This is a genomic window from Rhodococcoides corynebacterioides NBRC 14404, assembly GCF_001894765.1.
Taxonomy (GTDB): domain Bacteria; phylum Actinomycetota; class Actinomycetes; order Mycobacteriales; family Mycobacteriaceae; genus Rhodococcoides; species Rhodococcoides corynebacterioides.
Genome location: NZ_BCWV01000004.1, coordinates 1 through 115343, shown reverse-complemented (window position 1 = coordinate 115343; position 115343 = coordinate 1). Strand labels below are relative to the sequence as shown.

General features: G+C 70.6%; 108 protein-coding genes (1 of these 108 running past the window's edge). 76 read left to right on the top strand and 32 right to left on the bottom strand.

The genetic code is table 11. The features are described from left to right. Positions 1-1304 carry the 3' portion of an ATP-binding cassette domain-containing protein gene (locus RC2_RS09860; protein WP_068151314.1) on the top strand. 1075 nt of this gene lie to the left of the window's left edge, so 1304 of the gene's 2379 nt are visible here — the last part of the coding sequence; its start codon lies off the left edge, out of view; the stop codon is at positions 1302-1304. A gap of 3 nt (positions 1305-1307) precedes the next feature. On the opposite strand, the gene RC2_RS09855 is transcribed toward RC2_RS09860, so the two are convergent. Together RC2_RS09855 and RC2_RS09850 are read right to left on the bottom strand one after the other, a co-directional pair. Then, the gene (locus RC2_RS09855) at positions 1308-2165 is read right to left on the bottom strand and encodes an HpcH/HpaI aldolase/citrate lyase family protein (protein ID WP_068151350.1); all 858 of its coding nucleotides are present in this window, start codon (positions 2163-2165) and stop codon (positions 1308-1310) included. 75 nt (positions 2166-2240) lie between these two features. Then, positions 2241-2636 carry a LapA family protein gene (locus tag RC2_RS09850; RefSeq protein WP_068151311.1) on the bottom strand — a complete coding sequence of 132 codons (396 nt, stop codon included), beginning with the start codon at positions 2634-2636 and terminating at the stop codon, positions 2241-2243. Between the two features lie 136 nt (positions 2637-2772). Here RC2_RS09850 and rlmN point away from each other — a divergent pair, with 136 nt between their 5' ends. Further along, positions 2773-3885: a dual-specificity RNA methyltransferase RlmN gene (rlmN, locus tag RC2_RS09845; protein ID WP_068151308.1), complete on the top strand. Its 1113-nt coding sequence runs from the start codon at positions 2773-2775 to the stop codon at positions 3883-3885. Between the two features lie 12 nt (positions 3886-3897). On the opposite strand, the gene RC2_RS09840 is transcribed toward rlmN, so the two are convergent. Next, positions 3898-4173 (bottom strand): DUF2631 domain-containing protein, encoded by a 276-nt coding sequence (locus RC2_RS09840; RefSeq protein ID WP_068151305.1) that lies wholly within the window; start codon positions 4171-4173, stop codon positions 3898-3900. Positions 4174-4284: 111 nt separating this feature from the next. After that, entirely contained in the window at positions 4285-4839 is a 555-nt protein-coding gene (locus RC2_RS09835; protein ID WP_068151302.1) for a DUF1990 domain-containing protein, read from the bottom strand. A 49-nt stretch (positions 4840-4888) separates the two neighbouring features. Between RC2_RS09835 and dxr the strand changes: the two genes are divergently transcribed. The 7 genes from dxr to RC2_RS09800 all read left to right on the top strand — a co-directional run bounded on the left by dxr (position 4889) and on the right by RC2_RS09800 (position 13644). Next, positions 4889-6097 (top strand): 1-deoxy-D-xylulose-5-phosphate reductoisomerase, encoded by a 1209-nt coding sequence (gene dxr / locus RC2_RS09830; RefSeq protein ID WP_371828703.1) that lies wholly within the window; start codon positions 4889-4891, stop codon positions 6095-6097. Positions 6098-6099: 2 nt separating this feature from the next. Next, positions 6100-7317: a M50 family metallopeptidase gene (locus tag RC2_RS09825; RefSeq protein ID WP_068151295.1), complete on the top strand. Its 1218-nt coding sequence runs from the start codon at positions 6100-6102 to the stop codon at positions 7315-7317. Between the two features lie 72 nt (positions 7318-7389). Further along, positions 7390-8544, top strand: a complete 1155-nt coding sequence (gene ispG / locus RC2_RS09820) for a flavodoxin-dependent (E)-4-hydroxy-3-methylbut-2-enyl-diphosphate synthase (protein WP_068151292.1) — start codon at positions 7390-7392, stop codon at positions 8542-8544. Between the two features lie 17 nt (positions 8545-8561). After that, positions 8562-9395 carry a GNAT family N-acetyltransferase gene (locus tag RC2_RS09815; protein ID WP_068151289.1) on the top strand — a complete coding sequence of 278 codons (834 nt, stop codon included), beginning with the start codon at positions 8562-8564 and terminating at the stop codon, positions 9393-9395. Between the two features lie 59 nt (positions 9396-9454). Beyond that, positions 9455-11248 carry a penicillin-binding transpeptidase domain-containing protein gene (locus tag RC2_RS09810; RefSeq protein WP_068151286.1) on the top strand — a complete coding sequence of 598 codons (1794 nt, stop codon included), beginning with the start codon at positions 9455-9457 and terminating at the stop codon, positions 11246-11248. 21 nt (positions 11249-11269) lie between these two features. Then, complete coding sequence (map, locus tag RC2_RS09805; protein ID WP_068151284.1) at positions 11270-12127, top strand: type I methionyl aminopeptidase; 858 nt, start codon at positions 11270-11272, stop codon at positions 12125-12127. Further along, positions 12124-13644, top strand: coding sequence for a cobyric acid synthase (locus RC2_RS09800; RefSeq protein ID WP_068151281.1), 1521 nt, complete (start codon positions 12124-12126; stop codon positions 13642-13644). Before map ends, RC2_RS09800 begins: the two co-directional genes overlap by 4 nt. Here RC2_RS09800 and RC2_RS09795 read toward each other — a convergent pair whose 3' ends face one another. From RC2_RS09795 to RC2_RS09785, 3 genes are read right to left on the bottom strand one after another with little or no spacing between them, the layout of a single operon-like run. Further along, the gene (locus RC2_RS09795) at positions 13645-14361 is read right to left on the bottom strand and encodes a hypothetical protein (protein WP_068151279.1); all 717 of its coding nucleotides are present in this window, start codon (positions 14359-14361) and stop codon (positions 13645-13647) included. Further along, positions 14358-15242 (bottom strand): ABC transporter ATP-binding protein, encoded by an 885-nt coding sequence (locus RC2_RS09790; protein WP_068151276.1) that lies wholly within the window; start codon positions 15240-15242, stop codon positions 14358-14360. The genes RC2_RS09795 and RC2_RS09790 overlap by 4 nt, the downstream gene beginning before the upstream one ends. After that, a complete protein-coding gene (locus RC2_RS09785) occupies positions 15239-15628 on the bottom strand; it encodes a GntR family transcriptional regulator (protein WP_068151347.1) in 390 nt (129 codons plus the stop codon). The genes RC2_RS09790 and RC2_RS09785 overlap by 4 nt, the downstream gene beginning before the upstream one ends. 104 nt (positions 15629-15732) lie before the next feature. Between RC2_RS09785 and RC2_RS09780 the strand changes: the two genes are divergently transcribed. Continuing rightward, the gene (locus RC2_RS09780; protein ID WP_068151272.1) at positions 15733-16275 is read left to right on the top strand and encodes an alpha/beta fold hydrolase; all 543 of its coding nucleotides are present in this window, start codon (positions 15733-15735) and stop codon (positions 16273-16275) included. Positions 16276-16369: 94 nt separating this feature from the next. Here RC2_RS09780 and mtr read toward each other — a convergent pair whose 3' ends face one another. Together mtr and RC2_RS09770 are read right to left on the bottom strand one after the other, a co-directional pair. Next, entirely contained in the window at positions 16370-17761 is a 1392-nt protein-coding gene (gene mtr, locus RC2_RS09775; RefSeq protein WP_068151268.1) for a mycothione reductase, read from the bottom strand. After that, the gene (locus tag RC2_RS09770; protein WP_068151266.1) at positions 17758-18804 is read right to left on the bottom strand and encodes an alpha/beta hydrolase; all 1047 of its coding nucleotides are present in this window, start codon (positions 18802-18804) and stop codon (positions 17758-17760) included. The genes mtr and RC2_RS09770 overlap by 4 nt, the downstream gene beginning before the upstream one ends. Before the next feature lie 125 nt (positions 18805-18929). Between RC2_RS09770 and mqo the strand changes: the two genes are divergently transcribed. From mqo to RC2_RS09730, 8 genes are read left to right on the top strand one after another with little or no spacing between them, the layout of a single operon-like run. After that, positions 18930-20483 carry a malate dehydrogenase (quinone) gene (gene mqo / locus RC2_RS09765; protein ID WP_072681359.1) on the top strand — a complete coding sequence of 518 codons (1554 nt, stop codon included), beginning with the start codon at positions 18930-18932 and terminating at the stop codon, positions 20481-20483. 4 nt (positions 20484-20487) lie between these two features. Beyond that, on the top strand, positions 20488-20961 hold the full coding sequence (locus RC2_RS09760; RefSeq protein ID WP_174552319.1) for a GNAT family N-acetyltransferase: 474 nt from the start codon (positions 20488-20490) through the stop codon (positions 20959-20961). Next, a complete protein-coding gene (locus RC2_RS09755) occupies positions 20946-22862 on the top strand; it encodes a VWA domain-containing protein (RefSeq protein WP_072681357.1) in 1917 nt (638 codons plus the stop codon). Before RC2_RS09760 ends, RC2_RS09755 begins: the two co-directional genes overlap by 16 nt. Before the next feature lie 13 nt (positions 22863-22875). Continuing rightward, the gene (cobO, locus tag RC2_RS09750; RefSeq protein WP_068151400.1) at positions 22876-23496 is read left to right on the top strand and encodes a cob(I)yrinic acid a,c-diamide adenosyltransferase; all 621 of its coding nucleotides are present in this window, start codon (positions 22876-22878) and stop codon (positions 23494-23496) included. Continuing rightward, positions 23493-24893, top strand: coding sequence for a cobyrinic acid a,c-diamide synthase CobB (locus RC2_RS09745; RefSeq protein ID WP_068151403.1), 1401 nt, complete (start codon positions 23493-23495; stop codon positions 24891-24893). Before cobO ends, RC2_RS09745 begins: the two co-directional genes overlap by 4 nt. Positions 24894-24952: 59 nt before the next feature. Next, on the top strand, positions 24953-26647 hold the full coding sequence (locus RC2_RS09740; RefSeq protein WP_068151406.1) for a DUF7800 domain-containing protein: 1695 nt from the start codon (positions 24953-24955) through the stop codon (positions 26645-26647). 50 nt (positions 26648-26697) lie between these two features. After that, on the top strand, positions 26698-27933 hold the full coding sequence (cobA, locus tag RC2_RS09735; protein ID WP_068151409.1) for a uroporphyrinogen-III C-methyltransferase: 1236 nt from the start codon (positions 26698-26700) through the stop codon (positions 27931-27933). An 11-nt stretch (positions 27934-27944) separates the two neighbouring features. Further along, complete coding sequence (locus RC2_RS09730; RefSeq protein ID WP_068151412.1) at positions 27945-29429, top strand: MFS transporter; 1485 nt, start codon at positions 27945-27947, stop codon at positions 29427-29429. 92 nt (positions 29430-29521) lie between these two features. Here RC2_RS09730 and yaaA read toward each other — a convergent pair whose 3' ends face one another. Beyond that, the gene (gene yaaA, locus RC2_RS09725) at positions 29522-30259 is read right to left on the bottom strand and encodes a peroxide stress protein YaaA (protein ID WP_068151416.1); all 738 of its coding nucleotides are present in this window, start codon (positions 30257-30259) and stop codon (positions 29522-29524) included. A 55-nt stretch (positions 30260-30314) separates the two neighbouring features. On the opposite strand from yaaA, the gene RC2_RS09720 reads away from it, so the two are divergent. Both RC2_RS09720 and RC2_RS09715 read left to right on the top strand, forming a co-directional pair. Beyond that, positions 30315-32072: a proline--tRNA ligase gene (locus RC2_RS09720; RefSeq protein ID WP_068151419.1), complete on the top strand. Its 1758-nt coding sequence runs from the start codon at positions 30315-30317 to the stop codon at positions 32070-32072. After that, complete coding sequence (locus tag RC2_RS09715; RefSeq protein ID WP_068151421.1) at positions 32069-32683, top strand: O-methyltransferase; 615 nt, start codon at positions 32069-32071, stop codon at positions 32681-32683. The genes RC2_RS09720 and RC2_RS09715 overlap by 4 nt, the downstream gene beginning before the upstream one ends. Positions 32684-32686: 3 nt before the next feature. Here the strand turns inward: RC2_RS09715 and RC2_RS09710 are convergent, their stop codons facing one another. Both RC2_RS09710 and RC2_RS09705 read right to left on the bottom strand, forming a co-directional pair. Next, positions 32687-33130: a ferritin-like domain-containing protein gene (locus RC2_RS09710; protein ID WP_068151423.1), complete on the bottom strand. Its 444-nt coding sequence runs from the start codon at positions 33128-33130 to the stop codon at positions 32687-32689. Positions 33131-33245: 115 nt separating this feature from the next. Further along, positions 33246-33758 (bottom strand): hypothetical protein, encoded by a 513-nt coding sequence (locus RC2_RS09705; protein ID WP_245811059.1) that lies wholly within the window; start codon positions 33756-33758, stop codon positions 33246-33248. Positions 33759-33951: 193 nt separating this feature from the next. Between RC2_RS09705 and rimP the strand changes: the two genes are divergently transcribed. The 11 genes from rimP to truB all read left to right on the top strand — a co-directional run bounded on the left by rimP (position 33952) and on the right by truB (position 44716). Next, positions 33952-34620: a ribosome maturation factor RimP gene (gene rimP, locus RC2_RS09700; protein ID WP_068151429.1), complete on the top strand. Its 669-nt coding sequence runs from the start codon at positions 33952-33954 to the stop codon at positions 34618-34620. Next, complete coding sequence (nusA, locus tag RC2_RS09695) at positions 34617-35618, top strand: transcription termination factor NusA (protein WP_068151431.1); 1002 nt, start codon at positions 34617-34619, stop codon at positions 35616-35618. The genes rimP and nusA overlap by 4 nt, the downstream gene beginning before the upstream one ends. Continuing rightward, a complete protein-coding gene (locus RC2_RS09690; RefSeq protein ID WP_308125309.1) occupies positions 35570-36064 on the top strand; it encodes a YlxR family protein in 495 nt (164 codons plus the stop codon). Before nusA ends, RC2_RS09690 begins: the two co-directional genes overlap by 49 nt. Positions 36065-36166: 102 nt before the next feature. Then, the gene (gene infB, locus RC2_RS09685) at positions 36167-38992 is read left to right on the top strand and encodes a translation initiation factor IF-2 (protein WP_068151436.1); all 2826 of its coding nucleotides are present in this window, start codon (positions 36167-36169) and stop codon (positions 38990-38992) included. 77 nt (positions 38993-39069) lie between these two features. Continuing rightward, positions 39070-39360, top strand: coding sequence for a DUF503 domain-containing protein (locus RC2_RS09680; protein ID WP_068105508.1), 291 nt, complete (start codon positions 39070-39072; stop codon positions 39358-39360). 18 nt (positions 39361-39378) lie between these two features. Continuing rightward, positions 39379-39840 (top strand): 30S ribosome-binding factor RbfA, encoded by a 462-nt coding sequence (gene rbfA, locus RC2_RS09675; protein ID WP_068151439.1) that lies wholly within the window; start codon positions 39379-39381, stop codon positions 39838-39840. Further along, positions 39837-40802: a DHH family phosphoesterase gene (locus RC2_RS09670; protein ID WP_068151441.1), complete on the top strand. Its 966-nt coding sequence runs from the start codon at positions 39837-39839 to the stop codon at positions 40800-40802. Before rbfA ends, RC2_RS09670 begins: the two co-directional genes overlap by 4 nt. Continuing rightward, positions 40799-42142: an MATE family efflux transporter gene (locus RC2_RS09665; protein WP_068151444.1), complete on the top strand. Its 1344-nt coding sequence runs from the start codon at positions 40799-40801 to the stop codon at positions 42140-42142. The genes RC2_RS09670 and RC2_RS09665 overlap by 4 nt, the downstream gene beginning before the upstream one ends. Before the next feature lie 4 nt (positions 42143-42146). After that, on the top strand, positions 42147-43097 hold the full coding sequence (locus RC2_RS09660) for a metallophosphoesterase family protein (RefSeq protein WP_371828706.1): 951 nt from the start codon (positions 42147-42149) through the stop codon (positions 43095-43097). Next, the gene (locus RC2_RS09655; protein ID WP_068151447.1) at positions 43094-43771 is read left to right on the top strand and encodes a 4'-phosphopantetheinyl transferase family protein; all 678 of its coding nucleotides are present in this window, start codon (positions 43094-43096) and stop codon (positions 43769-43771) included. Before RC2_RS09660 ends, RC2_RS09655 begins: the two co-directional genes overlap by 4 nt. A gap of 27 nt (positions 43772-43798) precedes the next feature. Continuing rightward, complete coding sequence (gene truB / locus RC2_RS09650; RefSeq protein ID WP_082895685.1) at positions 43799-44716, top strand: tRNA pseudouridine(55) synthase TruB; 918 nt, start codon at positions 43799-43801, stop codon at positions 44714-44716. Here the strand turns inward: truB and RC2_RS09645 are convergent. Further along, a complete protein-coding gene (locus tag RC2_RS09645) occupies positions 44713-45402 on the bottom strand; it encodes a metal-dependent transcriptional regulator (protein WP_245811058.1) in 690 nt (229 codons plus the stop codon). The two genes, truB and RC2_RS09645, sit on opposite strands and share 4 nt — an antisense overlap. Before the next feature lie 67 nt (positions 45403-45469). On the opposite strand from RC2_RS09645, the gene RC2_RS09640 reads away from it, so the two are divergent. The 4 genes from RC2_RS09640 to RC2_RS09625 all read left to right on the top strand — a co-directional run bounded on the left by RC2_RS09640 (position 45470) and on the right by RC2_RS09625 (position 50801). Then, the gene (locus tag RC2_RS09640) at positions 45470-46432 is read left to right on the top strand and encodes a bifunctional riboflavin kinase/FAD synthetase (protein ID WP_072681434.1); all 963 of its coding nucleotides are present in this window, start codon (positions 45470-45472) and stop codon (positions 46430-46432) included. Positions 46433-46567: 135 nt separating this feature from the next. Continuing rightward, positions 46568-46837, top strand: coding sequence for a 30S ribosomal protein S15 (gene rpsO, locus RC2_RS09635; RefSeq protein ID WP_068100737.1), 270 nt, complete (start codon positions 46568-46570; stop codon positions 46835-46837). Positions 46838-47152: 315 nt separating this feature from the next. Beyond that, complete coding sequence (locus tag RC2_RS09630) at positions 47153-49435, top strand: polyribonucleotide nucleotidyltransferase (RefSeq protein ID WP_068151454.1); 2283 nt, start codon at positions 47153-47155, stop codon at positions 49433-49435. Beyond that, a complete protein-coding gene (locus RC2_RS09625) occupies positions 49428-50801 on the top strand; it encodes a M16 family metallopeptidase (protein ID WP_068151489.1) in 1374 nt (457 codons plus the stop codon). Before RC2_RS09630 ends, RC2_RS09625 begins: the two co-directional genes overlap by 8 nt. A 7-nt stretch (positions 50802-50808) precedes the next feature. Here RC2_RS09625 and RC2_RS09620 read toward each other — a convergent pair whose 3' ends face one another. Beyond that, a complete protein-coding gene (locus tag RC2_RS09620; RefSeq protein WP_068151492.1) occupies positions 50809-51885 on the bottom strand; it encodes a fused (3R)-hydroxyacyl-ACP dehydratase subunits HadA/HadB in 1077 nt (358 codons plus the stop codon). Positions 51886-51974: 89 nt separating this feature from the next. On the opposite strand from RC2_RS09620, the gene RC2_RS09615 reads away from it, so the two are divergent. The 8 genes from RC2_RS09615 to RC2_RS09580 all read left to right on the top strand — a co-directional run bounded on the left by RC2_RS09615 (position 51975) and on the right by RC2_RS09580 (position 62651). Then, positions 51975-53606 carry an aldehyde dehydrogenase family protein gene (locus tag RC2_RS09615; RefSeq protein ID WP_082895687.1) on the top strand — a complete coding sequence of 544 codons (1632 nt, stop codon included), beginning with the start codon at positions 51975-51977 and terminating at the stop codon, positions 53604-53606. 64 nt (positions 53607-53670) lie between these two features. Beyond that, on the top strand, positions 53671-54351 hold the full coding sequence (locus RC2_RS09610) for an AMP-binding protein (protein WP_068151456.1): 681 nt from the start codon (positions 53671-53673) through the stop codon (positions 54349-54351). Between the two features lie 145 nt (positions 54352-54496). Beyond that, positions 54497-57076: an alpha/beta fold hydrolase gene (locus RC2_RS09605; RefSeq protein WP_068151459.1), complete on the top strand. Its 2580-nt coding sequence runs from the start codon at positions 54497-54499 to the stop codon at positions 57074-57076. Between the two features lie 33 nt (positions 57077-57109). Further along, positions 57110-59797, top strand: a complete 2688-nt coding sequence (locus RC2_RS09600; RefSeq protein ID WP_068151462.1) for an MGH1-like glycoside hydrolase domain-containing protein — start codon at positions 57110-57112, stop codon at positions 59795-59797. Between the two features lie 30 nt (positions 59798-59827). Beyond that, positions 59828-60946: an alcohol dehydrogenase catalytic domain-containing protein gene (locus tag RC2_RS09595; protein ID WP_068151465.1), complete on the top strand. Its 1119-nt coding sequence runs from the start codon at positions 59828-59830 to the stop codon at positions 60944-60946. A gap of 42 nt (positions 60947-60988) precedes the next feature. Continuing rightward, positions 60989-61744 carry a 4-hydroxy-tetrahydrodipicolinate reductase gene (gene dapB / locus RC2_RS09590; protein WP_068151470.1) on the top strand — a complete coding sequence of 252 codons (756 nt, stop codon included), beginning with the start codon at positions 60989-60991 and terminating at the stop codon, positions 61742-61744. Next, on the top strand, positions 61741-62202 hold the full coding sequence (locus tag RC2_RS09585) for a hypothetical protein (protein ID WP_068151473.1): 462 nt from the start codon (positions 61741-61743) through the stop codon (positions 62200-62202). Before dapB ends, RC2_RS09585 begins: the two co-directional genes overlap by 4 nt. Beyond that, positions 62199-62651 carry a flavodoxin family protein gene (locus RC2_RS09580; protein ID WP_068151476.1) on the top strand — a complete coding sequence of 151 codons (453 nt, stop codon included), beginning with the start codon at positions 62199-62201 and terminating at the stop codon, positions 62649-62651. The genes RC2_RS09585 and RC2_RS09580 overlap by 4 nt, the downstream gene beginning before the upstream one ends. Positions 62652-62659: 8 nt before the next feature. On the opposite strand, the gene RC2_RS09575 is transcribed toward RC2_RS09580, so the two are convergent. From RC2_RS09575 to RC2_RS09565, 3 genes are all read right to left on the bottom strand, one after another. Next, complete coding sequence (locus RC2_RS09575; protein ID WP_245811056.1) at positions 62660-63973, bottom strand: HNH endonuclease; 1314 nt, start codon at positions 63971-63973, stop codon at positions 62660-62662. A gap of 83 nt (positions 63974-64056) precedes the next feature. Next, positions 64057-64704 (bottom strand): thioredoxin-like domain-containing protein, encoded by a 648-nt coding sequence (locus RC2_RS09570; protein WP_068151866.1) that lies wholly within the window; start codon positions 64702-64704, stop codon positions 64057-64059. Positions 64705-64709: 5 nt separating this feature from the next. Then, positions 64710-65504 (bottom strand): trans-aconitate 2-methyltransferase, encoded by a 795-nt coding sequence (locus RC2_RS09565; RefSeq protein ID WP_068151822.1) that lies wholly within the window; start codon positions 65502-65504, stop codon positions 64710-64712. A gap of 74 nt (positions 65505-65578) precedes the next feature. Between RC2_RS09565 and RC2_RS09560 the strand changes: the two genes are divergently transcribed. The 5 genes from RC2_RS09560 (at position 65579) to RC2_RS09540 (ending at position 71327) form a co-directional block, all read left to right on the top strand. After that, entirely contained in the window at positions 65579-66463 is an 885-nt protein-coding gene (locus RC2_RS09560) for a DMT family transporter (protein ID WP_068151826.1), read from the top strand. Next, positions 66456-67679 carry a winged helix-turn-helix domain-containing protein gene (locus tag RC2_RS09555; RefSeq protein WP_068151828.1) on the top strand — a complete coding sequence of 408 codons (1224 nt, stop codon included), beginning with the start codon at positions 66456-66458 and terminating at the stop codon, positions 67677-67679. The genes RC2_RS09560 and RC2_RS09555 overlap by 8 nt, the downstream gene beginning before the upstream one ends. Before the next feature lie 9 nt (positions 67680-67688). Then, positions 67689-68435 (top strand): FAD-dependent thymidylate synthase, encoded by a 747-nt coding sequence (gene thyX, locus RC2_RS09550; protein WP_068151830.1) that lies wholly within the window; start codon positions 67689-67691, stop codon positions 68433-68435. A 142-nt stretch (positions 68436-68577) separates the two neighbouring features. Further along, positions 68578-69426 (top strand): 4-hydroxy-tetrahydrodipicolinate synthase, encoded by an 849-nt coding sequence (gene dapA, locus RC2_RS09545; protein WP_068151869.1) that lies wholly within the window; start codon positions 68578-68580, stop codon positions 69424-69426. After that, positions 69423-71327 carry a ribonuclease J gene (locus tag RC2_RS09540; protein WP_068151835.1) on the top strand — a complete coding sequence of 635 codons (1905 nt, stop codon included), beginning with the start codon at positions 69423-69425 and terminating at the stop codon, positions 71325-71327. Before dapA ends, RC2_RS09540 begins: the two co-directional genes overlap by 4 nt. A 19-nt stretch (positions 71328-71346) precedes the next feature. On the opposite strand, the gene RC2_RS09535 is transcribed toward RC2_RS09540, so the two are convergent. Then, positions 71347-72123, bottom strand: a complete 777-nt coding sequence (locus RC2_RS09535; protein ID WP_068151836.1) for a sulfite exporter TauE/SafE family protein — start codon at positions 72121-72123, stop codon at positions 71347-71349. A 36-nt stretch (positions 72124-72159) separates the two neighbouring features. Between RC2_RS09535 and RC2_RS09530 the strand changes: the two genes are divergently transcribed. The 3 genes from RC2_RS09530 to RC2_RS09520 all read left to right on the top strand — a co-directional run bounded on the left by RC2_RS09530 (position 72160) and on the right by RC2_RS09520 (position 76894). Further along, positions 72160-72780 carry a TIGR03085 family metal-binding protein gene (locus tag RC2_RS09530; RefSeq protein ID WP_068151837.1) on the top strand — a complete coding sequence of 207 codons (621 nt, stop codon included), beginning with the start codon at positions 72160-72162 and terminating at the stop codon, positions 72778-72780. Positions 72781-72840: 60 nt separating this feature from the next. Further along, complete coding sequence (locus tag RC2_RS09525) at positions 72841-75573, top strand: DNA translocase FtsK (protein ID WP_174552310.1); 2733 nt, start codon at positions 72841-72843, stop codon at positions 75571-75573. Between the two features lie 271 nt (positions 75574-75844). Beyond that, a complete protein-coding gene (locus RC2_RS09520; RefSeq protein ID WP_068151838.1) occupies positions 75845-76894 on the top strand; it encodes a TerC family protein in 1050 nt (349 codons plus the stop codon). A gap of 73 nt (positions 76895-76967) precedes the next feature. Here RC2_RS09520 and RC2_RS09515 read toward each other — a convergent pair whose 3' ends face one another. Together RC2_RS09515 and RC2_RS09510 are read right to left on the bottom strand one after the other, a co-directional pair. Beyond that, positions 76968-77249 (bottom strand): YciI family protein, encoded by a 282-nt coding sequence (locus tag RC2_RS09515; protein ID WP_068151839.1) that lies wholly within the window; start codon positions 77247-77249, stop codon positions 76968-76970. 49 nt (positions 77250-77298) lie between these two features. Continuing rightward, complete coding sequence (locus RC2_RS09510; protein WP_245811055.1) at positions 77299-77862, bottom strand: amino-acid N-acetyltransferase; 564 nt, start codon at positions 77860-77862, stop codon at positions 77299-77301. 188 nt (positions 77863-78050) lie between these two features. On the opposite strand from RC2_RS09510, the gene pgsA reads away from it, so the two are divergent. From pgsA to RC2_RS09465, 9 genes are all read left to right on the top strand, one after another. Continuing rightward, on the top strand, positions 78051-78644 hold the full coding sequence (gene pgsA, locus RC2_RS09505) for a CDP-diacylglycerol--glycerol-3-phosphate 3-phosphatidyltransferase (protein ID WP_068151874.1): 594 nt from the start codon (positions 78051-78053) through the stop codon (positions 78642-78644). Between the two features lie 243 nt (positions 78645-78887). After that, the gene (locus RC2_RS09500) at positions 78888-79223 is read left to right on the top strand and encodes a helix-turn-helix domain-containing protein (protein ID WP_068151840.1); all 336 of its coding nucleotides are present in this window, start codon (positions 78888-78890) and stop codon (positions 79221-79223) included. A gap of 152 nt (positions 79224-79375) precedes the next feature. Beyond that, positions 79376-80191 carry a PspA/IM30 family protein gene (locus RC2_RS09495; protein WP_068151841.1) on the top strand — a complete coding sequence of 272 codons (816 nt, stop codon included), beginning with the start codon at positions 79376-79378 and terminating at the stop codon, positions 80189-80191. A 16-nt stretch (positions 80192-80207) separates the two neighbouring features. Continuing rightward, the gene (pspM, locus tag RC2_RS09490) at positions 80208-80969 is read left to right on the top strand and encodes a phage shock envelope stress response protein PspM (protein ID WP_068151842.1); all 762 of its coding nucleotides are present in this window, start codon (positions 80208-80210) and stop codon (positions 80967-80969) included. 163 nt (positions 80970-81132) lie between these two features. After that, entirely contained in the window at positions 81133-81318 is a 186-nt protein-coding gene (locus RC2_RS09485; RefSeq protein WP_068151876.1) for a hypothetical protein, read from the top strand. Between the two features lie 25 nt (positions 81319-81343). Further along, a complete protein-coding gene (locus RC2_RS09480) occupies positions 81344-82516 on the top strand; it encodes a glycosyltransferase (RefSeq protein WP_068151843.1) in 1173 nt (390 codons plus the stop codon). Between the two features lie 56 nt (positions 82517-82572). After that, on the top strand, positions 82573-82767 hold the full coding sequence (locus RC2_RS09475) for a DUF3046 domain-containing protein (RefSeq protein WP_068151877.1): 195 nt from the start codon (positions 82573-82575) through the stop codon (positions 82765-82767). A 161-nt stretch (positions 82768-82928) separates the two neighbouring features. Further along, positions 82929-83972, top strand: a complete 1044-nt coding sequence (gene recA / locus RC2_RS09470) for a recombinase RecA (RefSeq protein WP_068100790.1) — start codon at positions 82929-82931, stop codon at positions 83970-83972. 2 nt (positions 83973-83974) lie between these two features. Next, entirely contained in the window at positions 83975-84505 is a 531-nt protein-coding gene (locus RC2_RS09465) for a regulatory protein RecX (protein WP_068151844.1), read from the top strand. A 20-nt stretch (positions 84506-84525) separates the two neighbouring features. On the opposite strand, the gene RC2_RS09460 is transcribed toward RC2_RS09465, so the two are convergent. The 4 genes from RC2_RS09460 to gluA form a co-directional block, all read right to left on the bottom strand. Continuing rightward, positions 84526-85464: an amino acid ABC transporter permease gene (locus RC2_RS09460; RefSeq protein WP_082895705.1), complete on the bottom strand. Its 939-nt coding sequence runs from the start codon at positions 85462-85464 to the stop codon at positions 84526-84528. Beyond that, the gene (locus RC2_RS09455) at positions 85461-86141 is read right to left on the bottom strand and encodes an amino acid ABC transporter permease (protein WP_068151848.1); all 681 of its coding nucleotides are present in this window, start codon (positions 86139-86141) and stop codon (positions 85461-85463) included. The genes RC2_RS09460 and RC2_RS09455 overlap by 4 nt, the downstream gene beginning before the upstream one ends. 105 nt (positions 86142-86246) lie before the next feature. Then, entirely contained in the window at positions 86247-87080 is an 834-nt protein-coding gene (locus tag RC2_RS09450; RefSeq protein WP_068151856.1) for a glutamate ABC transporter substrate-binding protein, read from the bottom strand. Between the two features lie 34 nt (positions 87081-87114). Continuing rightward, positions 87115-87843, bottom strand: coding sequence for a glutamate ABC transporter ATP-binding protein GluA (gene gluA / locus RC2_RS09445; RefSeq protein ID WP_139277364.1), 729 nt, complete (start codon positions 87841-87843; stop codon positions 87115-87117). A 193-nt stretch (positions 87844-88036) separates the two neighbouring features. Between gluA and miaB the strand changes: the two genes are divergently transcribed. Both miaB and RC2_RS09435 read left to right on the top strand, forming a co-directional pair. Further along, on the top strand, positions 88037-89569 hold the full coding sequence (gene miaB / locus RC2_RS09440) for a tRNA (N6-isopentenyl adenosine(37)-C2)-methylthiotransferase MiaB (RefSeq protein WP_072681351.1): 1533 nt from the start codon (positions 88037-88039) through the stop codon (positions 89567-89569). Beyond that, entirely contained in the window at positions 89557-90195 is a 639-nt protein-coding gene (locus RC2_RS09435; RefSeq protein ID WP_082895706.1) for an Rv2732c family membrane protein, read from the top strand. Before miaB ends, RC2_RS09435 begins: the two co-directional genes overlap by 13 nt. 12 nt (positions 90196-90207) lie before the next feature. On the opposite strand, the gene RC2_RS09430 is transcribed toward RC2_RS09435, so the two are convergent. Then, positions 90208-91632, bottom strand: coding sequence for a DUF349 domain-containing protein (locus tag RC2_RS09430; protein ID WP_072681429.1), 1425 nt, complete (start codon positions 91630-91632; stop codon positions 90208-90210). A gap of 130 nt (positions 91633-91762) precedes the next feature. On the opposite strand from RC2_RS09430, the gene RC2_RS09425 reads away from it, so the two are divergent. From RC2_RS09425 to RC2_RS09400, 6 genes are all read left to right on the top strand, one after another. Further along, positions 91763-92476, top strand: coding sequence for a class III extradiol ring-cleavage dioxygenase family protein (locus RC2_RS09425; RefSeq protein ID WP_072681348.1), 714 nt, complete (start codon positions 91763-91765; stop codon positions 92474-92476). Between the two features lie 20 nt (positions 92477-92496). Beyond that, a complete protein-coding gene (miaA, locus tag RC2_RS09420; protein ID WP_245811054.1) occupies positions 92497-93417 on the top strand; it encodes a tRNA (adenosine(37)-N6)-dimethylallyltransferase MiaA in 921 nt (306 codons plus the stop codon). Continuing rightward, a complete protein-coding gene (locus RC2_RS09415; protein ID WP_068150990.1) occupies positions 93414-94268 on the top strand; it encodes a TrmH family RNA methyltransferase in 855 nt (284 codons plus the stop codon). Before miaA ends, RC2_RS09415 begins: the two co-directional genes overlap by 4 nt. Before the next feature lie 20 nt (positions 94269-94288). Beyond that, a complete protein-coding gene (gene dapF, locus RC2_RS09410; protein ID WP_068151041.1) occupies positions 94289-95179 on the top strand; it encodes a diaminopimelate epimerase in 891 nt (296 codons plus the stop codon). Positions 95180-95259: 80 nt separating this feature from the next. Continuing rightward, the gene (hflX, locus tag RC2_RS09405; protein WP_068150992.1) at positions 95260-96717 is read left to right on the top strand and encodes a GTPase HflX; all 1458 of its coding nucleotides are present in this window, start codon (positions 95260-95262) and stop codon (positions 96715-96717) included. Next, positions 96710-97738: a hypothetical protein gene (locus RC2_RS09400; protein WP_068150995.1), complete on the top strand. Its 1029-nt coding sequence runs from the start codon at positions 96710-96712 to the stop codon at positions 97736-97738. The genes hflX and RC2_RS09400 overlap by 8 nt, the downstream gene beginning before the upstream one ends. Positions 97739-97814: 76 nt before the next feature. On the opposite strand, the gene RC2_RS09395 is transcribed toward RC2_RS09400, so the two are convergent. The 4 genes from RC2_RS09395 to RC2_RS09380 are packed head-to-tail and all read right to left on the bottom strand — an operon-like array spanning position 97815 to position 101970. Next, the gene (locus tag RC2_RS09395) at positions 97815-98072 is read right to left on the bottom strand and encodes an HPr family phosphocarrier protein (protein ID WP_068150998.1); all 258 of its coding nucleotides are present in this window, start codon (positions 98070-98072) and stop codon (positions 97815-97817) included. Between the two features lie 50 nt (positions 98073-98122). Then, entirely contained in the window at positions 98123-100207 is a 2085-nt protein-coding gene (locus RC2_RS09390) for a PTS fructose transporter subunit IIABC (protein ID WP_174552309.1), read from the bottom strand. A gap of 3 nt (positions 100208-100210) precedes the next feature. Then, on the bottom strand, positions 100211-101206 hold the full coding sequence (locus tag RC2_RS09385; protein WP_068151002.1) for a 1-phosphofructokinase family hexose kinase: 996 nt from the start codon (positions 101204-101206) through the stop codon (positions 100211-100213). After that, a complete protein-coding gene (locus tag RC2_RS09380) occupies positions 101203-101970 on the bottom strand; it encodes a DeoR/GlpR family DNA-binding transcription regulator (RefSeq protein WP_068151005.1) in 768 nt (255 codons plus the stop codon). Before RC2_RS09380 ends, RC2_RS09385 begins: the two co-directional genes overlap by 4 nt. A 195-nt stretch (positions 101971-102165) precedes the next feature. Here RC2_RS09380 and RC2_RS09375 point away from each other — a divergent pair, with 195 nt between their 5' ends. The 4 genes from RC2_RS09375 to RC2_RS09360 all read left to right on the top strand — a co-directional run bounded on the left by RC2_RS09375 (position 102166) and on the right by RC2_RS09360 (position 106946). Then, positions 102166-103860, top strand: coding sequence for a putative PEP-binding protein (locus tag RC2_RS09375; protein WP_068151008.1), 1695 nt, complete (start codon positions 102166-102168; stop codon positions 103858-103860). Between the two features lie 35 nt (positions 103861-103895). Next, a complete protein-coding gene (locus RC2_RS09370; protein ID WP_068151010.1) occupies positions 103896-105188 on the top strand; it encodes a uracil-xanthine permease family protein in 1293 nt (430 codons plus the stop codon). A gap of 66 nt (positions 105189-105254) precedes the next feature. Next, the gene (locus tag RC2_RS09365; RefSeq protein ID WP_139277336.1) at positions 105255-105671 is read left to right on the top strand and encodes a hypothetical protein; all 417 of its coding nucleotides are present in this window, start codon (positions 105255-105257) and stop codon (positions 105669-105671) included. A 132-nt stretch (positions 105672-105803) separates the two neighbouring features. Then, on the top strand, positions 105804-106946 hold the full coding sequence (locus RC2_RS09360) for an acyl-CoA dehydrogenase family protein (RefSeq protein WP_068151018.1): 1143 nt from the start codon (positions 105804-105806) through the stop codon (positions 106944-106946). Between the two features lie 68 nt (positions 106947-107014). On the opposite strand, the gene lexA is transcribed toward RC2_RS09360, so the two are convergent. Continuing rightward, on the bottom strand, positions 107015-107734 hold the full coding sequence (gene lexA / locus RC2_RS09355; protein ID WP_068151020.1) for a transcriptional repressor LexA: 720 nt from the start codon (positions 107732-107734) through the stop codon (positions 107015-107017). Between the two features lie 555 nt (positions 107735-108289). Between lexA and RC2_RS18940 the strand changes: the two genes are divergently transcribed. Next, on the top strand, positions 108290-108451 hold the full coding sequence (locus tag RC2_RS18940; RefSeq protein WP_156509766.1) for a hypothetical protein: 162 nt from the start codon (positions 108290-108292) through the stop codon (positions 108449-108451). 131 nt (positions 108452-108582) lie between these two features. After that, positions 108583-109059 (top strand): transcriptional regulator NrdR, encoded by a 477-nt coding sequence (nrdR, locus tag RC2_RS09345; RefSeq protein ID WP_068151025.1) that lies wholly within the window; start codon positions 108583-108585, stop codon positions 109057-109059. Positions 109060-109065: 6 nt separating this feature from the next. On the opposite strand, the gene hrpA is transcribed toward nrdR, so the two are convergent. After that, on the bottom strand, positions 109066-112992 hold the full coding sequence (gene hrpA / locus RC2_RS09340) for an ATP-dependent RNA helicase HrpA (RefSeq protein WP_068151028.1): 3927 nt from the start codon (positions 112990-112992) through the stop codon (positions 109066-109068). Between hrpA and RC2_RS09335 the strand changes: the two genes are divergently transcribed. After that, positions 112991-114280 (top strand): aminotransferase family protein, encoded by a 1290-nt coding sequence (locus RC2_RS09335; protein WP_068151032.1) that lies wholly within the window; start codon positions 112991-112993, stop codon positions 114278-114280. The genes hrpA and RC2_RS09335 overlap by 2 nt on opposite strands. 5 nt (positions 114281-114285) lie before the next feature. Further along, on the top strand, positions 114286-114633 hold the full coding sequence (locus RC2_RS09330; protein WP_068151035.1) for a hypothetical protein: 348 nt from the start codon (positions 114286-114288) through the stop codon (positions 114631-114633). A gap of 10 nt (positions 114634-114643) precedes the next feature. Here RC2_RS09330 and RC2_RS09325 read toward each other — a convergent pair whose 3' ends face one another. Continuing rightward, positions 114644-115111, bottom strand: coding sequence for a MarR family transcriptional regulator (locus tag RC2_RS09325; RefSeq protein WP_056074617.1), 468 nt, complete (start codon positions 115109-115111; stop codon positions 114644-114646). Between the last annotated feature and the right edge of the window lie 232 nt (positions 115112-115343).

Genomic DNA, 115343 nt, shown 5'->3' with positions numbered 1-115343 from the left:
GCCTCGGGTACGTGTCGTTGGATCGACCCGCCGGCACGCTGTCCGGGGGCGAGGCGCAGCGCGTCAAGATGATCCGTCACCTGGGGTCCTCGCTCACCGACGTGACCTACGTGTTCGACGAGCCCACGACCGGATTGCACCCACACGACATCGAGCGCATGAACGGGCTGCTGCGATCACTCCGGGACAAGGGCAACACCGTGCTGGTGGTGGAGCACAAGCCGGAGACCATCGTCGTCGCCGACCACATCGTCGACCTCGGGCCGGGTGCCGGAACCGCGGGCGGCACGGTCTGTTTCGAGGGGGACGTGGACGGTCTGCGGCAGAGCGACACGGTGACCGGTCGGCACTTCGACGACCGGGTGGCTCTCAAGAAGACCCTCCGCACCGCGACGGGCGCGCTCGAGATTCGGGGCGCCGATCGGCACAACCTTCGCGGCGTCGACGTCGACATCCCGACGGGTGTGCTCACGGTGATCACCGGCGTCGCGGGGTCCGGCAAGAGCACCCTGATCCACGGCTCGCTCGCCGGGCGCGACGGGGTGGTGACGGTCGATCAGAGTCCCATCCGGGGATCCCGCCGCAGCAATCCCGCGACGTACACCGGGCTGCTGGAGCCGATTCGGAAGGCGTTCGCGAAGCAGAACGGGGTCAAGCCGGCGCTGTTCAGTGCGAACTCCGACGGTGCGTGCCCGGCGTGCAACGGCGCCGGCGTGATCTACACGGACCTCGGCATCATGGCCGGCATGAGCACACCGTGCGAGGTGTGCGAGGGCCGTCGGTTCCAGGCGTCGGTGCTCGATTACCACTTCGGCGGCCGGAACATCGGCGAGGTGCTCGCCATGTCGGTCGCGGAGGCGTCGGCGTTCTTCGGAGACGGCGAGGCGGCCCTGCCGGCCGCGCACCGCATCCTGACGCGACTGTCGGACGTCGGGCTGGGGTACGTCGCACTCGGTCAGCCCTTGACGACGCTGTCCGGCGGTGAGCGGCAACGCCTGAAGATGGCGACGCACATGGGGGAGAAGGGCGGGGTCCTGATCCTCGACGAGCCGACCACGGGTCTGCACCTCGCCGACGTCGAGCAGCTGCTCGCCCTCCTGGACCGGCTGGTCGATGCCGGGACGACGCTCGTCGTGATCGAGCATCACCAGGCAGTGATGGCGCATGCGGACTGGATCGTCGACCTCGGCCCCGGGGCAGGGCACGACGGCGGACTGGTGGTGTTCGAGGGAACGCCCGCCGCGCTGGTGGCCGACCGGTCCACACTCACCGGCCGGCACCTGGCCGAGTACGTGCGGCCGTGACGATCAGCGGATGGAGAAGGCCTGTGCCTGGTCGGTGATCTTCTTGGCGCGAGCGAGGCGGGGGAGATCGCTGCCGTCCCGGACGTTCTCCCCGTTCACCCCGAGGGCGGCGATGGTGTCCCGCGCCCAGGTCACGTCGTCCGGGGAGGGAGCGAGCTCGCGGTTCACGACGGGCGCCTGACCGGCGTGCATGCAGAGGCGACCGGTCATGCCCATCGACACGGTGAGTCGACTGTCCCGTGCGAGATGCTCGTCGTTGATCGTCAGCGTCGGTCCGTCGATCGGTCCGGGGAGGCGGGCGGCGCGGCTCGCGACCACCAGGCGTGCCCGCGGGTAGGCCATGGCCATCGGCTCGTCGCTCATCCCGGTGTCACGACGGAAGTCCCCGCTGCCGAACGCGAGACGGAACGTGGCGTCCGCCCGGGCGATCTCCGGCGCGGCCTCGAGGCCCATCGCGGATTCGACGAGTGCGACGACGCGAACACCGTCGCCCAGCCGAGCGGCCGTGGCCTCCACCTGGCTGCCGCTCTCCGTCTTCGCCAGCATGACGCCCTCGAGGGTGTCGATGCCACGCAGGGCGTCGAGGTCGTCGGCCCAGAACGGAGTGGTGGCGTCGTTGATGCGGACCCACGCGCGACGGCCGCCGCGCAGCCAGGCGACCACGGCGTCGCGCGCCGCGGGCTTGCCGGCGGGGGACACCGCATCCTCGATGTCGAGGATGACGGCATCGACCTCGGACTCCAGGGCCGGGGTGAACAGCTCGGGCTTGCTTCCGGGGACGAGCAGCCACGACCGAGCCCGGTCCGCAGCGACTGATGACACCGGATTCTCCAGGAAGGTCGTCACCAGTCCACTGTGCATCGCCACAGCCGATCGGGGAAGGTTGCGTCAATAGTGTTCACGTGTGGCACCGAACATTCACCACGCCATGTGACGCTACTTACGCTTGGCCGCCCGCCGGACCTGGAGGATGCGCACACCGCCCGCCGCGGCCATGACCAGGGCACCGGCCACCGCGGCCAGCAACATCCCGATGCCGACGGGGAGGTCGAACGTCCACCCGAACAGGTGGATCGGCACGCTGTCGAGGTTCTGCAGGATGAACACCATCAGCACGACGAGCACGATGGCGCCCACCACGAGGCCGGTGTAGAGCGCGGCAGCGCGGGTGTGCTTCACGCCGTCGGGCGTCTTCCCGGAGGGGAGACGACTGTCGGAGACGGCGACGTCGGAGCCATCGGAATCGAGTCCCGATCCGGGCAGCGCGGACGACGTCGGATCGGTGGGGTCGGACGCGGCGGAATCGGCGGCGCCGGACGAGGTGCGAGACATGGGGGAATGATTACCCGGGCGCGAGGTGTTTGCACCCTATCGCGCCGGGGGTATCAGGGCCGGTTGTACTGCGACCGGGTCGTTCGAGGCCGGACCGTTCGAGCCCACCGCTCCGCGGTGAGACACTGGAGGCACTATGGCACCCACCGCTCTTCCCCTCGTGTTCGACGCACCCCGCCGCGGCATGCCCGCGACGCACCTCGCGGACCTCGACGCCGATCAGCGCCGCGCCGCCGTCGTCGAGCTCGGTCTTCCGGCGTTCCGAGCCGATCAGCTCGCCCGGCAGTACTACGGGCGGCTGCAGGCCGACGCCGAGAAGATGACGGACCTGCCCGCCTCGGTGCGGGAGAAGGTCGGTGCCGCCCTGTTCCCGACGTTGCTCAGCCCGGTCAAGCACGTCGCCTGCGACGGCGGCGACACCCGCAAGACGCTGTGGCGCGCGGGAGACGGGACGCTCCTCGAGTCGGTCCTCATGCGCTATCCCGACCGCGCCACGCTGTGTATCTCCAGCCAGGCCGGGTGCGGCATGGCGTGTCCGTTCTGCGCCACGGGCCAGGGCGGACTGCAGCGCAATCTGTCCACGGCCGAGATCGTCGACCAGGTGCGCTCCGCGGCCGCCGACCTCCGGGACGGCGTGGTGGAAGGCGGTGAGGGCCGACTGTCGAACGTGGTGTTCATGGGCATGGGCGAGCCGCTCGCCAACTACAAGCGCGTGGTGGCGGCCGTCAAGCGCATCGTCTCACCGGCGCCCGAGGGCCTCGGCCTGTCCCAGCGGTCGGTGACCGTGTCGACCGTCGGTCTGGCCCCGGCGATCCGCAAGCTGGCCGACGAGGGTCTGACGGTGACCCTCGCAGTGTCCCTGCACTGCCCGGACGACGAGCTCCGCGACACCCTGGTGCCGGTCAACAACCGATGGTCGATCGCCGAGGTGCTGGACGCCGCCCGGTACTACGCCGACACGACGGGGCGACGGGTATCCATCGAGTACGCGTTGATCCGCGACGTCAACGATCAGCCGTGGCGGGCGGACCTGCTGGCGACGAAGCTGAAGAAGGCGCTGGGCGCGTTGGTCCACGTGAACCTGATCCCGCTGAACCCGACGCCGGGCAGCGAGTGGGACGCGAGCCCCAAGCCGGTCGAGGAGGAGTTCGTCCGTCGCGTGCGCGCCGCCGGGGTCTCCTGCACCGTGCGCGACACGCGGGGGCAGGAGATCGCCGCAGCGTGCGGCCAGTTGGCCGCCGAGAACTGATCCGCCGGGCGGTCAGCCGCGGCGCGGCTTGCGGCGCAGCAGGATGTCGCGGATCAGCACGATCCACAGCAGAACGGCGAACCCGATGAGCCAGAGGTCCTCGACCCGGCCCGTGTGGTTGCCGATGATCATCGCAAGCAGGAACAACGATACGATCCAACCGGCGATGCGGAAGGTGCGCGGAGCCTCGCCGCTCCATCCCCACGCAGCGGAGGGGACCTCGGCAATGTGGACGTTCGTGGCGGGAACGCGCGGGGCGTCCGAGCGCGGCTCGATGCTTCCGGTCACGACCGATCCTCCTGATGTTCGACGGGGTCCGCGGGGTCGCCCGCGGAGCCCCGGGGGCGAGACGTGTCGTGATCGTATCGCGGCGTACGACCGGTCGTCGTAGCGGCTCGCTCAGGGTCGCGGGTCGGTGGGCAGCAGCGCGGCGAGATAGCGCCGGGTGGCCACCCGTTGCACGAGTCGATTCAGCGGGCCGCCCAGGGCGACCACTGCGGACCCCGCCGTCGAGAACGCCCGAATGTGCGCCGACACCGCGCCGGTGCGCTCGTCGAAGCGCACGACGAAGCGTTCCTCACCGCGCTCCGGATGGCCGGGGAGCGTCCCGTAGGCGAAACCGCGTTCGCGAGAGTCGTCGTCCGCCCGGTCGTCGATGACGTCGACCACGCGGCAGGGGATCCGGATCGGGCCGAGTCCGAGAACGACGATCGCCTCGGGCTCCGCCGCGGCCGACGTGGCGCGCACCGTGAGGCCGGCGCCGCGATGCATGTCCCAGTGCAGCAGGCGCCGAGCCGCCTCGTCGAAGACCTCGACCCCGTGACCGAGCGACCGGGACTGCCGGACATGGTGGTAGCCCGACGGCATCGACTCCGACGCCGTGCCCCCGACCTCCGGGTACGTCAGCGGAGCGGTGCGGTACGAGGCGGGATCGGACGACGGACGACGGGGCACCGCGCCATCCTCACACGAGCCTGTCAGGTGCGTCGGCCACACTGTCCGGGTGACGACGCACAGTGATGGTTCGACGAGCGGCGATGGCTCGACGAGCGGCGACGGCTCGACGCGCGTGCTCGTGCTCGGCAGCACGGGCTCGATCGGAACCCAGGCGCTCGAGGTGATGGCCGCGCGCCCCGATCGGTTCACCGTGGTGGGACTCGCTGCCGGAGGCGGCTCGGTCGACCTGCTCGCGCGGCAGATCGCCGAGACCGGGGTGACCGAGGTCGCGGTCGCCGATCCTCGGGCCGCCGCGCGGCTCGACGTGACCGGGGTGCGCTCGGGCCCGGACGCCGTCACGCGGCTGGTGGAGGACACCGAGGCGGACGTCGTGCTCAATGGCCTGGTGGGGTCCCTCGGGCTGGCGCCCACTCTTGCTGCGCTGCGATCCGGCGCGCGTCTGGCGCTGGCGAACAAGGAGTCGCTCGTGGCGGGCGGGTCGCTGGTCACCGATGCGGCGGCGCCCGGTCAGATCGTGCCGGTCGACTCCGAGCACTCCGCGCTCGCCCAGTGCCTGCGCGGGGGTCGGGCGGAGGAGGTGGCCCGTCTGGTCGTGACCGCGTCCGGCGGACCGTTCCGCGGACGCGACCGCGCGAGCCTGGACTCGGTGACCCCGGAGCAGGCCGGCAAGCACCCCACCTGGTCGATGGGGCCGATGAACACGCTCAACTCCGCGACACTGGTCAACAAGGGACTCGAGGTCATCGAGGCCCACCTGTTGTTCGGCATCCCGTACGACCGCATCGACGTCACCGTGCACCCGCAGTCCATCGTCCATTCGATGGTCACGTTCACCGACGGGTCGACCCTCGCGCAGGCCAGTCCACCGTCGATGTTGCTGCCGATCGCGTTGGCCCTCGGCTGGCCGGACCGTGTCGCGGACGCCGCCCCCGCGCTGGACTTCCGGACGGCGCACACCTGGGAATTCGAGCCGCTGGACGACGCGGTCTTCCCGGCGGTCGCGCTGGCGCGCCGTGCGGGGGAGCTCGGCGGGTGCCTCACCGCGGTCTACAACGCGGCCAACGAGGTCGCTGCCGCGGCGTTCCTCGTCGGCGATCTGTCCTTCCCTCGTATCGTGGACGTCGTCGCCGATGTGGTGGAGGACGGTGCGGACCGCTGGTCGGCGCCGCCGTCCACGGTCGACGACGTCCTGGAGGCCGACGCGTGGGCACGTGACCGCGCCCGAGCCCTCGCAGCACAGAAAGGCCGTTCCTGACGATGGTGTTCGTTCTCGGCGTCGTCGCGTTCGCGGTGTGCATCGGCATCTCGATCGCACTGCACGAATGCGGGCACATGTGGGTGGCCAAGGCCACCGGCATGAAGGTCCGTCGCTACTACATCGGCTTCGGCCCCAAGATCCTCTCCTGGCGTCGCGGTGAGACCGAGTACGGGCTCAAGGCGATTCCGGCGGGCGGGTTCTGCGACATCGCCGGGATGACCGCGGTCGACGAACTCGCACCCGACGAGGTCGACCGCGCGATGTACAAGCAGAAGACGTGGAAGCGCCTCGCCGTGATGTTCGGCGGAATCGCCATGAACTTCGTGCTCGGCTTCGCTCTGCTCTACACCCTGGCGCTCGGGTGGGGATTGCCGAACCGCGACACCTCGGCAACCGTGGCCGGCACCCAGTGCGTCGCCCCGCAGGACGCCGAGGGTGGGATCGCGCCGTGCACCGGTCCGGGGCCGGCGGGCGCGGCGGGTATTCGCGCCGGCGACGTCGTCACCGCGGTGAACGGCACACCCACGGCGACCTTCGCGGACGTCGTCGCGACGGTCCAGAACGCCGGGGGCACGGTGGACGTGACCGTGGACCGCGCCGGCGACACTCTGACGGTGCCCGTCGAGGTGCAGCGGACGGAGCGCCTGTTCTCCACCGCGACGGCGGACGATCCCGATGCGACCGAGCTGCGGACCACCGGCGCGATCGGCGTGGCGCGTACCCCGCTCACGATCCGGTACGACGCCCTGTCGGCCGTGCCCGGCGCGATCTCGTTCGCCGGGTACACCGGCGTGGAGACGGTCAAGGCGATCGTGGATCTCCCGCAGAAGGTCGGGGCGCTGTGGACGTCGATCACCGGCGGCGAGCGATCCGCCGACACACCGATTTCCGTGGTCGGTGCCAGTGTCATCGGCGGTCAGGCCGCCGAGCGCGGACTGTGGGAGCTGTTCGTCGGACTGCTGGCGACCCTGAACTTCTTCCTCGGCGTGTTCAACCTGTTGCCCCTGCTGCCGCTCGACGGCGGACACATCGCGGTGACGATCTACGAGGGCGTGCGCAACCGGATTCGCGCGCTGCGCGGTCTGGGTCGCGGCGAGCCGGTGAACTACCTCAAACTGATGCCGTTGACGTACGTCGTCATCGCCATCGGCGGCGCGTTCATGCTGCTGACGTTGACCGCCGACATCGTCAATCCCATCGACCTGTTCGGTAACTAGACTGGTGCACAGGCGGCCGATGGCCGCCGTGCAGTCGGCCGGTGGCCACCGGCGGGCGACGAAAGGACTGAAGTGACCGTAGGACTGGGCATACCGGCCGGACCGCCCCCCGTGCTGGCCCCGCGTCGCACGACCCGTCAATTGCAGGTGGGCAGCGTGGGCGTCGGCAGCGACCACCCCATCTCGGTGCAGTCGATGTGCACCACCAAGACGCACGACATCAACTCGACCCTGCAGCAGATCGCGGAGCTCACCGCATCGGGCTGCGACATCGTGCGAGTCGCCTGCCCCCGGCAGGAGGACGCCGACGCGCTGGCGACGATCGCGCGCAAGTCGCAGATCCCCGTCATCGCCGACATCCACTTCCAGCCGCGCTACATCTTCGCGGCCATCGACGCCGGCTGTGCCGCGGTGCGCGTGAATCCCGGCAACATCAAGGAGTTCGACGGCCGCGTCAAGGAAGTCGCCAAGGCGGCGGGGGACGCCGGCATCCCCATTCGGATCGGGGTCAACGCGGGATCGCTCGATCCGCGGTTGATGCAGAAGTACGGCAAGGCCACGCCGGAGGCTCTCGTCGAGTCCGCGCTGTGGGAGGCGTCGTTGTTCGAGGAGCACGGGTTCGGCGACATCAAGATCTCCGTGAAGCACAACGACCCGGTGATCATGGTGGAGGCCTACCGTCAGCTCGCGGCGCAGTGCGACTACCCCCTGCACCTCGGTGTGACCGAGGCCGGTCCGGCATTCCAGGGCACCATCAAGTCCGCCGTCGCCTTCGGGTCGCTGCTCGCCGACGGTATCGGTGACACCATCCGCGTCTCGCTCTCGGCGCCGCCGAACGAGGAGATCAAGGTGGGGACGCAGATTCTGCAGTCCCTGAACCTGCGTCCTCGCAAGCTCGAGATCGTGTCCTGCCCGTCCTGCGGACGCGCGCAGGTCGACGTCTACACCCTGGCCGACCAGGTCACGGCCGGCCTCGAGGGCATGGAGATCCCGTTGCGCGTGGCCGTCATGGGATGCGTCGTCAACGGCCCCGGCGAGGCGCGGGACGCGGACCTCGGTGTCGCGTCGGGCAACGGCAAGGGCCAGATCTTCGTCAAGGGCGAGGTGATCAAGACCGTGCCCGAGGCGCAGATCGTCGAGACGCTGATCGAGGAGGCCATGCGGATCGCGGAGACCTTCGAGGGCGACGCCGACGCCGGTTCCTCGCCGGTGGTGTCCGTCGGCTGACCTGCGGCGAGACACCGATGCTCAAGCTTCTCGGCGCGAAGGCGCTGACCCGACGTGACACCGACGAGGTCCTCCGAGTGCTGCGGTCGGACCCTGTCGCGTCGTGCATGGTCGCGTCGCGCATCGAGGAATCGGGCATCGAGCCACGGGTGAACCACGGCGAACTGTGGTCTCGTGGGGGTCCGTCGTCGTCGCTCTGTTTCTCCGGAGCGAATCTTGTGCCGCTGCGCGGCGACGGCGACGACCTGAGGAGTTTCGCCGACCGCGCCCTGCGCGGCCCGCGGCTCTGCTCGTCGCTGGTCGGACGCGCGGAGCTCACCCTGCCGATCTGGTCGATGCTCGAGCCGGAGTGGGGATCCGCCCGCGAGGTACGGGCCGACCAACCGCTGCTCGCGCTCGTCGTCCGGCCGGACACGGCCGATCCGTCCGTGCGTCGGGTCACCGCCGACGAGATCGACGTGTACCTGACGGCGGCCGTCGCGATGTTCATCGAGGAGGTCGGCGTCGACCCGCGGGCCGGTGACGGTGGTCGCGGGTACCGCCGTCGCATCGCCGATCTGATCGCGGCCGGGCGCGCGTGGGCGCGATTCGAGGACGGCCAGGTGGTGTTCAAGGCCGAGGTGGGGTCGCTCTCGCGGGACGTCGGGCAGATCCAGGGGGTGTGGGTTCACCCGCTGTGTCGCGGCCGCGGACTCGGGTCCGTCGGGACGGCCGCCGTGGCCGCGGCCGTGATCGACGGCGGGCGGACCGCCAGTCTCTACGTCAACAGCTACAACGTCCCGGCTCGCCGCGCGTACGAGCGCATCGGGTTTCGGCAGGTCGGGACCTTCGCCACCGTGCTCCTGGACTGAGTTTCGGCCCTGCGTGTCGGGACGGACGCGGGCGTCACCCGGTCCTACGATGGCAGGCGATGATCTCCCGTTTCCTCGCCGCGGCAGTCGCGGTCCTGCTCGCCGTCGCGCTGGGCGCGTGCACCCCGAAACCGCAGGGCCCCGAATCCGCCGCCGATGCCTTCGTGGCAGCGTTGGCGAGCCGGGACAGTGCCGCGGCGGCCGCCGGAACGGACCGGCCGGACCTCGCTGCCGGAGCGATCGACAGTGCGTGGGACGGACTGCAGGCGGAGTCGTTGGAGGCGAGCACCGGCGCCGTGACGGTGGACGGCGACACCGCGACCGTCGACTACACCTACACCTGGCAGCTGCCGCGCGACCGGACGTGGACGTACGACGGGTCGCTGCGCATGGGTCGACGCGGCGGTGACTGGGTGGTGCGGTGGAACTCCACCGACCTGCACCCGACGCTCGGCGACACGCAGTCGATGGTGCTCCGATCCACGGCCGCCCCGCGTGCCCGGGTCAACGAGCACGCGGGGTCCGACGTCCTGGTGCCCGGCACGGTCGTCGGCGTCTCCTGGACCGTCGCGGAGTTGACGTCCGATCGGATCGTGTCGACGGCCCGCGCGCTCGAACGGCTTCTGCGCCCGTTCGACGACTCCATCACGGCACAGTCGACGGTCGAGTCGGCCACCGCCGCGCAGGGCGCCTACCGCGTGGTGACGCTGCGTGAGGAGGACTACGACACGGTGGCGGCCGAGCTGTCGGCCCTGCCCGGTGTCGCCGTCACCGAGGAGTCCGATCTGGTCTCGACCGATCGATCCTTCGCGCCCGATCTGGTGAGTCAGGTCAAGAAGACCGTCATGGACCGCGTCGACGGTGCGGCCGGCTGGAGCGTCGTCGCCGTCAACGCGAACGGGGCCGACGTCGGGGTCCTGACCGAGACCGCACCGGAACCGGTGCCGTCCATCAGCATCAGCCTCGATCGGCCGATCCAGGTGGCCGCGCAGAACGCGGTGAACGTCTCCCGCGACCAGGCGATGATGGTGGTGATCCAACCCTCGACGGGTGACATTCTCGCCGTCGCGCAGAACGCGGCCGCGGACCGTGACGGGCCGGTGGCGTCAACGGGTCTGTATCCGCCCGGGTCGACGTTCAAGATCGTCACGGCGGGGGCGGCCATCGCGGAGGGGCTCGCGACACCCGGCACCACGGTGCCGTGTCCGGGTCGCATCGTCATCGGGGAGCGCAGCGTCCCCAACTACAACGAGTTCTCGCTCGGCGACGTGTCGATGAGCACCGCCTTCACGCGGTCCTGCAACACCTCCTTCGCCAAGCTCGCCAGCGAGATGGGCCCCGACGACCTGACCGACGCGGCGGCCATGTTCGGCATCGGTCCCGAGTACACGGTGACGGGTCTGCCCACGGAGTCCGGATCCGTGCCCCCGGCGTCCGATCTCGTGCAGCGGACCGAGGACGGGTTCGGCCAGGGCAAGGTGCTCGTGTCCACGTTCGGCATGGCCCTGGCCGCCGCCACGGTGGCGCACGGCAGCACCCCGACGCCGCGGCTGATCCAGGGCGAGGACACCACGGTCGAGGGGGACCGCCCGGCGGTCGACCCGGCCGTCGTCGACGGGTTGCGCGGCATGATGCGGTCGGTGGTCACCAGCGGCACCGCGGACCGGATCGCCGACCAGGGCGAGGTCTACGGCAAGACCGGTGAGGCCGAGGTCGACGGCGGCTCGCACGCATGGTTCGTCGGCTACCGCGGAGACCTGGCGTTCGCCACGCTCGTCGTGCGCGGCGGCAGCTCCGACAACGCGGTGGCCGTCACCAGGGACATGTTCACGGCGCTGCCCGAGGGCTACTGACCACGGACTACGCTCGGGTGCATGGCTGTTCGCACCGTTCTCGAACCCGGCACCGTCTCCGACGTGCTCCCCGTCCCGAAGCACATCGAGCGGCCGGAGTACGCCTGGAAGAAGACCGCCCGCGAGGGCTCGGAACCGTGGGTGCAGACCCCCGAGACCATCGAGAAGATGCGGGTGGCGTCGCGCATCGCGGCGCAGGCACTGCGCGAGGCGGGCAACGCGGTGGCGCCGGGTGTGACCACCGATGCGCTCGATCGCATCGCCCACGAGTACATGATCGATCACGGTGCGTATCCGTCGACGTTGGGGTACAAGGGTTTTCCGAAGTCCTGCTGCACCTCGCTGAACGAGGTCATCTGCCACGGGATCCCCGATTCCACGGTCGTCCAGGACGGCGACATCGTCAACATCGACGTCACCGCCTACATCGACGGGGTGCACGGTGACACCAACGCGACGTTCCTCGCGGGCGACGTGTCGGAGGAGGCGCGGCTGCTCGTCGAGCGGACCCACGAGGCGACGATGCGGGCCATCAAGGCGGTCAAGCCGGGCCGGGCGCTCAACGTGGTGGGTCGCGTCATCGAGTCGTACGCCAACCGCTTCGGTTACGGCGTGGTGCGCGACTTCACCGGTCACGGTGTGGGAACGACGTTCCACAACGGCCTCGTGGTGCTGCACTACGACGAGCCGAGCGTCGAGACGATCATCGAACCGGGCATGACCTTCACCATCGAGCCGATGATCAACCTCGGCGGCATCGACTGGGAACAGTGGAACGACGGCTGGACCGTCGTCACCAAGGACCGCAGCTGGACCGCCCAGTTCGAGCACACCCTCGTCGTCACCGACACCGGGGCCGAGATCCTCACCCTGCCGTGACCCCGTCGCCGCTTTCCGGCGCCCTGCTCGTGGCGGGAACGACGTCGGACGCGGGGAAGAGCGTCCTCGTCGCCGGCCTGTGCCGACTGCTCGCGCGGCGGGGGGTGCGCGTCGCGCCGTTCAAGGCGCAGAACATGTCGAACAACTCGGTGGTGACACTCGACGGCGGCGAGATCGGCCGCGCCCAGGCGCTGCAGGCCCGAGCATGCGGCCTCGAACCCAGCGTGCGGTTCAATCCCGTGCTGCTCAAGCCCGGCGGGGATCGGACGTCGCAACTGGTGGTTCGGGGCCGGGCCACCGGGTCGGTCGGCGCACGCGACTACATGGCCCATCGCGAAGCGTTGCGCGCCGTCGTCGCGGAGGACCTGGCGTCGCTCCGCGCCGACTTCGACGTCGTGATCTGCGAGGGCGCCGGGTCGCCCGCCGAGATCAACCTGCGCGCCACGGATCTGGCCAATCTGGGCCTCGCCCGAGCGGCGGACCTGCCGGTGCTCGTGGTGGGCGACATCGATCGTGGGGGCGTGCTCGCGCACTTCTTCGGCACGCTGGCAATCCTCGACCCGGCCGATCAGGCACTGATCGCGGGATTCGTCGTCAACAAGTTCCGGGGCGATCCGGCGTTGCTGCAACCGGGGCTCGACACGCTGCGCGACCGGACGGGGCGGCGGACGTACGGCGTGGTGCCATTCGACGACGCCCTGTGGCTCGACGCGGAGGACTCGCTCGGCACCACGGCCGACGCCCCCGTGGGACGGCCCGGCAGGCCCGTCGGGACGCAGTGGCTGCGGGTGGCGGCGGTGCGCCTGCCGCGCGTGTCCAACTCGACCGACGTCGAGGCACTCGCCTGTGAACCAGGGGTCAGCGTGCAGTGGGCGACCGACCCGTCGCGGCTCGCGGACGCCGATCTGGTGGTCCTGCCCGGCTCGAAAGCGACGGTGCACGATCTGGAGTGGTTGCGCCGCACCGGAATCGCGGACGAGATCACGAGGCGGGTCGAGCGCGGCGGTCCGGTTCTCGGTATCTGCGGCGGATACCAGATGCTCGGCCGGCGCATCCTGGACGACGTGGAGTCGGGATCGGGCGCCGTGGCCGGGCTCGGCGTGCTCGACCTCGACATCGAGTTCGGACCGGACAAGGTGCTCCGACGTGTGCAGTCACCGACGGGGTTGCGCGGGTACGAGATTCATCACGGACGAGTCGTGCGCTCGGCCGATCCCGCCTGGTTCGACGGCGCGGACGGCGCCGGGGAGGGCAGCGTGCGAGGCGCCGTGTGGGGCACCCACTGGCACGGGTTGCTCGAGAACGACGAGTTCCGGCGGGACTGGCTGACGGAGGTCGCCGTGCGGGCCGATCGGCGCGGATTCGTCCCGGCCCCCGACACCGACGTCGACGCGGAGCGCACCGCACAGGTGGATCTACTGGCGGATCTCGTGGAGAACTCCCTCGACGTGGAGGCCGTGACGACGCTCCTCGCCGAGGGAGTTCCGGCGGGTCTGCCGGTTCTCACCGTCCGGTGATCAGACGGTGGTTCGCCGCAGCACCGCCCACACGCCGGGGGCGGCCAGCGCGGTGAGAACCAGGGGGAGCAGCACCATCGTGACCGGTCGGGGCGCGTCGGCGATCGCCGAGCCCACCGGCACCCACCAGCCCTGCCACGTGAAGACGACCACGATCACGCCGAGGAGCACCGTCGCGAGCAGTCCGGTGGCCCACAGTCCCACGGCCCGCCACCGGAGGTAGATCGCACCGGCCAGGACGCCGACGACGTTCGCGAACGCGATGACCGTCACGAAGAACGCGAACTCCGTGAGAACGGAGCCGGCGACGGGGGCGCTGAGGGAGAACAGCCGCATGCCGACACCGAAGCCGTCGGTGGCCCGCTCGACGAGCGACAGCGCGATCATCAGCGTCCCGAACAGCACCGCGTGAACACCGACCACGGCGGAGGTGGCACGGAAGAACTCCCAGCGGGTGACCCCCAGGCCGGAGACGAAGGGGAAGTACTGGTTCACCGACTGCGCGAACAGGACGAGGCCGAAGAAGAAGACGAACGTGGCGCCGCCGGTGTTGACGTCCGCGCTGCCTCGGGGGAGCAGTGCGAGCACGGTCCAGGTGATCCCGGCGATGGCCGCCAGGATGCCGATCGGCCACAGGAACGCGATCTGCCAGTTCTGGGCGTGCACACGGGCGACGGCCGCGGTGCGGGACGGGGTGGGGGCGAGAACGGTACTCACGAGGACACCTTCCGACGGGTGGTGCTGGCGACCACGAATTGCTGAAGGGACACCGGATCGACGTGCAGTCCGGCCGCGCGGGCGGCGGCGATCACCTCGGGCGAGAGGGGACCGTCGACGGTGGTGCGTGCCATCGACCCCATCGACTCGTGCGCCAGCACGGCGTGATCGGTGGTGAAGTCGGCGACGCTGTCGGCGTTGCCGCTGACGGTCACCGCGCGACCGCGGAGCTGCTCGGCGTCGTCGTCGACGACGACCCGGCCGCCGTCGATCACCACGACGCGGTCCACGAGATCGGCCACCTCGTCGATCAGGTGCGTCGACAGGACCACCGTGCGGGGATGCTCCGCGTAGTCGGCCAGGAGTCGGTCGTAGAACAGCTGCCGCGAGACCGCGTCGAGGCCGAGGTAGGGCTCGTCGAAGAGGGTGAGCGGAGCTCGGGACGCGAGGCCCACCACCACACCCAGGGCCGACGTCATACCGCGGGAGAGCTTCTTGACCTTCCGTCGGCGGGGAAGGTCGAAGTCCGCCATGAGATTCCGGGCGAGGTCGTCGTCCCACCGCGGCAGGATCGCGGCCGCGGCGTCGAGCACCTGACTCACGCGGAAGTCGTCCGGGTACCGCTGACTCTCCTTGACGAAGCAGACGTCACGCAGGACCGCCGCGTTCTCGAAGGGGTCGCCGCCGAACACCGACACCTCGCCGTCGTCCGCCCACTGCTGGCCCGTGAGGATCTGCAGGAGCGTGGTCTTGCCGGCGCCGTTGCGGCCCAGAAGGCCGTGGATGCCGTGCTCGTGGACGTCGAAGGACACGTCGGCGAGGGCGTCGACGTCCCGAAAGCTCTTGCGCAGGTTGCGCACCGACACCACCGGGGCGCTCATCGTGCTCCCTCCCGTGACGCTGGGGCCGGCCCGGCCGCACGGTCGGCGATCATGGTCATGATCTCGTCGGGACCGAGGCCGAGCTTGCGTGCCTCGGCGACCAGTGGGGTGACGTACTGGTCGGCGAAGCGCTCTCGGCGCCGGAAGCGCAGCGCGTCGCGGGCGCCCGTGGTGACGAACATTCCGATACCTCGCTTCTTGTAGAGGATGCCGTCCGCGACGAGGTGTCCGAGCCCCTTGCCGGCGGTGGCGGGATTGATGCGGTGGAACGCGGCCAGTTCGTTGGTCGACGGCACTTGCGCCTCCTCGGCCAGTGATCCGTCGATGATCGAGTTCTCGATCATCTCGGCGATCTGCAGGAAGATCGGCCGCCCGTCGTCGATCACGATGACCACCGGGTCCATTGGTTGGGTGGTTCATTACTCATGTAACTAACCATAGAAGCTCGGCGGCGACAGCGCAAGGCTCCGCTCGGGTAGCGTCGCTGACCATGCAGAAGCAGACCGTGTCGGTGCCCGCCGGAGACGTCGAGGTGCGAGTCGACGGTCCCGACAGCGGGCACGCCGTCCTGCTCCTCCCGGGGTCGACCGCAGGGCCGGACTCGTTCGACGACACCGCATCCCGGCTCACGACGTCCGACCTGCGCACGTTCGTGGTCGAGCCAGGCGTGGCACTCGGCGACCGCGATCTCGTCGCGCTGCTCGACGCCCTCGGCCTGCCCTGGGTCAACCTGGTCGGCCGGGGAGACGGCGCCGACCGCGCCTGGTCACTGGCCGCCCGCACCTTCGGTCGCGTGTCGAGCCTGGTGGCGATCGATCGCGGCCACCCCGCGGTGCACGGCGACACGTCCTGTCCCGCAGTCGAACTGCGCACCACGATGGTGGTGACCGACCCGTCCGCGCAGGAGTTCGCCTCGGCCAGCAGCCGCTACGTCTACGGCGACTACCGGGTGATGCCGCTCGACACCACCGATCCCGCCGCCGCGGCAGCCGCCCTGGCGACGGAGATCGTCATGCGCACCAGCGCCTGGTAGGGCGGCGTTGCGGCTCGATCCGCGCGAGTTCCAGTGATGCGCTGCTGCTGCAGCCGACGCGGAGTGCTGGAACCGACGCGGATCGGCAGGCCCGCTAGAGGTCGAGGCCCAGAAGTGCGTTCTCCACCACCTCGGGGAGGGCGGGATGAATCCAGTACTGACCGCGGGCGATCTCCCGAACGGTCTGCCCGAAGGTGATGGCCTGGATGAGCGGCTGGATCACCGTCGGGGCCTGCTCGCCGATGATGTGGGCCCCGAGCAGCCGCCCGGTGGCACGGTCGGCGACGACCTTGCACAGCCCCTCGTGGTCCTCCATGGCCCAGCCGTAGGCGACGTCGGCGTACTTCTGGACCTTCACGGCGACGTCGTAACCCTGGTCGCGGGCCTCGCGCTCGGTGAGGCCGACCTCGGCGATCATCGGGTCGGTGAAGATGGCCGACGGGACGTATCGGTGGTCGAACGTCGCCCACCCGGTGGTGTCGGTCCAGTCGGGCCGCAGCACGTTCTCCTGCACCACGCGCGCCTCGGCGTTGGCGACGTGCTTGAGCTGGTACGGCGACGACACGTCGCCCAGGGCGAACACGCCTTCCGCGGTGGTGCGGCCGAACTCGTCGACCCGAATGCCGCCGTCGTCGCGCAGCTCGATGCCGGCGGCCTCGGCGCCGATGCGGTCGCCGTTGGGCACGCGACCCGCCGCGACGAGCAGAGCGTCACCGGAGACCTCGGTGCCGTCGGACAGCGTGACGACGACGGTGGAGCCGTCCTCCCGTGCGTCCACGGCCTCGACCCCGCGCCGCACGTCCCACTTGGCTGCGGCGAGATCGGTGAAGTGGGCGGAGATCTCCTCGTCGGACTTGCGCAGCATGCGGTCCTTGCGGACGAGCACGGTGACGCGGGAACCGAGGGCGGAGAAGACGTGCGCGAACTCCGCGGCGATGTACCCCGACCCGACCACGATCAGGTGTTCCGGCAAATCCTTCAGCCGCATGATGTCGTCGTTGGTGTGGTACCGGACGCCGCTGGTGGCGATGGCCTCGGGGATCACCGGGCGGGAGCCCGCGCCGACGACGACGCGGTCGGCCGTGACGATGCGGCCGTCGCCGGTGTCGATCCGACGCGGCCCGACGAACGTCGCGTGCGAGGAGTACAGCGTGACGTTGGGGGACCCGTCGCCGCGGCGGTAGTTCTCGCCGCCCTCGGCGATGGGGTCGATGCGACCGAAGACCCGGTCGACGATGTCCTGCCACCGGACTCGCTCGACGCGGGCGTCGATGCCGTAGCGCTCGGCGCGGCGCACGGTGTTCGCGACCTCGGCGGCGTAGACGAACATCTTGGTGGGGATGCAGCCGACGTTGATGCAGGTGCCGCCGAAGATCGACTCCTCGAACATGGCAACGGACAGGCCGTCGAACCGCTCGTCGAGGATGGTGTTGGCGGAGCCGGACCCGATGATCGCGACGTCGACGTGCTGCTCGCTCGTGCTCATGCGCCGGTCGCCATCTCGGCGTGGTCGCCGCCGGTCGCGGCGTCACCGCGACGGTCGGTCCCCGCGGCGCGCGCCTCGTGGTCGTCGAGCCACGCGTCGAGTTCGTGGAACGCCCGCGCGAGAGGCTCGTCGGTGGAGAGAAAGACGTCGTGCCGTGCGCCCTCGACGGGTACGACGGTGGTGCGATTGCCGAGGCAGCCGGCCCAGCGCGCGATCTGACGGACGTCGAGCACGGCATCCGCGGCGTCGACGTCGGGAATGTACTTCTTGGAGAAGCGGGTCACCTTGGACCGCAGGATCAGCGACGGAACACCGATGTCGAGTCCTCGATGCAGTTGCGCATGACCGCGTCGCACGGCACGGATCCACCCCAGCTTGATGGGGAAACCGGCGAGCGGCTTCCAGGACAGGTCGTAGCTCCAGTCGCCGCGTGCCTGCGCGCTGATGGACGAGCCGTACGTGTCGAGGCCCATGCCCGGCAGATCACGCTTCGGTGCCACCTTGCCCAGGACGCCCAGAGCGACGGTGCCCACACTGCGGACCAGGGGCGGGCCCTGCAGGTCGAACCACGGGCTGTTGAGAATCAGGCCGGCGACCCCGGCCGCGGCACTGCCGCCCGCGTGTTCGAGACGGTCGAGCCACAGCGGGACGATCAATCCGCCGGTGGAGTGGGCGGCCACCAGGACCGGGGCGCCGGTCTCCTCGCGCACGATCGCCAGGGCGCGATTCAACTCGGCGTCGTACAGCTCGAGGTCGGAGACGAAGTGCGGCGACTGACCCTCGTCCAGGGAGCGCCCGCACTTGCGCAGATCGAGGGCGTAGAACGCGTACCCGCGGTCCACGAAGTGCTCGGCGAGGTGGCGCTGGAAGAAGTAGTCGGTGAATCCGTGGACGTAGAGCACGGCGCCGCGCGGCTCGGACGGGGATCGCCGCGACCGTACGAGGGTGGCCCGCACCTGTCCCTCGCCGTCGGGGTCGGGGCCGAGCGGTATGGTCAGTTGCTCGTAGTCGTCACCGAGTACGTCGGACGCCCATGTAGTCACCCTCACACAGTAGATGGCGTGAGACAGGGGTCGCGAGGGGCACAATCGGGTACACGCCGGTGGCGCGACGCGGGGCGCGGCGCGTGCCGTGGACAGAACTCGAGGCGAAGGAAGTCGATCCAGCCGTGGCCGAACACAAGCAGAACCCGCAGTCCGCGTCGTCGGAGAAGCTCGACGTGGTGCTCATCGGCGCCGGCATCATGAGTGCCACGCTGGGCACCCTGCTGCATCAGGTGGAGCCGACCTGGTCCATCGGGCTGTTCGAGCGTCTCGACGCCGCCGCGGCCGAGAGCTCCGACCCGTGGAACAACGCCGGTACCGGTCACTCGGCCCTGTGCGAGCTGAACTACACGCCGCAGCAGAAGGACGGCTCGGTCGACATCGCCAAGGCGCTCACCGTGAACGAGCAGTTCCAGGTGTCGCGTCAGTGGTGGTCCCACGCCGTCGAGACCGGGGTGCTGAACGACCCCGAGAACTTCATCAACCCCATTCCGCACGTGAGCTTCGTGCACGGTGCGGACAACGTGAAGTACCTCCGCGCCCGGTACGACGCGCTCGCGACCAACCCGCTGTTCCCCGACATGGAGTACATCGACGACGCCGACGAGTTCTCGCGCCGTCTGCCCCTGATGGCGGCGGGTCGTGACTTCACCGACCCGATCGCGCTGAACTGGTCCGACGGCGGCACCGACGTCGACTTCGGCGCGCTCACCAAGCAGCTGCTCAACAACCTGGGCGCGGTCGGTGCCTCGATCGACTTCGGACACGAGGTCCGCGACCTGTCCAAGAACTCCGACGGGTCGTGGACGGTGAAGGTGCGCAACGGTCGCACCGGCGCGACGCGCACCATCGTCGCGAAGTTCGTCTTCGTGGGTGCAGGTGGCGGCGCATTGCCGCTGCTGCAGAAGTCGGGCATCTCCGAGGCCAAGGGCTTCGGCGGTTTCCCGGTCAGCGGCGAGTGGCTCCGGTGCACCAATCCTGCACTGGTGCAGCAACATTCGGCCAAGGTCTACGGCAAGGCGTCCGTGGGCGCACCGCCGATGTCCGTGCCGCACCTCGACACCCGCGTGATCGGCGGCAAGCCGGGACTGCTGTTCGGGCCCTATGCCGGGTGGTCGCCCAAGTTCCTCAAGAACGGCAAGATGACCGACCTCATCGGCTCGGTCAAGCCGAACAACCTGTTCTCCATGCTCGGCGTCGGTATGACCGAGATGGCACTCACCAAGTACCTCATCGGTGAGCTCCTGCAGTCCGAGGACGACCGCGTCGACACCCTCCGGGAGTTCATGCCGCGGGCCAAGGGCGAGGACTTCGAACTCGTCACCGCCGGTCAGCGCGTGCAGGTCATCCGTCGCAAGGGCAAGGGCGGGGTGCTGGAATTCGGCACGGCCGTCGTCAACGCCGGCGACGGCACCATCGCCGGCCTGCTCGGAGCCTCGCCGGGTGCCTCCACCGCGGTGCCCGCCATGCTCGAGGTCATGCAGCGGTGCTTCGCCGACCGCTACGAGTCCTGGAAGCCGACGCTGACGGACATGGTGCCTTCCCTCGGAACCAAGCTCGCCGAGAACCCGCGTCTGTTCGACGAGGTCTGGGCGCACACCACGCGCGTGCTGCATCTCGACCGGAGCCCCGCGGACCGCGGAGTCGCCTCGGCCGCGGATGGTGTGGTAGCACTCTGACATGGTGACAGCGACTGCAGCACTCAAGCGTTCCTGGGCACAGGACCTGTCGAATCGCACCCTCTACGAGCTGCTGAAGCTGCGCGTCGAGGTGTTCGTGGTCGAGCAGGCCTGCGCCTACCCCGAGCTCGACGGCAAGGACCTGCTGTCCGACACGCGCCACTTCTGGCTCGAGCGGGACGGCGAGGTGGTCTGCACCCTCCGCCTGCTCGAGGAGCACGACGACGGCGAGAAGTCCTTCCGCATCGGCCGCCTCTGCACGCACCGCTCCTCGCGCGGTCAGGGCCACACCACTCGGCTGCTGCGTGCCGCGCTGGCCGAGGTCGGCTCGGCGCCGTGCCGCATCAACGCACAGAGCTATCTCGTGGAGATGTACGCCAAGCACGGCTTCGTCCCCGACGGCGAAGAGGTGCTCGAGGACGGCATCCCGCACACCCCGATGCGCCGCGGCGGCGGGAGCCCGTGGCAGGACAAGTGACCGTCGGCTATCCCTTCTCGGCCGTCGTCGGCCAGGACCGCCTGCTGCTCGCTCTCACGCTCTGCGCCGTGCACCCCGGCATCGGTGGGGTGGTCGTGCGCGGCGAGAAGGGCACCGCCAAGTCCACGGCCGTGCGAGCGCTCGCGGCCCTCTTGCCGCCGGTGCGCGACGACGACGGCGAGCGGCCCGCGCGCCTGGTCGAACTTCCGGTCGGCGCCACCGAGGATCGCGTCGTCGGCTCGATCGACTTCGAGCGCATCGTGCAGGACGGGACGCGCGCGTTCACACCCGGCCTGCTGGCGTCGGCGGACCGCGGGATTCTCTACGTCGACGAGGTCAACCTCCTACACGACCATCTGGTCGATCTTCTGCTCGACGCGGCGGCCATGGGTCGGGTCCACGTCGAACGTGACGGCATCTCGCGCTCCTACCCGTCTCGGTTCGTGCTGGTCGGCACCATGAATCCGGAGGAGGGCGAACTACGCCCGCAGCTGCTCGACCGGTTCGGACTGGCCGTCGATGTCGCCGCGTCGCGTGACGTCGACACCCGCATGGACGTCGTGCGCCGCCGACTGGACTTCGAGTTCGATCCCGTCGCCTTCGAAGAGCGCTACGCCGACGCCGACGCCGCCGTGGCCCAGCGCATCGCCGACGCCCGATCTCGCCTCGATTCCGTCGGGTTGCCCGACACCGAGCTGCGTCGGATCGCGGCCGTCTGCGCGGCGTTCGACGTCGACGGCATGCGCGGCGACCTCGTCGTGGCCCGCACGGCGGTCGCCCACGCGGCCTGGCGGGGCGCGGACGAGGTCACCGAGGACGACGTCCGCGTGGCCGTCGAACTCGCCCTGCCGCACCGACGTCGACGCGATCCGTTCGACGCCCCCGGACTCGACGACGGCGCCGTCGACGACGCCATGGACAAGGCGGCGGAATCCGTCGCCGAGCACGAGCCGGACCCGGAGCCCGATCCCGACGGCGACGGACCCGACGGGGGCGGCGCGCCCGACCCGACGGTCCCGCCGGACGCGACGGATCCGCCGTCCGCGGCGCCCGAGCAGTCCGACGAGTCGTCGGATCGCCGCGCCCCGAGCGGAACCGACCCGGCGTCGATCGGTGCGAGTTTCGACACCCGGCTGCTGCAGATCGACGGGGTGGGCGAGGGATCGCCGGGACGGCGATCGCGGGCGCGCACCACGAGCGGGCGCACCGTGCGTGCCACCGACTTCGCCGGTGGCAGTCTGCATCTGGTGGGCACGCTGCTGCGGGCGGCCGAGCGTCGTGACCCCGCGGCGTCGGGCCGGTTGTCGATCGCGGGCGCGGACCTGCGGGGCGCCGAGCGCGAGGGCCGCGAGGGCAACACCATCGTGTTCGTCGTCGACGCCTCCGGGTCCATGGCGGCACGGGATCGGCTCGAGGCCGTGACCGGAGCCGTCGTCTCCCTGCTGCGCGACGCCTACCAGCGCCGCGATCGGGTCGCCGTCGTGTCCGTGCGCGGCACCGACGCCGAGATCCTGGTGCCGCCCACGCGCTCGGTGGACGTCGCCGTCACCCGGCTGCGGCACGCGCGGACCGGCGGGCGCACGCCGCTGGCCTCCGGCTTCCTCACCGCGCGCGACGTCGTGGCGCGGGAGCGGGTGCGCGAGCCCGGCCGTCGGGCTCTCGTCGTCACCGTCACCGACGGCCGCGCCACCGGTGGACCCGACCCCGTCGACCGGGCTCGACGCGCCGCCGCGGCACTGGCCTCGGACTCGGTGGCGTCCGTCGTGGTCGACTGCGAGACCGGCATGGTGCGACTCGGTCTGGCCCGCGACCTGGCGCGTGCGCTGCGCGGGACGCACGTCACCCTGCCCGAACTGTCCTCGGCGAGTGTGGCGGGCGTCGTCCGCGCCGCCGCGGCCTGACGAGAGAAGTCCTGTGCCTCGAGGTGTTCCGCTGCCCGGCAGCGTTCCCGACGACGGTCTGACCACCCGGCAGCGTCGCAACCAGCCCGTGCTCGCGGTCCACACCGGCGCCGGCAAGGGCAAGTCGACCGCGGCGTTCGGGATGGCGTTGCGGGCGTGGAACCAGGGTTTCGACGTGGCGGTGTTCCAGTTCGTCAAGAGCGCGAAGTGGAAGGTCGGCGAGGAGTCGGTCTTCCGGACCCTCGGCGACCTGCACACCGAGACGGGCGTGGGCGGCGCGGTCGAGTGGCACAAGATGGGGTCCGGCTGGTCCTGGTCGCGCAAGCAGGGCAACGAGGTGGACCACGCCGAGGACGCGCGGGAGGGATGGCGTGAGATCGCGTCGCGGATCGCGGCGGAACGGCACCGGTTCTACGTCCTCGACGAGTTCACCTACCCGCTGCACTGGGGGTGGATCGACGTCGACGAGGTGGTCGAGACGCTCACCTCACGGCCGGGCGCCCAGCACGTCGTGATCACCGGCCGCAACGCGCCGCCCGCACTGATGGACGCCGCCGATCTGGTGACCGAGATGGCGAAGGTCAAGCACCCCATGGACGCCGGTCGCAAGGGCCAGCGCGGGATCGAGTGGTGACCGACTCCCTCGCGGCCGTCGTGGTGGCCGCCCCGTCCTCGGGCAGCGGCAAGACGACGATCGCCACCGGCATCATGGGCGCGCTCAGCGCGGCCGGGCATCGAGTCGCACCGTTCAAGGTGGGCCCCGACTACATCGACCCGGGCTACCACGCGGTGGCGGCCGGGCGCCCCGGGCGCAATCTCGACGCGGTGATGGTCGGCTCCGACGCCCTGGTGCCGATGGTGCGGTGGGGGGCGCGGGACTGCGACCTCGCGGTGGTCGAGGGCGTGATGGGACTGTTCGACGGACGGATCCCGCCCGACGACACCGACCCCGTCGGTCCGGCCGCGGAGGGGTCCACCGCGGCGGTGGCGACGACGATCGGGGCGCCGGTCATCCTCGTGATCGACGCCCGCGGCCAGAGTCAGAGCGTCGGTGCGGTGGTCCACGGCTTCGCGACCCACGACCCCCGCGTCCGTCTCGGCGGGGTGATCCTCAACAAGGTCGGCAGTGCGCGCCACGAGGCGGTCCTGCGGCAATCCTGCGAGCGGGTCGGGGTGCCCGTGCTGGGCGCGATTCCGCGGTCCGGCGCCCTCGACGTCCCGTCACGCCACCTCGGCCTGGTCACCGCCGCCGAGCACGGGATTGCAGCGGTGGCCGCGGTCGACGCGATGGCGGCGCTGGTGGCCCGACACGTCGACCTCGAGGCGGTGGTCCGACTCGCGCGCACCGCGTCCGTGCCGGAGTCGACGCCCTGGTCGCCCGACGCGGCCGTCGGCGAGATCCCGCCCGGTTCGCGTCCGGTGATCGCGGTGGCCGGCGGTCCCGCGTTCACCTTCGGCTACACCGAGCACGAGGAGGTTCTCGTCGCTGCGGGGGCCGACGTGGTGACGATCGATCCGCGCCACGACCGACTGCCCGACGATGTCGCCGGTCTGGTGGTGCCGGGTGGCTTCCCCGAACTGCACGCGGAGGAACTCGCGGCGAACGACGGGTTGTCGGCGGACGTCCGCGCCCTCGCCGACCGGGGCGCGCCCATCCACGGCGAGTGCGCCGGGCTGCTCTACCTCGCCGCCGCGCTGGACGGCCACGCGATGGCCGGGGTCCTCGACCTCGACGCGGAATTCGGGTCGGGTCTGACTCTCGGCTACCGCGACGCCGTCGCGCTGACCGACTCCGTCCTCTTCGACGCCGGGACCAGGGTGACCGGGCACGAATTCCATCGCACCCGCGTCGTGCGCGCAGGGGACCACGCCCCGGCGTGGGGGTGGCGACGGGACGGCGTGACGGTGCGCGAGGGTGCGGTCAGCGCCTCGGGACGCGTGCATGCGTCCTACCTGCACACCCATCCCGTGGCGACGGCGACGGCGCTGACGCGCTTCGTCGCGGCCTGTCGGTCCGTCCGCTTCGGGTAGATCCGTCCGTTTTCGCGCGCTCGCCCGCCGTCGCCGCCGGAAGTGGCACTCTGGACGGAATGACGGACATCGACGGCCGACTTCTCCTCGGCCCCCTGGTGCGCTACGTCGACTGCGACCGCGCCACGTTCTGGGTCGAGACCGACCGCGCCTGCACGGTGGCGGTGCAGACGCGAGCCGACTCGGGGGAGACGCGGCGCGTCGAGGAACCCACCTGGGGCCTCCACGGCCACCACTACGCTCTCGTCGCCGTGGAAGGCCTGCCGCCGGACACCGTCGTCGACTACACGGTCTCGATCGACGGAGCCGAGGTGTGGCCGGCGGCCGGGCGTCGCGCCGTCGTGCACACCCAGCGTGCCGACGGCCCGATCACCGTGGCCTTCGGATCCTGCCGCCGCGGCGACACGTACAGCGACGAGGCGTTGACACGCATCGGCGCGGACGCCCTCGTGGGGATGGCCGATCGGGTGCGCGACCAGGACTCTTCCCTGTGGCCGGACCTGCTCGTCTTCCTCGGCGACCAGGTGTACGCCGACGATCCGTCGCCGGAGATCGTGGATCGGCTCCACGCCCGCCGCGCTGCGGGCGAGCGCGCGGCGGGCGCACGGTCCGAGGACGTCGAGGACGAGATCTGCGACTTCGAGGAGTACACCTGGCTCTACCAGGAGTCGTGGGGCGACATCCGCGTCCGCGAGCTCCTCGCCACGGTGCCGACGTGCATGATCCTCGACGATCACGACCTCCGGGACGACTGGAACTCCTCCGCCGACTGGCGCGCGGAGGTCACCCGGGCGCCGTGGTGGCAGGACCGTGTGATCGGCGCGTTCTCGTCCTACTGGGTCTACCAGCACCTGGGCAACCTGTCCCCGCAGGAACTGGAAGAGGACGAGATGTACGCCGCGATGCGGTCGGCGACCTCGGATGCCGAGCGGGAGAAGCTGCTCGCGGAGTTCGCGCTACGAGCCGACAGCGAGCCGTCGTCGGCGCGGTGGAGCTACCACCGCGACATCGGCAACACCCGCCTGATCATGATCGACTCACGCTGCTCGCGGGACCTGACGCCGGAGCGGCGCGCGCTGGTCGACGACACCGAGTGGGCCTGGGTGCGCGAGAAGGCGCTCACCGCCGAGACCGAGCACGTGCTGCTCGGCTCGTCGCTGCCGTTCCTCATGCTTCCGGGTCTGCACAACATCGAGCAGTGGAACGAGGCGGTCGCGCAGGGCGCGTGGGGTCGTCGCGCGGCGACGGTGGGGGAGAAGCTGCGGATCGCGCTCGACCTCGAACACTGGGCGGCGTTCGGCAAGTCCTTCGCGGACATGGTCGACCTGGTGGACGAGGTGGTCACCGGACCGCAGGCGCCGCGCTCTCTGGTGTGGCTGTCGGGCGACGTGCACTGCTCCTACGTCGCGCGCGCGGAGACCCGAGTGCCGACGTCGACCGCGCTGTATCAACTGACGATGTCGCCGTTCCGGAATCCGCTGGACCTCCCCATCCGGGCCGTGAACCGGCTGGCCATCCGCCGACCCGTGGCGCGGGTGCTCGAACGGCTCGCGCGCCGCGCGAAGGTGGAACCGGTCCACGCGCGCTGGGAGACCGAAGCCGGTCCCTGGTTCGACAACGGCGTGATGTCGCTCACCACCGATTCGCAGGCGCTGCATCTGCGTGTCGACCACGCGGCGGTCGCCGACGGGCGGCAGACGCTGCGCACCACCGCGGAATACGACCTCACGCCGTCGGGCGCGCGCCGCCGCTGAGCCCGTCGGCGGTCGGCCGGTCACCGGCGGCTGCAGTAGGGTTCCGCGACGTGGATGCGACCGATTCCCCCTACTTGGTGGGGCTGAACCTGGCCGGTCGCCGCGTGGTGGTCGTCGGTGGCGGCAGCGTCGCCCAGCGCCGCCTGCCGTTGCTGATCTCGTGCGGCGCCCGGGTGACGGTGATCGCGCGGGAGGCGACTCCGGCCGTCGACGCCCTCGCCGACTTCGGGCAGATCGAGCTGGAGGTGCGCGACTACCGCGACGGCGACCTCGCCGGCGCCTGGTACGCCATCGCCTGCACCGACGAGGCCGACACGAACGCCGCCATCGTGGCGGAGGCCGAGCGGGACCGGATCTTCTGCGTCCGCGCGGACGTCGCGCGCGACGGCACCGCCGTCACGCCCGCCAGCGCGGAGTACGACGGTCTCACCGTGGGGGTGCTCGCCGGCGGCGAGCACCGACGGTCGGCCGCGGTCCGCAACGCCCTGCTCGACGGACTGCAGTCCGGCGCGATCGCCGACGCAGCGGAGCCCGAGGTCGCCGGAGTCGCGCTCGTCGGCGGCGGTCCGGGGGACCCGGACCTGATCACGGTGCGCGGACGACGGCTCCTGGCCCGCGCCGACGTCGTGGTCGCGGACCGGCTCGCTCCGCCCGAGTTGCTCGCCGAACTCGGTCCGCACGTGCAGGTGATCGACGCCTCGAAGATCCCGTACGGGCGCTTCATGGCGCAGGAGGCGATCAACGACGCCCTGATCACCCACGCCAAGGCCGGCAAGTTCGTCGTGCGTCTCAAGGGCGGCGATCCGTACGTGTTCGGGCGGGGGTACGAGGAGCTCGAGGCGTGCACCGCGGCCGGCGTGCCCGTCACCGTCGTTCCCGGCATCACCAGTGCCATCTCGGTGCCGTCGGCCGCCGGAGTGCCCGTGACCCACCGCGGTGTCACCCACGAGTTCGTCGTCGTCAGCGGGCACCTGCGCCCCGACCACCCCGAGTCGCTGATCGACTGGCCCGCGCTCGCTCGGCTGCGTGGCACCCTGGTCCTGCTCATGGCCGTGGAGCGGATCGACGCGTTCGCCGCGGTCCTGACCGCTCACGGCCGACCCGCCGACACCCCGGTCGTCGCGATCCAGGAGGGCACCACGCGGTCGCAGCGGGTGGTGCACGCCGACCTCGCCACGATCGCCGACCGGGTCCGTGAGGAGAACATCCGGCCCCCGGCGATCATCGTCGTCGGACCCGTTGCGGGTTTTCCGGCGCGGATCGGGGATCTCGTTCCCGGGCAGTAGAGTGGCCGACCATGTCCGCCTCCCAGCACGTCGCGCCCGTCAGTTATCCGGTGACGACCCGCGCGTTCGGACTGGCCATCGTCGCCCTCGGCGGCATGCAGTTGATGGCCGTGTTGGACGGCACCGTCATCAATCTCGCCCTCGCGCCGCTGCAGGCGGAACTGAACCTCTCGGACGCCGGACGCAACTGGGTGGTGTCGTCCTACGTGCTGGCCTTCGGCGGCCTCATGCTCCTCGGTGGGCGGATGGGCGACTCCTTCGGCCGTAAGCGGATGTTCCTCACGGGCGTCGCGCTGTTCACGGTGGCGTCCGCCGTGTGCGGCCTGGCCCAGAACGAGGCGATGCTGGTCGGCGCACGCATCGTGCAGGGCGCCGGTGCGGCCGTCGCTTCACCCACGGCGTTCGCCCTGGTGGCGACGACGTTCGCGCCCGGCCCGGTCCGCAATCAGGCGATCGCGATCTACGCGGCCATGACCGGGGTGGGGTCCTTCTCCGGGCTCATCATCGGCGGTGCGCTCACCGAGGTGTCCTGGCGCTGGATCTTCCTCATCAACGTGCCGATCGGACTGGCCATCCTCGTCGTCGGCGCGCGAGCACTCGTGGAGACGGCGGCGGCGCGTACCGCGCTCGACGTCCCCGGAGCGATCCTCGCCACCCTCGGCTCGACGGCCGTGGTGTTCGGCATCGTCGAGGGGCCCGAGCGCGGTTGGACCGACGCCGTCACCGTGGCGTCCGTCCTGGTCGGACTCGCCCTCCTCGGCGCGTTCCTCGTGGTGGAACGTCGCGCGAGCAACCCCCTGCTGCCGTTCGAGTTGTTCCGCGATCGCGACCGGGTCGCGACGTTCGCGGCCATCTTCTTCTCCGGCGGCGCCCTGTTCGCGATGACCGTGATCGTGGCGGTGTTCGTGCAGGACGTCCTCGGCTACAGCCCGCTGCACGCGGGCATCTCGTTCATCCCCTTCGGCGGCGGAATGGCGCTGGCCGCGATCACGTCCTCGTGGCTCGCGCCGCGCGTCGCGCCGCGATGGATCGTGTTCACCGGCGCGGTGCTGACCGTCGGTTACCTGATCTTCGCGTCCCGCATCGACGTCGACGCGTCGTACTGGTCCGATCTCTTCCTGCCGATCGGCGGCATCGGTTTCGGCGTCGGCCTGGCGGTCATCGCCCTGCCGCTCTGCGCGATCGCCCAGGTGCGGGCGGAGAACATCGGACCGCTGACGGCGATCTCGCTGGTGGCGCAGAACCTCGGTGGGCCGCTCGGTCTGGCGGTGGTCAGCGCGATGGCGGCGGCGAAGACGCTCTCCCTCGGCGGCGTCACGGGGTCGGCGGTGTCGATGACCGACGAGCAGGTGCGGGTGCTGGGCGAGGGGTACACCTTCGGACTGCTCGGCTGCGCGGGATTGGCCGCCATCGCGGCCGTGTCGGCCCTGTTCATCCGGTACAGCGCGGCGGACGTGGCGTCCGCCAAGGCTGCACAGGAAGCCGCTCGCGGCTGACGCGTGTCACAGGAAGCCGCTCGCGGCTGACGCGTGTCACAGGAAGCCGCTCGCGGCTGAGGCGTACCCGGCGCAGGCCGTCCGCGGCCGAGTCAGGTCACGACGGTCAGCAGGGTCGGCGAGGTGACCTCCACGCGCAGCCCGGCGGCGCGCGCCACGCGAGCGAGCCCCCGCACGTCGGTCGGTTCGGCGCGGGTGGTGGTCAGTGCCCGGGCGAGCAGGCCCTTGTGGTGCTTGTTGAAGTGGCTGACCACGCTGCGACTGCCGTCCGGCTTCTCGGTGACGACGGTGGCGGTCACGGCCCCGGGGACGGGGCCGAGGTCCTGGTAGACGCCGGACCGCAGGTCGACCACCACTCCCTGCGCGGCGCCGGCGAGCGCGTCGCCCAGGTGCGGCTTCCAGTGCGAGCGAAGCGTGCCGAGACCCGGCAGGGTGGTGCCGCCGGACAGGCGGTACCAGGGCACGGGGTCGGTCGCGCGAACGGCGCCGAAGAGGGCGGATCCGATCCAGAGCCGGTCGGCCGCGCGGGCCCGCCCGGCGCGGGTGAGCGACGGTGCGTCGAACGCGTCGTAGAGCACGCCGGTGTAGCGCTCGAGTGCCGGCGCGGTCGGCGAGGTGCGGATCTCGGCGTTGCGGACGGCGTCCGCGCTCTGCGTGGAGCCGAGGCCCAGCACGCGGGGGGCGTCGGGATCGTCGGCCAGCCCGACGAGGGCATCGACGACGGCCTCCCGCGCGGGAGTCAGGCCCGGCAGCGCGAGGGCGGCGAGGTCGAGGGCGCCGCCGGTGCCGCCGTCGGACTTCGTCTCGGACGGGGGCAGCAGGATCAGCACGGTCGGCAACCCTACCGAGCGGGATAGCTGCCTCCACCCACTAGGCTCGTCGGCTGTGATCACCCGTCTGTCCCATCTGTTCCTGCGCACCCTCCGTGACGATCCGGCGGACGCGGAGGTGCCCAGCCACAAGCTGCTCGTGCGCGCCGGTTACGTCCGCCGTGTGGCTCCGGGTGTCTACTCCTGGCTGCCGCTCGGGCTGACCGTGCTGCGCCGGGTGGAGCAGGTGGTGCGCGAGGAGATGAACGCCATCGGCGCGCAGGAGATCTCACTGCCGGCGCTGTTGCCGCGCGAGCCCTACGAGGTGACGAATCGGTGGACCGAGTACGGGGACGGATTGTTCCGGCTGAAGGACCGCAAGGGTGCCGACATGCTGCTCGGCCCCACCCACGAGGAACTGTTCGCCCTGACGGTCAAGGGCGAGTACTCGTCGTACAAGGACCTGCCGGTCACGCTCTACCAGATCCAGACGAAGTACCGCGACGAGGAGCGTCCGCGCGCCGGGATCCTGCGCGGCCGCGAGTTCGTCATGAAGGACTCCTACTCGTTCGATCTCGACGAGGCCGGCGCGACGGCGTCGTACCACGCTCACCGCGAGGCCTACCAGCGCATCTTCGACCGGCTCGGCATCTCGTACGTCGTCGTCGCTGCGACGTCGGGCGCCATGGGCGGCAGCGCGTCCGAGGAGTTCCTGGCCGAGTCCGACATCGGTGAGGACACGTTCGTCCGCAGCCCGGAGAGCGGATACGCCGCCAACGTCGAGGCCGTCGTGACCCCGGCGCCGCCGTCGCGATCGACCGAGGGTCTTCCCGAGGCCGTGGTCCACGAGACGGGGTCCACCCCGACCATCGCGACGCTGGTCGACTGGGCCAACGGCGCCGACCTCGGGCGGACGGTCACGGCGGCGGACACCCTGAAGAACGTCCTGGTCAAGACGCGCATCCCCGGCGGTGAGTGGGAACTGCTGGCCATCGGCGTGCCCGGCGATCGCGAGGTGGACACCAAGCGCCTCGAGGCGTCGTTGGCGCCCGCGGAGTTCGAGTTGCTGGGGGATGCCGATTTCGCCGCTCACCCTTTCCTGGTGCGCGGGTACATCGGCCCGAAGGCGTTGCTGGAGAACGGTGTCCGCTACCTCGTCGACCCGCGGGTCGTCACCGGTACCGCCTGGATCACGGGGGCGGACGAGCAGGGCAAGCACGTGGTCGACCTCGTGGTCGGCCGTGACTTCACGCCCGACGGCACCATCGAGGCCGCCGAGGTCCGGGACGGCGATCTCGCTCCCGACGGTCGCGGCACCCTGGTCTCCGCCCGCGGCATCGAGATCGGGCACATCTTCCAGCTCGGCACCAAGTACACCGACGCCTTCGCCGTCGACGTCCTGGGCGAGAACGGCAAGCCGGTTCGCCTGATCCAGGGGTCCTACGGCGTCGGCGTCTCCCGCCTGGTCGCGGTGATCGCCGAGCAGATGCACGACGACAAGGGTCTGCGGTGGCCGGCCTCGGTGAGTCCCGCGGACGTGCACGTCGTCATCGCCAACAAGGACGACGGTGCGCGGGCCGGCGCGGAATCGCTCGCCGCCGACCTGGACGCCCGCGGGCTCGACGTGCTGCTCGACGACCGGCCGAAGGTCTCGCCGGGCGTCAAGTTCAAGGACTCCGAGCTGATCGGCGTGCCGCTCACCCTCGTGGTCGGACGTGGCTGGGCCGACGGCACCGTGGAGCTCAAGAACCGGTTCGACGGATCCACGCGGGAGGTCGCGGCCGACGACGCCGTGGGCGAGATTCTCACTGCGACCGGACGCGGCATCCGGTGACGGGTCCGGGGCCGATCGAGGCCACCGAGACCAGGCTGGCCGGCACCTTCGACGAGCGGTCGGCCGGTGACAAGCTCGCGTCGGTGATGGCTCGCACCGTCGGCGCGAAGCGGGTCCTCATCGTCGATCCGCTCGACGGCGAATCCACCGCGCACGCCGTGCGCGCCGTGGGGCCGCGAGGGCGGGTGGTCACCCTGGTGGCCACCGAGGCCGCCGCGGACACGGTGCGGTCGTCGCTGGACGACGAGCTCGCGTCGCGGGTGGACCTGATGGTCGGCGAACCGCTGACCACCCTCGCCCGGATTCGAGCCGACGACGACTCGCTCTTCGGGGTCATCGACCTCCACCTCCGGCGCATCGCGCGGGACGGCCCCGTCGACGCGGGGGCCCAGTACGTGGAGTGGTCGCTGGTGCTCGGTCGTCCCGGCACGGTGATCATCGCGGACGGTGTGGTCGGTGACGGCGCCGTCGACACGGACGGACCGGCGGGGGACACCCTGCGCGCCATGCTGAACCTGGTGGCGGCGCACCCACGACTGGACGGCACCGCGGTGCAGACGGTCGGGGTGCACGGACGCGACGGGCTGCTGCTCGCCGTCGTCACGGACTGATCGTCAGGCCGGTGTGCCGGGGAACGCGACCGTCGACGGGAAGATGCCGAGAATGGCCCGCCAGGACGCGGCCCGACGTGCGGCATCGGTGAGGGCGACGACGGCGGCTTCCCGGGTGGGCGCGGACCGCGCCCGTTCGATCACCGAGCGCCATGCGACGGCGGTGTCCTCCTCGACCTGCTGCGCCAGACGCGCGGCGGCGACGGCGTCGGTGACGGGGAACGGCACGGTGTAGCCGGCGGCGGCGGGCGGTGCCTCGACGTCGGCGGCGGTCAGGGCGTCGATCGTCGCGTCCCGGCGGGCACGGTGGTCGGCGGCGTACTGCGCGACGAGCGGGTCGCGGGTGGGGTTGGAGAACGCCGCCACGACGCCGTAGGCGAAGACGGCCGCGTGTTCGGCGGCCAGGGCGTCCACCAGGGCCTGCTGTTCGGATCCGAGATCGGTCACGAGGTCGCCTTTCGGGGGTCGCGGGCCGTGCTCACGCGTGGATCGCTGCCGCTCACGCCTGGATCGCTGCCGCTCACGCCTGGATCGCTGCCGCTCACGCCTGGATCGCTGCCGCTCACGCTTGTATCGCTGCCGCGACGAGGGTGCAGGACGCGCTGATCGACCCGAGCAGCCCGCCGCGGTAACCCTGCGTCGACCGCGCCAGGGTCGCCGCACGCTGGGCGGACTCGGTCAGATCGTCGCGCAGTTGCGCGGGCGTGGGGATGTCGCTCGGCTGGACCGAGGCGGTGGTCGTCGGTGTCGTGGTGGCGGTGACGGGGGTGACGCGGACGATCTCGGCGTCGAGAGCGTCGGCGTGCGCGGTGCGCTGATCCGCGACGACGGTCATGGTGTCCACCAGGTCCGGGCGATCGGCCAGCACGGCCCGTGCGGCGGCGGCGTCGGCACGCGCGCGCCGCGCCTCGGCCAGCAGGGGGTCGGGTTCGACCGGGGACGCCTCGTCCGCGCCGCTGCACGCCGTCGCTCCGGCCAGCATCGCCGCGGCGCCCAGCGTTGCCGACGCACGCAGAACCGAGCGGCGCGAGACGGCCGGGGTGCGGGGGCGGGAAGTGCGGTCGACGGGGAACACGTCGCACATCGTGCCAGAGGCGCGGGCGTCGGCGGAGTGCCAGAGGCGCGGGCATCGGCAGAGTGCCAGAGGCGCGGGCCCGGACACGTCGTCGTCGCCCGCGCCGACACGCGGTATCGTGGTCACCTGCCGTGACACGGGTCGACGCCGATCCGTGTGAACACCCACAACTTCACGAGGAGTCCTGCGCGCGATGCCGGTGCCGTCCAGAGACAGGGTCGTCGAGCTGATCTCCGCTCACGCCGCGAACCCCGGGTTCGCCGAGGGAGAGTTCGACGTCGAGGAGGTCTCGGTGTCCAAGGCGGGCAGCCGCAGCGTCGTGAAGGTCGTGGTGGACCGTGACGCCGGGTTCGAACTCGACGTTCTCGCGGCGATCAGCCGCCAGATCTCCGGAATGCTCGACGCCGCGACCGAGTTCGGCGACAGTCCGTACACACTCGAGGTGACCACTCCCGGCGTCGACCGTCCGCTGACCGAGCCGCGCCACTGGCGCCGGGCGCGCGGGCGTGCGGTCACCGTGACGATCGGTGACGAGGCCGTCGACGGGCGGGTCGGGGAGAGTCGCCCCGAGGTCGGCGAGATCGACCTGGTGATCAAGTCGCGGTCCGGCCCGCAGGTGCGCACGATCCGCTCGGCCGACATCCGCTCCGCGGTGGTGCGCGTCGAGTTCTCTCCGCCGAATCCGGCGGAGCTCGCGCTCGCCGGTGGCGTCGCCCCCGGCCGCTACGACCCGCTCGATCCTCCGGACGAGCCGACGGATCTCGACGTCGACGACGATGCCGACTCCGACTCCGGCGCCGACTTCGACGACGCCGCGTCCGACTTCCCCACCGACCAGTCCAGCGAAAGCCGACACCAGTGAACATCGACATGACGGCCCTCCGCGCGATCGAGGCGGACAAGGGCATCACCACCGAGGCGGTCATCGAGACGCTGCAGACCGCTCTGCTGACCGCCTACAAGCACACCGCCGGGCACCGCTCCGACGCGCGGATCGACGTCGACCGTCGGACCGGGCAGGTACGGGTGATGGCGCGCGAGACCGACGAGGACGGCAACCTCGTCGCGGAGTTCGACGACACGCCGGAAGGCTTCGGTCGCATCGCGGCGACCACGGCTCGTCAGGTCATCCTGCAGCGGCTGCGCGACGCCGAGAACGAGAAGTCCTTCGGCGAGTTCTCCACCCACGAGGGCGAGATCGTCGGCGGTCTGGTGCAGGCGGACGCGCGCCTGAACGCGCGCGGCACCGTCGTGGTCCGCGTGGGCAGCGACGCGGGCGGTCTCGACGCCGTGCTCCCGCCGGCCGAGCAGGTGCCGGGGGAGATCTACGAGCACGGTGATCGGATCAAGTGCTACGTGGTCGGCGTGGCGCGCGGTCAGCGTGGCCCGCAGGTGACGTTGTCGAGGACGCACCCGAACCTCGTTCGCAAGGTGTTCGCCCTGGAGGTGCCGGAGATCGCCGACGGATCCGTCGAGATCGTCTCCGTCGCGAGAGAGTCGGGCCACCGGTCGAAGATCGCCGTGCGCTCGACGGTCGCCGGCCTGAACGCAAAGGGTGCCTGCATCGGCCCTATGGGGCAGCGGGTGCGCAACGTGATGAGCGAACTCGCCGGCGAGAAGATCGACATCATCGACTACGACGACGATCCGGCGACCTTCGTCGGCAACGCCCTGTCGCCGTCGAAGGTCGTGTCGGTCACCGTGGTGGACGAGGCGGCGAGGGCGGCGCGGGTGGTCGTGCCCGACTACCAGTTGTCCCTGGCCATCGGCAAGGAGGGTCAGAACGCCCGACTCGCCGCGCGACTCACCGGGTGGCGCATCGACATCAGGAGCGACGCGGCGGTGGACAGCACCCCGTGACGGGCGGTGGGAACGGCCCGGCCACGGGCGGTGGGAATACCGACCCCGAATCCGCGTTAGACTGTGACACGGCTCGACGCACGGTGGATTCCGCTGCATCAGGCGCAGGTACGTCCGTTCCGCAGGGACCGGTCCGCACGTGCGTAGGATGCAAACGGCGTGATTCGCCGTCCGCCCTGGTTCGTATCGCAGTCGTTCTCGACGAGAACGGCGGTGCGCGGGCCGTGGTCGATCATCGTCGGAGGTTGCCCGGTCGGGGCGCGTGGTTGCATCCCGATCCGGACTGCGTCCAGCTGGCGGAGAAGCGTCGCGCTCTCGGTCGCGCGCTCCGCGTCGCCGGTCCACTGGATCGGTCCGCGATGGTCTGCGATCGGACGACGATCGACCGGCCGACCGGCCGCGGCAACTCGCCGCGCCACGAGGAGAACAGGTTCACGAATTCATGAGCACACCGTGAAGCACCGACGATGAACATCGTGTCGAGATAACCCGAGGTCGTGCGGGCGCTCCTGGTCGGAGCCGCGCTCGACCTCTCAGTGAGGAGAGCAGTGGCAGGCAAGGCCCGCGTGCACGAGCTGGCGAAAGAGCTCGGTGTCACCAGTAAGGATCTACTCGCTCGCTTGAAGGAGCAGGGCGAGTTCGTGAAGTCGGCGTCGTCCACGGTGGAAGCACCCGTGGCGCGACGTCTGCGTGAATCGTTCCCCGCCGCGAACGGTGGTGCCTCGGCGCCGGCGTCCGGCGGCAACGGAACGTCGGGCGGCGCGTCCGCCCCCAAGCCGGGTGCTCCGCGCCCCGGTCCCAAGCCGGCTCCGCAGGCTCCGGCTGCACCGGCGGCACCCACCCCGGCACCGGAGGCTCCGGCTGCGTCGGCACCCGCTCCGGCGCCGCAGGCTCCGGCCGCTCCGGCCCCGTCGGCACCGACTCCCGCTCCGCAGGCCCCGGCCGCGCCCGCCGCGCGCGCCGATGCTCCTGCGCGTCCGGCCGCTCCGGGCCCGAAGCCGGGTCCGAAGGCGCCGCGTGTCGGCAACAACCCCTACTCCTCCGCTCCGACCGAGCGTCCGGCACCGCGTCCGGCTCCCGGCCAGGGTGGTCCGCGCCCCGGTGCTCCGCGTCCGGCCCCCGGCCAGGGCGGTCCCCGTCCCGCCGGCGGCGCGGCTCCGCAGGGTGGTGCCGGGCGTCCCCCGGCCGGTCAGGGTGGCCCCCGTCCCGGTGGTCCGCGGCCGAACCCCGGTTCGATGCCGCCCCGCCCGAACCCGGGTGCCATGCCGTCTCGCGCCGCGCGTCCGGCCCCCGGCGCCGGTCGTCCGGGTCGTCCCGGCGCGCCCGGTGGTCGTCCCGGCGGCGGCGGTGGTTACCGCGGTGGCGGCGCTCCCGGTGCTCCCGGTGCCGGTGCTCCCGCGGCCGGTGGTTTCCGCGGCCGTCCCGGCGGCGGTGGCCGCCCGGGTCAGCGCGGTGCCGCGGCCGGCGCGTTCGGTCGCCCCGGCGGCGCTCCGCGTCGTGGACGCAAGTCGAAGCGGGCGAAGCGCGCCGAATACGAATCGATGCAGGCGCCGGCAGTCGGCGGCGTGCGGTTGCCGCGTGGCAACGGTGAGACCATCCGGCTCGCCCGCGGCGCGTCGCTCTCGGACTTCGCGGACAAGATCGACGCGAACCCGGCCGCCCTGGTCCAGGCACTGTTCAACCTCGGCGAGATGGTGACGGCGACGCAGTCGGTCAACGACGAGACGCTCGAGCTGTTGGGCAGCGAGATGAACTACGTCGTCCAGGTCGTGAGCCCGGAGGACGAGGATCGCGAGCTGCTCGATTCCTTCGACCTCACCTACGGCGAGGACGAGGGCGGCGAGGAGGACCTCGAGTCCCGTCCGCCCGTGGTCACGGTCATGGGTCACGTCGACCACGGCAAGACCCGACTGCTGGACACGATCCGCAAGGAGAACGTCCGCGAGGGCGAGGCCGGCGGCATCACCCAGCACATCGGTGCGTACCAGGTGCTCACCGAGCTCGAGGGCAACGAGCGACTGGTCACGTTCATCGACACCCCCGGTCACGAGGCGTTCACCGCCATGCGTGCCCGTGGTGCGAAGGCCACCGACATCGCGATCCTCGTGGTCGCGGCCGACGACGGCGTCATGCCGCAGACGGTGGAGGCCATCAACCACGCGCAGGCCGCGGACGTGCCGATCGTGGTGGCGGTCAACAAGATCGACAAGGAGGGCGCGGATCCGGCCAAGATCCGTGGCCAGCTGACCGAGTACGGACTCGTGGCCGAGGAGTACGGCGGCGAGACCATGTTCGTCGACATCTCGGCGAAGCAGGGCACCAACATCGATGCGCTGCTCGAGGCCGTGCTGCTGACGGCGGATGCCTCGCTGGATCTGCGGGCCAACCCGGACATGGACGCTCAGGGTGTCGCCATCGAGGCGCACCTCGACCGCGGCCGCGGCCCGGTGGCGACCGTGCTCATCCAGCGCGGAACCCTGCGGGTCGGCGACTCGATCGTCGCCGGCGATGCGTACGGACGTGTCCGTCGCATGGTCGACGAGCACGGCGACGACGTCGTCGAGGCGCTGCCGTCGCGGCCGGTACAGGTGGTGGGCTTCACCTCCGTGCCGGGTGCCGGTGACAACCTGCTCGTGGTCGACGAGGACCGCATCGCACGCCAGATCGCGGACCGCCGCAATGCGCGCAAGCGCAACGCGATGGCCGCACGCAGCCGCAAGCGGATCAGCCTGGACGATCTCGATGCCGCGCTGAAGGAGACGTCGCAGCTCAACCTGATCCTGAAGGGCGACAACTCCGGCACGGTGGAGGCTCTGGAAGAGGCGCTGCTGCAGATCCAGATCGACGACGAGGTGGAACTGCGCGTCATCGACCGCGGTGTCGGTGGTGTCACCGAGACCAACGTCAACCTGGCGTCGGCGTCCAACGCGATCATCATCGGCTTCAACGTCCGTGCGGAGGGCAAGGCCACCGAGCTGGCCAACCGCGAGGGCGTCGACATCCGGTACTACTCGGTCATCTACCAGGCGATCGACGAGATCGAGAAGGCGCTCAAGGGCCTGCTCAAGCCGATCTACGAGGAGGTCGACCTCGGCCGGGCGGAGATCCGCGCGATGTTCCGCTCCTCGAAGGTGGGCAACATCGCCGGCTGCCTCGTCACCTCCGGTGTCGTGCGGCGCAACGCGAAGGCCCGTTTGCTGCGCGACAACGTCGTGGTGGCGGAGACGGTCACCATCTCGTCGCTGCGTCGGGAGAAGGACGACGTCGTCGAGGTGCGCGACGGGTACGAGTGCGGTCTGACGGTGACGTACTCCGACATCAAGGTCGGGGACATCATCGAGGCGTACGAGTTGCGGGAGAAGCCGCGCGACTGATCGATCGACGGACACGGGCGTGGCCCGCGGTGCACACCGCGGGCCACGCCCGTCCCGCACACACGAGGTGATGAGCGATGTTCCTGGGAGCTCTCGAGCTCGACATCCTGCTCGGCGACGTGCACTCGCTGAAGGAGAAGCGGTCGGTGATCAAGCCGGTCGTCGCCGCCCTGCAGCGCTACGGAGTGTCGGCCGCGGAGACGGGGGAGCAGGAGCGTTACCGTCGATCCATGGTGGGCGTGGCCGTCGCGACGGCCGACGTCTCGCATCTGCACCAGGTGCTCGACACCTGCGAACGGCACGTGGCCGGCCGGCCCGAGCTGCAACTACTCGCCGTCCGGCGCCGCGTGTTCGGGCCGGAGGACTGACCGAGAGGGAGACGCGTCGTGGTTGACCAAGCCCGCGCTCGAAAGTTGGCCAAACGCATCGGCGCCATCGTGGCGACGGCCATCGATCACGAGATCAAGGACCCTCGCCTCGCGTTCGTGACCGTCACCGACACCAAGGTGACCCCGGACCTGCACGACGCCACGGTGTACTACACCGTGCGCGGCGAGACCCTCGACGACGAGCCCGATTTCGCGTCGGCCGCGGCCGGTCTGGAGAAGGCGAAAGGTGCACTCCGGACGAAGGTCGGGGCGGGCACCGGAGTGCGTTTCACCCCCACGCTGACGTTCGTGGCGGACACCGTCCCGGATGCGGCGCGGCACCTCGAGGAGCTGCTCGAGCGGGCTCGCCGCATCGACAGCGACGTGGCCGCGGCCGCTGCCGGCGCCACCCCGGCGGGCGACGCCGATCCGTACAAGTCACCGCGGACCGACGACGCCTCGGCCGCCGACGAGCGGTGACCGACCTCGCGGCCGCGGACCTCCGAGCGGCCCTCGACCTGCTGGACGCCGCGTCGACGGTGACGGTGCTGTGCCACGTTCAGCCGGATGCGGACACGATCGGCAGCGGTCTCGCGCTGGCGATCGCGCTCGACCGCCGAGGAGTCTCGGTGCAGGTCGCGTTCGCGGCGCCGTCCCGGCTGCCCGATTCCATGGTGAGTCTGCCCGGAACCGAGTTCGTCACCGCGGCCGACGAGGTGCGGACCGAGGTCGACCTCGTGGTCACGGTCGACGCCGGGAGCCGTGAACGCCTCGGTGCGCTCGGTGATCGCCTCGACGGTGCGGTCTCCCTGGTGATCGACCACCACCGGTCCAACACCTTCTACGGAACCCATCATCTGGTGGATCCGTCGGCCGAGTCGACCACGGCGGTGGTGGCGGCACTGTTCGATGCGGCTGGCATCGTGATCGACCGGGATCTCGCCCACTGCCTGTACGCCGGTCTGGTCACCGACACGGGGTCCTTCCGGTGGGTCCGGCCGGGTTCGCACCTGCTCGCGGAGCGGCTGCTCGGCACCGGGATCGACGGTGCGGCCATCACGCGGTCGCTGCTCGACACCCACCCGTTCGGTTGGCTGCCGATGCTGGGTCGCGTGCTCGGCTCGGCGCGACTGCTGCCGGACGCGGCGGGCGCTCGCGGCCTGGTCTACGCGGTGGTCCGGCTCGAGGACGTCGGCGGGCTGCGATCCGAGGAGATCGAGAGCGTCGTCGACATCGTCCGCACCACGGCCGAGGCCGAGGTGGCGGCGGTGTTCAAGCAGAACGACCGCGGATGGTCGGTGTCCCTGCGCTCGAAGTCCGTGGTGGACGTCTCGGCCACCGCGACCGCGCTCGGCGGCGGTGGCCACCGATTCTCGGCGGGCTACACCGTGACGGGCGTTGTCGACGATGCCGTGGCGGCGCTCGTCGCCGCGCTGGGGTGACGCCGCCCGACGGTCGGGTCTCGGCGCGCACGCTGTTCGGGCTCGCGTTCCCCGCGCTGGGCGTTCTGGTCGCCGAGCCGCTCTATCTGCTGCTGGACACGGCGATCGTGGGTCGGTTGGGGTCCGTGCCGCTCGCCGGACTGGCCGTCGGTGGTCTCGTGCTGGCCCAGGTGAGTACGCAGCTGACCTTCCTGTCCTACGGCACCACCGCCCGCGCCGCCCGTCTGCACGGTGCCGGCCGGGACGACGATGCGAAGAACGAGGGCGTGCAGGCCACCTGGCTGGCCGTGGGCATCGGCCTCGTCCTGGTGGCGATCGTGCAGGTGCTGGCGGGACCGATCACGTCGGTCCTCGGGGGCGGCGGCGAGATCGCCGACCGCGCGGAGTCCTGGCTCCGCATCGCCGTGCTCGGGGTGCCGTGCATTCTGATCACGATGGCGGGGAACGGCTGGATGCGCGGTGTGCAGGACACCGTGCGTCCGCTGCGCTACGTCGTGCTGGGCCTCGGTCTGTCGGCGGTTCTGTGCCCGGTGCTGGTGCACGGCGTGGTCGGTCCGCCGCTGGGTCTCGAGGGGTCGGCCGTGGCCAACGTGCTGGGGCAGACCGTGTCGGCGGTGGCGTTCGTCGGGGCACTGGTGCGGGGTCCGCGCACTCGCTCTCGTCGACCCGACGTCGCGATCGTGCGCAAGCAACTGGTGCTCGGCCGGGATCTGATCCTGCGATCGATGGCATTCCAGGCGTGCTTCCTCTCGGCGGTCGCGGTGGCGTCGCGGTTCGGCGCGGGCGCGGTCGGAGCGCACCAGGTGGTCCTGCAGTTGTGGAATCTGACGGCCCTCATGCTCGACTCGCTCGCGATCGCCGCCCAGTCCTTGGTGGGGGCGGCTCTGGGTGCTGCCCGACGCGCGGCGGCAGTACGCGTCGCCCGAGACGTGACGGCGTGGTCCGTCGGCTTCGCCGTCGTGCTGGCGGGCGTGTTCGCCGGGCTCGCCGGACCGCTGCCGCGACTGTTCACCACCGACGAGTCGGTGCTGACGTCGATCGACTCCGTGTGGTGGATCTTCGTGGTGATCGTGCCCGTCGCCGGGGTGGTGTTCGCCCTCGACGGCGTGCTCCTCGGCGCGGGGGACGCGGCGTACCTGCGGACGGCGACGCTGCTGAGCGCGCTGGTCGGGTTCCTGCCGATGATCTGGCTGGCCCTGGTCCTCGACTGGGGGCTGCCGGGAATCTGGGTGGGCCTCGCCGTGTTCGTTACCCTGAGAGCCGCCGCGGTGGTCCACCGGACCCTGTCCGGTCGGTGGACGGTCACGGGGGCCGACCGTACGACGAGCGAAGGACCGTGATCAGGTGCCGCAGCAGGTGGACGACCGGACCCCGACCCTCTGGGCGGTCAGTGACATCCATGTCGGGCACCGGGGCAACCGTGAGGTCACGGAAGCCATCGTGCCCTCCTCGCCCGACGACTGGCTGATCGTCGCGGGCGACGTGTCGGAGAAGACCGACGACATCGAGTGGGCGTTGTCCCTGCTCGCGAGCCGGTTCCACACGGTGATCTGGGTGCCCGGGAATCACGAACTGTGGACCACCGTCAAGGACCCGGTGCAGATGCACGGCCAGGCCCGATACGACTACCTGGTCACGCTGTGCCGCTCGCTGGGTGTGCTGACGCCGGAGGATCCGTTTCCGCAGTGGCCCGGGCCCGACGGCCCCGTCACCCTGGTGCCGATGTTCCTGCTCTACGACTACTCGTTCCTGCCGGACGGCACGTCGACCAAGGCGGACGGGCTGGCCCTCGCCCGCGAGCGCAACGTGGTGGCGACGGACGAGTTCCTCATCACCCCGACCCCGTACGCGACGCTGGACGCGTGGTGCGCCGCGCGGCTCGACTACACCCGGGGTCGCCTCGCGGATCTGGAGCCGGGCGCGCCCACGGTCCTGATCAACCACTGGCCGCTGGTCCGGCAGCCCACCGACGTGCTGTTCTACCCGGAGTTCGCGCTGTGGTGCGGGACGACCGAGACGGCCGACTGGCATCTGCGGTATCACGCGGTGTGCTCGGTCTACGGGCACCTGCACATCCCCCGGACCACGTACTACGACGGAGTGCGCTTCGAAGAGGTGTCGGTCGGCTACCCGCGCGAATGGAAGCGGCGGGGCCTGCCGGACAACCCGCTGCGACAGATCCTGCCGGTGCCCGAGTACCCGCCGGGCAGCCTGAACAAGTGGGGCGGCCACTTCACGGTGACGCCCGAGATGGAAGCGGAAGTGGAGAAGATGACCGATCGGAGGCGGCGATGAGCGAGGCGCTCCTGAGCGCGATCCTGCCGACCGGTGTGGCCGCGGAGGAGTTGTTCGAGGACCCGCCCGGTCTGGAGCCGCACCCCCGCGAGGCCCACCTGATCGAGAAGGCCGTGGAGAAGCGCAAGCGCGAGTTCACCTCGGCCCGTCACTGCGCCCGTCTCGCCCTGGGGCGTCTCGGTCTCGACCCGGCGCCGATCCTGCGCGGGGACATGGGATCGCCGGTCTGGCCCAACGGGGTGGTAGGCAGCCTCACCCACTGTGACGGTTACCGCGCCGCCGCGGTGTCCTACGCGCTCCGCTTGCGGTCGGTGGGCATCGACGCCGAACCCCACGAGCCGCTGCCGGACGGTGTGCTCGACGCAGTGAGCATTGCCGCCGAGCGCGACGTGCTGGCCACTCGCACCGACGGCGAGGTCCACTGGGACAAGGTGCTCTTCTGCGCGAAGGAGGCGACGTACAAGGCCTGGTACCCGCTGACCGGCCGCTGGCTCGGTTTCGAGGACGCGCACATCACCTTCGAGCGTCAGGACGGCGACGGCGCGCCCACCGGGTCCTTCCGGTCCGAACTGCTGGTTCCGGGGCACACCACCACCGGTGCGCCGTTGACGGCCCTGAACGGCCGGTGGATCGTCGCGGACGGGTTGGTGCTGACCGCGGTCAGCGTGACCTGAGCATCACGTCTGGCACACTTCTCGGTCGTGCCCGACCACATTCCACCGCCATCCGGACTCGACGGTGCCGGCCTGCTCGTCGTCGACAAGGCCGGCGGCGTCACCAGTCACGACGTGGTGTCGGCCTGCCGCAAGGCGTTGCGCACCCGTCGCGTGGGGCATGCGGGGACGTTGGACCCGATGGCGACCGGAGTGCTGGTGCTCGGGGTGGAGCGCGCGACCAAGATCCTGGGTCTGCTCTCGCTCACCACGAAGGAGTACACGGCGACGATCCGTCTCGGCAGCGCCACCACCACGGACGACGCCGAGGGCGACGTCGTCTCGCGCGGGGACGTGTCCACCGTCCGCGACGACGCCGTCGACGACGCCGTGGCGGCGCTGACCGGGGACATCGAGCAGGTGCCGTCGAGCGTCAGTGCGATCAAGATCGACGGTCGTCGGGCGCACGCGCTCGTCCGCGAGGGCGAGACCGTCGTGATCCCGGCTCGGTCCGTCACCGTCTCGCGCTTCGAGATTCTGCGGTGTCGCCGGTCCGACGACGCGATCGATCTCGACGTGCACGTGGAGTGTTCGTCGGGAACGTACGTGCGGGCCCTCGCCCGTGACCTGGGTGCCGCTCTCGGTGTCGGCGGCCATCTGACGGCCTTGCGGCGCACCCGCGTCGGTCCGTTCACGCTGGAGCACGCGCGCACCCTCGACGAGGTACGCGCGGACCCGCGTGTGAGTCTCGACATCGACGCCGCGGTGGCGACGGCCTTTCCGCGTCGCGACGTCTCGGCGGCGGAGGCGGAGTCGCTCAGCCAGGGGCGGTGGCTCGATCCCGTGGGGATGGCCGGGGTCTACGCGGCGGTCGGGCCGGACGGGCGCACGGTCGCGTTGGTGCAGGAGCGTGGCAAGCGGGCCGGTTCCGTGATGGTGGTCCGCCCGGCTACCCTCGGCGGTTAGGCGCCGCGATCGGGGTCGGCGGTCATCCAGATCGCTTCCGCCGCCACGGTTCCCAGGTCGACGGTGGTGTCGCTGTCGCCGAGCGCGACCGACACCGTGCCGGCGTAGTCCCGACGCTCGACCATCGTGATCACCAGATCCAGAGTGATGCCGATGCTGTCGAAGTACCGCAGCATCTCGGGGTCCGAGTCGGAGATGCGCGCGACGTGACCCTGCCGACCCGCGGCGAACTCGGCCAGCGGCACGGCGGGCGGCGCCGGGATGGTGCCGTCCACGGTGGGAATCGGGTCGCCGTGCGGATCCCGCGACGGGTGACCGAGTTTCGCGTCGATGCGATCCACCAGGAGGTCCGAGACGGCGTGCTCGAGCACCTCCGCCTCGTCGTGGACCTCGTCCCAGCCGTAGCCCATCTCGTCGACCAGCCAGGTCTCGATGAGGCGATGCCGACGCACCATGGCGACGGCGGCGCGGCGGCCGGCCTCGGTGAGCGTGATCGCCCCGTACCGGGCGTGATCCACCAGGCCCTGGTCGGCGAGTTTGCGCACCGCCTCGGACACCGTGGACGGCGAGACGTTCAGTCGCGTCGCGAGCAGCTTCGTGCTCACCGGTTCCGCGGAGTACTCGCCGGCGGTCCAGATGGTCTTGAGATAGTCCTGCGCGACCGTGGACAGGGCGGGGGCGGACACGCGAGACAGCTTAGCGCCGGGGCCACACCGGGACGCGCTCACACGCGGGGCCGTAGGCTTGGTGCTCGTGGAGAGATGGCGTGGTCTGGAAGACGTACCGGCCGACTGGGGTCGCTGTGTTCTCACCATCGGCGTGTTCGACGGAGTGCACCGCGGCCACGCACAACTGATCGAACGTGCGGTGGAACTCGCGGCGAAGCGTGGTGTCCCGGCCGTGCTCATGACGTTCGATCCGCACCCGATGGAGGTGGTGCGCCCCGGCAGTCACCCGGCTCAACTCACCACGCTCACCCGTCGCGCGGAACTGGCCGAGGAACTCGGCATCGACGTCTTCTGCGTCATGCCGTTCACCCGCGAGTTCATGAAGGTCACGCCGGAGAGCTACATCCACGACATCCTGGTCGGCCGCCTGCACGTCGTCGACGTGGTGGTGGGGGAGAACTTCACGTTCGGCAAGAAGGCGCTCGGCACCGTCGATCTGCTCCGTGAGGCGGGCCGCAAGTTCGGCTTCGGGGTCGAGGGTCTGAGCCTGCTCGCGGGGGACGCGGTCACGTTCTCCTCCACCTACATTCGGTCGTGTGTCGACGCCGGCGACGTCGCCGCGGCCGCGGCCGCGCTCGGTCGCCCGCACCGCGTCGAGGGCGTCGTCGTGCACGGTGACGGGCGGGGTCGCACCATCGGCTATCCCACCGCCAACGTCAAACCCCCCATGCACGCGGCGATTCCGGCCGACGGCGTCTACGCGGGCTGGTTCACCGTGCTGGGAGCGGGGCCGGTGACGGGCACGGTGACCCCGGGTGAGCGGTGCCGGGCCGCGATCTCGGTCGGCACGAATCCCACCTTCTCCGGGCGCACCCGCACGGTCGAGGCGTTCGTGCTCGACGGCGACGCCGATCTGTACGGCCAGCACGTGGCCGTGGACTTCGTCGAGCGGGTTCGCGGCATGGAGACCTTCGCGTCGGTGGACGAGCTGGTCGCCCAGATGGACCGCGACGTCGTGCGCACACGAGAGGTACTCGCCGCCGGGTAGCGGCGTGGTCTCGGCCGGACGGCGGCCTGGTATTCTCGACGGCTGTTGTCTGCTGCGGTTCGCGGCGGCGGCAACACCGCGCGGTTTCCGTGCGGACCCATTCACGCGCGGACGGTATTTCCAGGAGTGACCCCAGTGGCGTTGACCACCGAACAGAAGAAGCAGATTCTCGGCGAGTACGGCCTCCACGAGACCGACACCGGTTCGCCCGAGGCGCAGGTGGCCATGCTCACCAAGCGCATCACGGACCTCACCGAGCACCTGAAGCAGCACAAGCACGACCACCACTCCCGCCGCGGCCTCCTGCTGCTGGTGGGACGTCGTCGTCGCCTGCTGAAGTACGTGCAGAAGGTCGACGTCGCGCGCTACCGCTCGCTCATCGAGCGTCTGGGCCTGCGTCGATAAGTTTCCGTCGTACGTCGCGAACGAGCCGGCGAGGCAGCCACCGGGCTGATCCTCGTCGGCCGTTCGGTCGTTCGCGACCGGAACGGTAGGGTTTCCACTTGTCGCCCGAACGCGGGCGAGAAGAAGCAGCCGTGTGCCGTCCGGTCGGACGGTCGGGTCGGTCTTCGGTAGTGGTTCGTCGGATGTCGCATGCCGACGAGCTTCGATCGTGGGCCGCCCTCGATGCGCCGACCGGACGACGCCGCGGGTGAACCAGCGGGTTCACCTGCGCGCCCGGGTGGGCACGGCGAAGACGAGAGGACGATGAAGACAGACATGACCGATTCCACCACCACCACCGACGCCGCGACCGAGGTCGACGAGGGCGTCTTCGAGACCACCGCCGTCATCGACAACGGGTCGTACGGCACCCGCACCATCCGCTTCGAGACCGGTCGCCTGGCCAAGCAGTCCGCCGGCGCGGTCGTCGCGTACCTCGACGACGAGACCATGCTGCTCTCGGCGACCAGCGCGTCGAAGCACCCCAAGGACCACTTCGACTTCTTCCCCCTGACGGTGGACGTCGAGGAGCGCATGTACGCCGCGGGCCGCATTCCCGGCTCGTTCTTCCGCCGCGAGGGACGCCCCAGCACGGACGCGATCCTGACCTGCCGCCTGATCGACCGGCCGCTGCGCCCGACGTTCGTCGACGGGCTCCGCAACGAGATCCAGGTCGTCATCACCGTGATGAGCCTCGATCCCAAGGACCTGTACGACGTCGTCGCCATCAATGCCGCGTCGGCGTCCACGCAGCTCGCGGGCCTGCCGTTCACCGGCCCCGTCGGCGGTGTCCGCGTCGCGCTGATCGACAAGCAGTGGGTGGCGTTCCCCACCAACGAGCAGCTCGAGCAGGCCGTGTTCAACATGGTCGTCGCCGGCCGCATCGTCTCCGGGTCCGGCGCGGACGCCGACGTCGCCATCATGATGGTCGAGGCCGAGGCCACGGAGAACGTGCTCTCCCTGATCGACGGTGGCGCTCAGGCTCCCACCGAGGCGATCGTCGCCGAGGGGCTCGAGGCGGCCAAGCCGTTCATCGCGTCCCTGTGCGAGGCGCAGAAGCAGCTCGCCGCGGCGGCCGCCAAGCCGACCGGCGATTTCCCGCTCTTCCCCCCGTACCAGTCGGACGTCTTCGAGGCGGTCGAGGGTGCGGCGCAGATCCCGCTGACCGAGGCCCTCACCATCGCCGGCAAGGCCGAGCGCGAGGCCAAGCTGGACGAGGTCAAGGACCAGGTCCTCACCATCGTCGGCGACCGCTTCGTCGGGCGCGAGAAGGAGATCGGCGCAGCGTTCCGCTCGCTGACCAAGCGCTCGGTGCGTCAGCGCATCCTGCGTGATCAGTTCCGTATCGACGGCCGCGGCATCACCGACATCCGCGAGCTGTCCGCCGAGGTGGCCGTGGTGCCGCGTGCCCACGGTTCCGCCCTGTTCGAGCGTGGCGAGACCCAGATCCTGGGCGTGACCACCCTCGACATGGTCAAGATGGCGCAGCAGATCGACTCGCTGGGCCCCGAGACCAGCAAGCGGTACATGCACCACTACAACTTCCCGCCGTACTCCACCGGTGAGACCGGTCGCGTCGGCTCGCCGAAGCGCCGCGAGATCGGTCACGGCGCGCTGGCCGAGCGCGCACTGCTGCCCGTGCTGCCGAGCCAGGAGGAGTTCCCCTACGCCATCCGTCAGGTCTCGGAGGCGCTGAGCTCCAACGGTTCGACCTCCATGGGTTCGGTCTGCGCCTCGACGCTGGGCATGCTCAACGCCGGTGTGCCGCTGAAGGCTCCGGTTGCCGGCATCGCCATGGGTCTCGTGTCCGACGAGGTCGACGGGGAGACCCGCTACGTCGCCCTCACCGACATTCTCGGTGCGGAGGACGCCTTCGGCGACATGGACTTCAAGGTCGCCGGCACGCGGGAATTCGTCACCGCTCTGCAGCTCGACACCAAGCTCGACGGCATCCCCTCGCAGGTTCTGGCCGGCGCGTTGTCGCAGGCCAAGGACGCCCGCGTGACCATCCTCGACGTCATGGCCGAGGCCATCGACGAGCCCGACGAGATGAGCCCCTACGCTCCGCGCGTGACGGCCATCAAGGTCCCCGTCGACAAGATCGGCGAGGTCATCGGGCCCAAGGGCAAGATGATCAACTCGATCACCGAGGAGACCGGCGCCAACATCTCCATCGAGGACGACGGCACGGTCTACGTCGGTGCCGCGGACGGCCCGTCCGCGCAGGCGGCGATCGATCGCATCAACGCGATCGCGAACCCGCAGCTGCCCAAGGTCGGCGAGCGCTTCCTCGGCACGGTGGTGAAGACGACGGCGTTCGGTGCCTTCGTCTCGCTGCTGCCGGGTCGCGACGGCTTGGTGCACATCTCCAAGCTGGGCGGCGGCAAGCGCATCAGCAAGGTCGAGGACGTCGTGAACGTCGGCTCCAAGCTCCGTGTGGAGATCGCCGATATCGACAACCGCGGCAAGATCAGCCTGGTGCCGGTCGAGGACGAGGCGGCCCCGGCCGCTCCGGCCGCCGACTCGGCCGACTCGGCCACCGAGGTCGGCGCTGAGTAAGAAGTACGCGACGGCGGCGGCGCGGCCCGCGGAACTCTCGGGTTCCCGGCCGCGCCGCCGCTCTGCGGTCTCCACCACGCTCGGCGTGCAGCGCACCGTCCTGCCGGGCGGTGTCCGCGTGGTCACCGAGTTCGTCCCCGGAGTGCGGTCCGCGTCGGTCGGCGTCTGGGTCGCGGTGGGGTCGCGCGACGAGGGACGCACGGTCGCCGGTGCGGCCCATTTCCTCGAGCACCTGTTGTTCAAGGCGACTCCGACGCGCACCGCGCTGGACATCGCGCAGGTGATGGACGGCGTGGGCGGGGAACTCAATGCCTTCACGTCGAAGGAGAACACCTGCTTCTACGCGCACGTGCTCGACGAGGACCTGCACCTCGGTCTCGAGCTCGTCGCGGACGTGGTGTTGCGGGGTCTGTGCCGATCGTCCGACGTCGACGTCGAGCGCCAGGTGGTGCTCGAGGAGATCGCGATGCGCGACGACGATCCCGAGGATCTGCTCGGTGACGCCTTTCTGACCGCGCTGTTCGGTGATCACCCGGTGGGTCGGCCGGTGATCGGGTCGACCGAGTCCATCGAGGCGATGACCAGGCGTCAACTGCATTCGTTCCACACCCGGCGCTACACCCCGGATCGCATGGTCGTGGCCGTCGCCGGCAACGTCGATCACGAGGATGTCGTGTCCGGTGTCCGCCGTGCGTTCGGCGACCGGCTCGACGCGCCCGTCGATCCCGCGCCGCGCCGGGACGCTCGCCGCCCGGTACTCGCGACGCCGACGCTCAGCCTCACCACCCGCGACAGCGAGCAGGCGCACCTGTGCGTGGGCATGCAGTCCTACGGTCGGTACGAAGGCCATCGCTGGGCACTCTCCGTGCTCAACACCGCGATCGGCGGCGGACTGAGTTCACGGCTCTTCCAGAGCATCCGCGAGGAACGCGGTCTCGCGTACTCCGTGTACTCGTCGGTGGACACGTTCGCCGACACGGGCGCCTTCTCGGTCTATGCCGGATGTCAGCCCGAGAACCTCGCCGAGGTCGCGGACACCGTGCGTCACGTCCTCGCCGACGTCGCCGCGCACGGCATCACGGACGCGGAATGCGCGCGGGCGAAAGGGTCGATGCGGGGGAGTCTGGTTCTGGGACTGGAGGATTCGGGCTCACGCATGAACCGGATCGGCCGCAGTGAACTCAACTACGGCAACGACCGATCGGTCGAGGAGACACTGCGCCGCATCGACGAGGTCACCCTCGACGACGTGCGTGCCGTCGCGGCGGACCTGCTCCGGCGGCCGATGGCGGCCGCCGTCGTCGGACCGTACGACCGCGTGTCGGAACTCCCCGCCTCGGTCCGGGGGACCGTGCCCCGGCGGTGACCGGCCGTCAGGCCAGGTGCACCGTCGCCGTGGCCTTGTGGCCCAGGATGCGCTTGCCCGCGCAGCGCGCGTCGATCGACACGACGGCGGTGCGGGTCTCGGGATCGAGCGACTTCACCACGCCGTCGATGGTCACCTCGGTATGGCCCACCGGCGGCACCAGCACCGGGCTGGTGAAGCGCACGGTGCTGTCCTTGAGCGCACCCGGGTCGCCCACCCACTGCGACACGAAGCCCGTGCCGAGGCCCATCGTCAGCATGCCGTGGGCCACCACGGTCTCGAGGCCGAGCATGGCGGCGAAGGAGTCGCTCCAGTGCACCGGGTTGTTGTCGCCGACCACGCCGGCGTAGTTGATCAGGTCGCCGCGGGTGAGCGAGACGACGCGCTGTGGGAGGGCTTCGCCGACGGTCACGTCCTCGAAGCGACGGGTGGGTGCGCCCCGGAAGGGAACCCGGACGGGCGGATCGAAGGACGCCTCCAGATCGTCCCCGTCCGGATTGGTCTCGACCTCGGCGGCCGCCGCATCGGGGCCGAACATTCCGGCCATGACCATCCCGCGCGCGGCGTCCTCGATCCGCTGGTCGTCGTCGGACGGCCGATCGATGAGCAGTGTCGTGTAGGTGATCTGGGCGAGTTCGTTCCGCTGGTTCGTCAGGACCGTCTTCGTCACCATGGAGCCGCGACCGGCGACCTTGCGGAACGAGTCGAGCGACACGTCGCAGGTCAGGCGGTCCCCGGCGAGGACCGGGCCGTAGTACTCGACGTACTGGTCCGTCTGCAGCATGCGGGTGAGGTCGTACCCGGCGGCGATCCGGCCGAGCAGCTTCTGCTGCGCCAGGATGCCGACCAGGGAGAAGAACGTGGGCGGGGCCATGAGGGCGCCGTAACCGCGCTCGGCAGCGCCCTCTTCCGTCCAGTGCACGGGATGGAAGTCCCGGACGGCCTTCGCGTACTCGCGCACCTTCTCGCGGCCGACCTCGTAATGGTCGTCCGCGCGGTAGTGGTAGCCGACCATGTCCATCGCGTGCTGCGCGGGGTCGTACTCCTGCGGAGCGGGTGCGTCGGCCAGGGTTTCGGCTGTCATGTCCGCGAAGGTACCGAGATCGCCGTCGCCGCTTCGAGTACCCACGGGGTTGTTCCGAAGATTCACAGTGACCAGACCGTCGGTTTGTCATGGCCGACGAAACGGGGACGGCCCCCGATTTCGCCGTCGGGTCGTCCGGCTGCGACAGTGGTCGCGTGAGCGACCCCACCCTGCACCAGGCCGCCGCCGGGCGCCTGGATCGCGCCGTGTTCGCGCGGCCCCTTCTCGTCGACGGAACCTGGCTCTCCGGCAGCTCCGGTCGGGTGCGACCGATTCTCGATCCGGCCACCGGGCGGACGCTCCTCGAGCTCGCGGATGCCTCGATCGACGACGCACGATCGGCGGTCCGCGCCGCGCGTGCGGCGTTCGACGGGGGCGAGTGGTCCGCGGTCTCGGCGCAGGCCCGCCGGAGCTCCGCGCTGCGCCGCGCCGCGGACGTGCTCGTCCGCGACCGCGACGTGATCGCGGAGGTCGAGACGCTCGACACCGGAAAGACGCTCGCCGAGAGCCGCATCGACGTCGACGACGTGGTGTCCGTGCTCCGCTACTACGCGGATCTCGCGGAACGGCCGTCGGACCGGGTGGTCGAGGTCGGCGATGCCGCCGTGCTCTCGCGGGTGGTGCGTGAGCCGGCCGGGGTCTGCGTGGCCATCGCACCGTGGAACTACCCCCTGCTCCAGATGTCGTGGAAGGTGGCGCCGGCACTGGCCGCGGGGTGCACGGTGGTGCTGAAGCCGAGCGAGGTCACCCCGCTGTCGACCGTGCTCTTCGCGCGAGCACTGGTGGAGGCGGGGGTGCCCGACGGCGTCGTGAACCTGGTGCCCGGGGCCGGCGCCGACGTCGGGGCCGCGCTGACCACCGATCCGGACGTCGACCTCGTGAGCTTCACCGGCGGGGCGGCGACCGGCACGGCCATTCTCACGGCGACTGCGCCCCTGCTGACCCGGGTGGCACTCGAGCTCGGCGGCAAGAACCCACACGTGGTCTTCGCCGACGCCGTCACCCCGGACCGGGTCGACGCCACCGTCGACCGGGTACTGACCGGTGCCTTCCTCCATTCCGGTCAGGTCTGTTCGGCGGGCACCCGGTTGATCGTCGAGGAGTCGGTGGCCGATCGCGTGGTCGACGAGGTGGTCCGGCGCGCACGGCGGATCGTGCTCGGGCCCGGACTCGACCCGTCGAGCGAGGTCGGCTCGTTGGTGTCGAGGACCCATCGGGAGAAGGTGCAGCGCTATGTCGAGGGTGCGATCGCGGAGGGCGCCGTGCTGCGCTGCGGAGGTGCAGCGCCCGACGACGGGAATCGTCGTGACGGTGCGTTCTACCTGCCGACCGTGCTCGACGGATGCGACCGCACCATGACGGTGGTGCGCGAGGAGACGTTCGGTCCGATCCTCACGGTCGAGCGGTTCGTGGCCGAGGCCGACGCGCTGCGTCTGGCGAACGACACCCGGTACGGCCTCGCCGCGGGGATCGCGACGGCGGATCCCGCCCGGGCCGACCGTGTCGCGCGCGGACTCCGGCACGGCACCGTGTGGGTGAACGACTACGGCCCGTACACCCCGGCTGCGGAATGGGGCGGGTTCGGTCGGTCCGGGCACGGCCGTGAGCTCGGTCCGTCCGGTCTGCACGAGTACCAGCAGCTCAAGCACGTGTGGACACACACGGGCGCCCCGCGGGCGGGGCGGTTTCGCAGCAGCATGGACGATGTAAACAAACCGTGAGTACACTACGCGACCACGGAACCGTCTTCGGGACGGTTCGGGGGACGACGAGAGCGACCACGGCATGTCCATCACCACGAACGGCGCCATCCATCGGCGCGTCGGCGCGTCCACGGTGCCGTTGCACGCCGCGGCGCGGCGGCACCCGGGTGCCACCGCCTACGTCCACGCGGACGACGCCGTCACCTACGGCGAACTGTTCACCCTCGTCCGTCGGCGCGCAGCCGAGGTCCGTCGTCGACACGGCGCGTCGCCGTCCGTGCCGCTGGCGCTCAGGGCCGAGCCGTCGGTCGATACTCTCGCCGATCTGCTCGGTGTCCTGTCCGCGGGCCACATCGCGCTGATCCTCGACGAATCCTGGCCGCAGGCCGCTCGGGCCGCCGTCGTGGCCTCGCACGGCGCCGTCCCGCTCGGTTCCACGTCGACGGACGAGAGCTCCGGCATGGTCACGCACGCGATGTGGTGGGACGAGGCGCACTGGGGTCCGGACGAGCACGGTGGCGGGGCCCCGACTCCGCTGGACTGGTGGCGCGCGGCCGTCGTCGTCGGATCCGCCGGAGCCGGTGGTGCGCGGACCCACGAGGAGCTGCACCTCGCCGCCGTCGACCTCGCCCGACGGGCCGGGTTGCGGCCGGGGGCGGCCTTCGATCTGCCCGCGTCGACCGCGACGCTCACCGGTCTGGTGTCCCTGGTCGCCGGTCTCGCCGCCGGCGCCACGGTGTACGGGTGCCGCGAGTCGCGGTGACGAGGCCGGTCGGTCATGGCGTGTTGGTCGAGGACTTGTTTCGACGTCGAAAACAAGGCACGACCGAATCGACGGCGTAACAAACAGACTCTCGGTACGATAAACCGGTCATTCGAGTCGAATCGACAGACGATCGGTGGTTCTCATGAGTCTCGACAGCGCTCACGCTGCCCACGGAACGGCCGGCGACGCGAGAGTGCCGGTGGCGACGGAGTCGGACGCGCGACTGTCCGACCCGGCGGTGTTCGCCCGCCTCGCGCGAGTCGCCCGGCGGACCCCGTCCGCTCCCGCCGTCACGACCTCGACTCGAACGATCACGTACGGCGACCTGGTCTCGGCCGCGCGGCGAGGCGCATCGGCGCTGCACCGCGCGCACGGTGCCGGGGGCCCGGACGCCGTTCCGATCGCGGTGATCGCGGACTCGTCGGTCGAGACCGTGGTCGCGGCGTGTGCGGTGTTGGCGTCGGGGCACCCCCTCGTCCTGGTCGACGACCGGCTTCCCCGACAGAAGCGTGCGGCCGTTCTCGCCTGCGCCGGCGCCGTCGTCGCCGACCTCACGGCGTCGACCGTCGCGGCCGAGGTCCTGACGCCGACGGCCGCTCGCGTCGAGCGGGGTCGGACGGCGATGGTGTGCTTCACGTCGGGTTCCACCGGCACCCCGAAGGGCGTGGTGCTCGACCACGGGGGAGTGGCGGGGAAGGCCGACGATCTTCGCGCCGCCGTCGGCCTGACCCCGTCCGACGTCGTCGGTTGCCTGTTGCCCGTGTCCTTCGGCGCCGGCACCACGGCGGTCCTCGCGGGGTTGCTGTCCGGGTCGACCGTCGCGCTGTGGGACCCGCGTGTGTCCGATCCGGCTCTGCTCGGAGACTGGCTCCGCGCCGTCGGGGCCACCACGATGCATGCCTCGGTCGCGCTGGTGCGGTCGTTGTCCGCGCCCGACGGACCGCGACCGGTCGTCGATCACCTGCGGACCGTGGTGACGTACGGCGAGCCGCTGCTCGGCGTCGACGTCGTCCGGTGCCGTGCTGCTCTCGCGCCGTGCGCGGACATCCTGAACTGGTACGCCGTCACGGAATGCGGTGTGGTCGCCTACTCCCGGGTCGCACCCGCCGACGAGGTCCCCGAGGGACGCGTTCGCGCGGGGCGTGCGGTTCCGGGCCGCCGCCTCGACATCGTCGGCGAGGACGGTCACGCCGTCGCTCCGGGCTCCGCGGGCGAGGTGATCGTGCGGGGTGGGCGACCTGCGGTCGGTTATCTGGGTCGGGAGTCGGACCGCTTCGGTGTCGACGCCGAGGGAGTTCCCTTCTTCCGCACCGGCGATCGCGGCCGCGTGGACGACGAGGGGCGACTGCACCTGCTCGGCCGCCTCGACGATGCGGTGAAGATCCGCGGCTACCTCGTGGAGCCGGGTGAGGTGGCGGCCGCGGTGGCCGCCGTCGACGGCGTGGCCGACGTCGCCGTGACGTCCACCGAGGTCGACGACCGCACCGAACTCGTGGCGTACGTGGCCTGCGTCCGCGGCCACGACGTCCAGCAGGTCGTGCGGGCCGTCCGCGCATCCGCGGGAGACAGGCTGCCGCAGTGGATGATTCCGCGCTTTGTCGTGCCGCTCGAGCGCATTCCGCGCAACGCTCGCGGCAAGGTCGACCGTGCCGCGCTGCCCACGCCGGTGGTGACGACGTCGCCCGCGCGCACCCGCACGTCGTCGTCCCTGACCGTGGTGGCCACGTCCGAGTTGGTCGGGACGGCCCTCGGGGTGTCGGTGGATCTCGACGACGATCTGGTGGCCGCGGGTGCGGATTCGTTGTCGTTCGTCCGCATGGCGACGATGGTGCGCGAGCGATTCCACGTGGATCTCGACCCCGCCCGCGTCGCGGCCGAACCGACCGTTCGCGCCATCGCCGATCTGATCGACGAGACCACCCGCGCCGGGTCCCGGAGCCGACGCGGCGCCGGGGTACTGGTCCCGCTGCGGGAGACGGGAACCGGCGTGCCGCTCTTCGTCGTCACCGGGGCCGGAGCACCCGCCGTCTCGCTCATCCCGCTGGTCCGTCGGCTCGATCCGGAGCGGCCGGTGTACGGACTGCAGGCGCACGGACTCGAATCGCGGGCCCGACCGGACCGCACCGTACGTGCGGCCGCACGGCGGTACGTCGAGCAGATCCGTCGAGTCCGGCCCACGGGACCGTACGCACTGGCAGGGCACTCGATGGGCGGCATCGTCGCTCTGGAGATGGCGTCGATGCTCCACGACGCCGGGGAGGACGTCGTCGAGGTGGTCGTGGTGGACAGTCGATTGACCACCGCCCTCCTCGACGGGGTGGACGCCGCGGCGGAGCCGGCACCCGAGAGCGCGGGTGTCGATCCCGACGCGGTGTACGAGAAGCTTCGCCTGTCGCTCCCGGCACTCCTCCGCATCCGGCTCCAGATGATGGTGGCCGGGTACGTGACGTTCGCGCCGATCACGCAGTGGATGTTGTTCTACAACAGGGGTCTCCGAATGTTGGCCGGTCACACCCCGCGGACGTACCCGGGATCGGTGACCGTGCTGCGCACGGCCGGCAACGAGCAGGACGACCGGGTCTGGAGTCGGGTGGTCACGGGGCGCATCAGGGTGGCCGACGTGCCCGGGTCGCACACCGATCTGCTGCGCGAACCACACGTCGAGGCGGTGGCTCGGGAAATCGAGCGTGCCGTTGCCGACATCACGGCGTCGGCGCGCTGACACGAGGCGGAGCCGCCGGGCACACTGTCCTCCGTGACCACGGAGTCGACGCATCCCACCGCCGAGCACGCGCGCCTCGCGGAATCGCCCGGTGACCGCAGCGCGTGGCGCACGTGGGGTCCGTACCTGGCGGGTCGTCAGTGGGGAACCGTCCGCGAGGACTACTCCGCGGACGGCGACGCCTGGAACTCGTTCCCCTTCGACCACGCCCGGTCGCGCGCCTACCGGTGGGGCGAGGACGGGCTGGGCGGCATCTGCGATCGGTTCGGATTCCTGAATTTCGCCGTGGCGCTGTGGAATCGACGCGATCCGATCCTCAAGGAGCGACTGTTCGGCCTGACCAACGGCGAGGGCAACCACGGCGAGGACGCCAAGGAATACTGGTGGGCGCTCGACGGGACTCCCACCCACAGTTGGATGTCGTGGCTCTACCGCTATCCGCAGGCCGAGTATCCGTACGAGCAGTTGCGCACCGTCAACGGCGGGCGATCGAGGTTGGAGCGCGAGTACGAACTTGCCGACACCGGTGTGCTGGACGAGCACCGGTTCTTCGACGTCGTGGTCGAGTACGCGAAGGCCTCTCCCGACGACGTCTGCATCGTGATCGCGGTGACCAACCACGGTCCGGAGTCGGCGTCGGTCGACGTGCTCCCGCAGTTGTGGCTGCGCAACACCTGGGCGTGGGGCCGCGACGATCGCACGGCGTCCATCGTGGACGCGACCGAGGACGTCCTCCCCGGTGCGCTGTCCGCGGTCCGCGTGGACCACGGCTTTCTCGGGCGCTACTTCCTCGCGGCGGAAGGGTCGCCGCGAGTGCTGTTCTGCGACAACGAGACCGACGCGGTGGGGCTGTTCGGCGCCGAGAGCAATCGGTCGCAGTGGACCAAGGACGGTATCGACCGGGCGATCGTGCGCGGTGAGGCCGACGCGGTCAATCCCGACGGCGTGGGCACGAAGTGCGCGTTCCACTACCCGATGGACGACGTCGCGCCGGGGGAGACGCGGCGGGTCGCCCTGCGCTTGTCGACGTCCGTCCCCGACGCCGCGACGTTCGGCCCGGCGTTCGAGATGGTGCGCGCGGACCGCCGCGCGGAGGCGGATCGGTTCTACGACCACGTCATCGGACCGTCGCTCGCGGACGAGGACCGGCACGTCGCGCGGCGCGGGTACGCCGGACTGCTCTGGTGCAAGCAGCTCTACCGCTACGACGTGGCCGACTGGGCGGAGGGCGACCCGGTGGGAACACCCGCGCCGGAGTCGCGTCGGGCGACCACCGCCCGCAACGCCGCGTGGTCGCATTTCTCGCTCGCCGACGTCGTGTCCATGCCGGACGAGTGGGAGTACCCGTGGTTCGCCGCGTGGGACCTCGCCTTCCACACCATTCCGCTGGCGCACGTCGACCCGGACTTCGCCAAGGAGCAGTTGGTGTTGATGTGTCGCGAATGGGCGATGCACCCCAACGGGCAGCTGCCTGCCTACGAGTGGGCGTTCGGAGACGTCAACCCGCCGGTCCACGCGTGGGCAGTGTGGCAGGTCTACCGCATCGACGGTCACCGGGACCGCGAGTTCCTGGTGCGAGTCTTCACCAAGCTCCTGCTGAACTTCTCCTGGTGGGTGAACCGGAAGGACGCCGACGGCTCGAACATCTTCGAGGGTGGGTTCCTGGGAATGGACAACATCGGGCTGTTCAACCGGTCCGAGCCGCTGCCGCCGGGGTTCCGGCTCGAGCAGTCCGATGCCACCAGCTGGATGGCGTTCTACTGCCAGCAGATGTTCAAGATCGCCGTGGAACTCGCGCGGTACGACTCCGCCTGGGACGACGCCGCGACCAAGTTCTTCGCGCACTTCCTCTCCATCGCGGACGCGGTGCGGTCGTTCGGCTCCGCGCGACTGTCGCTGTGGCATGAAGAGGACGGCTTCTTCTACGACGTCCTGGCACCGCCCGACGGGGAGCCCGTCCCGCTGCGGGTGCGGTCCATGGTGGGACTGCTGCCGATCCTGGGCGCCACCGAGGTGCCCGACTGGGTCGGGCGCGAGTGCCCGGACCTCGCGGCGCGTCTGCGGTGGCTCCAGCATCGGCGGCCCGGGCTGACCAGCGCGATGATGAGTCGGCGGGACGAGTCGGGACGGTGGCGGATGCTGCTCGCCCTGGTGGACCCCGTGCGGCTGCGGCGCCTGCTCGAGCGCATGTTCGACCCCGCGGAGTTCCTGTCCCCGCACGGCATCCGCTCGCTCTCCGCCTCCTACCGGGACGGATTGTCGATGGACGTCGACGGGCGGGCGCTGTCCATCGAGTACGAGCCGGGGGAGTCGCGGACCGAGATGTTCGGCGGCAACTCGAATTGGCGTGGGCCCGTCTGGTTCCCGGTCAACGTGCTCCTCGCGGACAAGCTGCGCGCCTACGGTCGCTACTTCGGCGACAGCTTCACCGTCGAGATCCCCACCGGCTCGGGGCGAGCGCACACGCTGGCCGAGGCGGCGACGGTGATCGAGACGGGGTTGGCCGATCTGTTCCGACCCGTCGACGGGCGTCGTCCCGCGGACGGTCATCGCATCGAATCGTCCGCCGATCCGCTGTGGTCGGGACACCCGACCTTCAACGAGTTCTTCGACGGCGACACCGGAGAGGGGTTGGGGGCGAGCCACCAGACAGGGTGGACGGCGCTGGTGGCGCACTTGCTCAATCCGCGAGTCCCGGCCCCGCCCACCGGTTCCGCCTGACCCGGCGCGGACAGGTATTACGGTGGCGCCATGCAGATCCACGGTGCCGTCCTCGAGGAGATCGGCCGGAGTCGACCGTTCGCCGACTCCCGCCCACTGACCGTGTCGGCCCTCGAGCTCGACCCACCCGGTGCGGGCGAGATCCTCGTGCGGATCGAGGCGGCGGGGCTCTGCCACTCCGACCTCTCCGTGGTCGACGGCAACCGGGTGCGGCCGGTGCCGATGCTGCTCGGGCACGAGGCCGCCGGCATCGTCGAGGAGGTCGGCGACGGGGTCGACCTGTCCGTCGGCACCCGCGTGGTGATGACCTTCCTGCCGCGGTGCGGTGACTGTGCCGGGTGTCGGTCGGACGGCCGCACCCCGTGCATTCCCGGCAGCGCCGCGAACAACGCCGGCACCCTGCTCGAGGGGGACGTCCGGCTCCGTCGCGACGGTGAGACCGTCGCCCACCACCTGGGCGTCTCCGGGTTCGCGACGCACGCCGTCGTGGATCGTCGGTCGGTCGTGCCGGTGGGTGACGACGTCCCACCCGCCGTCGCCGCGGTGCTCGGCTGCGCCGTCCTCACCGGCGGCGGGGCGATCCTCAATGCGGCCGACCCGGCGCCGGGAAAGTCGATCATGGTGGTCGGACTGGGCGGGGTCGGTATGGCCGCGGTGCTCACGGCCGCGTCTCTCGGCCACGGAGACGTCATCGGGGTGGATGCCATGGAAGACAAGCTCGCGATCGCCACCGAGCTCGGCGCCACCGCCGTCTACACCCCGGACCGCCTGGCGGAAGCCGGAATTCGTGCCGACATCGTCGTGGAGGCCGCGGGCAACGCCCGCGCCTTCGAGACGGCGTTCGCCGCGACCGCACCCGGCGGTACCACCGTGACCGTAGGGCTGCCGTCGCCCGATGCGCGCTCGTCGCTCTCGCCGCTGACCATGGTGGCCGAGGCTCGCACGATCGTCGGAAGCTATCTCGGTTCGGCGGTGCCGGAACGTGACATCCCGCTGTACGAACGGATGTGGCGCGAAGGGCGACTGCCGGTGGAGAAGCTCGTCTCGTCTCGGATCACGCTGGACCGGATCAACGAGGGCATGGACGAGCTGGCCGACGGCCGCGCGATCCGGCAGGTCATCGAGTTCCCGGCCGCCGACGGCCACTAGGCTGGCCGTCGACCGTTCACCAACGCAAGGGATCGATACCACGTGGCTGACACCATCGCCGTCGGAGTTCTGGGAGCAGCCGGGAAGGTGGGGACCGCCGTGTGCGAGGCGGTCGAGGCGGCCCCGGACACCACTCTGGTCGCCCGGGTCGACAAGGGAGACCGCCTCGCTTCGCTCGCCGAGCAGGGCGCATCGGTGGTCGTCGACTTCACCCATCCCGACGTGGTCATGGACAACCTCGAGTACCTCATCGGTGCAGGCATCCACGCCGTCGTCGGGACCACCGGGTTCGACGAGGAGCGCCTCGATCGCGTGCGGGGCTGGCTCGATGCGTCCCCCGGCACCGGCGTGCTGATCGCGCCGAACTTCGCCATCGGCGCCGTTCTGTGCATGGCTTTCGCGCAGCAGGCCGCGCGGTTCTTCGACTCCGTCGAGGTCGTCGAGCTGCACCACCCGAACAAGGCCGACGCCCCGTCGGGCACCGCCTACCGAACGGCTGCGCTGATCGCCGAGGCGCGGGCCGCTGCCGGGGTCGGTCCGAGCCCCGACGCCACCAGCACCGAACTCGACGGAGCGCGTGGCGCCGACGTCGACGGGGTGCGGGTGCATTCCGTGCGATTGGCGGGACTGGTCGCGCATCAGGAAGTGCTGCTCGGGACGCAGGGCGAGACCCTCACGATCCGGCACGACTCCCTGGATCGGACCTCGTTCACTCCGGGCGTGCTGCTCGGCGTGCGGAGCATCGCGTCGCGCCCCGGTCTGACGCTGGGCATCGAGCCGCTCATGGACCTGCGATGAGCAGGAACACGCGCGTCGTCACCGTCATCGCGGTCCTCGTCGTCGTACTCGGTGTGTATTTCGTCCTGCTCGGTGGTCGTGGTGTCGAGTTGATTCGACTCGGCACACCCGTGGGAATCGGGCTCGGTATCGGCGTGCTGCTGCTGCCCGTGATCGGCTTGTGGATCGTCGGCGCCACGCTGGTGGCCGGCTTTCGTCACCAGCACCTGGCGCAGCGTGCCCGTGACGAGGGCCGAGAGCTCGACGTGGCCGATCTTCCCCGCATGCCGTCCGGGCGTATCCAGCGTGACGCCGCCGACGAGCTGTTCGCGCGCGTCAAGGCGGAATACGAAGCGGCACCGGACAGTTGGCTCACCAACTACCGGCTGGCTCGTGCCTACGACTACGCCGGCGACCGGTCGCGCGCCCGCGACATCATGCGCCGCGCCGTGGAGCTCGAGCGAGCCGAGAACGCGTGAGCACGCTTCTGGTGGTGCACCACACCCCGTCACCGCACTGCCAGGCCATGTTCGAGGCCGTCCTGCGCGGCGCCACGCAACCCGAGATCGAGGGAGTCGAGGTGGTCCGGCGCGCCGCGTTGGCGGTCTCCGCGAGTGACTTCCTCGCAGCGGACGGATACGTGCTGGGAAGCCCCGCGAACCTCGGTTCGATCTCCGGCGCCCTCAAGCACGCCTTCGACGGGTCCTACTACCAGATTCTCGACTCCACCCGCGGTCGACCGTTCGGGCTCTACCTCCATGGCAACGAGGGAGTCGAGGGCGCAGAACGCGCGATCGACTCCATCACCACGGGACTCGGGTGGGCCAGAGCCGCGGAGCACGTCACGGTCTCGAACAAGCCCACCGCGCAGGACCTCGAGGCGTGCTGGGAACTGGGTGCGACCGTGGCCGCTTCGCTGATGGACTGACCGCCGAGTCACCCCGCCCTCCGGTGTCGCATCGGACGTGGCTGCGCCGGCGGTGTCGATCGGTAGGTGTGGCCGGTGGGGGTGCGGAACTCCACCGTGTGCACGTCGGGGTTCTCGGTTCGGGTGGTGGTCCAGCCGTCGCCTTGCTTGGCGAGGTTGCAGGCGGCGCAGAGTCCGAGGCCGTTGTCGGCGGTGGTGGGTCCGCCGTCCTCGTGTGGGGTGATGTGGTCGTGGTGGCGGATGGGGGCGTCGCACCACGGGGTGCGGCAGGTGCGGTCGCGCAGGTCGATCAGCCGGGCCAGGCCGGTGGGGAAGCAGCGGGCGACGGACTCCACGGCGGTGAGCTGTCCGTCGGTGGGGCGGGCGTAGAGCTTGCGGAGGGTCACCGCGGTCTCGTCGGAGTCCACGGCGCCGGCGATCCACGCCCGTGCCGCGGCGGCGGGGATCGGCCCGTACCCGGGCACCTCGGCGGCAGTGTCGCCGCCGCCGAGCAGGGCCTCGTCGGAGAGGACGACCTGCACCGCCACCGGTGGGCTGATGGGGTGGGCGAGTCCAATGGTCCGCTCGACCAGCAGGTCCGCCATGATCTGGTCGCGGGTGCGGCCGCCGGCGTCGCCGGTGGCGATGAGGGTGTCGGCGTCGCGGCGCAGCGTCGCCCAGACGCACACGGCGCGGTCCATCGGCAGCAGGGTCCCGAGGTGGGCCATGACGTCCGGGGCGGGTCGGACGGTGACGCGGCGGTGCCGGGCGCCGCGGGCTTTGCGGCGGGTGACGGTGGCGGCGTCGAGTTCGGCGGCCAGCCGGGCGGCCATGGCGACGACGGTGCTGTCGCCTTTCCCGGTGAGGGTTGTGGGGTCGGCGCAGAGGCGGGCGTCGACGAGGCGGCGGTCGTCGGCGGTCAGGCATGCGGTTTCGCGGACCAGGAGGGTGGCGCGCCATTCGGAGAGGTCCCCGCGGCGCAGTTGGGCCAGGGTGCGGGGCATCTCGGCGGTCAAGGCTCGGGCGAGGCCGAGGTGGGTGGTGCCGCGGTGGGGTGAGTCGTGTCGGGCGAGGCCGATCTGGGTGGCGATGCCGGTGTTCCAGCGGGCGGCGGGTCGGCCGGCCGCCCGGCGTTGCTCTCGGATGGTGTCGGCCACGTGAGTGGTGAGGACTGCTTGCGCCCCCGCGGCGGCGGCTTTGAGTTCCTCGAGTGCGGTGATGGTGTCGATCGCCGCGGGAGCCCCGTCCTGCGCTGCTTCGCTCACCGCGATGGCGGCGATGCGGGTCAGGAATCGTCGAATGTCGTTCGGCGACAACTCGTCACCGTGCAGAAGTGTGTCCACGTGAATCCCCCCGAATTCGTGTCACCGACACCATGACACGGGGGTACGACAGAAAATACGGACCGACGACGACCCCGGTCGTTCTACTCCGGCACCGTCAACGGCGAGTCGGGGTCGGCCGGCTCCGCCACGAACGGTGGCGGATCGGTCGGGTCGAAGGAGCTCGGGAGGGTGGCGCAGGTGGCGCCGGGTTCGGGAAAGGTGTTCGGGTTGAGGCGAAGTGCGGTGACGAATCGGTCGATGCGCTCGTCGTCGGCATCGTCCACCTGGAGCCGGTGACCCCAGGACTGCAGGGAGATCGGTCGGTCCAACCCCGGGTAGGGAGACATCATCGTGTACGGCACCCCCTCGACACGTCGGGCCAGGTCGGCGACGTCGGTGTCGTCGAGGGAGTCGGGGTCGTACGCGATCCACACTGCCCCGTGCTCGAGCGAGTGCACCATGTTCTCGGTGCGCACCGGAACCGGGTAGACGACCCCGGTGCAGGTGGCCCACGCACCGTCGTGCCGGCCGCCCATCGGCGGCGAATAACGGTACGCCACACGGTAATCCGGCAGCACGTGATAGGCAGGTGGGTACTCCACCACCTCGATGCCCTCCAGTGCTCGGGACGGGTCGGGGTTGTCGGCGGTCGGGACCCACGCGTCGGGAACCGCCCGGCCGGCCACCTCGGAACCACAGGCCGTCGCGGCGAGCAGGGTGACGGTCAGGAGCGCGGAGGCGCGGTGCATGCCGATCACCCTGCCAGGTCGGTCGCACCGAGCGCGGCACCGACGGTGGCGACGCAGAACACCCGACGGAACGGGAAGAGGGTGACCCCGTCGGGTTCCACCGGGTACTCCTCGCGCAGCCGTGCCGCCAGATCCGCCTCGAACGCTGTCCGCTCGTCGGCGTCGAGCACGTCGAACACCGGGGTCAACGCCGTGCCCCGCATCCACTCCAGGACGGGGTCGGGCCCCGAGAGCTGCTGGATGTAGGTGGTCTCCCACGCGTCGACGGCGCACCCGTGCCCGGCGAGGAGCCTGGCGTAGTCGCCGGGGTCGTCCACGGTGTCGTCGTGGCGCAGCAGGTCGGTGGGGAGTCGATCGATCCACGGGGCGGAGCGAGCGACCTCCCGCAGGGCGCGATGCGACGGCGCCCCGAAGTTGCCCGGCATCTGGACCGCGATCACGGCGCCGCGGGGGAGTGCGAGGGCCCACGCGGCGAGGAGCTCCCGGTGTTCCGGTATCCACTGCAGGAGAGCGTTCGACACCACGAGGTCGGTGTCCTCGGTGGGCGTCCAGTCCCGCACGTCGCCCTGCTCGGCCGCGAGTCCGTTACGGCGCGCGGCGGACACCATCTCGGCGGAGGAGTCGAGGGCGTCGAGAGCGGCGTCGGGCCATCGGTCGGCCAGCAGCAGAGTGGAGTTCCCGGGCCCGCAGCCGAGGTCCACGATTCGGCGGGGTGCGTCGAGGTCCACCCGCGCGACGAGGTCGACGAAGGGTCGATGACGATGGTCGGCGTACTGCAGGTACTGCGACGGGTTCCACATGGGCACCTCCGTGGGTTCGGTCCACCTTTACAGTACGAGCGTACTGTAAACCGTGATCGACGAGGAGGTGTTCGGTGACGACGACCGGAGTGCCGTCGCTGGTGACGGCCGGACTGCTGTGGGGCACCGGCGGCGTCCTCGGGACCGCCTTCGGCGACGCCGCGGACCTGCCGCCCACTGCGGTCGCGGCCTGCCGTCTGGGCGGTGGAGGGCTCCTCCTGGTGGCGTACGCGATCGCCGGCGGGACCGGACGCCCCACGGGTCTTCCCGCACTCCGACGGATCGTGGTCATCGGGCTCCTGGCCGCCGTGTTCCAGGGTGCGTACTTCGTCGCCACCTCGCTGCTGGGTGTCGCCGCAGCGACTCTCGTCGCGATCGGCTCGGCTCCGGTGGTCTGCGTCGCGGTCGAATCGTTCGGTGCCCGACGACGTCCCGACCCGATCGCGGTGCGCACGGTGGCGGTGGGCATCGTGGGCCTGGTCTTCCTGGTCGGGGCACCGACGGGCGTGGCGGCGGGCACCGCGCTGCTCGGGTCGATGACCGCGCTGCTCTCCGGTTCCTCGTTCGCCGCGATCACTCTCGTGGGCCGACGCCCGGTCGACGGGCTGTCCGAATCCGCCATGACCGGATGGTCGTTCCTGCTGGGTGGGGCTCTGCTCGTGGCGGGACCGACGGTGGCGGGCGATCTGCCGGCGCCGACCGTGACCGCGTCGAGCATCGTGCTTCTGGTGGCTCTCGCGGTGATACCGACGGCCGCCGCGTACACGTTCTGGTTCCGCGGACTCCGCACGTCGCCCGCGTCCACGGCCGCCGTGATCGGGTTGCTGGAACCGCTCACGGGTACGGTCCTGGCCATGATGGTGCTGGGCGAGCGGCTGACGATGCTCGGCCTGATCGGCGCCGCGCTGTTGCTGGTGGCGGTCGTCGACACGAGCCGCCCGCGAGCCGTCCGTGCGTGAGATCCCGGCCGCCACGGCCCGGCGAATCGCGGTGGCGGCGCAGGGCTTCGGGCGGCTGAAGCCCGCCTCGTCCGGCCGACGCGCCGTGTCGTCGGTGCTCGCCACGACCCGTCTGCTGCAGATCGATTCCGTCGCGGCCGCCGTTCGTGCGCACTACGCGCCCGTGTTCAGCCGCGTCGGTCCGTACGACCGGTCGGCGCTGGACCGCGCCGCGTGGTCCGACACCGCGCGGTCACCGCGCCTGATGGTCGAGTACTGGGCGCACGAGGCGGCCTTCGTCCCCGTCGAGGACTGGCCGTTGCTGCGCTGGCGGATGGACCGCTACGTCCACGGCCGGTGGGGCGGTGCGCAGCGCGTCGCCGAGCGACACCCGCGGTTGGTCGACGACGTCCTGGACGCGATCCGCGACGGCGGCCCCGCCACCGCGCGGGACCTCGAGGTGGCGCTCGATCGTCGTCGGCCCGGGCCCAAGGGACCGTGGTGGGACCACAGCGACGTCAAGGTGGTGTGCGAGCAACTGTTCGCCAGTGGCGTTCTCACGGTGCCGCGGCGCACCAACTTCGTCCGGGTCTACGACCTGACCGAGCGTGTCCTGCCCCCGGACGTCGCGGCGCAGCGCGTCGGCGAGGAGGATGCGGTGCGTCGCCTCGTCGACCACTCCGCTGCCGCGATGGGCATCGCGACCGCGGCCGACCTGCGCGACTACTACCGGCTCTCCGCGGCGCAGACCACCGCCGCCCTCGCCGACCTCGTCGATGCGGGACGAGTCGTGCCGACGACGGTCGCGGGGTGGAAGGACCCGGCCTACCGTCACGTCGACGCACGCCGACCCCGTGCCGTCGACACGGCGGCGTTGCTGTGCCCGTTCGACCCGCTGATCTTCGGCCGCGCGCGTACCGAGCGCGTGTTCGACTTCCACTACCGCATCGAGATCTACACGCCCGAGGCGCAGCGGCGGTACGGCTACTACGTCTTCCCGTTCCTGCTGAACGACGAGTTGGTCGCCCGGGTCGACCTACGGGTGGACCGTGCGGCGGGTCTGCTGACCGTGCCGGGGGCGTTCTCCGAGGACTCGGTCGACGCGCGGGGTCGCCGCGCCGAGGTCGCGGCCGCCCTGGCGGGTTCGGTGCGCGCGATGGCCGAGTGGTTGGACGTCGACGTCGCGGTAGGTGACCGCGGCGACCTGGCCCGCGATCTGCGCGTCGCCGTCTCCTAGGCTCGGCGGGTGCACACCGCTCCGTTGTCCGTCTCGTTGATCGCGCTCACCGACTTCGTCCGACCCGACGACGTGCCGTGGGAGACGGACGCCGAGGGCGGCGAAGCGCTGGTCGAGTTCGCCGGGCGGGCCTGCTACCAGAGCTGGGACAAGCCGAACCCGCGCACGGCCACCAACGCCGGTTACCTGCGACACCTGCTGGCGGTGGGCAACTTCTCCGTGCTCGAGCACGCGAGCGCGAGTTTCTACGTCACCGGGATCTCACGCTCCTGCAGCCACGAACTGATCCGGCACCGCCATTTCTCGTTCTCGCAGCTCTCCCAACGCTCGGTCAGCGAACGGGACGCACGCATGGTCGTCCCGCCCGCCATCGACGCGGACGAGACCCTCCGGACCTTGTTCCGCGAGGCGACGGACGAGTCGCGCGCGGCCTACGACCGGTTGCTCACCGCCCTCGAGGCGGCGGCCGGACCGGACGCTCCTGCCGTCGTCGCCGGAAAGTCGGCGCGTCAGGCCGCCCGCTCGGTGCTGCCCAACGCTGTCGAGACCCGGGTGGTGGTGACCGGTAACTTCCGCTCGTGGCGTCACTTCGTCACCATGCGCGCGACCGAGCACGCCGATCTGGAAATCCGCCGACTCGCCGTCGCCTGCCTGCGCAGACTCGCCGAGGTGGCGCCCGCCGTCTTCGGCGACTTCGAGGTCCGGACGCTGCCGGACGGAACAGAGGTGGCGCGCTCGTCGTACCCGGGGGAGTGAGGGACGGAAGCGCCCCGCTCGGCGGGTAATCTTCCGGACCATGATCACCGGTGACCCCGCCACGGCTGCGGGAACTGTGCGCCCCGACCACACGACCGTCGCCGTGGTCCCGAAGTCGCCGTTCGGCGCCGTGTCCGTCGCGATGGTGACGCCTTTCACACCGGCCGGTGCGCTCGACATCGACACCGCCGTCTCGCTCGCCGCTCACCTGGTCGAGTCCGGCTGCGACGGTCTGGTGATCTCCGGAACCACCGGCGAATCGCCCACCACGTCCGACCGCGAGAAGGCCGACCTGCTTCGTGCCGTCGTCGACGCCGTCGGGGACCGCGCCCGCATCGTGGCCGGAGCCGGGACCAACGACACCGCGCACAGCGTCGCGCAGGCCCGTCTGGCCGCGGAGGCCGGCGCCCACGGTCTCCTCGTCGTCACGCCCTACTACTCGCGGCCGCCGCAGGCGGGTCTGCTCGCACACTTCGCCACCGTCGCGGACGCGACCGATCTTCCCGTGATGCTCTACGACATCCCGCCGCGTTCGGTGGTGCCCATCGAGAGCGAGACCCTGCGACGCCTCGCGGAGCACCCGAACATCCTCGCGGTGAAGGACGCCAAGGGCGACCTGGCCGCCGGCGCCGAGATCATCGCGGAGACCGGTCTGCAGTACTTCTCGGGCGACGACCCGCTGAACCTCCCGTGGCTCAGCGTCGGCGCGGTCGGGTTCGTCAGTGTCATCGGCCATCTCGTCCCCGGACCGCTGCGTGATCTGCACGCGGCGTGGGCCGCCGGAGACGTGGCCACCGCGCAGCGGATCAACGTCCGTCTGCTCCCCATCGTCCGATCGGTCGCGCGACTCGGCGGCGTCACCGCGTCCAAGGCCGGGCTTCGCCTCGTCGGCATCGACGTCGGTGATCCGCGCCTGCCGCAGGTCGCGCCGACCACCGAACAGATCGACGCACTCGTCGTCGATCTCCAGCACGCAGGAGTTCTCACATGACCCGACCGCCCCGGCGGCGATCCGCCTCTCGACGCGCCGGCCCCCCGGCTCCGCCGACGGCCCCCGCCTCGTCCCGGACGGCGGCGTCCGCGCCGCGCGTCCCACAGAACTCGGCCGCGACGCAGCGGCCGGATTCCCGCGCCGCGGCGACGCAGCGCTCGGAGTCGCGTGCCGCCGCCCCGCAGCGGCCCGACGCCCGCAGCACGGTCGATCACAGCGGTCGTCTCGGCACCCCGCCGAAGGCCCCGAAGAAGGGCCTGCGCGTCGTGGCCCTCGGCGGCATCGGCGAGATCGGCCGCAACATGACGGTCTTCGAGCACCAGGGCAAGCTGCTCATCGTCGACTGCGGCGTGCTGTTCCCCGAGGACCAACAGCCCGGTGTCGACCTGATCCTTCCCGACTTCCGACACATCGAGAATCGGATGGAGGACGTGGTCGCTCTCGTGCTCACGCACGGGCACGAGGATCACATCGGAGCCGTCCCGTTCCTGCTGCGCCTGCGCCCCGACATCCCGGTGATCGGCGCGAAGTTCACCCTCGCGCTGCTCGCCGCGAAGTGCCGCGAGCACCGCCAGCGGCCCAATCTGGTGGAGGTCCGTGAGGGCGATTCCACCCAGCACGGGCCGTTCGAGTTGGAGTACTTCGCGGTCAACCACTCGATTCCCGACGCCCTGGCCGTCGCCATCCGTACCGACGCGGGCGTGGCGCTGCACACCGGCGACATCAAGCTCGACCAGCTTCCCCTCGACGGCCGTCTGACGGACCTCGGCGGATTCGCCCGTCTCGGCGACGAGGGGGTCGACCTGTTCCTGGTCGACTCCACCAACGCCGAGGTGCCGGGCTTCGTCACCCCCGAGCGCGAGATCGGCGGTGTGCTGGACACGGTCATCGGCAAGGCGAAGAACCGCGTCATCGTGGCGTCGTTCGCCTCGCACGTGCACCGCATCCAGCAGGTCATCGACGTCGCCGCCCGCTACGGCCGCAAGGTCGCCTTCGTGGGTCGGTCCATGGTGCGCAACATGGCCATCGCGCAGGAACTCGGATACCTCACGGTGCCGGACGGTGTCGAGGTCGACATGGACACCGCCACCAAGCTGCCCGACGACCGGCTGGTGCTGATCTCCACCGGGTCGCAGGGCGAGCCGCTCTCGGCCCTGTCCCGCATGGCGCGCGGTGAGCACCGCCAGATCAACGTGCGGGCCGACGACCTCGTGGTGCTGGCCTCGTCCCTCATCCCCGGCAACGAGAACTCCGTGTTCGCCGTCGTGAACGGCCTGGCCAAGCGTGGCGCGAAGGTGATCACGCAGCAGAGTGCCAAGGTCCACGTGTCCGGCCACGCGTCGGCCGGTGAGCTGCTCTACCTCTACAACGCGGTGCGGCCGACCAACGCGATGCCCGTGCACGGCGAATGGCGCCACCTGCGGGCCAACGCGGCTCTCGCCGCCGCGACGGGCGTTCCGGAGGACCGCATCGTCCTCGCGGAGGACGGCGTCGTCGTCGACATGGTCGACGGGCTGGCGAAGGTGGTCGGTCAGGTTCCCGTCGGGCACGTCTACGTGGACGGGCTCTCGGTCGGCGACGTCGGCGACTCCACGCTGTCCGATCGTCTGGTCCTCGGCGAAGGCGGGTTCATCGCCATCACCATGGCGGTCGACGCGGCCACCGGGCGGTCCGTCGGAACCCCGGAGGTCTCCGGGCGCGGATTCTCCGACGACCCGGACGCACTCGGGGAGGCCGCCACGTTGGTCGAGGCGGAGTTGGTGCGTCTCGCAGGTGAGGGTGTCAAGGACACGCACCGCATCGCGCAGGCCGTCCGACGGGTCGTCGGGCGCTGGGTGGCCGACAAGTACCGTCGTCGTCCCATGATCGTGCCGACGGTGCTCGAGGTGAACACCGACTGACGCAGTCGATCGGTGGGACTCAGGCGGCGAGGAGCCGCCAGAGTCCCACCAACCCGATCGCCACGATGCACAGTCGCAGGGCGGTGGGGGACAGACGTCGGCCGTACCTGGCGCCGACCACCCCGCCGACCAGCGAGCTCACGGCGATGAGTCCCGCTGCGGCCCAACTGATCCGATCGAACGCGAGCAGCGTGAAGGACAGCGCGGCGACGATGTTGACCACCAGCGAGAGCAGATTCTTCGCGGCGTTCATGCGCTGCATGCTCTCCGGGAGCAGGGCGCCCATCACGCCCATGAGCAGAATGCCCTGCGCGGCGGTGAAGTAGCCGCCGTAGACGCCGACGGCGAAGGTGCCGACGATCAGCAGCACGAACCGCCCCCGGCCGAGGCCGGTCTCGGCGCTGCGCTCCGACCGTTGCTGGGCCCACCGTTGGATTCGGGGGCCGGCCAGCACGAGCACCAGCGCCAGGATCAACAGCACCGGAACCACGGCGGTGAACGTCTTCTCGGGCAGGTGGCGCAGCAGCCACGCGCCGAGGATGCCGCCGAGCAGCGATCCGGGGAGCTGCCACTTCAGGCGACCCCACTGCCCCTTCAGTTCCTCGCGGTAGCCCCAGGTGCCGGACGCCGACCCCGCGACGAGACCGATGGCGTTGCTCATGGTCGCGGTCACCGGCGGATAGCCGAACGCGATGAGAGTCGGAAAGGTGACCAGCGTTCCGGACCCCACGATGGCGTTGATCGCGCCCGCCGCGAAGCCCGCCAGGAGGATCAGGACGATTTCGGTGACCGGCACGACTGGGACGCTACGACACGGCTAGATTCGTCTCGCATGAGCCTTGCCCACGACGAACGTCTCCGCCTGGTCGACACCATGAGCGCGGTCGGCCCCGACGCGCCGACCCTGTGCGGGGAGTGGACGGTGCGCGATCTCGCCGCCCACCTCGTCGTCCGCGAGCGTCGGCCGGACGCGTCCGTGGGGATCCTGCTCCCGCCGCTGGCCGGCTACACGCAGTCGGTGCAGGACGGCGTCGCGACGCGGCCGTTCGAGGAGCTGCTCGCCGACGTGCGATCCGGTCCGCCGATCTGGTCGCCGTTCCGGCTGCTCGATCCCGTGGCCAATCTCGGCGAGATGTTCGTCCATCACGAGGACGTGCTGCGTGGCGACGGGGTCGCCGAGCCGCGCGAGCTCGACCCCCGACTCGAGAAGGCGCTGTGGGGTATCGGTGGTCTGATGGGACGCAAGGCGTACCGGTCGGCCCCGGTGACCGTGGTGTGGGAGTCCCCGGAGTTCGGTGCGCGCTCGTTCGGGTCCGCATCGCGGCGAGTCGTCCTGCGGGGACCGGCGTCCGAGCTGGCGCTCCATGCCTTCGGGCGGGACGTCGTCGCGCTGGATTTCGAGGGGGACGAGGCCGACGTCGCGGCGCTGAAGGCGCTCGACCGGTCGTTCTGACGGCGTGGTGCTCGTGTTGCGGATGGTCCTGGTGAGGTTCGACCGACTAACCTGAGCGGTATGGCAGGCAAGGCGAGTACGCGCGCGTCCCGATCCGGTACGACCGGATCGTCCCGGTCGACCGCCGCGCGCGGAGGGTCGGGGGGCCGCACCGTCACCACGCCCCGCAAGCCGACCGCTCCCCGCAAGGCCGCCGGGTCGAGCAGGGCAGCCGGCCCCAGCAAGGCGACCGGGTCGCGCAAGCCGTCGACCCGCAGCACGACGGGGCGCGCACCCGCACGCAGGACCGCCGGCTCGTCCGCCGGCGGCAATGCCGCCCGCGCCGTCGGCCGAGGAATCGCGTCCGGCTGGGCGCTCGCCGCCAAGGGCGTCGGCGCGACCACCCGCACCGTCGGCCGCGCGGGCGACATCGAACACGGTCACCGCCGCGACGGCCTCGCGCTGGGCGCCCTGGCGATCAGCGTCGTGGTCGCGGCGGGGCTGTGGTTCTCCGCCGGCGGTCCGGTGGGGGAGTGGATCGAGATCGGGTTGCGCGCCGTGGTCGGCAGCGCGGCGATGGTGCTCCCGCTGCTCGGCGTCACATTCGCCGTCGCGCTCATGCGGACGGAGCCGAAGCCCGACGATCGGCCGCGGCTGGTCCTCGGCTCGCTGTTGGTCGGACTTCCGCTGCTGGGTCTGTGGCATCTCGGCGCGGGCTCGCCGGCGGACGCGGACGGGCGGGCCTCCGGCGGCGGTGTCCTCGGCTTCGTCGTGGGCGGCCCGCTGGCCGGCGGGGTGACCGTGTGGTTGGCGGTCCCGCTTCTCCTGCTCGCCATCCTGTTCGGCGTTCTCCTGCTCACCGGAACGACGGTGCGGGACGTGCCCGCGCGTCTGCGGTCGCTCTTCGGGACCGCGAGCGGCGGCGACGAGTACGACGACTACTCGGGCGACCATCACGACGCGTACGGCGATCCGTACGGTGACGATCGCTACGACGCCGCGTCCTACGGCGCCCATTCCCCCGGGGTCCCGAGCGCGTACGGCGATCCGCTCGACGTCGCGACGCGATTCGATCTCGACGACGACGACGACGACGCCGTGCCCGCGCCGACCCGACGTCGGCGTACGCCGTCGCGGCCCGTCGAGCAGCCCGCGGAGGTCGCCCCCGACACCGCCGGGGCCGATGGGGCCACCGAGTACGTCCCCGTCGCCCCGCCCGCTCGTCGACGCCCGGCAGCGACGCCGAAGCCCGACCCGGTTCCCGCGGCCGACTCGACCGACGCCGACGCGGACCGGATGGTGGTCGATCGTGTCGTCGACGGCGACTACGTCCTGCCGTCGTTGTCCCTGCTGATCGAAGGCGATCCGCCGAAGACGCGCAGTCAGGCCAACGACGCCATGATCGAGGCCATCTCCGAGGTCCTCGAGCAGTTCAAGATCGACGCCGCGGTCACCGGGTTCACCCGCGGGCCGACCGTCACGCGCTACGAGGTGGAGCTCGGCCCGGGCGTGAAGGTGGAGAAGATCACCGCTCTGGCGCGCAACATCGCGTACGCGGTGGCGACGGACAACGTGCGTCTGTTGGCGCCCATCCCCGGCAAGTCCGCCGTGGGCATCGAGGTGCCCAACTCCGACCGCGAGATGGTGCGCTTGTCCGACGTGCTGACCGCGCCCAGCACCCGGAAGGACCACCACCCGCTGGTGATCGGCCTGGGGAAGGACATCGAGGGCGACTTCGTCAGCGCCAACCTCGCCAAGATGCCCCACCTGTTGGTGGCCGGGTCGACGGGTTCGGGCAAGTCGTCGTTCGTGAACTCGATGCTCGTGTCCCTGCTCGCCCGGGCCACGCCCGAGGAAGTCCGGATGATCCTCATCGACCCGAAGATGGTCGAGCTGACTCCGTACGAGGGAATCCCGCACCTCATCACCCCGATCATCACGCAGCCGAAGAAGGCCGCGGCCGCGCTGGCGTGGCTGGTCGAGGAGATGGAGCAGCGCTACCAGGACATGCAGGCCAATCGGGTGCGCCATGTCGACGACTTCAACAAGAAGGTGCGGTCCGGCGAGATCACGGCCCCGCTGGGCAGCGAGCGGGTCTACAAGCCGTACCCGTACATCCTGGCGATCGTCGACGAGCTGGCGGACCTCATGATGACCGCGCCCCGGGACGTCGAGGAAGCGATCGTGCGCATCACCCAGAAGGCCCGCGCCGCGGGTATCCACCTGGTGTTGGCGACGCAGCGTCCCTCGGTGGACGTCGTCACCGGTCTGATCAAGACCAACGTGCCGTCCCGGCTGGCCTTCGCGACGTCGTCGCTCACGGACTCGCGGGTCATCCTCGATCAGCAGGGCGCGGAGAAGCTGATCGGTATGGGTGACGCGCTGTTCCTGCCCATGGGGGCGGGCAAGCCGACGCGACTGCAGGGCGCGTTCATCACCGACGAGGAGATCATGGCCGTCGTCGACTTCGCCAAGAACCAGGCGGAACCCGAGTACACCGAGGGTGTGACCGCGCAGAAGGCGGCGGAGAAGAAGGACGTCGACGCCGACATCGGCGACGACCTCGACGTGCTGTTGCAGGCCATCGAACTGGTGGTCACCAGCCAGTTCGGGTCGACGTCGATGCTGCAGCGCAAGCTGCGCGTCGGATTCGCCAAGGCGGGCCGACTCATGGACCTCATGGAAACGCGGGGTGTCGTGGGCCCGAGCGAGGGGTCGAAGGCCCGTGACGTTCTGGTGAAGCCGGACGAGCTCGACGGTCTGCTGTGGTCGATCAAGGGCGGCGACCCCGCCGAAGGCGGGGACGACGAGTAGGCCGTCGACGGGGGTGAGTGACGTCACTCCGGCGTGACCAGGCTTTACCTGCGTTTTACCGATGGTGGACCACTCGTTGGGCCGGTGCACACCGTCTCTGTGGCATCATTGTCAGCGGAGGGGAGTATCCCCAACTCGCGACGGACCCGTCAGCACGATCGAGCCCTGACTCGATCCGGGTCCCCGGTCGACGCGCGCTGTACCCAACGGCGATGATGCGACGGGAGAGACCTCCGGAGCCCAACGCTGGCCTACCGGAGGTAGCGAGTACATGAACGTGTCCACCACCGTCTGGATCGTCACCTGTGTGGTGATCCTCGGTCTCTTCGTCTTCGACTTCTTCGCCCACGTGCGCACACCGCACGAGCCGACCTTCAAGGAATCGGCCACCTGGTCCGCGGTCTACATCGCACTCGCGGTCGTCTTCGGCTTCATCGTCTTCTGGCAGTACGGGTCGACCTACGGCGGCGAGTACTTCGCCGGATACATCACCGAGAAGGCGCTGTCCGTCGACAACCTGTTCGTCTTCCTCATCATCATGACGACCTTCTCGGTCCCACGGCAGTACCAGCAGAAGGTGCTGCTGATCGGCATCGTGATGGCCTTGGTCATGCGTGGTGGCTTCATCGCCCTCGGTGCTGCGGCGATCAACAACTTCAGCTGGGTGTTCTACCTCTTCGGCGCCTTCCTCATCTACACGGCCTACAAGCTGATCAAGGAGGCCGGCCACGAGGAGGAGAACGAGGTCGAGCAAGAGACCAAGATCATGCGGTTGGTCAAGAAGGTGCTGCCCACCACCGAGGAGTACCACGGTGACCGCCTGACGGTGAAGATCGACGGCAAGCGCGTGGTCACCCCGATGTTGATGGCGCTGGTGGTCATCGGCTTCACCGACATCCTCTTCGCGCTCGACTCGATCCCCGCGATCTACGGCCTCACCACCGAGCCCTACATCGTGTTCACCGCCAACGCGTTCGCCCTGATGGGTCTGCGCCAGCTGTACTTCCTCATCGGCGGCCTGCTCGACCGTTTGGTCTACCTGTCCTACGGCCTCTCGCTGGTGCTCGCGTTCATCGGCGTCAAGCTCGTCCTGCATGCTCTGCACGAGAACGAGCTGGGCTTCATCAACGGTGGTGAGCACGTCGCGGTCCCCGAGATCACCACGGGCCTCTCGCTCAGCGTCATCGTCGGCATCCTGGCCGTGACCACGATTGCCAGCCTGATCAAGACGCGCGGACAGTCGGCGCAGAAGGCTCGCGAGGACGCCCCGATCGACGCCGGGACTGCCGGCGAGGTCGACCGGGACACCACAGCCCGCTGACCCCGCCTCGACACGCACCACGGCCCGGCGGATCCTCCGAGATCCGCCGGGCCGTGGCGTTCGTGCGGGTCGATCAGGCGAGTGCGCCGAGCACCGGCTTCCAGGCCTGGACCGCGATCGCCTCCACCAACTCGTCGCGGACGAACGGGTCGTCGGCGAACAAATCGCGCACGTCGGCCTCGTCCGTTCCCTGCGCGACGATCGTGGCGCCGCTGTCGTCGGGGTAGGGACCCGCGGTCACCACGCGATCCTGTGCGATCTGCTCCCGCAGCCAGTCCCGGTGCTCGGCGCGAACGCGGTCACGACCGTCGGCAGTGCTGGGGGAGTAGGTGTAGTGGACGAGGAAGTGCGGCACGGGGGCTCCGTTCGAGTCGGGTGGGTCGGAGGGATCGGGGGTCGAAGAGTCAGAGGGTCAGCAGCATGCGGGTGTTGCCCAGGGTGTTCGGCTTCACGTAGCTGAGGTCGAGGAACTCGGCGACGCCGGTGTCGTAGGACCGGCACATCTCGGCGTAGACCTCCGCGGTGACCGGTGTTCCCTCGATCTCCGAGAAGCCGTGCCGCGCGAAGAAGGACACCTCGAAGGTGAGGACGAACAGTCGCGACAACTGCAGCTCGCGGGCGACGTCGATCAGGGTGGTGACCACCAGATGACCGACACCGTGGCCCTTGACGGCGGGGTCGACGGCCACCGTGCGGATCTCGCCGAGATCGGCCCAGAGCACGTGCAGCGCGCCGCATCCCGCCACGACGCCGTCGACTTCCGCGACCCAGAATTCCTGGACTGCCTCGTACAGCGTGACCAGGTTCTTCTCCAGCAGAATGCGGCCGGCGTAGATGTCGATCAATCGCTTGATGTCGGGGATGTCCGACGTCCGCGCGCGTCGGATGCGGACTCGTTCCGTGGACGGCGACGCCGTGTCGGGCGTGTCGTGGCCGACGCCGGGGTCCGGATCGAGCTCGGATGTCATGGGGGAGACAGTAGTGCCCGCCGGTACCGATATTGTGAGCCTGTGCCCAGTGCCGCAACGTCGTCGTCGCCCCGCCGAGCGGGCTGCCCGACGTGAGCGCGGAGTTCGACACCTCGGCGGGCGCGCTGGGCGGTCGTGCATCCGGAGGGGCCGGTGGTGGCAGCGCCGCCGCTCCTCGCGAGGACTCCGTGGCCGCGTCCGGTGCGGTGCGGCCGGCGCCACTGCTCAACATCGCCAACGTGTTGACGGTGCTGCGCATCCTGCTGGTGCCGGTGTTCCTGTGGGCTCTGTTCGTCGACGGCGGCCAGAGCGTCGGGTGGCGATGGGCCGCCTTCGCCGTCTTCGCGATCGCCGCGATCACCGACCGCATCGACGGTCAGTTGGCCCGCAAGCACGGTCTGGTGACGGACTTCGGGAAGATGGCCGATCCGATCGCGGACAAGGCCCTCATCGGAGCGGCCCTGGTGGGTCTGTCCATGCTGGAGGTGTTGCCGTGGTGGATCACGGTGGTGATCGGTGTCCGCGAGGTCGGGATCACACTCCTGCGGTTCGCGGTGTTGCGGCACGGTGTCATTCCGGCCGGTCGCGGCGGCAAGCTGAAGACCCTGGTGCAGGGCGTCGCGATCGGGCTCTACGTCATGCCCCTGCCCGCCGCGGTGTTGCCGGCGGCCATGGCCCTCATGTGGGCCGCGGTGATCCTCACCGTCGTCACCGGGGTGGACTACGTCGTGTCCGCCATGCGGCCGCGGGTCGCCGGTGCGGCCGACGCGCGCGCGACGTGACCGACGCCGTACGCCCGACGTCGTGGTCGTGGGGTCAGGGTCGGTCACCCGGCGCTAGCGGGGTGCGTTCACCCCGGCAGGGGTGGGTAACCGAATCCCCCGAGGGGAGTCGGGAACCGTTCGGCCGACAACGGCGTTGGACGAAGAACGGGACGGTTCCGTCGAGGGCGACGACGCTCTCGATCCGGTGGCGGTGCACGCCTCCGGCAGTCCCAACCGCACGAGAGAACGAGGAGAGGCCACATGATGCTTCTGCGTGAGGCACTCGGCGACAGTCTTCGCCGCACTCGGGTCGCACAGAGCCGCACGCTGCGTGAGGTCTCCACCACGGCCAGGGTGAGTCTCGGGTACCTGTCCGAGGTCGAGCGGGGCCGCAAGGAGGCGTCGAGCGAATTGCTCAATGCGATCTGCGAGGCGCTCGACGTTCCCCTGTCCGATGTGCTGTCCGACGTCAGCGTGGCTCTGACCCCCGCGCCTGCCGAGGACCGGGCCGCGACGGCCGCCCCCGGTGTGCGGGTGGACGACGGCACTCGGGTCGTCATTCCGGCGCCGACCGCGCGGGCACTCGCGGCGGCGTGACGTCCTGCGCGGGTCGTCCCGGATCCGAGGGTGAGACCCGAAGGTTCGAAATCGGACGGCGCGCGTGGAACGATGGTCGATGAACAGCGGCCGGTGACCGTCGCCGGCCGGGTCGCGTAGCGGCGGATTCCACATGGAGGCAGGAAGAACCGATGGCCAATCCTTTCGTCAAGGGCTGGAAGTACCTGATGGCCCTGTTCAACTCCAAGATCGACGAGAAGGCGGACCCGCAGGTCCAGATCCAGCAGGCCATCGAGGACGCCCAGCGTCAGCACCAGGCCCTCTCCCAGCAGGCTGCCTCGGTGATCGGCAATCAGCGCCAGTTGGAGATGAAGCTCAGCCGTCAGCTCGACGAGGTGGAGAAGCTCAACGCCAACGCCCGTCAGGCCGTCACGCTCGCCGATCAGGCCAACGCCGCCGGTGACACCGAGAAGGCGGTGCAGTACACCAACGCGGCCGAAGCCTTCGCTGCGCAGCTGGTCACCGCGGAGCAGGGAGTCGAGGACCTCAAGGTTCTCCACGATCAGGCTCTGCAGGCCGCCAGCCAGGCCAAGAAGGCCGTCGAGCAGAACGCGATGACGCTGCAGGCCAAGGTCGCCGAGCGGACCAAGCTGCTCAGCCAGCTCGAACAGGCCAAGATGCAGGAGCGCGTCTCGGAGAGCCTCCGGTCGATGGATTCCACTCTGTCGGCCCCCGGCAACACGCCGAGTCTGGACGCCGTGCGGGACAAGATCGAGCGTCGCTACGCCAATGCTCTCGGGTCCGCCGAGTTGGCGCAGAACTCCGTGCAGGGGCGCATGATGGAGGTCCAGCAGGCGAGTGTGCAGATGGCCGGCCACAGTCGACTCGAGCAGATTCGCGCGTCCATGAAGGGCGACGCGATCACGTCCGGGCCCACCGCCGATCCCACCGCCGCGCCGAAGAACCTGTCGCCGCAGGCGAATCCGGAACGACCGCAGACCAACTGACCGCCGGACGGACGCCATGCGAGATCGACTCCAGGGCCGCGCCGCCACGGTGGTACGGGCGGCGGGTCCCCTGATCGAGTCCGCTCGCACGTGGAACGATCCCCGGCGACGCGCCGAACGTAAGCTCCGCCGGACCCGGCGTCGCGCGACGTTCTTCGGCGCGGCGTCGGGGTCCAGTGCTGTCGGGACTGCCATGGTGGCGGTGGCGTCCGCTCCCGAGTGGGTGATCGTCGGTGGCGCCGGCGCCACCGCGCTCCTGGCCGTGCCGTCGGTGGCGGCGGTGGCCGCCTACCGCCGCTTGCGGGGCGAGCCGTTGCCGGCGCCGAAGCCCGCGCCGCGCTCCCTGCCGCCGTACGGGTCGGCGGCGCGCGAGCCGATCGATCGGCTGCGTCGATCCGAACGGAGTCTCCACGAATTGCTCGGCATCGTGTCTCGGTCCGGGTCGATTCCCGAGAGCGACGTGCAGGACACCTCTCGTATCGCCGCGGCAGCTGCCGCGTCGTTGACCGCCGTCGCGGAGGACGTGGTCGCCATGGAACGGGCCGCCGAGGGCAGCGAGGCCGCCGCTGCGCACCTGCGGTCCACCATCACCTCGACCGCGGCTCGACTCCGCGACGGTGTCGAGCAGTACGACGGGCTGGTCGCCGCCGCGGCCCTGCTGACCGCGCCGGCATCCGGATCGGCTGTCGGCCCGGCGTCGCGACGTGACGCCCTGCAGTTCGCCACCGATCGGCTCGAGGGATGGGCGTACGGCCTGGACCGACTGGATCGTCCCTGACCTCGGGGGTGGACCCCGGCCGCGCTGTCGTCCGGATGGGTGACCACCCTGAGTTCCACCCTGAAATCGCTGCTCGGAAGGGGTTTTCGGGCTCGATGTCTGCCACGATCGGATGCAGGTGATCGGCGAGAAGCGCCGACACCGACGACGAAAGGTGGACGTCATGTTCTGGAAGATTCTCGGCGCGATCGTGCTGGTCTGGCTGGCCGTGGTGATTCTGGGCGCCGTGCTGAAGGCCCTCTTCCCGCTCCTGGCTCTCGCGGTGATCGGTGCCGGCCTGTACTTCCTGTACCGGTCGATGACGGGGGAGAAGGACCGGACCGACAAGACCGTCGACTCGTTGTTCTGACGGCGCGCCCCACTACGCTGGCCCGGTGCGAGTGGTGCTGATCGCCGGCCCCGACGCCGGTCATGCGTTTCCGGTGATGGCCCTGGCGGAGCGCTTCCGCTCCGCGGGTGACGAGGTCGTGGTCCTCACCGGCGAGCGATGGTGGCAGGCGGGCCGTGCAGCGGGACTCGACGTGCGCGCACTGCCCGGTCTGGAACCGCGGCCCGAGGACGACGACGCCGATGCCGGTCAGCGCATTCACGGCCGTGCGGCCCACATGTCGACGCAGGTGCTGCCCGTCCTGGCCGACCTCGCACCCGATCTGGTGGTCGCGGACGTGCTGACCGCCGGCGGTGGCTTGGCCGCCGAGAGGTGCGGAATCCCGTGGGTGGAGCTCTCCCCGCATCCGCTCTACCGGCCGTCCCGCTCCCTGCCTCCGCTGGGCAGCGGCCTGACGCCGGGGTCAGGCGTGCGAGGGCGAATGCGGGACGTTCTGATGCGTCGATTGACGGCCCGCTCGGTGCGGGCCGGGACGGCGCAGCGGTCGGCGGCGCGGGTTTCGGTGGGACTGCCCGCGGTCGATCCCGGACCGGCTCGGCGACTGATCGCGACGATTCCCGCGTTGGAGCTGCCGCGGGTCGACTGGCCGTCGGAGGCACGCCTGGTCGGCGCGTTGCTCTGGGAACCCACCGACACCGTCCTCGATCCGCCGCCGGGCGACGAGCCGCTGGTGGTCGTCGCTCCGTCCACGGCCGCGACCGGGGAGGCGTCCACGGTGGACGTGGCCGTGGAGGCGGCGGCTCGCGCTCGGGCAGCGGGCCTGCCGGTGCGGGTGGCGATCAGCGCGCTGGAGGCGCCGGGCGTCGTCCTGCCGCCCTGGGCGGTCGCCGGGACCGGACGGCAGGACGTCCTCCTGCGGTCGGCCTCGGCGGTGGTGTGCGGCGGTGGCCACGGAATGTTGGCCAAGACCCTGTCGGCGGGAGTCCCCGCGGTGACGGTGCCCGGCGGCGGCGATCAGTGGGAACTGGCGAATCGCGCCGCACGACAGGGCGGTTCGGTGCTCGTCTCCCCGCCCGATGCGCAGGCGCTGGCCCGAGCGCTCGACCGCGTCCTGCGGGAACCGTCGTTCCGCCGGGCCGCTCGGCGCGCCGCGGCGAGTGCCGATGCGGTGCGCGATCCCGTGGCGGTCTGTCGAAGCGTGCTCGCCGGGCACGAGTGAGTCGGGCACGAGTGAGCGGATGTGTTCGGTACTCGATCCCCGGGTACGGTGAGACGGTGCGTCTGACCGAATTCCACGACCTCGTCGCCGAGCAGTTCGGCACGGTGTACGGCGACTCCGTTCTGGTCGACCACGTGGTGCTGTCGCTCGGCAACCGCACCGCGGCCGATGCCATCGAGGCGGGGGAGGACCCCAAGGACGTCTGGCGCGCGCTCTGCGCCGAGTTCGACGTTCCGCGCTCGCGGTGGTGACCGCGACCGACTCGGCGTGTCGCCTGTCCGTCGAACAGGTGTTCGCTTAGAGTAGGTCCCAGTGACGACGTGGATCGGCTCGCCGAGCGGTTCTTGTCGGTGCCCCCCTCTACCTTGTCGACAGACATGCAGGGGACGAGAACGTCGAGAAGGAGACCATCATGGCGGCAGCAGCGTACGACAGGGACAAGGCGCTCGATCTGGCACTCGCGCAGATCGACAAGAACTTCGGCAAGGGCTCGGTGATGCGCCTCGGGGACGAGGCCCGCGCACCGATCGCGGTCATTCCGACCGGCTCCATCGCGCTGGACGTGGCACTGGGTATCGGTGGCCTCCCGCGCGGCCGGGTCATCGAGATCTACGGCCCGGAGTCCTCGGGTAAGACCACCGTGGCTCTGCACGCGGTGGCCAACGCGCAGGCCGCCGGCGGTATCGCGGCGTTCATCGACGCCGAGCACGCGCTCGATCCGGACTACGCCGCCAAGCTCGGTGTGGACACCGACGCGCTGCTGGTCTCCCAGCCGGACACCGGTGAGCAGGCCCTCGAGATCGCCGACATGCTGATTCGCTCGGGTGCACTCGACATTCTCGTGGTCGACTCGGTGGCCGCGCTCGTGCCGCGCGCCGAGATCGAGGGCGAGATGGGTGACAGCCACGTGGGTCTGCAGGCGCGCCTCATGAGCCAGGCGCTCCGCAAGATCACCGGTGCGATGAACAATTCCGGCACCACGGTGATCTTCATCAACCAGCTGCGCGAGAAGATCGGCGTCATGTTCGGCTCGCCGGAGACCACCACGGGCGGCAAGGCGTTGAAGTTCTACGCCTCCGTGCGCATGGACATCCGTCGTATCGAGACGCTGAAGGACGGCACGGACGCGGTGGGCAACCGGACGCGTGTCAAGGTGGTCAAGAACAAGGTGTCGCCGCCGTTCAAGCAGGCGGAATTCGACATTCTGTACGGCAAGGGCATCAGCAAGGAGGGCTCGCTGATCGACATGGGCGTGGAGCACGGGTTCGTGCGCAAGTCCGGCTCGTGGTTCACCTACGAGGGTGATCAGCTCGGCCAGGGCAAGGAGAACGCCCGCAAGTTCCTGCTCGAGAACACCGATATCCGCGACGAGATCGAGAAGAAGATCAAGGAGAAGCTCGGTATCGGTGCCGACGTCCGCACCTCCGACGAGGCTGCGGCGCCCGTCGAGTTCTGACGATGACCGGTGACGGCGGCGCGGGCGGGGGTACCGCGGAGCAGGCACGTGACGCTGCTCTGCGATTGCTCACCCACCGGGCGCGCAGCCGGCACGAGCTCACGACGCGGCTGACCGACAAGGGGTTCACCCCCTCGGTCACCGCGTCGGTGCTCGATCGGCTGACCGAACTCGGCCTCGTGGACGACCGCGATTTCGCCCATCAGTGGGTCAGATCGCGCCACACGTACTCCGGCCGCGGCAAGCAGGCGCTGCGGAACGAGTTGCGCACCAAGGGGATCGACCCGGCGGTGGCTGCCGAGGCGTTGGAGACCATCGATCCCGAGGACGAGCGGGACCGCGCGCGGGAGCTGGTGGTGAAGAAGTTGCGTTCACCGTCGGTGCGTGCGACCGCCTCGACCGACCGGGACAAGGTGCTGCGATCGCTCGTCGGCATGTTGGCGCGACGCGGATTCTCGCAGGGCATGGCGTTCGAGGTTGCCAAGAGCGAGCTCGAGGCCGTCGGTGCGGACACCGACGGCCTCGAGAACTGACGCAGTCCTGCCGAGCCGTCCTACGTGCTCAGGCCCTGTTGCGTTGCATCCCCGGTGAGCACCACGCCGGTGCTCTTCTTCCCGCGCCGCAGCCGCTTCTCCAGTGCGGTGGCCACGTAGGTGAGGAGCGAGTTCAGCGCGATCATGATGATCGCCACGATGATGAGGGCAGGCAGGAAGTTGCCGTAGAACGCACCCACCTGTTGGCCGGATCGCACCACCTCGACGTAGCCGATGATGTAACCCAGCGCCGAGTCCTTGAGCGCCACCACCATCTGCGACACGATGGCGGGAAGCATGGCGGTCACCGCCTGCGGCAGCAGGATCATGCGCATGATCTGGCCCTTGCGCAGACCGATGGCCTTGGCCGCCTCCGTCTGCCCCTTGGGCAGCGAGTTGATGCCGGACCGCACGATCTCCGCGATCACCGAGCCGTTGTAGAGCGTCAGGCCCGTGACCACCGCCGCCAGCGCGAGGTACCGCGACTTGAACACCTGGTACTCGGCGAAAAACTGGTACAGGAAGATCATGAGGATCAACACCGGGATCGCGCGGAACAACTCCACGATGAATCCGGCGATCACGCGCACGGGCTTGTGGTCGGACAGTCGAGCGATACCCAGCACCGCGCCGAGGATCAGCGCGAACACGATCGACAGTCCGGCCGCGACGACAGTGCCCTGGATGCCCGGGATCAGGTACGTGGTCCACGTGGTGGACTCCGTGAACGGGTCCCACTTGGCCGAGGTCAGCTGACCCTTCTCGTCGAGCTTGACGTACACGAAGTACGCCCCGAACAGCAGCACCGCCAGGACGACACCGGACAGAATGTTGTTGCGCACCTTGGCTTTGGGGCCCGGGGCGTCGTAGAGCACCGTGGCGCGGTCGGCGGGGGCTTTCCGTGTCGTGCGGGACTTCGAGGCGTCGGCGCCGGGTGTGGGGGTCTGCACCGTGCTCATCGAGCCACCGCCAATCGGTTGGACAGCCAGCCGAAGAACAGGCCGGTGGGGAAGGTGAGAATCACGAAGCCGAGCGCGAAGATGCCGCCGACCACGAAGATGGCGGCCTCGTTCTCGATCATGGTGCGCATGAGGATCGCGGCCTCGAGCACACCGATGGCCGCGGCCACCGTGGTGTTCTTGGTGAGCGCGATCAGGACGCTGCCCAGCGGGGCCACGACGGCACGAAACGCCTGGGGGAGCACGACGTAGCGGATGTTCTGGGAGAACGTCAGCCCCAGCGAGCGGCCGGCCTCGGCCTGACCGACATGGACCGTGTTGATGCCCGAGCGCAGCGACTCGCACACGAACGCCGCGGTGTAGACGCTCAGACCCAGGACGGCCAGGCGGAAGTTGTTGTCGGCCTGACCGGTCGGCGACTGCTGATCCGCAAGGGCGACACCGAGGGTCTGGAAGAGACCGAACGAGCAGAACAGCAGAATCAGGGTGAGCGGGGTGTTTCGGAAGATGGTGACGTACGTGGCGCCGACCCACCGTGCGACGGGAACGGGGGAGACCCGCATGGCCGCGAGGATCGTGCCGAGAATCAGGGCGCCGATCGCGGAGAGCACGGCCAGCTTGATCGTCATCCAGAAGGCGTCGAGCAGCTCGGGTGCGTAGTCAAGGAAGATGTCCACCGACGACTCCTCGGGTGTGGGGACGATGTGCAGGGGACGAGCCGACGCGCCGAGCGGGCGGTTCGACAGGTGCGAACCGCCCGCTCGGCGTCGATCGAGTCGCGATCAGTAGCGGTCGACGGTCGGCTGTGCGGGCAGCGGGTAGCCGGACGCGCCGACGGTGTCCTCGAAGGCCTTCTGCCACGAGCCGTCGGCGATCATCGCGTCGATGGCGTCGTTGATCTTGGCGCGGGTCTCGTCGTCACCCTTGGCGAGGCCGATGCCGTAGCGCTCCTCGGTGAAGGGCTCGCCGACCACCTTGAGCTCACCCGGGTACTGCGCGGCGTAGCCGGCCAGGATGATGTCGTCCGTGGTCACCGCGTCGACGGCGCCGTTGCGCAGCGCCTCGACGCACGCGGAGTAGGTGTCGAACTCCTGGAGCTGCACGTCCTGTGCGTACTGGTCCTTGACCTTCTGCGCGGGGGTCGAGCCGGACACCGAGCACAGGCGCTTGCCGCCGTTGAGGGAGTCCGGGCCGGTGATGTCGGTGTTGGAGGCGCTCACCAGCAGCGACTGGCCGGCGACGAAGTACGGGCCGGCGAAGTCGACCTTCTCCTTGCGGGCATCGGTGATGGAGTAGGTGGCCACGATGTAGTCGACCTCGCCGTTCTCGATCAGCGTCTCGCGCTGCGCCGAGGGCGATTCCTTGAAGGTGATGTTCTCGGGGGTGACGCCGAGCTTGCCGGCGACGTACTTGGCCACCTCGACGTCGAAGCCGCTGAAGGAGCCGTCGGGGTTGCGGAGGCCGAGGCCGGGCTGGTCGAACTTGATGCCGACGGTCAGATTGCCGCTCTCCGCGCTCTGCGAGGCGCTGGTGGCCTCGTCGCCGCCACAGGCGGTGGCGGCGAAGGCGACGGCGAGAACGGCGGCCGCGGCGCGGGCGGTACGGGTGAAACGCATCGAATGTCCTCCGATAAGTGGGTGAGTGGGAGCGTCAGTGACTGAGGATCTTGCCCAGGAAGTCCTTGGCGCGATCGGATTTCGGTGCGGTGAAGAAGGTTTCGGGATCGGTGTCCTCGACGATCTGACCGTCGGCCATGAAGATCACGCGATCGCCGGCGCGGCGGGCGAAGCCCATCTCGTGGGTGACCACGACCATGGTCATGCCCTCCTTGGCCAGCGAGGTCATGACGTCGAGCACCTCGTTGACCATCTCCGGGTCGAGCGCGGACGTCGGCTCGTCGAACAGCATGACCTTCGGGTTCATCGCGAGCGCGCGGGCGATGGCGACGCGTTGCTGCTGGCCGCCGGAGAGCTGGGCCGGGTACTTGTCGGCCTGGTTGGCGATGCCGACGCGCTCGAGCAGTCGCTGCGCGGTCTTCTCCGCCTCCTCCTTCTTCGCCTTGCGGACCTTGGTCGGTCCGAGCATGACGTTCTCGCGAATCGTCTTGTGCGCGAACAGGTTGAAGGACTGGAAGACCATGCCGACGTCGGCGCGCAGCGCGGCGAGCGCCTTGCCCTCCGACGGCAACGGGTTGCCGTCGACGGCGATGGTGCCCTCGTCGACGGGTTCGAGGCGATTGATGGTGCGGCACAGCGTGGACTTGCCGGAGCCGGACGGGCCGAGGACGATCACGACCTGGCCGGCGGGAACGTCGAGTTCGATGTCCCGGAGCACGTGCAAGTCGCCGAAGTGCTTCTGCACTCCGTGCATCGCGATCATGGGGGCGGTGGACGAGCCGGACACGCGCTCGCCGTCGGGGTGGGTCATGGCGATGACCCTAGAGGTAGTTTTCCCCGCCACTGTCCGTTTTCGTGGTGGGTCGACGGACATGTAATGGAAACTTTACCGCCCCCACCGACCCGCCCCGGGCGCTCCGACGGCTCGTCCGGCTGGTCGCCGTACCCTGGAGGCCGTGGACACGATCGACCTTCCGACCCGGGCACAGGGGGCGCGGACCTACCAGGTGCGCACCTTCGGATGCCAGATGAACGTGCACGACTCCGAGCGTCTCGCCGGGCTGCTCGAGGACGCGGGCTACGTCCCGGCCGCCGCGGGTGACTCCGCGGACCTGGTGGTCTTCAACACCTGCGCCGTGCGGGAGAACGCCGACAACAGGCTCTACGGCAACCTCGGTCAGCTTCGACCCGCCAAGGATGCCGATCCGTCGATGCAGATCGCCGTGGGTGGCTGCCTGGCCCAGAAGGACCGCGACGTCGTGGTGCAGAAGGCGCCGTGGGTCGACGTGGTGTTCGGCACGCACAACCTCGGATCGCTGCCGGCGCTGCTGGACCGCGCCCGGCACAACAAGCGCGCCGAGGTCGAGATCCTGGACTCGCTCGACGCGTTCCCGTCGACGCTGCCGGCCAAGCGCGACTCGGCCTACGCGGGATGGGTGTCGATCTCGGTCGGGTGCAACAACACCTGCACGTTCTGCATCGTCCCGGCGCTGCGCGGCAAGGAGGTGGATCGGCGCCCCGGCGACGTGCTCGCCGAGGTGCAGGCACTCGTGAACGAGGGCGTGCTCGAGGTGACGCTGCTCGGGCAGAACGTCAACGCCTACGGCGCGTCGTTCGCCGACCCGGACACCCCTCGCGATCGCGGGGCGTTCGCCGCGCTCCTGCGGGCCTGCGGAACCATCGAGGGCCTCGAACGGGTGCGCTTCACCTCCCCGCACCCCGCGGAGTTCACCGACGACGTCATCGACGCCATGGCCGCCACCCCGAACGTCTGTCCCACCCTGCACATGCCGCTCCAGTCCGGGTCCGACCGAATCCTGCGCGCGATGCGGCGGTCCTACCGCCGTGAGAAATTCCTCGGCATCCTCGACCGGGTGCGCGCTGCCATCCCGCACGCGGCGATCACCACCGACATCATCGTGGGTTTCCCCGGTGAGACGGAGGAGGATTTCCAGGACACTCTCGACGTGGTGCGTCGCGCGCGATTCGTCAATGCGTACACCTTCCAGTACTCGATCCGACCGGGCACTCCCGCGGCCGACATGGACGACCAGGTGCCCAAAGCCGTCGTTCAGGAACGGTACGAGCGGCTCATCGCGCTCCAGGAGGAGATCGCGCTCGAGGAGAACCGGCGGGTCGTCGGAACCGAGGTCGAGCTGCTCGTCGCCGCGGGCGCGGGCCGCAAGAACGCGGTGACCGAGCGCATGAGCGGGCGGGCCCGCGACGGGCGCCTGGTCCACTTCCGACCCGAGGGAGCGGTGGACGGTGCCGTGCGTCCCGGCGACGTCGTCACCACCCGCGTCACCGACGCCAAGCCGTACCACCTCGTCGCCGACGGCCCGTTGCTGACGCACCGGCGCACCGTGGCGGGCGACCGCCACGAACTCGGACTGCGACCGACCACCGCCCCGGTGGGAGTGGGCCTCGGCCTGCCTCGCATCGGCGCCCCGGCTCCCGAGCCGGCCCCGACGATGGGATGTGCACTGTGACCGAGAACGACCGCGACCTCGACCGGCCGGCCCAGATGGACCGAGAGCGGTCGTCTGCGGACCTCGCCGCCGCCGAGCGCCGCATCTCCGGACGTATCGATCCCGGAATCCGGGCCGTGGTGGTCGCCGCCGTGGTCCTGTTGCTGCTGCTGACGTTCGCGCTGCCGCACAGCGGCGCGGCGAACGGGTGGGACGTCGTCGCGTTCGACGAGGACGCCGCCGCGGAATCGATCGCTCTGCCGTCCCGGATCTTCGTCTGGCTGGCGCTCGTGTTCGCCGTCGGCGTCTCCGCGCTCGCGCTGGTGACCCAGCGGTGGGCACTCGCGTGGGTCGCCCTCTACGGCAGCGGCGTGGCGTCGGTCCTCGGCATGTTGGCCATCTGGTCCCGCCAGACCGTGCCGTCGAACCTCAGCGGCGCCGGACCCGGGATCGGCCTGATCGTGGGGTGGCTCCTGGTGCTCGTGCTGGCGTTCCACTGGTTCAAGGTGGTGTGGAACCGGTCCACGCAGCAGTGGGCGGCAGCGTCGGCACGTCGGGACGCCGCGATTCTCGACGAGGCCGCACGGGAGACCGTCCTCGATCGGACCCGCCGCGACGGACGTCGGAACGCCCGCCGCGACGGCTGAGTCGGAGTTCGATCAGCGCTCCTCGAGGGCGCCCTGCGCGGCGTCCGCCCATTCGCGCCACTGCTGCGCCTGCGCGCGGTACTTCTCGGCGTCCTTGGCCTTGCCCGCCGCATCGGCCTTCCGGGCCTGGTCCTCGAACTGCTCCACGCGCTCGCGGAACTGCGCGGCGCGGGCCATCGCCTCCGGGTCGGTGCGGCGCCACTCGGAGTCGGCCGCATCGCGCACCCGCTTCTCGATCGCCCGCAGCTTGCCCTCGAGGTCGCCCATGCGCTCGCGTGGCACCTTGCCCGCCGCATCCCACTTGTCCTGCAGCGTGCGCAGAGCGGCGCGGGCCCCCTCGAGATCGGCGGCCGGGTCGATGGACGGCCCGTACTGCTCGAGCAGCTGCTCCTTGAGACGCGCGTTCTCCTCGAACTCGGCGTTCTGCTCGGACTGCGCGGCGTTGCGCGCGGCGAAGAACACGTCCTGCGCGCCCTTGAACTTCTGCCACAGGACGTCGTCGGCGTCGCGGGGTGCGCGCCCGGCCGCCTTCCACTCCGTCAGCAGGTCACGGAAGACGTGCGCCGTCTCGACCCAGTCGGTGGAGGAGGACAGTGCCTCGGCGCGGGCGACCAGTTCCTCCTTGCGCACCTTCGCCGCACCGCGCTCGCGGTCGAGATCGGCGAAGTGCGCACCCCGACGGCGATTGAACGCTTCCCGCGCCTTGGAGTAGCGCTTCCACAGCGCGTCGTCGACCTTGCGGTCGACGCCGCGGATGGTCTTCCACTCGTCGAGGATCGCGCGGAGTCGGTCGCCCGCCGCCTTCCACTGCGTCGACTCGGCGCCGATCTCCTCGGCCTCCGCCGCGAGGGCCTCCTTGCGTGCCGTCGCCTCGGTCCGCTGCGCGTCGCGGGTGCGACGATGTTCCGCCGCGACCTCGTCGGAATGGTCGATGACGGCCCGGAGCCGCGAAGCCAGGGTGTCGATGTCGCCGATCACCGCCGCGGTCGGCAGGGTTTCGGCGAGCGCGACGGCGGCGGCCTTGGTCTTCTTCGCGTCACCTGCGCCCGAGTTCAGCCGAGCCTCGAGCAGGGCGACCTCCGTCGCGAGGTCGTCGTACCGGCGGCCGAAATGGGCGAGGCCCTCCGCAGCGTCACCGGCCTGCCACGAGCCGATCACGCGCTCGCCGTCGGCGGTCCGCACCCAGGCCGTGCCGTCCTCGTCGACGCGACCCCACTCGGACGGATCGGTGACCACCGGGACGATCGCGTGGGGGTGGGAGTCGGGTGCGGCCTCGGCGGATGCGGCAGCGTCGGAGGAAGGGGACGGGGAGGCGGACGACGGTGCGGGCGGTCGGTGTCCGGGCACGGGACCCGGCCGAGGGCCCGGGCGGGGGCCGGGGCGGGGAGCGGCGGTGCCGGTCGTGTCGGTGTCGCTGCTGCTCTCGCGGTCGGTCATGGTCGCTCCGTCTCTGCCGCGCGTCACGGCTGCCTGTTCGTTGTCGAGCCCATTCAACCCCCTCCCGCCGCCCACGACCATCGAAACCCGTGCGGCGAGGCCGCCGGGCGGCCTCGACTACCGTGGCGGCGTGCTGTCCGCCGTCGCCTTCGTTCCCTCGCCGCCCCTCCTGGTCCCGGAACTGATGGGTGCGGCGAGCGACGAGATGACGGGACTGCGGGATGCCGCGCTCGGCGCGGTACGTGACCTGGCCGAGCGCAGCGACGTCCTGCTCGCGGTGGGGGTCGACACGCACGCGGGACTGCTGAGCTCGGTGGTGGGGACGTACGTCGGGTGGGGCGCCGACGTCGTCGTGCGGACCGCGCCGGACGCGTCCGGCTCACCGGATCCGAAGCTGCCCCTGGCCGCGACGACGGTCGGGTGGCTCCGGGAGCGCACAGCGCCGGCGAGCGCGATCGACGTGGTGCTCGTCGCCGTCGACGCGGATGCCGCCGCTTGCGCGTCCGCGGCCAGGGACATCGGGGCTCGCGCGGGCGGCCCGGAGCGGGTGGGCCTGCTCGTCGTCGCGGACGGCGCGACCACGCTCACCGCCGCGGCGCCGGGGGCGTTCGACGACCGCGCCGAGGGCGTCCAGCAACGCATCGACGACGCCCTCGCGGCCGTCGACACCGCGACGCTCCGGTCGCTCGATCCCGCCCTGTGCGCAGAACTGGGTGTCGCGGGCCGCGCGGCGTGGCAGGTGACGGCTGCGGTGGTCGACGCCGCGGGGCGATCGTTCACCGGGCGAACGTGGTACCGCGCCGCGCCCTACGGCGTCGGGTACACCGTGGGGTCGTGGACGTGACGGGTCCGGTGCCTGTCGACGTGGCACGTCCAGTACCTGTCGCGGTTGTCGGGCCGACGGCCACGGGGAAGTCCGCGCTCGCGCTCGACCTGGCGGAGCGGTTCGGCGGGGACATCGTCAACGTGGACGCGATGCAGCAGTACCGCGGCATGGACATCGGGACGGCCAAGACCCCGGTGGACGAGCGGCGCGGCATCCCCCATCACCGCCTCGACGTGCTCGACGTGACCGAGACCGCGACGGTCGCCGCCTACCAGGAGGCCGCGGTGGCGGAGATCGACGCGCTGCTCGCGTCGGGCCGCCGTCCGGTGATCGTCGGCGGGTCGATGATGTACGTGCAGGCCCTGCTGGACGACTGGCGGTTCCCGGCCACCGACCCGGACGTCCGGGCTCGCTGGGAGGCCCGGTTGGCGGACGACGGCGTCGCCGCGCTGCACGGCGAGCTCGCGCGGCGCGACCCTGCGGCGGCGGAGTCGATCCTGCCGACGGACGGTCGACGCATCGTTCGCGCGCTGGAGGTGGTCGAACTGACCGGGCAACCCTTCGCCGCCTCCGCCCCGACCATCGGGGAGCCGCGGTGGGGGACCGTCGTGCTCGGGATCGACCGGGACACCGGCGAACTCGACGCCCGCATCGAAGCACGCACCGACGCGATGTTCACCCGCGGATTCGTCGAGGAGGTGCATGCGCTGATCGAGAGCGGCCTGCGTGACGGGGTGACCGCCCGGCGCGCGATCGGCTACGCCCGGGTGCTGCAGTACGTGGACGGGGAGATCGACCTCGAGCGGGCGCGCGAGCTGACCGTCGTCGGCACGCGGCGGTACGTCCGTCGCCAACGGTCGTGGTTCGCGCGGGACCCGCGCATCACCTGGCTGCGCGGCGAGGACCCGGATCTGCTCGGTCGCGCTCTCGCGGTCGTCGCGGAAGGAGAACCGACGTGAGCCGAGTTCTGAGCAGGAACGCGCGATTCCAGCAGTGGCAGTCCTACCTCACCACCCGCGCGAAGCGGACGAAGGCCGGGCTGTTCCTCGTGCAGGGGGTCCGGCCGGTGTCGATGGCGTTGGAGCGTGGGTGGCCCATCGAGTCGGTCCTCGTGCGCAGCGAGGGCGCTCTGTCCTCGTGGGCGGACGGTGCGGTCGCGGACGGTCGTCGGTCCGGCGCGGAGATCGTGTCCGTGGCGCCGGACCTCATGGCAGAGCTGGGCGAGCGAGCCGACCAACCGCCGGAGGTGCTGCTGGTCGCGCGGACGCGGCTGCTGGACCTCGCGAACTGGACTCCCGACGCACCGACGCCCGTGATCGTCGTCGTCGACCGCCCGTCGTCGCCCGGCAATCTCGGGACGCTGATCCGTTCCGCCGACGCGTTCGGTGCGTCCGCCGTCGTGGTGACCGGACACGCCGCGGACCCGTTCGACCCGGTGGCCGTGCGCGCCACCACCGGATCGCTCTTCGGCATCCCCGTGGCCGCCGTGGCCGGGCCGGCGGACGTGCTGGCGGTGGTCGAGCGACTGCGTGCGGCCGGCGTCTACACGACCGTCGTCGGCACCGACGAGACCGGTGACCGCGTGATCGACGAGCACGATTTCCGAACGGCCACGGTGTTGGTGGTGGGCAACGAGACCCGCGGCATGTCCGCGGCGTGGCGGGAGGCGTGCGACGTCACCGTCTCCATCCCGATCGGGGGGACGGCCAGTTCGCTGGGAGCACCGTCCGCCGGCGCCGTCGGTCTCTACGAGATCGCCCGCCAGCGGCGGCCGGACCGTCGCCGGATCGTGGGAGACTCGACCTCATGAGCACCGGCACGAGAACCGGCATCGCCTTCGCGAAGGGCCACGGCACCCAGAACGACTTCGTCGTGCTCGAGGACCGTGATGCGCACCTCGACCTCACCGAGGAGCGGGTGCGCACGCTGTGCGACCGTCGCGCAGGCCTCGGCGCGGACGGCGTACTGCGCGTCGCCACCGCCGGTGCCCTGCTGGGGCGCGGGATCCTGAGCGCACTGCCGGACGGCGTCTCCGACGACGACTGGTTCATGGACTACCGGAACGCGGACGGGTCCGTCGCGGAGATGTGCGGCAACGGGGTCCGGGTGTTCGCGCACTACGTGCGCTCCGCAGGATTGTCGGCGGCGGATCGTTTCGTCGTCGGGTCACGCGCCGGGGCGCGCCCGGTGATCGTCCACGACGTCGACGACACCGACGCGCAGGTGACGGTGGACATGGGTCCGGTGCGCGTCACCGAGTCCTCCTCCGCGGTGCTGGGCGGACGCCGGTGGAGCGGAACGGGGATCGACGTGGGCAATCCGCACCTGGCATGCGTTTCGGCCGATCTCGATGCGGACGGGTTGGCCGCGCTGGACCTGTCGCGCGCCCCCGAGTACGACCACGCGGTCTTCCCGCACGGCGTGAACGTCGAGTTCGTCACCGCCGCCCGCGCGGAGCGCGTGCACATGCGGGTGTTCGAACGGGGCGTGGGGGAGACCCGTTCCTGCGGCACCGGGACCGTCGCCGCGGCCGCCGCCGCCCTGCGTGCCGACGGGCGCACCGACGGCGAGCTGACCGTCACCGTGCCCGGTGGCGACGTCGTCGTCCGCGTCGCCGACGGTCTCGCGACGCTGCGCGGGCCGTCGGTGCTGCTCGCGTCGGGCACGCTGTCCGCGTCCTGGTGGGCGCGGCTCGAGTCCCGGGTGGCGCACGCCTCGTAGCCCGCCGGAGACGAGCGACGCTCGTGTCATAGGGGAATGGCCGTGCACTCGGCGCCGCGTTCGTGGATCATGGACGGCGTATGACGACAACGAATGCAGAGCCCACGCGCAGCGAGTCCCCCGGCCCGGACGCGGACGAGGCACACGACGACACCTGGTCCACCGGCGAGATGCAGCTCGAGGACCGGAGCGCACTCCGGCGCGTCGCCGGTCTCTCGACCGAGCTCACCGACGTCACCGAGGTCGAGTACCGGCAGCTGCGCCTCGAGCGCGTGGTGCTGGTGGGGGTCTGGACCTCCGGCTCGGCCGAGGAGGCGGAGTCCTCGATGACCGAGCTCGCCGCGCTCGCCGAGACCGCCGGCTCCGAGGTTCTCGAGGGCCTCGTTCAGCGACGCGACCGACCGGACGCGTCCACCTACATCGGCTCCGGCAAGGCCAAGGAACTGCGCGAGGTGGTCATCGCCACCGGCGCGGACACCGTCGTCTGCGACGGTGAGCTCACGCCGGCGCAGCTGACGGCGCTGGAGAAGATCGTCAAGGTCAAGGTGATCGACCGCACCGCCCTGATCCTCGACATCTTCGCCCAGCACGCCTCGTCCCGCGAGGGCAAGGCACAGGTCGCCCTGGCCCAGATGGAGTACATGCTCCCGCGGCTGCGCGGCTGGGGTGAGTCGATGTCCCGGCAGGCGGGCGGCCGCGCCGGCAGCAACGGCGGTGTGGGTCTGCGTGGTCCCGGTGAGACCAAGATCGAGACCGACCGCCGCCGCATCCGTGAGCGGATGGCCAAGCTGCGCCGCGAGATTCGCGGCATGAAGCAGGCGCGGGACACCAAACGCGAGCGACGGCTCCAGGGCAACGTGCCGTCCGTCGCGATCGTCGGCTACACCAACGCCGGCAAGTCGAGCCTGCTCAACGCCCTGACCGGATCCGGTGTCCTGGTGCAGAACGCACTGTTCGCCACCCTGGATCCGACCACGCGCAAGGCCACGCTGGACGACGGGCGCGAGTGCGTCCTCACCGACACCGTGGGCTTCGTGCGCCACCTGCCGACGCAACTGGTCGAGGCCTTCCGATCGACGCTCGAGGAAGTGGTCGACGGTGACCTGCTGATGCACGTGGTCGACGGCTCCGACGCCCTGCCGATCGGGCAGATCGAGGCGGTCCGCGAGGTGATCGTCGAGGTGATCCGCGAGCAGAACGCGGCAGCGCCCGAGGAACTGATCGTGGTCAACAAGATCGACGCCGCCGACCCCGTGACGCTCACGCAGCTGCGCGGTCTGTTGCCGGGCGCGGTGTTCGTCTCCGCGAAGACCGGCGAGGGCATCGACGAGCTGCGTACTCGCCTCGGCGAACTGGTTCGTCCGCCGGAGGTCTCCGTCAGCGTGCTCGTGCCCTACGACCGCGGCGACCTGGTGTCCCGCATCCACGCGGACGGTCGGATCGCGTCGACGTCGCACGAGTCGGGCGGCACGCGGATCGACGCGACCGTGCCCACCGCGCTGGCGTCGCAGCTCGCCCGATACGCCCACAGTGCGTAGGGCGGCGCTGCCCGTCGCGGTCGTGGTGGGCGCGGCGGTGCTCGCTCCGGGCGTCGCCGCGGCGCAGGGCCAGGTGTCCTGCACGCCGAAAGATCCCGGGCTGGCCGAACTCTCCGGCCTCACCGTGATCGGCGACACCGCGTACGCCGTCGGGGACAGCGGGGCGGACGACCGTGTGGCGCAACTGGATTCGTCGTGCGCCGTCACGCGGTGGATCCCGAACCCCGTCGATCCCTACGACGTCGAGGATCTGGCGTCAGTCGACGGTCGACTCGTCCTCGCCGACATCGGCGACAACGACCGCCGCCGCGACACGGTGGGCCTGGTCCGCCTCGATCCCGCGTCCGGGGCGGGCGACCTTGCGCGGTTGACGTACCCGGACGGCGCGCACGACGCCGAGGCGCTGCTGATCGGCGGCGACGGACGCCCGGTGATCGTCACCAAGGACTCCACGGGCAGCGGCGTCTACACCACCGACGTCCCGGTCGCGGATCTCCCGAGTCCCGGACCGACCGCGCTGCGGCGGGTTGCCGGGTTCGTTCCGGACGACACCGGGACACCCGGGGGACCGCCCCTGCTGGCCGGATCGACTCTGGTGACCGGCGGCGCCGTCACCGCGGATGGAACGCTCGCGGCGGTGCGGACCTACACCGACGTCTATCTGTGGTCGGTCCCGAACGGCGACGTCGCCGGTGCACTGAGCAGACCGGCGGACCACGTGGTCGCTGCGCCCGCTCGGCCCCAGGGCGAAGCGGCGGCGTTCAGGGCCGACGGGGATCTGTTGCTGGCCTCGGAGCAGGGCATCGACCCGGCCGCTCCGCTCCCACCGATCGACGTCCTGCGCGCGGCCGACATCGCACCGGCGCAGACGCCGGACTCGACGCCGGTGGTCGACACCGAGGACGTCCCGGCCGAGCCGTCGTCGTCGATTCTCGGTCCGTTGGTCGTGGCCGCGGCGTCGGTGCTGGTGATCGTCGGGGTCACCGCAGTGCTCGTCGTCCGGGTGTTCCGCCGCCGCTGATCGGGCCGACAAGCAAAAATCGGGTGCAGTGGTCCACCGTCACGGTGGACCACTGCACCCGATTCGCGCAGTGAGGTCAGGCGTCGAGGTCGGACGCGACCAGCGCCGCGATCTTGTCGACGGTGGCCTGATCGTCGGCGGTGACGGTGACCTCCGTGCCCTTGGTCGCGCCGAGGGTCATGATCATCAGCGCGGACCCGCCGTCCACGGGCTCGGCGTCCGCGACCTCGAGCGTGACGTCCACGCCGGAGTCGGCGACCGCTTCGGCGATCACGGCGGCGGGGCGGGCGTGCAGGCCGACGGCGGATCCGACGGCAACGGTGGTGCTGGGCATGAACTGCTCCTCGTGTGTGGTGCGTGTGGTGGGGTCGATCGTGTCAGGAATCAGGCTGCGACGGCGACGCGATCGTCGACCAGCTCGGAATCCTTCTTCCCGGCGAACTGCTTGGCGGTGGTGACCAGCACGGCGGACACCAGGGCACCGATGGCCAGCGCGAGGACGAACAGCAGGATGTTGTTCATCGCGAAGGCGACGAAGATGCCGCCGTGGGGTGCGCTGAGGGTGACTCCGAAAGCCATGATCAGCGCGCCGGTCACGGCGCCTCCGGCCATCATCGACGGGATGACACGCAGCGGGTCGGTGGCCGCGAACGGAATGGCGCCTTCGGAGATGAACGCCGAACCCAGCAGCCAGGCGGCCTTGCCGTTCTCGCGCTCGGCGGCGCTGTAGAGCTTCGGGCGCAGGATCGTCGAGGAGATCGCCATGGCGAGCGGGGGCACCATGCCGGCGGCCATGACTGCGGCCATGATGCGCAGCGACGCCTCGTTGTCGATGGCGAGACCGGCGGTGGCGAAGGCGTAGGCGGCCTTGTTGACCGGGCCGCCGAGGTCGAAGCACATCATCAGGCCGAGGATGACGCCGAGGATGATGACGGACGAGCCGGACAGGCCGTTCAGCCAGTTGGTGAGGCCGGAGGTGATGGCGGCCAGGGGTCGGCCGAGCACCAGGAACATCAGGCCACCGACCACCAGGGTCGCGCCCAGCGGAATGATGACGACGGGCATGAGGCCGCGCAGCCACGACGGCACGGCGATGCGGCTGATCCACAGGGCGACGAAGCCGGCGATGAGGCCACCGACCAGACCACCGATGAAGCCCGCGCCGACCAGGACGGCCACGGCACCGGCGGTGAAGCCGGGAGCGATGCCGGGTCGGTCGGCGATGGCGAAGGCGATGTAGCCCGCGAGCGCCGGGACGAGGAACGAGAACGCCAGACTGCCGAGCTGGAACAGCACCGCGCCGAGATAGGTCGCGAGGCCCCCGTCCGGCAGGTTCTGCAGGCTGTTGTTCAGGACGACGTCCTCGGCGACCTCGGTGATCTGGTAGCCGCCGAGCAGGAAGCCGAGCGCGATGAGCAGACCGCCCGCCGCGACGAACGGGATCATGTAGCTCACGCCGGTCAGCAGGATCTGACGCAGACGCGTGCCCCAGCCGAGGCCGCCGGTGGCGGCGGCAGCTCCGGCCGCGGGGGCGGAGCCGGACACGCGGGCGGCCGACGGATCGTCCCCGGCGCGCAGCGCCTCGGCGACCATGACGTCGGGCTCGTTGATGGCGCGCTTGACGCCGGACTCGATCACCGGCTTGCCGGCGAAGCGCTCGCGGCCCTTGACGCCCACGTCGGTCGCGAAGATGACGGCGGTGGCCGAGGCGATCAGCTGCGGGTCGAGGGCGGTGGAGCCCGACGAGCCCTGCGTCTCGACGTGCACGGTGACCCCGGCGCGATCGCCGGCGTCCTTGAGCGAATCCGCCGCCATGTAGGTGTGGGCGATACCCGTGGGGCATGCGGTGATGGCGACGATGTGCTTCGGCGCCGACGACGACGTCGCGGCGGCGGTGTCGGGGGTGCCGGTCTTCGCCGTGCTCACCGCGGACGCGGTAGCGGCGGCGGTTCCGGCTGCGGCGGTGGCGGTTCCGGCCGACGTCGCAGGCTTGGGGGCGAGCACGTCCTGGACGAGCGTCACCACCTCCGCCGGGGTGCGAGCCTCGCGCAGCGAGGTGACGAAGGCCGGCTTGACCAGCGCGCGGGCGAGCGAGGACAGGAGCTTCATGTGCTCCGCCCCGGCGCCTTCGGGAGCCGCGATGAGGAAGACCAGATCGGCGTCGCCGTCCAGGGCGCCGAAGTCGACCTTCGGCGCCACGCGGGCGAACCCGAGTGATGCGGTGGTGACCGCGGCCGAGCGGCAGTGCGGGATCGCGATGCCGCCGGGCAGACCGGTGGCCGACTGCGCTTCGCGCGCCAGGGCGGCGTCGAGCAACGCCGCGGCGTCGGTGGCTCGACCGGCGTCGGCGAGCACGCTCGCCAGCCGCTCGATGACGGCGTTCTTGTCGGCACCGAGATCGGCGTCGAGAAGGATCAGATCCTCCGCGATGATGCCGGGTGCATCCGTGGTGGGAGTGGACATGTTCATTCCTCAGGAGGTGTGTCGAGCGAGGGTGGACGAGCCGGGCAGGGAGAGCGATCGAACGGGAACGGCGTCGACGTGAACGTCGGCGGGAGTGGGGAGGCGGGTGCCGGGCAGAGCGGCGGCTGCCGATCCGTAGGCGACGGCACGGGCGAGTCGCCCGGCGCCGTCCGCACCGTCGAGGTCGGCCAGGACGTACCCGGCCAGGGACGAATCGCCCGCGCCGACGGTGCTGCGCGGGGTGATCGGGGGAGGGGTGGCGAACCAGGCGCCCGCCTCGGTGACCAGAACGGCACCCGAGGCGCCGAGAGTCGCCAGCACGGCGGCGACTCCCTGTTCGACGAGAATCCGCGCGGCTTCCACCGTGGGCGTCGGATCGCCCTGGGCCGCAGCGTCTTCGAGCGCGACGCCGTCGCGACCGGTGAGCTGACCCAGCTCCTCGGCGTTCGGCTTGATCAGGTCCGGCGCGGTGCGCGGGAAGCCGGCCGCCAGGGCGAGCAGGGGAGCGTCCGACGTGTCGACGGCGACCCGCGCCGACGTTTCTCGGACCACGGCCACCAGCTCGCCGTACCACCCCACGTCGACGCCGGGCGGGACCGAGCCGGACAGCACGACCCACTGGGCGCGCTGCGCCAGCTCGCGCACCGAGGCGGTGAGGCCGGCCACCGTGTCGGGGGTGAGGGCGGTGCCGGGCTCGTTGATCTTGGTGGTGGTGCCGTCGGGCTCGCTCACCGTGAGGTTGGTGCGGGCGAGACCCGCCGTCGGGACGGCGTGGTAGCGCACGCCCAGGGCGCCGAGCGCCCCGAGCAGAGGGTCCGAGCCGGTTCCGGGCAGCACGGCGGTGCAGGGTCTGCCGGCGGCGGTGAGGACGCGCGCGACGTTGACACCCTTGCCGCCGGGGTCGGTGGTCGTGGTGGTGGCGCGGTGGACGGCGCCGCGCTGGAGCGCCGCGTCGAGGGTGACGGTGCGGTCCATGCTGGGGTTGGCCGTCAGGGTGAGGATCATGCGACCACCACCTCCAATCCGTGTTGCTGCAGACGGGTGCAGTCGGCATCGGTGATGCCGTCGTCGGTGACCAGGACGTCGACGCCGTCGAGTGCGGCGAAGGACATGAAGTACTCGAGGCCGATCTTCGCCGAGTCCGCGACCACGACCACGCGGTCGGCGGCGGCGGCCATGGCGCGTTTGACCGCGGCTTCCTCGGTGTCCGGCGTGGAGAGGCCGTGGGCGATGCTCAGGGCGTTGGTGCCGAGGAAGGCGACGTCGACACGCAGCGTCGTGAAGGTGCGCACCGCGTCCTCCCCGACGGTCGCCTGCGTCACCCCGCGGACGCGACCGCCGGCGAGATGCAGCGACAGGGACGGCACGGACGCGAGCCGCTGCGCGATGGGCAGGGAATTGGTGACGACGGTGAGGTCGACGTCGACGGGAACCAGGGCGGCCAGGCGCCCGGTGGTGGTGCCGGCGTCGAGCGCCACGCTGCCACCGGCGGCGGGGAGGAACCGGACGGCTGCGGCCGCGATGCGGTCCTTCTCCAGAGTCCGCGTGTGCTCGCGTTCCGCCATGCCCTTCTCGACGGAGGCGATGGTGGTGACGGGAACGGCGCCGCCGTGGACGCGGCGGACGACGCCCATGCGATCGAGCGCGGCGAGGTCGCGTCGCACCGTCTCGGTGGTCACGCCGAAGGTGTCCGCGAGGTCGGCGACGGACACGCGACCACGCTGGCCGATCAGCCCGGCGATGGCGTTCTGACGCTCTTCCGCATACATAGTGGTGGTCACCTCCGCCGCTCCGTTCCGTGGTTTCGCTGTTGGTTTATGTTGTTTTACGCCCGTCTCTGTTGACATGTCAAGAGGTTCGCGTAATCTCGATCACACCAGTCGCGAGCCGAGACGCGACGCACACAGGTTTCGACGGTGTTCGTCCACGGCAACAGCACACAGACACACAGCAGGAGGAACGACATGACGGGATCCACCACCGTGACCGACCCGCGGACCGACTCGCGCACGCTGCACGGAACCCCTGTCGTTCCCGGCGTCGGGTACGGGCCCGTCGTCCGCCCCGCTCCGCGCCCCACTCGTCCCGACGCCCCGCGTGAGGTCGGTGAGGACTCCCGCGACTCCGAAGTGGAGCGTTTCCGCGCCGCGGCGAAGGCCGTCGGCGCCCGTCTGCAGGCCCGCGCGGCCCTCGCGACCGGCTCCGCGTCCGAGGTCCTCGCCGCCAACGCCGCCATGGCCGAGGACCGCGGGTGGCTCGGCGCCGGTGCCAAGGCGATCAAGGGTGGCGCCGATGCCGCCTACGCGGCCGTGGCCGCCACCGACCAGTTCGTCGCGATGTTCGCGAAGCTCGGCGGACGGATGGCCGAGCGCATCACCGACCTCATGGACATCTGCGACCGCGTCCTCGCCGAGCTCTCCGGACTGCCCGAGCCCGGCGTTCCCACGCCCGCGGTGCCGTCCGTCCTGCTCGCCGAGGATCTCGCACCCGCCGACACCGCCGGCCTCGACCCGACACTCGTCGTGGCGCTGGCCACCTCGCTCGGCGGCCCCACCAGTCACACCGCGATCATCGCCCGCCAGCTGGGCATCCCCTGCGTCGTCGCCGTGGCCGGTCTCGACGACGTCGCCGCCGACACCGCGGTCATGGTGGACGGCACCACCGGAATCCTCTCGGTCGATCCCGACGCCGACGAGGCTCGCCGCGCCGTCGACGAGTCCGCCGCTCACCTCGCCCGTGTCGCCGAGTGGACGGGCCCGGGCCGAACCTCCGACGGCCACCACGTCGACATCCTGGCGAACGTGCAGGACGGCGCCGGCGCGCGCGCCGCCCGCACCACCGCTGCGGACGGCGTCGGGCTGTTCCGCACCGAGTTGAGCTTCCTCGACCGTGACGTCGAACCGACCGTCGCCGAGCAGGCCGACATCTACGGCGAGGTGCTCACCGCGTTCGACGGCCACAAGGTCGTCGTCCGCACGCTCGACGCCGGGTCCGACAAGCCGTTGCGCTTCGCCACCCACCCCGACGAGGCCAACCCGGCTCTCGGCGTGCGCGGCATCCGCATCGCGGCCGCCGATCGCGGCATCCTCCATCGCCAGCTCGACGCCATCGCCGCCGCGGCCGAGGCGACGTCGTCGTCGCCGTGGGTGATGGCCCCCATGATCGCGACCGCCGACGAGGCGAAGGCCTTCGCCGCGGACGTGCGCGAGCGCGGCCTCACCCCGGGCGTGATGATCGAGGTCCCCGCGGCCGCGCTGCTCGCCGACCGCATTCTCGAGCATGTCGACTTCCTGTCCATCGGCACCAACGACCTCGCGCAGTACACGATGGCGGCCGACCGGATGTCCGCCGACCTCGCCGCTCTGACCGACCCGTGGCAGCCCGCCGTGCTCGCCCTCGTCGCCCGCGCCGCCGAGGCCGGAGCAGCCGCGGGCAAGCCGGTGGGCGTCTGTGGTGAGGCCGCCGCGGACCCGCTGCTCGCCTGCGTCCTGGTCGGATTCGGCGTCACCAGCCTGTCGGCGGCCTCCGCCGCAGTGGCCGGAGTCGGTGCCCGGCTGGGACAGGTCACGCTCGAACAGTGCCGCGAGGCCGCCCGTGCGGTCCTCGGCACCGCAGGACCCCTGGAGGCGCGCGACGCCGCGCTGGCCGTCCTGGGCTGAGCCCCGGGCGGTGGTCCGTGTCATCATGACGACTCGTGACCGCACCCCGCGCCTCGTCGCGCTCCCGCCTCGTACCCCGGTGGACCCTGCACGGTGACGGCCGGAGCGTGGCCGTCGACGGCGTCGTCGCCCCCGACGAGCGTCTGTCCTGGCCGCGCACCGTCGGCATCGGCATGCAGCACGTCGTCGCGATGTTCGGTGCGACGCTGCTCGTTCCGACCATCACCGGCTTTCCGGTCACCACGACGCTGTTCTTCTCCGGCCTCGGCACCGCGCTGTTCCTGCTGATCACGCGGGGCCGCGTGCCGAGTTACCTCGGTTCCTCGTTCGCCTTCATCGCGCCGCTCGCCGCCACCGCGGGCGACGGTCCGGCGGCCCAACTCGGCGCCGTGTTGGTCGTCGGTGTCGCGCTCGCCGCCGTCGGCGTGCTGGTCAAGGTGGCCGGGAGTCGTGCGCTCGACGCCGCCATGCCGCCCCTGGTCACCGGCGCGATCGTCGCGCTGATCGGACTCAACCTCGCCGGGACCGCCGTGACGTCGTACGAGTCGCAGCCGTTGGTCGCCACGGTCACGCTCGCGGCGATCCTGCTGGTCACCGTCGCGGTGCCCGGGTTGATCGGACGGCTCGGCATCCTGGTCGGCGTCGTCCTCGGGTGGGTGTTCGGCGCGGTGACCGGAGCACTCGACCCGGCGCGCGTCGACGCGCTGCGTGAGGCGGCGTGGGTCGGGGTGCCGACGTTCACGGGACCGTCGTTCCAGCTCTCCGCGGTGCTGGTCGCCCTGCCCGTCGTGGTGGTCCTGGTCGCCGAGAACGTCGGCCACGTCAAGGCCGTCGCCGCCATGACCGGACGCTCCCTCGACGACGTCGCGGGAGACGCCCTCGTGGCCGACGGTGTCGCCACCGCGCTCGCGGGCGCCGGCGGTGGGTCGGGCACCACGACCTACGCGGAGAACATCGGCGTCATGGCGGCTACCCGTGTGTACTCGACGGCCGCCTACTGGGTGGCGGCCGCGACGGCGCTGGTTCTGGCGTTCTCGCCGAAGTTCGGAGCGCTGGTGTTCACCGTGCCCGGCGGCGTCATCGGCGGCGCGACCCTGGTGCTCTACGGCCTGATCGGGCTGCTCGGCGTGCGGATCTGGCAGGAGGCGAACGTCGACTTCACCCGCCCCGTCAACCTCATGGTCGCCGCCGCTGCCCTGGTCGCGGGGATCGGTGATCTGACCTTGACCATCGGGTCCGTCGAACTCGGCGGCATCGTCTGGGGATCGGTGGGGATCCTGGTGGGCTACCCGGTTCTGCGCGCGCTGGCGGGGCGCACCGTCCGCTGAGTCGTGAGACCGTGGGGTGTGGATTCGCGACGATCCGGTCTCCCGGGGCTCGAGCCGATGCGGCCGGTGAGCGTCGCGCCCGAGGAATGGCCGTCGACGCCGGTGTGGAAGTCCGCCCTGGCCGCGGTCGTCCCGGTCGCGTGCGCCGGACTCGCGTGGCTGAGTCCGGCCGTGGTCGGTCTTGTCCTCGGGGTCGGGGCACTGGTCGTCGGCCTGGTGCTGAGCGTCGTCGCGGCTCGGCGAGTGTCGCGAGAGAACGCCGGACGGCGGGTGTCGTGGTGGGGGGAGCCGCCGGTCCGACGCCGCCACCACGACCTCGTGCAGAGTGTCGCGGGGTCCTGCGCCGTCGTCGCCGCGGTCGGGCTGGTCGCGGCGACAGGGTCGTGGTGGGCCATGCTCGCGGTCGTACCGGTCTTCGTTCCGGACGTGGTCCTGCACGCCCGGCACAATCGAGCCGTCCGCCGCGGAAATCGTGTGCAGTAGTCCGCGCTGAACGCCGATATCTGCACACGATCCGGTCGGCGGTGGTCACCGAACGCGCTCGCACAGGTCATCGACGCAGCTTTGCACTCGGACCTACCGTGAAGTGGTAACTCACGTCACACGAGGAGAGTCATGAAGCGCACGTTGTTCGAGCCCGAGCACGATCTGTTCCGCAGCTCGTACAAGAAGTTCCTCGAGCAGCACGTCGCGGCGCATCACGCGGAGTGGGAAGAGCAGAACATCGTCGACCGCGGCGTGTGGGTCGAGGCCGGCAAGCAGGGCTTCCTGGGGATGGCCGTGCCGGAGGAGTACGGCGGCGGTGGCGTGAAGGACTTCCGCTACAACGCGATCGTCACCGAGGAGACCACGTTCGGCGGCTACAGCGGCATCGGGTTCACGCTGCACAACGACGTCGTGGCCCCCTACCTGATCGAGCTCACCAACGAGGAGCAGAAGCAGCGCTGGCTGCCCGGCTTCTGCTCCGGCGAGCTCATCACCGCCATCGCGATGACCGAGCCCGGCACCGGCAGTGACCTGCAGGGCATCAAGACCCGCGCCGTCCGCGACGGTGACGACTGGGTTCTCAACGGCTCGAAGACATTCATCACGAACGGCATCAACGCCGATCTGGTTCTCGTGGTCGCCTGCACCGATCCGGAGAAGGGCGCGCAGGGCTTCAGCATCTTCGGCGTCGAGCGGGACATGCCCGGCTTCGAGCGCGGACGCAACCTCGACAAGATCGGCATGAAGGCCCAGGACACGGCCGAGCTCAGCTTCACCGACGTCCGGGTGCCGGCCGCGAACATGCTGGGCGAGGAGGGGATGGGCTTCATCTACCTCATGCAGAATCTCCCGCAGGAGCGGTTGTCCATCGCGGTCGTCGCGGCCGCCGCCATCGAGCGCTCGCTCGAGATGACGGTGCAGTACTGCAAGGACCGCAGGGCGTTCGGCAAGCCGATCGGCAAGTTCCAGAACACCCGCTTCGTGCTCGCCGAGTGCGCCACGGAGGCCACGGCCGTGCGGATCATGGTGGACAAGTACATCGAGCAGCTCAATGCGGGCGAGCTCAGCGTGCAGGAAGCCGCCATGGCCAAGTGGTGGACGACCGAGAACCAGGTCAAGATCATCGACCGGTGCCTGCAGCTCCACGGTGGCTACGGCTACATGAAGGAGTACCCGATCGCGAAGGCGTACATGGACTCCCGCGTGCAGACCATCTACGGCGGCACGACGGAAATCATGAAGGAGATCATCGGGCGCGGCCTCGACCTCTAGCCCCGTCGATCCGGAACACGAGAACGCCGGCACCGATCATTCGGTGCCGGCGTTCTCGCGTGCGGGGGTCAGAGCTTGCGCATGACGGTGACGACCTTGCCGAGGATCACGGCATCGTTGCCGGGGATGGGCTCGAAGAGCGGGTTGTGGGGGAGCAGCCAGACGTCGCCACCGGTCCGCTTGAACGTCTTGACCGTGGCCTCGCCGTCGATCATCGCGGCGACGATGTCACCGTTGTCCGCGACGTTCTGCTGCCGGACGACCACCCAGTCCCCGTCGCAGATGGCAGCGTCGATCATCGATTCGCCGACCACGCGCAGCAGGAAGAGCGAGCCCGAGCCGACGAGTTCGCGTGGGAGCGGGAACACGTCCTCGACGGCCTGCTCGGCCAGGATGGGCCCGCCGGCCGCGATGCGTCCGAGAACCGGGACGAAGGTGGGGGCGGGCATGGAGTCCGACTCGGCGCCGGCATCACGAGCGGCGGGCTCGACGGAGGGGGCGTCGCCCGTGGCGGCCACCTCCTCCGGTCGACCGTTCTCGCCCGGCAGGCGGACGTCGACGGCGCGAGGCCGATTCGGATCGCGGCGCAGGAAGCCCTTCTTCTCCAAGGTCCGCAGTTGGTGCGCGACCGAGGACGTGGAGGTCAGGCCCACGGCGTCACCGATCTCGCGAATGCTCGGCGGATAGCCACGCTCGGTGACGGAGGCCCTGATGACCTCCAGGACGCGACGTTGCCGCTCGGTCAGGCCGGAATCGGTACTCGTGGCGGACGAGCTCTCGTCGGTCATGCTGTGAACCTCCATCGGTGGCCGGCCCGGGGCGGGCGGGTGCTGGGCGCGCCGGACGGTGGTGCGGATGGGGCCTCTGGTGCCCCGGTGTCCGATGCGACGTCGTGAGTAGAAGCTAGACCGGATTCGATCGACGATCAAACACCTGTTCGATCCGTGTCGCGATTTCGTGGACTGTGTCGGACCGCCCTGCTATACATCGAACATGCGTTCCTTCGAACGCGTGGTCGAACGGAATGGCCGAACGCCGGTGGGCGTTCTGCTCGCCGGGGGACCACCGCCTACCCACGAGGAGTGGTTGTCGTGATCAGTACCGAACTGCAGACCGTTCGGGGCGCTCGAGTCGGAGCGACCTCTCGCCCGTTCACCGATCGCTGGACCTGCGACGACGAGTCCTACTGGGGATCTGCGACCGTGACCGAGGAGGTTGCGGCTCCCGCCCCGCGTCGGTCCGCCCCTGTGCGCCGTCGCCCCGTCTCGCGCGACGTGCGTCGTCCGCACGCCGGCGCGGTCGAGTACACCGGTCGCTCCGTTGCGGTTTCTCGAGTACCGCACGTGTCGCGGCCGGTCCGGGGTCTCGCGTCGGTCGCCGCTGTGGTTCTGGTCACAGCAGCGACGGCCCTCGGGCTCGTCGGGGTGGCCAACCTGCGCGCCGTGGACGTCCCGCCGCAGCCGACCGTGGTGGAACAACTCGACCTCGGCGTGTCCCCGCGCTGATCGGTCTCGGTGCCCCCCTCGGTAGGCTGGACCACGGCGTCGGAGACGACGTCGCACCGTCCAGCCGGAGCGCGTCGTATCGCCCGTCCGGCACGGAGTCCGTCCCGTGAGCATCGAGGGGTCAACGCCACATGCACTGCCCGTTCTGCCGTCACCCCGACTCGCGCGTGGTCGATTCCCGTGAGGCGGACGAGGGGCAGGCGATTCGCCGTCGGCGGTCCTGTCCCGAGTGCGGTCGCCGGTTCACCACGGTCGAGACGGCGGTGCTGTCCGTGGTCAAGCGAAGCGGAGTCAGCGAGCCCTTCAGTCGCGACAAGGTGGTCCAGGGCGTGCGGCGCGCGTGTCAGGGCCGCGACGTCGACAACGATGCTCTCGTCCTCCTGGCACAGCAGGTCGAGGACACCGTGCGGGCCTCGGGCTCCGCGGAGATCCCCAGCAACGAAGTGGGACTCGCCATCCTCGGTCCGCTGCGTGACCTCGACGAGGTGGCCTACCTCCGGTTCGCCTCGGTCTACCGCTCCTTCAGCAGCGCCGAGGACTTCGAACGCGAGATCGACGAACTTCGCCGCCATCAGCGGGGCGAGGACACCGTTCCGACGACGGCCTGACCGAGATCAGCGTCGCGTCGTGCGGACGGCGTCGATCGCTTTGAGAACTCGCTTCTCCGAGACCGGGTAGGCAGTACCGAGTGCCTGCGCGAAGAGGTTGACCCGCAGTTCCTCGATCATCCACGCGATGTCGCGGACGTCGTCGGTCGCGCGGCGAGCGGGCGGAAGACTCTCCAACAGGGTGTCGTACGCGGCGTAGACCCGATCCAGCGTGACCATGCCCGCCGCGTCCCGTGCCGCGCTCGACGGCAGTGCCTCCAGCCGCCGCCGGGCCGCCTCGAGGTAGCGCGGCAGATGGGGCAGGTGTGCCATGCCCGTCTCGAAGACGAAGCCGGGGAAGATCAGCGCATCCAGCTGTGCTCGCACGTCCTCGGCGGGGTCACCGCTCGCCTGGTCCAGCGCGAGGCGCACGGCGGTCGCCGCGGCAAGGACGGGTTCCACCAGGCGCAGCACGGCTGCGGTCCGGGCGGCGAGGTCGCGGCGGACGGCGGTCTCCAGGGCTGCGAAGGCATCGGGTGAGGACACCGGTCCGCCGTGCGCGGTCATCAGATCGTCCGCAGCGAGAGCGCGGCAGTCGTCGAGCAGCGCGTCGATGCTGCCGTGCGGGTTCTGACCCAGGTGCAGTCGCGCCGCCGGTGAGCGACCCGCGAGCAGGGACTTCGCGGACACCGGAACGGCGTCGAGGAGCAATCGCCGCGTTCCCTCACGCATCGCTGCACGCTGTTCGGCCGCCGACCCGAGGACGCGGACGGCCACGCCGCCGCTCTCGGCCACGAGGGCCGGATAGCCGGTGACCGCGCGGCCCTGCACGGTGCGGGTCACCGTCGGTTCGAGGGTGCCGATGGTCTCGGACGTCCACCGGCGGACGGGGGCCTTCTCGGTGTCCTTGGCTGCCGCCGAGACAGCGGTGGCCGCGGCGCGTCCGAGTCGGGTCTTCAACGCCGACAACGACGGTCCGCGCCCGAGTTCGGTGGTGCCGTCGACGATCCGGAACGTCATGCGCAGGTGTCGGGGCAGCGCGTCGGGGGAGAAGTCCTCGGCCGCGATGGGGACGCCGCCCATTCGGGTGAGCTCGCGCGAGAGCGCCGTCGTGAGCGGTTCGGTACGGGGACGCATCGCGGCGACGGCGGCCGCAGCGTGATCGGGTGCGGGAACCACCGTGCGCCGCAGGTCCTTCGGCAACGTCTTGATCAGTGCGGTCACCAGATCCAGACGCATGCCGGGGACCAACCAGTCGAAGCCGACGTCGGCGACCTGCGGCAACTGATCGACCGGGATGTGGACGGTCACGCCGTCGTCGTCGCGGCCGGGTTCGAACTGATAGGTCAGCGGGAACTGCCGCTCGCCCTGGCGCCAGGCATCGGGGAAGTCGCCGCCCGTGACCGCTGCGGCGGCCGGGGTCACGACCGTCGTGCGGTCGAAGTCGAGCAGGTCCGGCGTCGTACGGGACGCCTTCTTCCACCACCGATCGAAGTGGCGCGCCGAGACCACGTCGGCAGGCACGCGCTCGTCGTAGAACGCGTACAGCGCGTCGTCGTCGACCACGATGTCCCGGCGTCGGGCACGCGACTCCAATTCCTCGGCGTCGCTGCGCAACTGCTGGTTGTGGTGGAAGAAGCGATGGTGGGTGCGCCATTCACCCTGGACCAGGGCGTGACGCAGGAACAGGTCGCGGGAGACCTCCGCGTCGATCGAGCCGTAGGACACCGGCCGCTTGGCCACCAGCGGCACGCCGTAGAGCGTCACCCGCTCGTAGGCGACGGCGGCTTCGCGTTTGGTGGACCAGTGCGGTTCCGAGTACTGCCGCTTGAGCAGGTGCGGCGCGAGTTTCTCGGCCCACTCGGGCTCGATGCGCGCCGCCATCCGCGCCCAGAGTCGACTGGTCTCCACCAGTTCTGCTGCCATGACCCACCGTGGGGGCTTCTTCGACAGCGACGAACCGGGGAAGATCGCGAAGGTCGACCCCCGCGCCCCGAGGAAGTCACGCTTCTCGCCCTCGCGTAATCCTATGTGCGACAACAGGCCCGACAACAGTGCCTGGTGGATCGTGGCGTCCGACGCCGGGGTGTGCGCGTCGTGATCCGGCACCGTCCACCCCATGCCGCGGGCGATCTGCCGGAGCTGGCCGTGCAGGTCCTGCCACTCCCGGATGCGCAGGTAGTGCAGGAACTCCGTGCGGCACAGTCGGCGGAACTGGTTGGAGGACAACGCCCGTCGTTGCTCGCCGAGATACGTCCACAGCTCTCGCAGGGCGAGGAAGTCCGACCCCTCGACCGCGAACCGGCGGTGCATCTCGTCGGCCGCCTGCTGGTGCTCGGCGGGACGCTCGCGCACGTCCTGGATGGACAGCGCCGCCACGATGACCAGCATCTCCGGCAGGCAGCCGGAGCGGTGCGCCTCCACCAGCATGCGCGCCATCCGCGGATCCACCGGGAGACCGGCGAGCTCGCGTCCGAGGGCGGTGAGGCGCGGCCCGTCGTGGTCGTCGGCGTTCGGGGTGGTGTCCAGGGCGCCGAGTTCGGTGAGCAGTCCGAGCCCGTCCCGCACGCTGCGCGGATCGGGCGGTTCGACGAACGGGAACTGCTCCACGGCGCCGAGACCCAGCGAGGCCATCTGCAGGATGACCGACGCGAGGTTGGTGCGCAGGATCTCCGGATCGGTGAAGTCCGGACGCGCCTCGAAGTCCTCCTCCGAGTACAGCCGGATGCAGATGCCGTCGGCGACGCGGCCGCACCGCCCCGCGCGCTGACGGGCCGAGGCCTTCGAGATCGGCTCGATGGGGAGCCGCTGCACCTTGGTGCGCAGCGAGTACCGGGAGATACGTGCGGTACCGGGGTCGACGACGTACCGGATGCCGGGGACGGTCAGCGACGTCTCGGCGACGTTGGTGGCCAGGACGATGCGCCGGCCCGAGTGTCGCTCGAACACGCGATGCTGCTCGGCGGCGGACAACCGGGCGTAGAGGGGCAGCACCTCGATGCCGCGCAGGCGACGGTCCTTCAACGCGTCGGCGGTATCACGGATCTCGCGTTCACCCGAGAGGAAGACGAGGATGTCGCCCTCGGGCTCGCGCAGGAGTTCGTCGACGGCGTCGCACGTGGCGTCGACGGGATCGCGGTCGACGGTCTCGTCCTCGCGGTCCACGGTGAGCGGCCGGTAGCGCATCTCGACGGGGAAGGTGCGGCCCGAGACCTCGACGATGGGCGCGTCCCGGCCGTCCACGGCGAAGTGCCGTGCGAAGCGTTCGGGATCGATGGTCGCCGACGTCACGATCACCTTCAGGTCGGGACGCTGCGGGAGCAGGCGAGCCAGGTAGCCCAGGAGGAAGTCGATGTTGAGGCTGCGCTCGTGCGCCTCGTCGATGATGATCGTGTCGTAGCGGCGGAGCATGCGATCCCGCTGGATCTCCGCGAGCAGGATGCCGTCCGTCATCAGCTTGATCAGGGTGTCGTCGGACGAGCGGTCGGTGAATCGGACCGTGTAGCCGACGGCCTCGCCGATCTCCTGGCCCAGTTCCTCCGCGATGCGCTCGGCCACCGTCCTGGCGGCGAGACGGCGCGGTTGGGTGTGCCCGATGGTGCCGAGCACGCCGCGGCCCAGTTCCAGGCAGATCTTGGGGATCTGCGTGGTCTTGCCCGATCCGGTCTCGCCGGCGACGATCACCACCTGGTTCTCGGCGATGGCGGCGGCGATGTCCTCGCGACGCGCCGTGACGGGGAGGAACTCCGGGTACTCGAGCGCGGGCACGGCACTGCGCCGGTTCTGCACCCGCACCTCGGCACGGTCGATCTCGGACGAGATCTTCGCGAGGTCGTCGGGCCGCCGGCTGCGTCCGAGACGCCGACCGATCCGGTGGGCGTCGGTGTGGGTGAGGCCGGCGAGGCGCGCGGTGAGGTCACTGCGCGTGGGGGAGGTGGAGGCAGGTGTCGACATGGCTGAGTCCAGCGTATCGGTCCGGTCTACGCTGACCGACGTGACCGATCACAGCTCAGCGTTCTGGCACGGCTTCTCCGACATGCACACCGTGGAGTCGGGAGGGCGTTTCGTCGTCGCCCGCGGTGAGGGAGCGCGCATCTGGGACACGGAGGGCCGCGAGTACCTCGACGGCACGGCGGGCCTGTGGTTCACCAACGTCGGGCACGGCCGCACCGAGATCGCCGACGCCGTCGCCCGCCAGCTGAGCACCCTCGCGCACTACTCGACCTTCGGGGACGTCACCCCCGACGTGACGCTCGAACTCGCGGATCGTCTGGCCGAGATCGCGCCGGTGCCGGGCAGCAAGATCTTCTTCACCTCCGGCGGCTCGGACTCGATCGACACCGCCGCCAAGTTGGCACGCCGGTACTGGCACCAGGTCGGCCGCCCCGGCAAGACCGTCGTGGTCGGTCGGCAGAAGGCGTATCACGGCATGCACGTCGCCGGCACCGCGCTGTCCGGCCTCCCGCTCAACCGGGAGAACTACGGCGAGCTGATGACCGATGCGCGCACGGTGGCGTGGGACGACGCCAAGGAACTGCTGTCGCTGATCGAGAAGGAGGGCGCCGACACCATCGCGGCGTTCTTCGCGGAGCCGATCATCGGCGCCGGCGGGGTCTACCTGCCGCCCGCCGGCTACCTCCACGAGGTCCGGCAGATCTGCCGCGACCACGACATTCTCTTCGTCGCCGACGAGGTGGTGACCGGCTTCGGGCGTATCGGCGGTGCCTGGTTCGCCTCGACGACGTTCGAGCTCGAGCCCGATCTGGTGACCACCGCCAAGGGACTGACGTCCGGCTACGTGCCCATGGGCGCGGTGTTCGTCGCCCCGTGGATCGCGGCTCCGTTCTACGAGGGCGGCTCGTGGTGGCGGCACGGCTACACGTACGGCGGCCATGCGGGCGCGGCCGCCGCGGCCCTGGCGAACCTCGACATCATCGACCGCGAGGACCTGCTCACGCACGCGTCGCGGGTCGCCGCGGCACTGCACCGGCATCTGGCGCCGCTCGCGGACCACGACCTCGTCAGCGAGGTCCGCAGCGGGATGGGCGCCGTCGCCGCCGTGCAGTTCGCGGACCCGACGTACGCCATGCCGTTCGTGAAAACCCTGCGCCGCGAGGGTGTCTCGGCGCGGGCGGCGGGCAACGGCGCAATTCAGTTCTCGCCGGCCTTCGTCATGACCGACGAGCAGGTCGAGGAGATGGCCGCGGCCACCGGGCGGGCCCTGGACGCCACGGCGAGCTGAGCCGAATGTCCGTCCCCGGACACTGGATCCCGTACGCCCGCGAGGACGGCGAGGTGATCGGGTGGATCGACATGCAGTCGCAGGCACCCGATCTGGTGCCCGTCGACCGGCTCGGACGGCCGTTGGCCGCCGTATCGGAGTGGCCGGAGGCCGAAGAGGCGCTCGAGCGCCGCGGCCTCCGATTCCTGATGGACAAGTTCACCTATCAGGGTCGAACAGTACGGATCCGGACCGTCGACGACCACCGCATCGTCGTGACCACGGCAGTCTCGGACGCGGTCGGTGACGTGGGTGAGGAGTTCGTCCTCGCCTTCCCAGCAGGGACAGAGTTGCGGGAAGGTCCTGCTCGCTGAGGCGCTCCCGTCACTCCGCAGAGATCGCCGTGTTCACGTCGGTGAGGAATCTGTCGACGACTCTGCGGTCGGATGGCGACAGAGACTTCATCGACACCACTGCGCGTCCGATCGCATCACCGAAGAACGACTCACCGAGCGTTCTCGCAGTGGACGTCACCTCGAGGAGCACGCGTCGCCGGTCCACGGTGTCCCGTGTCCTGGACACCAAGTCGCGTGATTGCATCCGGTCGACCAACGCTGTCGTCGATGCAGAGTTCACGCCGAGCGCACTCCCGAGCCACCCTGGAGTCGCAGGGTGGCCGGCGCGCTCGGCGTCGAGAAGGAGAATCAGCGCGCGCACATCGGTCGGGTGCAGATCGTGTACGCGCGCGAACCGGGCGCCGAGCAAGTCGAGGCTGACCACGACTTCCCGCAATTTGTGGATCAGCACGTGAGGGTCCGAACCAGCGTCGTTCGTCCGAGGTTCCTGCGCCATTGGACAAGTATATCTCGCTGATCTACTGTCTCGATGATCGAGATAAAGTGAGGGTCCCATGAGCAGGCAGACCATTCGACAGTTCGCAGACTCGGCCGCGGGTGAGCGCTTCTTCGGTGCCTACGACTCGCTGCTCGAACACTGGCCACCGGACACGGAGACGCGCGACGTGCTGACAGAGCACGGAACCACACATGTGAACGTGTGCGGATCGCCGAACGGCCGACCCGTT

What these genes read in the sequence shown, in the direction of transcription:
- RC2_RS09855 (WP_068151350.1), bottom strand. Translation starts at nt 2,165, where the DNA reads ATGCACAGTGGACTGGTGACGACCTTCCTGGAGAATCCGGTGTCATCA.
- RC2_RS09850 (WP_068151311.1), bottom strand. Translation starts at nt 2,636, where the DNA reads ATGTCTCGCACCTCGTCCGGCGCCGCCGATTCCGCCGCGTCCGACCCC.
- rlmN (WP_068151308.1), top strand. Translation starts at nt 2,773, where the DNA reads ATGGCACCCACCGCTCTTCCCCTCGTGTTCGACGCACCCCGCCGCGGC.
- RC2_RS09825 (WP_068151295.1), top strand. Translation starts at nt 6,100, where the DNA reads ATGGTGTTCGTTCTCGGCGTCGTCGCGTTCGCGGTGTGCATCGGCATC.
- RC2_RS09815 (WP_068151289.1), top strand. Translation starts at nt 8,562, where the DNA reads ATGCTCAAGCTTCTCGGCGCGAAGGCGCTGACCCGACGTGACACCGAC.
- RC2_RS09810 (WP_068151286.1), top strand. Translation starts at nt 9,455, where the DNA reads ATGATCTCCCGTTTCCTCGCCGCGGCAGTCGCGGTCCTGCTCGCCGTC.
- map (WP_068151284.1), top strand. Translation starts at nt 11,270, where the DNA reads ATGGCTGTTCGCACCGTTCTCGAACCCGGCACCGTCTCCGACGTGCTC.
- RC2_RS09790 (WP_068151276.1), bottom strand. Translation starts at nt 15,242, where the DNA reads ATGAGCGCCCCGGTGGTGTCGGTGCGCAACCTGCGCAAGAGCTTTCGG.
- RC2_RS09780 (WP_068151272.1), top strand. Translation starts at nt 15,733, where the DNA reads ATGCAGAAGCAGACCGTGTCGGTGCCCGCCGGAGACGTCGAGGTGCGA.
- mtr (WP_068151268.1), bottom strand. Translation starts at nt 17,761, where the DNA reads ATGAGCACGAGCGAGCAGCACGTCGACGTCGCGATCATCGGGTCCGGC.
- RC2_RS09740 (WP_068151406.1), top strand. Translation starts at nt 24,953, where the DNA reads ATGACGGACATCGACGGCCGACTTCTCCTCGGCCCCCTGGTGCGCTAC.
- RC2_RS09730 (WP_068151412.1), top strand. Translation starts at nt 27,945, where the DNA reads ATGTCCGCCTCCCAGCACGTCGCGCCCGTCAGTTATCCGGTGACGACC.
- rimP (WP_068151429.1), top strand. Translation starts at nt 33,952, where the DNA reads ATGCCGGTGCCGTCCAGAGACAGGGTCGTCGAGCTGATCTCCGCTCAC.
- RC2_RS09680 (WP_068105508.1), top strand. Translation starts at nt 39,070, where the DNA reads ATGTTCCTGGGAGCTCTCGAGCTCGACATCCTGCTCGGCGACGTGCAC.
- RC2_RS09655 (WP_068151447.1), top strand. Translation starts at nt 43,094, where the DNA reads ATGAGCGAGGCGCTCCTGAGCGCGATCCTGCCGACCGGTGTGGCCGCG.
- RC2_RS09630 (WP_068151454.1), top strand. Translation starts at nt 47,153, where the DNA reads ATGACCGATTCCACCACCACCACCGACGCCGCGACCGAGGTCGACGAG.
- RC2_RS09620 (WP_068151492.1), bottom strand. Translation starts at nt 51,885, where the DNA reads ATGACAGCCGAAACCCTGGCCGACGCACCCGCTCCGCAGGAGTACGAC.
- RC2_RS09615 (WP_082895687.1), top strand. Translation starts at nt 51,975, where the DNA reads ATGGCCGACGAAACGGGGACGGCCCCCGATTTCGCCGTCGGGTCGTCC.
- RC2_RS09610 (WP_068151456.1), top strand. Translation starts at nt 53,671, where the DNA reads ATGTCCATCACCACGAACGGCGCCATCCATCGGCGCGTCGGCGCGTCC.
- RC2_RS09605 (WP_068151459.1), top strand. Translation starts at nt 54,497, where the DNA reads ATGAGTCTCGACAGCGCTCACGCTGCCCACGGAACGGCCGGCGACGCG.
- RC2_RS09595 (WP_068151465.1), top strand. Translation starts at nt 59,828, where the DNA reads ATGCAGATCCACGGTGCCGTCCTCGAGGAGATCGGCCGGAGTCGACCG.
- RC2_RS09585 (WP_068151473.1), top strand. Translation starts at nt 61,741, where the DNA reads ATGAGCAGGAACACGCGCGTCGTCACCGTCATCGCGGTCCTCGTCGTC.
- RC2_RS09570 (WP_068151866.1), bottom strand. Translation starts at nt 64,704, where the DNA reads ATGCACCGCGCCTCCGCGCTCCTGACCGTCACCCTGCTCGCCGCGACG.
- RC2_RS09565 (WP_068151822.1), bottom strand. Translation starts at nt 65,504, where the DNA reads ATGTGGAACCCGTCGCAGTACCTGCAGTACGCCGACCATCGTCATCGA.
- dapA (WP_068151869.1), top strand. Translation starts at nt 68,578, where the DNA reads ATGGTGACGCCTTTCACACCGGCCGGTGCGCTCGACATCGACACCGCC.
- RC2_RS09540 (WP_068151835.1), top strand. Translation starts at nt 69,423, where the DNA reads ATGACCCGACCGCCCCGGCGGCGATCCGCCTCTCGACGCGCCGGCCCC.
- RC2_RS09530 (WP_068151837.1), top strand. Translation starts at nt 72,160, where the DNA reads ATGAGCCTTGCCCACGACGAACGTCTCCGCCTGGTCGACACCATGAGC.
- RC2_RS09525 (WP_174552310.1), top strand. Translation starts at nt 72,841, where the DNA reads ATGGCAGGCAAGGCGAGTACGCGCGCGTCCCGATCCGGTACGACCGGA.
- RC2_RS09520 (WP_068151838.1), top strand. Translation starts at nt 75,845, where the DNA reads ATGAACGTGTCCACCACCGTCTGGATCGTCACCTGTGTGGTGATCCTC.
- RC2_RS09510 (WP_245811055.1), bottom strand. Translation starts at nt 77,862, where the DNA reads ATGACATCCGAGCTCGATCCGGACCCCGGCGTCGGCCACGACACGCCC.
- RC2_RS09500 (WP_068151840.1), top strand. Translation starts at nt 78,888, where the DNA reads ATGATGCTTCTGCGTGAGGCACTCGGCGACAGTCTTCGCCGCACTCGG.
- RC2_RS09495 (WP_068151841.1), top strand. Translation starts at nt 79,376, where the DNA reads ATGGCCAATCCTTTCGTCAAGGGCTGGAAGTACCTGATGGCCCTGTTC.
- pspM (WP_068151842.1), top strand. Translation starts at nt 80,208, where the DNA reads ATGCGAGATCGACTCCAGGGCCGCGCCGCCACGGTGGTACGGGCGGCG.
- RC2_RS09485 (WP_068151876.1), top strand. Translation starts at nt 81,133, where the DNA reads ATGTTCTGGAAGATTCTCGGCGCGATCGTGCTGGTCTGGCTGGCCGTG.
- recA (WP_068100790.1), top strand. Translation starts at nt 82,929, where the DNA reads ATGGCGGCAGCAGCGTACGACAGGGACAAGGCGCTCGATCTGGCACTC.
- RC2_RS09465 (WP_068151844.1), top strand. Translation starts at nt 83,975, where the DNA reads ATGACCGGTGACGGCGGCGCGGGCGGGGGTACCGCGGAGCAGGCACGT.
- RC2_RS09460 (WP_082895705.1), bottom strand. Translation starts at nt 85,464, where the DNA reads ATGAGCACGGTGCAGACCCCCACACCCGGCGCCGACGCCTCGAAGTCC.
- RC2_RS09450 (WP_068151856.1), bottom strand. Translation starts at nt 87,080, where the DNA reads ATGCGTTTCACCCGTACCGCCCGCGCCGCGGCCGCCGTTCTCGCCGTC.
- gluA (WP_139277364.1), bottom strand. Translation starts at nt 87,843, where the DNA reads ATGATCGCGATGCACGGAGTGCAGAAGCACTTCGGCGACTTGCACGTG.
- RC2_RS09435 (WP_082895706.1), top strand. Translation starts at nt 89,557, where the DNA reads ATGTGCACTGTGACCGAGAACGACCGCGACCTCGACCGGCCGGCCCAG.
- RC2_RS09430 (WP_072681429.1), bottom strand. Translation starts at nt 91,632, where the DNA reads ATGACCGACCGCGAGAGCAGCAGCGACACCGACACGACCGGCACCGCC.
- hflX (WP_068150992.1), top strand. Translation starts at nt 95,260, where the DNA reads ATGACGACAACGAATGCAGAGCCCACGCGCAGCGAGTCCCCCGGCCCG.
- RC2_RS09395 (WP_068150998.1), bottom strand. Translation starts at nt 98,072, where the DNA reads ATGCCCAGCACCACCGTTGCCGTCGGATCCGCCGTCGGCCTGCACGCC.
- RC2_RS09390 (WP_174552309.1), bottom strand. Translation starts at nt 100,207, where the DNA reads ATGAACATGTCCACTCCCACCACGGATGCACCCGGCATCATCGCGGAG.
- RC2_RS09385 (WP_068151002.1), bottom strand. Translation starts at nt 101,206, where the DNA reads ATGATCCTCACCCTGACGGCCAACCCCAGCATGGACCGCACCGTCACC.
- RC2_RS09380 (WP_068151005.1), bottom strand. Translation starts at nt 101,970, where the DNA reads ATGTATGCGGAAGAGCGTCAGAACGCCATCGCCGGGCTGATCGGCCAG.
- RC2_RS09375 (WP_068151008.1), top strand. Translation starts at nt 102,166, where the DNA reads ATGACGGGATCCACCACCGTGACCGACCCGCGGACCGACTCGCGCACG.
- RC2_RS09360 (WP_068151018.1), top strand. Translation starts at nt 105,804, where the DNA reads ATGAAGCGCACGTTGTTCGAGCCCGAGCACGATCTGTTCCGCAGCTCG.
- lexA (WP_068151020.1), bottom strand. Translation starts at nt 107,734, where the DNA reads ATGACCGACGAGAGCTCGTCCGCCACGAGTACCGATTCCGGCCTGACC.
- nrdR (WP_068151025.1), top strand. Translation starts at nt 108,583, where the DNA reads ATGCACTGCCCGTTCTGCCGTCACCCCGACTCGCGCGTGGTCGATTCC.
- RC2_RS09335 (WP_068151032.1), top strand. Translation starts at nt 112,991, where the DNA reads ATGGCTGAGTCCAGCGTATCGGTCCGGTCTACGCTGACCGACGTGACC.
- hrpA (WP_068151028.1), bottom strand. Translation starts at nt 112,992, where the DNA reads ATGTCGACACCTGCCTCCACCTCCCCCACGCGCAGTGACCTCACCGCG.
- RC2_RS09330 (WP_068151035.1), top strand. Translation starts at nt 114,286, where the DNA reads ATGTCCGTCCCCGGACACTGGATCCCGTACGCCCGCGAGGACGGCGAG.
- RC2_RS09325 (WP_056074617.1), bottom strand. Translation starts at nt 115,111, where the DNA reads ATGGCGCAGGAACCTCGGACGAACGACGCTGGTTCGGACCCTCACGTG.